Here is a 111,419-nt window from a genome sequence, read left to right as displayed (position 1 = left end):
AGGGTCTGATCGACACGCCGAAGCGCGTCACTAAGGCGTTCCGCGAAATGTTCAACGGCTACGACATGTGTCCGGCCGAGGAACTCGGCCGCACCTTCGAGGAAGTCGCCGGCTACGATGACCTCGTGATCGTCAAGGACATCACGTTCCACTCGCATTGCGAGCACCACATGGTGCCGATCATCGGCAAGGCGCATGTCGGCTATCTGCCGGACGGCAAGGTCGTCGGCCTGTCCAAGATCGCCCGCGTCGTCGACATCTTCGCCCATCGTCTGCAGACCCAGGAAGCGATGACGGCGCAGATTGCCGGGGTCATCCAGGACGTGCTCAATCCGCGTGGCGTCGCCGTCATGCTCGAGGCCGAGCATATGTGCATGGCCATGCGCGGTATCCGCAAACAGGGCTCCACCACACTGACCTCGACCTTCACCGGCGTCTTCAAGGATACACCCGAAGAGCAGGTCCGCTTCGTCACCATGGTGCGCGGCGGCGGAACTGATCAGACCCGCCCCACCTTAGTTAAATAAGGACCGGCGAATGTCGGCATTGGAGTTCCCGAAAGCTCCCTCAGACAAGAAGGCGCTTGAGGAAGGCACGGTCCTTTCGCCGCGCTTCGATGCCGGCGGCCTCGTCACCGCCGTCGTCACCGATGCCGAAGACGGCATGCTGCTGATGGTCGCGCACATGAATGCCGAGGCGCTGGCGCTGACGCTCGAGACCGGCATCGCGCACTACTGGTCGCGTTCGCGCAACGCGCTGTGGAAGAAGGGCGAAACCTCGGGCAATGTCCAGGAGGTTGTCGAGATGCTCACGGATTGTGACCAGGACGCGATATGGTTGCGCGTCAAAGTGCTGGGTCACCAAGCAACTTGTCACACCGGCCGACGTTCATGCTTTTATCGGACGGTGGGGCTGAGCGATGGCAAAGGGACACTTGCCAGCGACGGCAGCAAGCCACTGTTCGATGCGGAAAAAACGTATCGAAAGCGCAATACACCATCAATATGAACCATTCGCAGCACTTCAGCCACGTATATTCATGATTTCGATACGGCCCGCCTATAGGATGGCCGTGGGACAAGGGAGATTGTGATGCTCGACTGGGCGTCATTGCGCAACAGACCTGACGTTCGGGAGGCCAATGGCCTCTCCTCGGCCGCGGGCGCATCCGAAACCAAATCTCCGGGCAAAACAGGGATTTCGCTGGCATTGGGCGGCGGCTGTGCGCGCGGCTGGGCGCATATCGGCGTGCTGCGCGCGCTTGACGAAGCCGGCATCGAAGTGTCGATGATCGCCGGCACCTCGATCGGCGCGCTGGTCGGCGGCTGCTATGTTGCCGGCAAGCTTGACGAGCTGGAAGAATTCGCGCGCAGCCTGACCAGGCGGCGCATTTTTGGCCTTCTCGACCTCAATCTACGCGGCAGCGGCCTGTTCGGTGGCATGAAGCTCGATGCGCGGCTGCGCGAGCACATAGCCGGCATCCGCTTCGAGGACCTGCCAAAACCATTCGTCTGCGTCGCTTCGGAAATCCGCACCGGCCATGAGATCTGGCTGTCGAGCGGCTCGTTGAGCACCGCAATGCGCGCCTCCTACGCGCTGCCCGGCGTGTTCGAGCCGGTCGCCTGCAATGGGCGTGTGCTGGTTGACGGCGCACTGGTCAATCCGGTGCCGGTCTCGGTCTGCCGTGCCTACGAGCAGCCGCTCGTGGTTGCGGTGAACCTTCACTACGATCTGTTCGGCCGCGCCGCGGTGATCAAGCACAATGCCGGCGAGCTGGTCATCGAGAAAGACGCGCCGAGGGCCGGCCACGCCGATCCCGAACGCCAGTCGCGCGAGACGCGGCTCGGCATTACCGGCGTCATGGTCGAGGCCTTCAACATCATCCAGGACCGCATTTCGCGCGCCAGGCTGGCCGGCGACCCGCCGGACATATCGCTGCAGCCGAAGCTCAGCCATATCGGCCTGACCGAATTCCACCGCGCCGACGAAGCGATCCGTATCGGCTACCAGGCAACGATGGCGCAGATCGGCGACCTGACCCGGCTGCAGACCGTCCTCGCTTAGGCAGGGCGGCAGCGAGCTCTCAGGCAAGCGCCGCGTCGACGATACGAAATTGCACCGTGCGGTTGCCGTTCCAGTGGTTGCCCGACAGCGAGCCGGCGACATGCACCGGCTTACCCCTGTTCTTGAACAGGAATTCGCCAAGAGCCGTGTCGACGGCGCGAAAGGCGATCGCCTGGATGCGGCCGCCACTTTCCGACTGCAGGTCGGCGCGGATATGGTTGCTGCCGACCGCCCGCGCATCGACAAGCCGGTGGCGCGGCAGCGCGAACACCGGCGCGACATGCCCGGCGCCGAACGGCCCTGCCCTCTCTAGTGCATCGAGCAGCCCAAGCGTGGCGCCCTCGGCGGCTAGCGCACCGTCGATCGCCAGGCTCTCCTCGCCTTGCAGCCGGAATACATCCACCGCCGCGCGTTCTTCGAAGAAAGCCCTGAGTTCGCCGAGCTTCGCCCGCTCGACAGTGATGCCGGCCGCCATTCCGTGGCCGCCGCCCTTGACGATCAGCCCGGCATCGGCGGCCTCGCGCACCAGCCGGCCGAGGTCGAATCCCGACACTGAACGGCCTGACCCCGTGCCGACACCATTGGCGTTGAAGGCGATGGCAAAGGCCGGCCGTCTTGCATGGTCCTTGAGCCGCGAGGCAAGCAGGCCGACAATGCCAGGATGCCAGTTGCTGCTGGCTGTGACCACGACGGCCGGACCATTGCCGCCGGCAAGCTCGGCATCGGCCTCTGAGCGCGCCGCGGCCAGCATCTCCTGCTCCATCGACTGCCGCTCCTGGTTGAGCCGATCCAGCGTCTCGGCGATGGTGCGGGCTTCGACCGGGTCGTCGGTTGCAAGCAGGCGGCTGCCAAGTGCTGCGTCGCCGATGCGCCCGCCGGCGTTGATGCGCGGACCGATCAGAAAGGCCAGATGGAAAGTGTTGATCGGCTCGCCGATACGCGAGACCCGCGCCAGTGCCGCCAGCCCTTCGTTCCTCTGCTGCCGCGCAACCTGCAGCCCCTTGACAACGAAGGCGCGGTTGATGCCGGTGAGCGGCACCACGTCGCAGACGGTGCCAAGCGCCACCAGATCGAGCAGGCCAAGCAGGTCCGGCGGTGCGGCATCCGGCAGGCGGCCGCGCAGGATCTTCGCGGTCTGCACCAGGCAAAGGAAGACGACACCGGCGGCACAAAGATGGCCTTGTCCGGAAAGGTCGTCCTCGCGATTGGGGTTGACGACCGCAGCCGCCGCCGGCAACGGCCCGCCGACCTGATGGTGATCGAGCACCGCGACGTCGGCGCCGGCGGCCTTCGCCGCGTCGATGGAAGCAGCACTATTGGTGCCGCAATCGACGGTGACGATCAGCGTCGCGCCGCGCGAAACGAGTTCGCGCATCGCTTCCGGATTGGGGCCGTAACCCTCGAAGATGCGGTCCGGTATGTAGATCTCCGACGGCACCGAGAAATGTGCGAGAAAGCGCTTGAGCAGCGCCGATGAGGCGGCGCCGTCGACATCGTAGTCGCCAAAGATCGCCACCTTTTCCCTGGCCATCACCGCCTGGGCGATGCGAGAGGCGGCCTTGTCCATGTCGGTCAGCGATGCCGGGTCGGGCAGCAGGTTGCGGATGGTCGGATCCAGAAACTGCTCGGTCTGCTCGGCGGTGACGCCACGCCCGGCCAGCACGCGTGCCACGATATCGGGCACGCCATACCCTTGCGCGATGGCGAGCGCGGCCATGTCCTGACGCTCGGTCAGCCGGTGTTCCCAGGAAACGCCGGCGGCCGATTGCCTGACATCGAGGAAAAAGCGTCTTTCCCCCGTCACGTGACGCGCCGTCTGCAATTTGTCATTGCGCACAGTATGCAACGGCTAACTGAGTCGAAATCAAAACTTTTCCAGATCCTGGTGCCTGGCCTTGATTTCGCGCACGGTCCGCGATGACGATCGCAGGACGATCGTGTGCGTGGTGATGAAATTGCGGCCGAACTTGACGCCGGCCAGCATATTGCCGTCGGTGACGCCGGTCGCGGCAAACAGCACGTCGCCGCGTGCCATGTCTTGCGTGTGGTAGATCCGGTTAGGGTCGGAGATGCCCATCTTGGCGGCGCGCGCCAGCTTTTCCGGCGTATCGAGGATCAACTTGCCCTGCATCTGGCCACCGGTGCAGCGCAAGGCGGCAGCTGCGAGCACGCCTTCCGGCGCGCCGCCGGTGCCGAGATAGATGTCGATGCCGGTCTCGTCCGGGTCGGTGGTATGGATGACCCCGGCGACATCACCGTCGCCGATCAGCCGGATCGCGGCGCCTGTCGCCCGCACGGCTTCGATCAAGGCGCCATGGCGCGGCCGGTCGAGGATGCAGGCGGTGATCTCTGCCACCGGCACGCCCTTGGCCCTGGCCAGGCTGGCGATGTTTTCGGCCGGCGAGGCATCGATGTCGATGATGCCGTCGGCATAGCCTGGGCCGATCGCGATCTTGTCCATATAGACGTCGGGCGCGAACAGAAGGCTGCCTTTTTCGGCAATGGCGATAACAGCCAATGCATTGGGCAGGTTCTTGGCGCAGATCGTCGTGCCTTCGAGCGGATCGAGCGCGATGTCGACAGCCGGGCCTTTGCCGGTACCGACCTCCTCGCCGATATAGAGCATCGGCGCCTCGTCGCGCTCGCCTTCGCCGATCACCACCGTGCCGTTGATGGCGAGACGGTTAAGCTCCTGCCGCATGGCGTCGACCGCGACCTGGTCGGCCGCCTTCTCGTCGCCGCGCCCGCGCAATCTGGCGGCCGCGACCGCGGCGCGTTCGGTGACGCGCACCAATTCCATGGTCAGTATCCGGTCGAGGCCGGCGACAATGTTCTGGGCCACATTCATCGATGGACAATCCTCGTTGGCACTTTGTTTTTATTATGCATGTCGTTGTCCCAAAACCGCTGCACACTTTTGGGCGACATGCATTAGCCTCCCGCCAGAGACGCGCTTCTTGTGTCAAAGCCCCGTGACAACAGCAAGACCTGCGCTGGACCTTTTTGAAAGCACAGCAATATCAATCGATTAAACGCAGAATGTGAGACTGCTATCCGGCCCGCTCGATGCGGATGACTTGCGGCTTGTCGGTCAGAAGGCTGTCCCTGGTGATGCCGTCAACCGCCTTGCGCACCGCCGCCTCGGTCGTCTCGTGGGTCACCAGGATGACGGTCTTCTGTGCCTCGGTTTCCGGCCCGGCGGCATGCTGGACGATCGATTCCAGCGAAATGTCGTTGTCGGCCATGCGCTTGGCTATTGCCGCGAAGACGCCGAGGCGGTCGTGTACGGTCAGCCGGATGAAATAACCGCCAGCATGGCTGCGCATCTGCGCTTTCTTGTAAGGCTTCAATTCCTTCGCCGGCCGGCCGAAGACCGGACCATGCTGGAAGCCAGGCCGGCTCTTGGCGATGTCGGCAATGTCGCCGATCACCGCCGACGCGGTGGCGTTGCCGCCGGCGCCAGGGCCGGAAAGCAGCAATTCGCCGAGGATGTCGGTTTCGATCGCCACCGCATTGGTGACGCCGTGCACCTGCGCGATGACCGAGGCCGTCGGCACCATGGTCGGGTGCACGCGCTGCTCGATGCCGCTTTCGGTGCGTTGGGCGACGCCAAGCAGCTTGATCCGGTAGCCGAGATCGCCGGCCGCGCGGATGTCGGCCTGGCTGATGTTGGAGATGCCTTCCATGTAGATATCGTTGGCGGCGATCCTCGTGCCGAAGGCAAGGCTGGTCAGGATCGACAGCTTGTGCGCGGTGTCGTGACCCTCGATGTCGAAGGTCGGGTCGGCTTCGGCATAGCCCAGCCGCTGCGCATCCTTCAGGCAGGCATCGAAAGACAGGCCCTCGGCTTCCATGCGCGTCAGAATGTAGTTGCAGGTACCGTTGAGGATGCCGAAAACGCGGGTCACCGAATTGCCGGCCATCGCCTCGCGCATTGTCTTGATAACCGGAATGCCGCCGGCCACCGCCGCCTCGTAATTGAGCAGCACGCCTTTCCTCTCGGCGATCTCGGCCAATGCCACCCCGTGTTTGGCAAGCAACGCCTTGTTTGCGGTGACGACATGGCGGCCGGCCTCGAGCGCCGCTTTGACGGACGAGTGTGATGGGCCTTCGTCGCCGCCGATCAGCTCGACGAACACGTCGATCTCGGCGGTCTGCGCCATCTTGACGGCGTCGTCGAACCACTGTGCTGTGCCAAGATCAACGCCGCGGTCGCGTTTGGGATCGCGGGCCGAAACCGCCGACACGACGATGTCGCGCCCGCACTGCCGCGTCAGTTCGGCCGCCTTGTCGCGTAGCACGCGGGCCACCGACGCACCGACGGTGCCGAGCCCGGCAATTCCAACACGCAACGCTTCAGCCATGTCCGGCGACGCCCCATTCAGTCGGTTGATGTGTAGAAAATCAGCGATGCGCGGCGAGCGGCACGACGTTATTCGGCTGCTTGGCGCTGGATGCGAGGAAGCGCTTGATATTGCGCGCCGCTTGCCGGATCCGGTGCTCGTTTTCGACCAGCGCGATGCGCACGTGATCGTCGCCATGCTCGCCGAAGCCGACGCCCGGCGCCACGGCGACGTCGGCGTGCTCGATCAAGAGCTTGGAGAATTCAAGCGAGCCCAGGTGCTTGAACGGCTCCGGGATCGCCGCCCACGCGAACATCGAAGCCGCCGGTGCGGGAATGGTCCAGCCGGCGCGGCTGAAAGCGTCGACCATGACATCGCGGCGTTTGCGGTAGACGTCGCGCACTTCGGCGATGTCGGCGCCGTCGCCGTTGAGTGCATGCGCCGCCGCCACCTGGATTGGCGTGAAGGCGCCGTAGTCGAGATAGGACTTCACTCGCGTCAGCGCCGAGATCAGCCGTTCATTGCCGACCGCAAAACCCATGCGCCAGCCCGGCATCGAAAAGGTCTTCGACATCGAGGTGAACTCGACGGCGACGTCTATGGCGCCCGGCACCTGCAGCACCGAAGGCGGCGGATTGCCGTCGAAATAGATCTCCGAATAGGCAAGATCCGACAGGATGATGATGTCGTTCTTCCTGGCGAAGGCCACCACCTCCTTGTAGAAATCGAGCGAAGCGACCAGTGCCGTCGGGTTGGATGGATAATTGAGGATCAGTGCCAGCGGCTTCGGGATCGAATGGCGGATGCCGCGCTCCAACGCCGGGATGAAGCCGTCGTCCGGCTCGACCTGCAGCGAGCGGATGACGCCGCCGGACATAATGAAGCCGAAGGCGTGGATCGGATAGGTCGGGTTGGGGCACAGGATCACATCGCCGGGGGCGGTGATCGCCTGCGCCATATTGGCAAAGCCCTCCTTCGAGCCGAGCGTCGCCACCACCTGGCTGTCCGGGTCGAGCTTCACACCGAAGCGGCGGGCATAGTAGTTGGCCTGGGCACGACGCAGGCCCGGAATGCCGCGCGACGACGAATAGCGGTGCGTGCGCGGATCGCGTACCACCTCGCAGAGTTTGTCGACGATGGCCTTGGGCGTCGGCAGGTCCGGATTGCCCATGCCAAGGTCGATGATGTCGGCGCCGCGCGAACGGGCGCTGGCCTTCAGCCGGTTGACCTGTTCGAAGACATAGGGCGGAAGCCGGCGGACCTTGTGAAATTCTTCCATGGCAGTTCCAGACAGTGAGGTTGCGGTCGCGCGTATAAGCTTATTTGCAACTAGGGTCGAGAGCGGGGTCGCATTTGCCTTCGATCTGCTTCAGCGCCTCGGCGCCGTGTTTTTTTGCCAGCTGGTCCAGCGCTGCCTGGTCCGCAACCTTGACGCCGCCGCCCTTGGCGGCCTGGCTCTGCTCCTCGGCCTTCAGTTGGGCGAGCTTGGCGTTCTTTTCCTCGTCGGTGAATTGCTCGGCCGCCACCTGCGGCCGGATGTTCAGGTTCGGATAGGAACCGGTGTCCTTCGCGCCGACAAGGCCGGTGGCGGGCGCCGCACCTTCTATGTTGCTGCTCGTGCAACCGGCCATCGCCAACATGACGAGCGCCATGCGGCAAAAACGACCAGTGCCGGAAAAAACGTTCTTGCCAATATTAATCGTCATATTGTTTTCCTGGCGGCCGGGTTAGAGCACATTGGACCCTGTTCGATATCCCATGATAATATGTCAACAAAACGCTTCGGGAGGAACCCTGCGAACCATGTCCAAAACACCCGATTCGGGCAAAGCGGAAGATGACCAACCTTCGACCGTCGAGCAATATCTGGTGAAGGACCCGGAGCGCTTCGCTCTGAACATGGCCCGCATGATCGAGCAGGCCGGCAAAGCCGCCTCGGCATGGGCCGAGCCGCGGGAAAAGGGCGAGGTGCGCGATCACATCGCCGAGCCGGTCGTCGACATGGTGAAGACGTTCTCCAAGCTCACCGAGTACTGGCTCTCCGACCCGCAGCGCGCGCTGGAGGCGCAAACGCGGCTGTTTTCCGGCTACATGACCGTCTGGGCCAACGCCGTCCAGCGCATCGGCGCCGGCGCCGAGGACGCCGAGGACGCGGTCAAGCCCGAGCGCGGTGACAAGCGTTTCCAGGACCCGGAATGGGGCCGCAACGCCTTCTTCGATTTCCTCAAACAGGCGTATCTGGTCACCTCGCGCTGGGCGGCCGAACTGGTCGAGCACGCCGACGGCCTGGACGAGCACACCCGCCACAAGGCCGGCTTTTATGTCAAGCAGGTGTCCAATGCCATCTCGCCGTCGAATTTCATCCTGACCAATCCGGAATTGTTTCGCGAGACTGTCGCCTCCAACGGCGAAAACCTGGTGCGCGGCATGAAGATGCTGGCCGAGGACATTGCCGCCGGCAAGGGCGACCTGAAGCTGCGGCAGGCCGATTATTCGCCTTTCGAGATCGGCAAGAATCTCGCCACCACGCCCGGCAAGGTGGTCGGCCGCAGCGACGTCGCCGAAATCCTGCAATACGAGCCGGCGACCGAGACCGTGCTCAAGCGGCCGCTGCTGATCTGCCCGCCATGGATCAACAAATACTACATCCTCGACCTCAACCCGCAAAAATCCTTCATTCGTTGGGCGGTCGAGCAAGGCCACACCGTCTTCGTCATCTCCTGGATCAACCCGGATGAGCGGCACGGCGCCAAGAGCTGGGAGGCCTATATCAGGGAGGGCCTGCAATACGGCCTCGACACGATCGAGAAGGCCACCGGCGAAAGGCATGTCAACGCCATCGGCTATTGCGTCGGCGGCACGCTGTTGGCGGCAGCGCTGGCCTTGATGGCGCAGGAAGGCGACCACCGCATCAAATCCGCCACCTTCTTCACCACCCAGGTCGATTTCACCTATGCCGGCGATCTAAAAGTGTTCGTCGACGAGGAGCAGGTCGCGGCCGTCGAAAAGGCGATGAACGAAAAAGGCTATCTCGACGGCACCAAGATGGCGACTGCATTCAACATGCTGCGCTCGGGCGACCTGATCTGGCCCTATGTCGTCAACAACTACATGCGCGGCAAGGATCCCCTGCCCTTCGACCTGCTCTACTGGAATGCCGATTCGACCCGCATGGGCGCTGCCAACCATTCCTTCTATTTGCGCAATTGCTATCTCGAGAACAGGCTTTCGCAAGGCATGATGGAACTGGCGGGCCGCACGGTTTCGCTGAAGGACGTTACCATGCCGGTCTACAACCTCGCCTCTAAGGAGGACCATATCGCGCCGGCGCTGTCGGTATTCCTCGGCTCGAAATATTTCGGCGGCGAGGTCGATTACGTCATGGCCGGCTCCGGCCACATCGCCGGGGTCGTCAATCCGCCGGCGGCGCAGAAATATCACTACTCGACCGGCGGCAAGCCGGCCGGCGACTTCGACCAGTGGCTCGCCGGGGCCACCGACCATCCCGGTTCCTGGTGGCCGCACTGGCAACGCTGGATCGAAGCCAGGGACAATACCCGCGTACCGGCCCGCAAACCGGGCGAGCATATGCAAGTTCTAGGCGAAGCCCCCGGCACCTATGTCAAGGTGCGCGTGTAACCATCTGTAATGTGTGGTGAGTTGACGCGCCGCCAAAAGCGGGCGAAATGGTGCCGTCAACCCTGAGCAGCCTTGATTCATCCTCTAGCCGCCAAATTACTTTGAGGCTTGCAGATTTGACACAGGTCTCGTTTCCGGTTCGGGGAACAAGGGTCATTTCGACGAGACGTTTCGACGCCGCGCCAATGACGAACCGGTCGGATATCGAGGGGGAATTTTGTTTTGAGATCAGCAGGATCGCGCCTCGCGAAGGGAGAAAGCCGCGCCATTGTGGCGGCGCTTTTCTCGGTGCTCCTGGCGTCCTGCACCTCGGCCGGCGACCCGACCATGTCGGTCGGCATGCCAGGCTATAATACCTCGGCTACCGAAATCAGCACGGCCGCCGGTGCGCCCCAGGCCAGCACGGCCGCATCATCGTCGCAGATGACGACCGCACAAATGACGATGAATGCCGACGGTGACGCCAACCTTCCCGAGCAGGTGGCCTATGTGCCAGTGGCCAAGCCAGGGGCCAAGCCCGATGCCGGCTTCCCGATCGCCGTTCCCACGGCAGCCGAGACGATCGCGGGACACACGCCGCAGCCGCTGCAACCAAACGCCCAGACGGCCGATCAGGCCGTGGCACAGAACAGTGCTGATGCATCGAAGCCCGACGCCAAGGCCGCAGCGCCGGCGATGAACAACCCGGTCTATGTGACCGCCGGCGAGATGCCGCAGCCACAGGCCTACGCACCGAAGAAAAATTTCCTGGCCTCGCTGTTCAGCGCCACCCCCGCTTCGGCAGCATCGCCGGCCAACAGCAGATCGGGCGGGCAGCCAACGGTCGTGCAGGCCAAGGCGACGCCTGCGGCAAAACCCACCGTTACCCTGGCCTCGGCCAATCCGGCTGAAAAGCCGGTGCAGCTGGTGTCGACGGGCGATACCAGCCACTTCACGGCCGATGCGCTGCCCGGCGTGCGACAGACGGCGCTGTTCGAGATCAAGCGCAAATCCGGCCTCGACGATGAGAGTGACGTCGATCTCAACGAAGACGAAGGTTCGGGTGGCGCCTACCAGGTCGCCTCCGCCGCCGGCCTCGCCCGGCTGGCGCCCAACGGCCTCCTGAAACAGAACGAAAGCGTCGATGTCGCCTGCTTGAAGCCGTCGCTGGTTCGCGTGCTGAAGACGATCGAAGGCCACTACGGCCGCAAGATGACGGTCACCTCCGGCTACCGCGATCCGGCCCGCAACCGCCGCGCCAACGGCGCCAAGAATTCGCTGCACATGTACTGCGCCGCCGCCGACATCCAGGTCCCCGGCGTCTCGAAGTGGGAACTGGCGAGCTACATCCGCACCATGCCGGGCCGCGGCGGCGTCGGCACCTACTGCCACACCGAATCCGTTCACGTCGATGTCGGACCGGAGCGCGACTGGAACTGGCGTTGCCGCAGGCGCGGCTAGGGCGAGGATCTTCCGTCACCGCGAAGGCCCTTCGGCGGCGTTGCATCATGCCGCAAAAACCAGCTTGGCTGTCGGAAAGACGCGGTTTGGAGCCAAAGGAAAAAAGTTGTCGCAGCCGGCGGCAGACGGGTTGCCGGTTTGTCGCGACGCAACTATAAGCGCTCACATCTGAGCGCGCCCATCGTCTAGCGGTCAGGACACCGCCCTTTCACGGCGGTAACAGGGGTTCGATTCCCCTTGGGCGTACCAGCAATTTCAACTTGGCATATGTCTATCGCCAGCGTGATGCTGGCAAGCTTTGCTGGACCCTACCCACTCTGATGGGGATGTCAGCAAAGGCGGCGAAGACAGACTGGGGATTGTGTCGACGGCTTCCTACGCCCGCAGTACCCTCGCCTCGCCGCCGCGCTTGCGCGGAACCATCATGTCCCTGGCAAGCAGGCCGCTCACCCGGCAAAAGGCCATGAAGGCCCGCCATGCGTCTTCGGTCTCGACGATGTCCACCGTGGCGCCAAAACAGGCATTGAACGCGGCCTGGTAGGTTGGTCCCTTCCGGCGAACCGGCCACGTTTGCAAGAAATCGAGCGCCTGCTCGACCGGCTGGCCGGGCACAGGCGCGATCCGCACCGGCACCTCGAATTGCAGTCTGTCCATTCGATCTCTCCCGAACTGACACCCCCGCAGCAACGCCGTTCGTCGCAAAAAATTGCCGTGGCGGCTTAATGCTTGGGCCGCTTCTCGCCTAGAAATGTGTCGTCACTACGGTGGTCAATGAACCCGGCGAAGCATGGGCCGCTGCAGGCAAGGAGAATGCTCCCAGGCATGAATATCGCCGGTCTTCGGCCGTCGCCGGCAGTTCGTCCTTGAACCTTGCGCTTTCCAGTGCCAAATCTGGGGGGATTTCTCTCGCGGGGCTCATCCAGGCCTCGCATCCCTGCAAGACGGACAAAAATGGTCACCTATCTCGACGCCGCCACGGCACCGCTCAGAAACACCGGCCAGATCCGTCTTTACGACGAGGAAGGTTTTGTCGGCATGCGCAAGGCTTGCGATCTCACCGCGCGCTGCCTCGACGAACTGGTACCGATTGTGGCGCCCGGCGTCACCACCGAAGCGATTGATCGCTTCGTCTTCGAGTTCGGGATGGACCATGGCGCGCTTCCGGCGACGCTCAACTACCGTGGCTACACGAAATCATCCTGCACCTCGATCAACCACGTCGTCTGTCACGGTATACCCGACAGCAAGCCGTTGAAGGATGGCGACATCGTCAATATCGACGTCACCTATATCCTCGACGGCTGGCATGGCGACTCCTCGCGCATGTATCCGGTGGGCACGATCAAGCGTGCCGCGGAGCGGCTGCTCGAAGTCACGTATGAGTGCCTGATGCGCGGCATCGCGGCAATCAAGCCGGGCGCCCGAACCGGCGCCATCGGCGCCGCCATCCAGACCTATGCCGAAGCCGAGCGTTGCTCGGTGGTGCGCGATTTCTGCGGCCACGGGGTTGGCCGGCTGTTTCACGACGCGCCGAATATCCTGCATTACGGCAGCGCCAGCGAAGGCGTCGAGATGCGGCCGGGCATGATCTTCACCGTCGAGCCGATGATCAATCTCGGCCGGCCGCATGTGAAAGTGCTGTCGGACGGCTGGACCGCGGTGACGCGCGACCGTTCGCTGTCGGCGCAGTACGAGCACACGATCGGCGTCACCGAGACCGGCTGCGAGATCTTCACGCTGTCGCCAAAAAACCTCGACCGCCCCGGCCTGCGGGCCTAGTGTCTGGCAGATCGGGCGTTACCTTGCCCGGCAAATGCTGGGTGGGGCAGCCATGAACGGTGACGACGACGAGCGGGCCTTCTTTCCCGAAAGGCCAGTGCGATCGCCCGCGAAGGCGGTGGCCGCCGACAAGCCGCATTATCTCGGCCATCGCGACCGCCTGCGCGAGCGCTTCGCCGCCGGTACCAACACCCTCCCCGACTACGAACTGCTCGAGCTTTTATTGTTTCGGCTGATCCCGCGCGCCGACACCAAGCCTGTCGCCAAGGCATTGCTGGCACGCTTCGGTACATTGGCCGAGGTCCTCGGTGCGCCCGTCGAGCGCCTGCAGGAGGTGAAGGGCATCGGCCCGGCGGTGGCGCTCGACCTCAAGGTGGTTGCGGCAACGGCGCAGCGCATGGCGCGCGGCGAGATCGCCGGCCGCGAGCTGTTGTCGACCTGGACGCAGGTTCTCGAATACTGCCGGTCGGTGATGGCCTTCGAGGAGCGCGAGCAGTTCCGCATCCTGTTCCTCGACAAGAAAAACGCGCTGATCGCCGACGAAGTCCAGCAGGTCGGCACCGTCGACCACACACCGGTCTATCCGCGCGAGGTGGTCAGGCGCGCCTTGGAGCTCTCCGCCACGGCGATCATTCTGGCGCATAACCATCCGTCGGGAGACCCGACGCCGTCGCGCGCCGACATCGAGATGACCAAGCTGATCATCGAGACGGCCAAACCGCTTGGCATTGCCGTTCACGACCACATCATCATCGGCAGGAAAGGCCACTCCAGCATGAAGGGCCTGCTGCTGATCTGAGGTTTGGCGTTGTTTTCAGCTTTGTCCGCTGTGCGCCTCTGTACCGCAACGTCAAGGCGGTCGGCTCGATAAATTCTGGCGCCGAGGCTCAGCTGGCCGTGCGCAGGCGTCGCGATCGGACAAAGGTCTTAAGTCCCTCGGAATCGAATGCGTGGCCGAAGGCATAACCCTGCAATATGTCGCAGCCCAGGCCCTTGAGTAGCCGTGCATGCTGCATCGTCTCGACGCCTTCCGCCACGACCTCGATACCCAGCGACTTGCCGATTTCAATGATCGACGAGACAACCTGCCTTCTCTGCGGAGATTTGACGATTGGGGTGACCAGCTGCCGATCTATCTTCAGCCGGCGCGGCTGCAACTTCAGCAAACTGACCATCGAAGCGTAGCCGGTACCAAAATCGTCTATTTCGACGTCAATCCCGAGCTCTTTTATCTGCTCGATATTCCAGGTGACAAGGTCGTCGTTCTCGTCCAGGAAAATCGACTCAACAAGCTCGAACGAAACTGTTCCTTTCTTGATATTTTGTTCTCGCAGGCTCTTGATGAGCTCCTCGTCTTGAAGGCGCCTGGCCGAGACATTGACCGACACCCGCGGAATGTGAAGTTTTGCAGCGGACCACTCTTCGAAATCCGCAAGCGATTGCTTCAATATGGCTTGGTCGATGATCGAGACGACGTTCAGTTCTTCTGCAATCCTCAGGAAGATGTCGGGCGCCAAAATACCCTTTATTGGATGTTTCCACCTCGCCAGCGCCTCAACCCCAACGATTTCGAGCGTCTTTGCGTCAAATTGGGGCTGGTAGAAGGGGATGAACTCGTTGCGCTCGAGGCCGCCGAGAATTTCGTCGGCAATCCGCTTAGTATCGACGATTTCGCTTTGCATCGCGTCGGTGAAGAATTCGTATCGATTGCGGCCCCGCCCCTTTGCTCGGTAAAGCGCGATATCGGCGTTCACCAGCAGGTGTTTGGCTTCGACATCTTTTGCGTTATCGACAGCGATTCCCACGCTGACACCAAAACGGCATCGATGACCCTGATAGTAGACGGGTTCGCGCATCTGGCTGATGATGCGGTCGGCGAGCAGCGCCAGTTGCTTGGTATCGTCGCGCACCACGCACAGAACGATGAATTCGTCTCCCCCGATACGGGCGACGAATCCCTCGTCGCCGACCTTCGACCTGAGCACGGTTGACGCGTGAACCAACATCGCGTCACCGGCGGCGTGGCCCAGCGTATCGTTGATGTGCTTGAACCGATCCAGATCTATGTGAAGCAGTGCCGCGTGCCCGCCTGAGCGCCTGGCGTTTGCCGCGTAATGTTCCAGTACCTGGTCGAGGTAACGCCGGTTGGGCAAGCCGGTCAGCGAATCATGAAGCGCGATGTGCTCTATGCGCGCTTTGGCCGACTCGAGTTCTGCATTTTTCGACTCGGACAGCTGTTTTGCACGAACCAGATCCTTGTTCAGCAGGACGTCGGCAGTCACGTCCCATTCCGCGCCGATCATTTTTGGGGTGTCGTTTGCGACCCGGTAGAGGATCGCCTTCGACCGGACATGACGGATCTCGCCATCCTGACGCACAATCCGGTACTCCGACAAATATGGTCGTCCGCTGGCCACTGCCCTGTCGAAGTCCGCGTTGGCGCCAGCCAAATCATCTGGGTGGATTGCTCCCGCCCAGTCTGGGTAGCCCCGGTGCTCGCCGGTTGGTTTGCCATATATTTCGTTGACGCGATCATCCCACGTAAGCTCGTTGGTCGCGAGATCGTGTTCCCAAACCCCAATAGCCGAAGCTTCCAGAGCGAGTTCCAAGCGTCGTGACAATCGACGCAATTCCGCATAATTGCGCTGTCTTTCGCCAATCAGGCGGCCTGTGACCAGGAAAGGGAACACAACCAAGGCTCCGGCCGTCGCCATGATCGCGCGCAACAACCATGCGTTGCTTGGCGTCGAAGGCCAGCCGTTTTTGGGAATGGCCGCGAGCTGCCACGAGCCGGAAGGAAGCAAAACGTCAGCCGTCACCGGATCGCTTTTGCTGATCTCCTCATTGCCGTAGAATTGACCACCTTGGTGACCGAGGGCGTCCCTGCCGATCAGCGCTACGTCGATCCCGAGATCGTCGTCAAGCAAGCCGCTCGCTCTGTAAAGGCGCTGCACGTCGACAACGGCGGAAATGATACCCCAGAACCTTTCCGTATTGCCAGCGCTCGGCACGAAGACCGGAAAGCGGCCGATGAAGCCTTGTCCTCCCTGTTTCAGGTCGACGGGACCGGCAAGCACCAGCTTGCGTTCGTCTCGCGCCCTTAGCGCAGCCGCACGCTGCCGCTCGTTCTTGCGGTAGTCCAGACCCATCGCCTGCTCGTTACCCTCCATCGGATACATAAGGGAAACGACCAGATCGGGCGCGCCGGCAATATCGTTCAATTGCGAGTCGGCGCCAAACAGATTGCTCGCGAGCGAGGCGAAGCGTTGCTGTCCCATATAGGGCTCGGTCACGACCGCGGCGACCAGTCCACGCACGAGCTGGAGGTTTCCATTGATATTGCCTTCGAGCTTGGCGCGGATGAGATTGACCTTGGTCAGCACGTCCGCACGGACGGCCTGGTCCGAGACGATTTTGTTCTGGTGCTCCGCGAACGCTGCGCTGACAAGGATGACGACAAACGCGATCGCCGCCGGAATATTTGCCGACGAAAAGACGGCCTCCTTGATGCCGTTGAACCTAGCGCGGAAAAAAGCCAATAGGCGATTCCTCAAGTGCCATTTTCAGGTTCTCGGGGTCGACCCGATGAGGAACATTAGCTTTCAATGTTTAATTTGACCTTCATACTCCTGAGAAATTTCATTTTCCGACGGCTGACGCCGGCTGCGATACCGACAGCGATGCTGAAGGCGGGCTGCACGATGCGGACCAACATGAAACGCCAGCTAGATCAGTTTTGTTCGGAAGATCGAGGCGCACGAGCGCCATTGCACATTTCGACGCTCCGACCCGAGTACGTCAGAGCATTGACCTTGGACTAGTGGCCCTCGATCGGCTTGGGAGACACAAGGTATGGTATCTTGCCGACGCTGCGCTTCGTCGCGCCAATGGAATAAGCCATCGGTATCTTGGGAGAGTTCTCCGGCAATCCGTACATATCCTTGCCGGCCCGCACGGCAAATGAAAAGTGCTGCCACGAAACCGTGTCATGCTCATTGAGAAAATCGAGCGTCAGACCAGCTGAAATCAGCGCATTCACCACGTCACTGATCGGGTGAATCCACTCATAATAGCGAGGATGCTTCAAGATGCGATCATCGCCGGTGTAGGTCAGTTCCTCGTTCCAGGCGAGCGGCCGAGCTATCGGCGTTCGCCAGTCGTGCTTCAATTCCAGGGCCGCGGCCTTTCGATCGCACTGAAACATCAATGGATGGCCCTCGGCCATGTAGAGGCGGCCGCCGGGTCGCAGAAGATCGGCAACCACCCGCGCCCAACGGAACACGTCGTCCAGCCAGTTTACCGAACCCCAAGTAACGTAAGCGATATCAAAGGTCCGGCCGAGCGCTTCCACCGCCTCGAACAGTGGCGCTTCCACGAAGCGCACGTCGGTGCCTGCCTTCGCAGCAAAATCCCGCGCCGCCACGATCGCCGTCGGTGAAAAGTCGAGCCCGGTCACGCTGCCTGCGCCGAGATTCTTCAGGCTGATCGTGTCAAGACCGATGTGACACTGCAGGTGGACGATATCCTTGCCGGCGATATCGCCGAGCTCGCGCGTTTCCAGCTCATAGAGATTGGATCCGCCGGCCAGCACATTCTCGATGTGGTAGCTGCCCGTTGTGTCGGTCGAGTGCAGTTCGGCCCGATCATCCCAATTAAGGCGGTTCGCGCCCAGAAACCGTTCCAAATTCCCCCCACCCCTGACTGACGCATGGTAAACAAGTCGTTAAAACACCTTTGCAGCGAAAGCAGCGCGCGTCAATCCGGACCGGGCGGCAGTGCGCCGCCGCTCGCGAAAGCATTAGCCCCGGGAAGGCTTGCTGCTGATCAAAGGCTTCTGGCGCGATCGCCGCGCCCGGCGACAAGACCCCGCAGGCGCTCCCGGACTCCGCCGTCGTGGTCTGTATGTGGATTAGTCGGTTCCTCAGCCCGGCACAGCCACCATCGCGATATTTCTGGAGAGCTCGTTTGTGGGGGCAACTGCGTCTGCCGTGCCGCTCGTGAGTGCTCGGTAGAGTGCCACATAATCGCTGCACATGCGCTCGACCGTGAACCGCTTCTCGAACGTCTGCCGCACTCGTGCGCGATCGAGGCTGTCTATGCGCCGGAGCGCGCCCACGGCTTCCTCCACCGTATCCACGATCCATCCGGACACACCGTCATCGATGATCTCCGGGACGGCGCCACGCCGGAACGCAACCACCGGCGTACCGCAGGCCATTGCTTCGATCGTTACGAGCCCGAAGGGTTCCGGCCAGTCGATCGGAAACAAAAGCGCTATCGCATTGCCCAGAAAATCCGCCTTTTGCCGCTCATCGATCTCGCCAATGAACTACGTTCGAATGCCGCAGCACTTGCGGCTCGACCCTTTCCTTCCAGAACGACTGGTCCACCTTGTCGATCTTGGCGGCGATCTTCAGGGGAAACCCGGCCCGCGCTGCTATTTCTATGGCCGCTTCCGGCCCCTTTTCCGGCGAGATGCGACCGAGAAACGCAAGATAGCCAGAGGTGTTCGGGTGGAATGGTAGAAGATCGCGGGGCAGGCCGTGATGCACGGTTCCAACCCAATTGACGGGCGGCATGGGCCGGCGCTGGTCGAAGGAGATCGAGACCAGGGGAACGTCGTCGAACATCGCATAAAGCTGCGCCAGATCGGGCAGGTCGAGCCTGCCGTGAAGCGTGGTAACCGTTCGTCTGGCAAAATCCCGAATTATGGGGAAGTGCAGGACATCGACGTGGAAATGTAAAACGTCGAATTCATCGGCTCGCCGGCGCACCCGTTCAAGCATCATAACATGGTGCGGACCACCGTCCTGGACCCTGGGGTTCAGGCGCAGCGCGACGTCGCAACACCGCACCAGCTCGGCTGAGGTACGAGAATCGGCGCTGGCGAACAGCGTCACCTCGTGGCCCTGTCGGACAAGTTCTTCGGTCAGATACGAAACAATTCGCTCGGTTCCACCGTAGGTTCGGGGCGGCACGGATTCGGTTAGCGGTGCGATCTGGGCTATTTTCATTTAGAAAATCTTTTCGGCGGCGATCGCCGTCTTTCAAACAAGCTTCGGCGGCAACCAAGACAAGCGAGAGCTTCCCGTTGCGAAGTATTCTATGCAGAGCGTATTTATAGTTGTGCCGTCCGTGCTCCTCCCGTGCAATCAGGTTTCCCTTATTCAACTCCTCTGCATCCAAGAACTGAGATCCATGAGAAATGTTTCACCGGCTCGATAAAAAGACAGAATGAGCTACGCGCCGCCGCCCCGCCGCCCCCTGACAGGCAGGTTTGGATTTGTTCGATCACCACCAATTGATCCAGGCGTGCCGGTGCCGAATGGAACATAAAGCCCGGAATTCAGTTAGATAGCTGGATTTGGCTGGAGTACCGCCAGATGCGGAATTCCAGCCGGGCAGGGCACTACCGTGACACGGAGTGAGCGGCTTCGGGCGCATCTCGCCGAACTCAGGCACCACCTTGCCGAACTCAGGAGCCATAAACGCTCCTTATGGAGGATGCCATGAACCAGTGGACAAACGCCAGGCTCTGTGACGTAGCCAACCTGATCCTTGGGGCAATTCTGTTCTTCTCTCCCTGGATCTTCGCATTTGCGGCAGGCCCGCAGACGCAGAACGCCCTCGGCAGCGGAATCTTGATCGTCGTGCTTTCGGTTGCCGCCCTCGCAGCATTTGCCGTGTGGGAAGAGTGGGTGAACCTGGTCGTCGGACTGTGGGTTCTCGCATCGCCTTGGGTGCTTGGATTCCAGGCGACCACGGCGATGACCGTGCATGTCGTGATCGGCATTCTGGTCGCCGTGCTGGCGGCGATCGAGCTCTGGATGATGTATCAGAACCCGCCGACCCAGTCCGCCGCCTAACAGGCGCAGCCAGCCAGCGCCCTTTTTTGGGCCTGACGGATCTATCGGTCGTCTGCCGGTCTCTCGGCAACAGCCGCCGGAGGCCGGGCAGGCGGCGTTTGTTTGGACGAGAATAGGAAGGATGGCGCATTATGGTCGGTGACAATCCGCGTTCGACGGCCAGGATTGCGGGACATCCTATTCATCCGATGCTCGTGCCATTTCCGATCGCCTGCTTCGTCGGCATCCTGCTGACGGATCTAGCCTATTGGCGAACAGCGGAGATGATGTGGGCTGACTTCTCCGCTTGGCTGGTTACCGTCGGCGTGATCATGGGCTGCCTAGCAGCGATCGCGGGGCTGATCGATTTCCTGGCCAATCCGCTGATAAGGGCACAGCCCCCCGCCTGGCCGCACGTGCTCGGCAATCTTCTGGCGCTGGCGTTATCCATCATCAACATGCTCGTGCACACCCGCGATGCATGGACCTCCATCGTGCCTACCGGCTTGATCCTCTCGGCGGTTGTCGTGCTCATCCTCATCTTCACTGGTTGGCTGGGCTGGTCCATGGTGTACCGGCATCACGTCGGAGTGGCGGATTGATGCGCATAGCAAGCTCCATCGGTCAGACCAGGCGCATCGCGGTGTCCGTCCTCATTTGCACTGCGGCGATCACTCTTGCAGCGTGCAGCGGCAACGACCCGGATCCCAGCAGTCAGATAGGGCCGAATCCAAACCTGCCGGAGCCGATCCAATATTTCTTCCCGCCCATGCATCTCGCTTCCGTGGTCGGATGGAAGAACGACGAAAAGCCGACCGTCGCGCAGGGGCTGCAGATCCAGGCTTATGCCCACGGCTTGCAGCATCCGCGGTCGCTTTACGTGCTGCCCAATGGCGACGTCCTGGTGGTCGAGTCCAAGGCGCCGGGTGGCGACCCGATCAAACGGCCCAAGGATTTGGTGATGGGCTGGATCGAATCCTGGGTCACCTCGGGCGGCGACAGCGGCCCAAGCAACCGCATTACGCTGCTGCGCGACACCGATGGCGATGGCAAGCCGGAGCTGACCAGCGTATTCCTCGACCACCTGAGCTCCCCCTTTGGCGTGGCGCTGGTGGGAAGCGATCTCTACGTCGCCAATACCGACTCCATCGTCCGCTATCCCTACAACACCGGTGACACAAAGATCACCGTGCCCGGAACGCCGCTAACCGCCCTGCCCGGCGGCCCGATCGACCACCATTGGACGAAGAGTCTGGTGGCAAGCCCCGACGGCTCGCTGCTCTATGTCGGCATCGGCTCGAACAGCAACGTCGCCGAAAACGGCATCGAGGCAGAGAAGAACCGCGCCGCCATCTGGCAGGTAGACAGGGCCACCGGCCGGTCGCGCATTTTCGCCAGCGGTTTGCGCAATCCAAACGGCCTGAGCTGGGAGCCGCAGACCGGGGCGCTCTGGGCAGTGATCAATGAGCGCGACGAGCTCGGCCCCAATCTCGTGCCGGATTATCTGACCTCGGTAAAGGATGGCGGCTTCTACGGATGGCCATACAGCTATTACGGCCAGCATCTCGATCCCCGCGTCATGCCCCAACGTCCGGACCTGGTCGCAAAAGCGATCGTTCCGGATTATGCACTGAGTTCCCACGTCGCCCCTCTGGGACTGGCCTTCTATACGGCAACCAGCCTTCCCGAGGCATATCGCGGCGGCGCCTTCGTTGGCGAGCATGGCAGCTGGAACCGCACGCGCTTCAATGGCTACAAGGTAGTGTTCGTACCATTCAGCGGCGGCCGTCCGAGCGGCGTCGCTACCGACGTGGTGACTGACTTCCTGGACAAGGACAACAAGGCGCGCGGCCGGCCTGTCGGCCTAGCTGTAGACAAAACCGGGGCCCTGCTCATCGCCGACGACGTCGGCAACACAGTTTGGCGGGTGACATCTGCCGGCCAATAAAGTGGCTCCACTCCCTTCGTCGAGCGTCGAGCAGGTGAACGGACACTGGTCGAAGCAATCGTGCTGACGTTCTTCGTCATGCTGCTGTTCCTGCAGAACCTGCGCGCGACGATCCCCGACGATCGCCGTTCCGGTGACTCTGCCGAGCACATTCGGCGTGCCCGCCCTTGCCGGTTACTCGACGCTGACGATGTTTGCCACGCGCTGCCGCCGAACCGAAGGACCGCCAGCGCCGAAATGGTATTTTTGCCCTTCCCACAGCCGGCTCTAGAATTTTCATCGCAAATCAAGTTATGATGCACTTGGTATTTCCCGGGACGGCTTGCGCCGCTTGGAATACCGGGAGGAACCGGGACATGGCCGTTGCGCTTGTACTCGTTCTGATAGTCGTGGGCTCGGTGTTGTTCCACTTCCTGAGCCCATGGTGGTGGACGCCGATTGCCTCGAACTGGGACTATATCGACAACACCATCATCATAACTTTCTGGATCACCGGTGTCGTCTTCGCCGCCGTGGTTCTTTTCATGGCCTATTGCGTCTTCCGCTTCCGTCATCGGGAAGGCAATCAGGCGGCATATGAACCTGAGAACAGGCGGCTCGAATCCTGGCTGACGGTCGTCACCGCGGTTGGCGTCACCGCTTTGCTCGTTCCAGGCCTGTTCGTCTGGAGCCGGTTCGTTAACGTTCCAAGCGACGCAACCGAGGTCGAAGTCGTCGGCCAGCAGTGGCAATGGAGTTTCCGCCTCCCCGGCAAGGACGGCAAGCTCGGCACATCCGACACTCGCGACGTCAACGCTGAAAATCCACTCGGCGTCATCGCCACCGATGCCAACGGCCAGGACGATGTCGTAGTGGAAGCGGCCGACCTGCACCTCCCGGTAGGCAAACCGGTCAAGATGCTGCTCCGCTCGGTCGATGTGCTGCACGATTTCTACGTGCCGGAATTCCGCGCCAAGATGGACATGATCCCGGGCTCGGTCACCTATTTCTGGTTCACTCCGACCAAGACGGGGACCTTCCAGGTCCTGTGTGCCGAACTCTGCGGCCAGGGACATCCGATGATGCATGGCGTGGTCATGGTCGATACTCAGGAAGACTATCTGGCGTGGCTTGGCCAGCAGCAGACTTTTGCGCAGCTGTCCGCCCCCCAGCAGATGGGCTCGGCAGAGTAGGAAACCGGAACGACGGCGCGCCGTCGGGATTGAAATTAGTGTGGCAAGCCCGAACTGTCGGGCTGGCCGAAAAGGGCACGGAGGTGTTCCTATGGTCGATATCACACCTGCAGATGCGGTACCGCCGGCCGAAGTCGCGGAAATGGAACTCTACCATCCGCACAGCTGGTGGACGAAATACGTTTTCTCGCAGGACGCCAAGGTCATCGCCATCCAGTATTCGGCGACGGCGACAGCGATCGGCATGGTCGCGCTGGTGCTATCCTGGCTGATGCGGCTGCAACTCGGCTTCCCCGGCACATTCGACTTCATCACCCCGGAAGCCTACTACCAGTTCATCACCATGCACGGCATGATCATGGTGATCTACCTGCTCACGGCACTCTTCCTGGGCGGCTTCGGCAACTATCTGATCCCGTTGATGGTTGGTGCTCGCGACATGGTCTTTCCCTATGTCAACATGCTGAGCTACTGGATCTATCTGCTCGCCGTGCTGGTCCTGGTGTCGAGCTTCTTTGCGCCCGGCGGACCGACGGGTGCCGGCTGGACGCTCTATCCGCCGCAGGCGATCATGACCGGTACGCCAGGCGGCCAGGACTGGGGCATCATCCTGATGCTTGTCTCGCTGATCCTGTTCATCGTCGGCTTTACCATGGGCGGCTTGAACTATGTCGTGACGGTGCTGCAGGGGCGCACGCGCGGCATGACGCTGATGCGCCTTCCGCTTACTGTCTGGGGTATTTTCACCGCCACCATCATGGCGCTGCTCGCCTTCCCGGCGCTGTTCGTCGCCTGCGTGATGATGCTGCTCGACCGGGCGCTCGGCACCAGCTTCTTCATGCCGGCGATCGTCGAGATGGGCGAACAGTTGCAGCACGGCGGCGGCAGCCCGATCCTGTTCCAGCATCTGTTCTGGTTCTTCGGCCATCCGGAGGTCTACATCGTGGCGCTTCCGGCCTTCGGCATCGTATCCGACCTGATCAGCACCCACGCGCGCAAGAACATCTTCGGCTACCGCATGATGGTCTGGGCCATCGTCGGCATCGGCGCGCTGAGCTTCGTGGTCTGGGCGCACCACATGTATGTCAGTGGCATGCATCCCTATTTCGGCTTTTTCTTCGCCACAACGACATTGATCATCGCCGTCCCAACAGCCATCAAGGTCTACAATTGGGTGCTGACGCTGTGGCGCGGCGACATCCACCTCACCATACCGATGCTTTTTGCCTTGGCCTTCATCGTCACCTTCGTCAATGGCGGGTTGACTGGGCTATTTCTTGGCAATGTCGTCGTCGACGTTCCGCTATCGGACACGATGTTCGTCGTCGCCCATTTCCATATGGTCATGGGGGTTGCCCCGATCATCGTAATCTTCGGCGCGATCTATCACTGGTATCCGAAGGTCACCGGCCGGATGCTGAACGAGACACTGGGCCGGTTCCATTTCTGGGTCACCTTCCTCGGCGCCTATCTGATCTTCTTTCCCATGCACTATCTCGGCTTGATGGGCGTGCCGCGGCGGTACAACGAATTGACCGACATGACGATCATGACGGAATCGGCCCATCACCTGAACTCGTTTATCAGCATCATGGCTTTTATAGTCGGTTTTGCTCAGATTGTGTTTCTGTTCAATCTCATCTGGAGCATCCGCCATGGCCGTGAGGCTGGCGGCAATCCGTGGCGGGCAACGACGCTCGAGTGGCAGACGCCCGAAACACCGCCCGCCCACGGCAATTTCGGCAAGGATCTGCCGATCGTCTATCGCTGGGCCTATGACTACAGCGTACCGGGAGCCAAGGAGGACTTCATACCGCAAAACGTTCCGGGCTCCTTCGCGCCCTCCAGGGAGCCGGCATGAGCGTAATCCTGGTCTTCCTGCTCGTGATCGCCGGTATTGCCGGGTGGTGGCTTTCCCATCAGCGGCTAATGACGAAACCGTGGCTCGAGCAAGGTATGATCGGGGATTTTGTCGCTCTGGACCGATCGGCGCTGCCGACCGCAAAGATCGGTCTCGGCGTCTTCCTTGCCGTCGTCGGCTGCCTGTTCGCGCTGTTCACCAGTGCTTACTTCATGCGCATGGCGCTGTCGGATTGGCGGCCGCTGCCCATCCCGCCCCTGCTCTGGCTTAACACCGGCGTACTGGTCTTGAGCAGCATTGCGATACAGTGCGCTTCGCTCGCGGCGCGCAAGGGTCAAGTGGACATGGTCAGGCTTGGCCTCGCCACCGCTGGACTCACGGCGCTCGTCTTCCTGATTGGACAGCTTGTGGCATGGCGGGAACTGAGTGCGGACGGCTATTTTCTGGCATCCAATCCGGCCAACAGCTTCTTCTACCTGCTAACGGGAATGCATGGCCTGCATATACTGGGAGGACTGGTCGGGCTGGGCAGAACGAGCGTCGGCGCCTGGAACGGAGCGCAGCCGCAGCGGCTTCGCCTCAGTGTCGAGCTGTGCGCCATGTACTGGCATTTCCTGCTTTTCGTCTGGCTCGCCATCTTTGCGCTTCTGGCCGGCTGGGCTTCGACTTTAATCGACATTTGCCGAGGGTTGCTGACCTAGGAGGAACGGGCGGATGGCAGAGACGACACTGGCCCACATCGGCCGAACAGAGCCGCGGCCCGCAGGCTGGCAAGGCATCGCCGCCGACTGGTCCTCGGATCAGCGGGCGTTCAAAAACGTGTCCTGGGGCAAGGCCATGATGTGGATCTTCCTGCTCAGCGACACGTTCATCTTCGGCTGCTTCCTGCTCTCCTACATGACCGCGCGTATCTCAACACGCGTGCCGTGGCCCAATCCGAGCGAGGTCTTCGCCCTGCGCATCGGCGGCTCCGACATTCCACTGATCCTTATCGCCATCATGACCTTCGTGCTGATCTCGAGCAGCGGAACGATGGCCATGGCGGTCAATTTCGGCTACCGCCGCGACCGCCGCAAGACGGCAGTGCTGATGCTCTTGACCGCAGCACTCGGCGCGACCTTCGTCGGCATGCAGGCCTTCGAATGGACCAAGCTGATCACCGAGGGCGTGCGGCCTTGGGGCAATCCTTGGGGCGCTGCCCAGTTCGGCGCATCCTTTTTCATGATTACCGGCTTTCACGGCACGCACGTGACGATCGGGGTGATCTTCCTGATCATCGTGGCGCGAAAGGTCTGGCGCGGAGACTACGACGTCGGACGGCCCGGCTTCTTCACCAGCCGGAGGGGCCGCTACGAGAACGTCGAAATCATGGGGCTTTACTGGCATTTCGTCGACCTGGTCTGGGTGTTCATTTTCGCATTTTTCTATCTTTGGTGAGAGGCAGGACATGGCTGAAGCAACCGCAAACGGCCTGGGACAGCATGCGCTGGACAGCGCCCGTACCCATGATGCGACGACGACCGGGTTTACCCCGGCGGAGGTTCATCAAGAGCACCCGATCAAGCTCTATCTGGTGGTCTGGGCCTGGTTGTTCATCCTCAGCACCTGCTCCTATCTGGTCGACTATTTCGGTCTCCACGGCTATCTCAGATGGTCGCTGATCCTGATCTTCATGATCCTCAAGGCAGGGCTGATCGTCGCCATCTTCATGCACATGGCCTGGGAACGGCTGGCGCTGACATATGCAATCATCCTGCCGCCGGTGCTGGTGCTGGTGTTCGTGACGATGATGGTCTTCGAAGCGGACTACACGCTTCTCACCCGAATGGCGTTTTTCGGGGCCGGGCCCTGACATGCAATCCGGATCCAGGCGGTCCGGTCCTGGAGCCTTCGCCTTGAAACAATCCACGGCTGGTCCATTTCTGTTGGTATCGGAAACGACAGGCAATGCCGGCGTTTCCACATGCGTCGCGAACACCAGCAAGGGGCGCCCAAGATGACCATCGCAAACAGACTGAAGGACTTCATCGACAGAAAAGGAATTTCCTACGACACCGTCGAGCATCACCGCACGGCGACAAGCAGACAATCCGCCATTGCGGCACATGTGCCTGGCAGCATAATGGCCAAATCGGTGGTCGTTCACCACGACCGTGGCTACGCGCTCGCCGTGGTTCCAAGCACGCACAGGATAGAACTCGCGACATTGCAGGATGTCATGGACAAGCCTCTTGGACTTGCCTCCGAAGACGAGGTGGTCTCGTTGTTCGGCGATTGCGATGTCGGCGCTGTGCCGCCGATCGGCGCTGCCTATGATGTGCCAGTGGTCCTCGATGAAAGCCTCGGCGACGCTCCCGAAGTCTATTTCGAGGGCGGTGACCATAGGACGCTGGTGCATGTGAGCGGCAAGGATTTCCGCGACCTGACAAAGGACGCGCGCCAGGCCCGTTTCAGCCACCCGGCCTATTGAAAGCTCTGCCCCACCCTGCCCGCACCGGCACTTTCACCGGTGCGCGCAGGGCAGGTTTTTTTCAGCTCACGGTCTGGTGGCCGGCGGCGATTCCACAACTTTCCGATAGACATGCCAGGTCGCATGACCAAGGATCGGCAGCACGACTGCCAACCCGGCGAACACTGGCAGCGAGCCGACGATCAGGGCGACGGCGACGATAAGGCCCCACACGGCCATCACGATCGGGTTGGCCAGGACAACGCGCACCGAGGTGTGGATGGCTTCGTAGGCGCCGACATCGCGGTCGAGCAACAACGGGAATGCGACGACCGTGGTGCACAACACAACCGCGGCGAACACGAAGCCGATGGCGTGACCCAGGATGATGAGCGTCCAGCCGCGTCCCGTGGCGAATATTTCACTGATGAAGCTGGACAGCGATTGCGGCGGCGCCGGGCCGAACAGGGTCTGGTAGAATATCTGGGCCGTCAAAAGCCAGGCGATAAAGATCGCAAGCAGCATGACGCCGACCGCTGCAATAGCCGGCAGTGCCGGAGAACTCCTGACTTCAAAGGCGTGCCTCCACGAGGCGTCGAGCCCGGCTTCCCGTCGCCGGCTGATCTCATAGAGGCCGATCGCCGCGAACGGACCAATCAGTGCAAAGCCGGATACAAGCGGAAACAGCAATGGCAGCGTGTTGTTACCTGATGTCCAGACAGCAAGCACGACTCCCGCAATCGGATAGATCAGGCAGAGAAAAACGATGTGCGACGGTTTGACCATGAAATCATCGACGCCACGCCTGAGCGCATCAAAAAGATCGGAGACACCGATTTTTCGAATTCTGGTGTGTTCCAGCGTCTCGCTGGCGCCTGCTATCACGTGAAAGCTTGCCATGACCATTCCTCCAGACCAGGTCCGGTAAGGTCGCGTTTTACGGTGCTGCCGTTCTGCATGATTGGCCCACGCAAACCGCGACCTGCACCATGATCAATATACTCTCATGCGGGGGACTTGTCGCGCTTTGTAGGAAGGCCCGGGAGTAGGAGCTCCCGGGTAGCCTGACTAGCTACGGACGCCGTTCTTCGATATGCTCTTCTAGTCGAAGGTGAAGGTCATGGACGGAAGGACAGTTCTCATACTCGGCCTTGGCGTCATTATTCTGCTGTTGCTGGGATTTTGTGCTCTGCCAACGTGATGTTTTGAGCCGGGGTCAATAGTCGGCTGAAGCGATCACTCGCATTACAATGGTGTCGGCAAGCAACGCCGCAAATATTGCGAAAAGATAGACAATCGAATACGCAAACAGTGCCTTTGCCGGCTTCATCTCCTTGTCGGCGACGAGAACCTTCCAGGCCTGCCGAATGAAACCTGCACCCAACGCGGCTGAAACAGTGCCGTAATATCCGCTCGCGAAGCCGAAGCCCCAAGGAAGCACGCCGATTGGCGCCAAGAGCAGCGAATAGGCGAAGATTTGTTTTCTGGTCGAGTGCTGGCCGGCCACATTCGGCATCATCGGGACCCCCGCCGCGGCATAGTCACCGACCTTGAAAAGGGCCAGCGCCCAGAAATGAGGCGGCGTCCAGAGGAAAATGATCAGAAACAGGATGAGACTTTCAATGCCGATTGCGCCGGTTGCAGCAGCCCACCCGATCACCGGAGGAAGGGCGCCTGCCGCGCCGCCTATGACGATATTCTGTGGCGTCGAGCGCTTCAGCCACATCGTGTAGATAACAACATAGAAAAAGATGGTGAACGCCAACAACGATGCGGCGAGCCACCCCACCAGCACGCCGAGCGTCATGACCGACAGTGCGGAAAGCACCAGACCGAAGCTGAGAGCTTCGCCAGGCGTGACGCGACCGGACGGAATTGGTCGCTTGGACGTGCGAGACATCAAGGCGTCTATGTCTGCGTCGTACCACATATTGAGCGCGCCGGCGGCTCCCGCTCCAACCGCGATTGCGCCGATGGCAATTACGGCGATAACTGGATTCATCACGCCGGGCGCCATCATCAGGCCGACGAAGGCAGTAAACACGGCAAGCGCCATGACGCGTGGCTTCAAAAGCGCAAAGAAATCACCCGCCGTCGCCTCCGAGAGGCGGATGCCGGTATCCTTGAGACGGCTTTCTTCAGTCGACATTCAGACGACCACCGATGGGAATGGCAGCCTAGCCGGCCAATGTCTTTTTTGCAACGAGCCGCCCTCCCACCGACACTGCCGGCAGATTGCGGCCGAGGCTATGCCTCGACCTGTTTGCTATGCCAAGATCCGGCGGAAGAGCCGGGCTATTTGGAGAATTGCTTCAGATAAGCAATGACGTTGGCGATGTCCTCGTCTTTCTTGAGGCCGACAAACGCCATCTTGGTTCCTTTGACCATCGCCTTGGGATCGCGAAGGTAGGTCGTCAGCGTGGCTTCGTCCCATTTAACGCCGGATTTTCCGGCCTCGGTCATAGCCTTGGAATAGCTGAACCCTGGATGCGTGCCGGCCGTTCGGCCGATGACGCCGTTCAAGGACGGACCGATCTTGTTCTGATCCTTGTCCGCGATATGGCAGACCTTGCATTTGGCGAAGACCTTCTCACCCGCCGCGGCATCCTGTGCCCGCGAGGGGCCGGCAATGACGGTGGCGACGGACATGATGATGAAAAACACAATGGCACGCATGGCATTTCCTCCCTGATCGCCAATTTGCCCTGGCTGACCTGCACAGGCCGACATTTAGTCCGCTGGCATGCGCTCTTGAATGGCAGAACGGATATCCAATGCCTGGGGTTGCGGCACCTACATACCACAGAACCCGGCCGGCAGGTAGAGTTCGGCCATGCAAAGGTTTAATGCGGACAATCTGCTCAAGGCAATTTGGTGTTGCAGCTGGCGGCGATCCGGCCGATCGCCTCTTCAACTCCGGTGAGGTCAAACTCGGCTTTGCCGCGCCCCGACAGCAGCCCGAACCGCCAGGACAGCAGCAGCCGGTCCGCGGAAATCAGTCGCCTGATGCCGTCGGCACCGTCGCGGACCAGCATTCTGCTGCGCGGGCCGACCGACCAGCTTTCGTTGAGCTTGCCGGATTGGCCGACAGTCACCGACATGGCGATGGTTCGGCTGGCGGAAACGGTGTCGCTCAGTTGCAGCCATTCGCTCCAACGCGGTTCGCCGGCTGTCCGGCAGGCGATCGTCAAAACCGGGCTGTAGCTCAATGCGCCGCCACCGGTGATGAGCTTGTTGGTCGCGTAAAGCGAGGCGGTGACAAGGCCATCGCTGCTCTTGTCGAACCGCCAGTTGTCGAGAACCGTATCAGCCTGGGCAATGCCGCAGACCGACGCAAGCAGGAACGCCGCCGCCACGCTTCCGATACCGAAGAACTGTCTCAACGATGCCTCCAACAACCGCTGCGGTCAGCAACCCAGCGCAGATAATCATCAAAGCTTCATATCGCTACCTCGACCGCCAGATGCGTGAAATCCGTTGCGTCTGCGCCACAACGAAAAAGGCCGCCTCGAGAAGGCGGCCTTTCGGAATTCAGCAGGGACGTTATTCAGCGTCCTTGGCGGCCTTCTTCTTCGGCGCGGCCTTTTTCTTCGGCTCTTCAGCGTCGTCGTCGGCCTTCTTGGTGTCCGCTTTTTTCGCAGCCGCCTTCTTCGCCGGCTTGGCCTTGGTTGTCTCCGTATCCTCGTCGTCGGCCAGCAGCTCTTCCTTGCTGACCTTGACATCGGTGACCGAAATCTGGCCGAGCAGATGGTCAACCACCTTCTCTTCGAACATCGGCGCGCGCAACGTGTTCAGCGCTTCGGGATTATTGCGATAGAATTCGAAGGCTTCCTGCTGCTGGTTGGCCGGATAGCGACGCACCTGCTCGAACAGGCCGCGCTGCAATTCCTCGTCCGTCACGGTGACGCCGGCCTTCTCGCCGATTTCGGCGAGAACCAGGCCGAGACGCACGCGGCGCTCGGCAAGCCGCATGTATTCGGCACGCGCTTCTTCTTCCGTCGTCTCTTCGTCGGCAAAGGTGCGCCCAGCAGCTTCGAGGTCGCGGTTGACCTGGTTCCAGATGTTGTTGAACTCGGCCTCGACGAGCTTGGACGGCGCCTCGAACGAGTAAGCAGCGTCGAGCTGGTCGAGCAACTGCCGCTTGACTTTCTGGCGCGTTATCGAGCCGAACTGGTTCTCGATCTGACCGCGCACCACCTCGCGCAGGCGCTCCAGCGATTCAAGGCCGAGATTTTTGGCCATCTCGTCGTTGATCTCAAGCGCACCGGGCTTCGACACTTCCTTGATCGTCACGTCAAAAGTGGCTTCCTTGCCGGCCAGATGCGCCGCCTGGTAGTTTTCCGGGAAGGTAACCGTGACCTGCTTCTCGTCGCCGGCCTTGCTGCCGACCAGCTGGTCCTCGAAGCCGGGGATGAATTCCTTCGAGCCGAGCACCAGCGGCTGATCGGTGCCGGCGCCGCCGCCGAAGGCTTCGCCGTCGATCTTGCCGACATAATCGATGGTCACGCGATCGCCCTCGGCGGCCTTGCCGGTCTTCGGCTCGTAAGTGCGGGCGGATTCAGCGACACGCTTGACCTGCTCGTCGATCTCTTCATCCGGCACGTCGAACACCTGGCGCGTCACCTTGATGTCGGAGAAATCCTTGATCTCGATCGGCGGAATGACCTCATAGTTCAGGCGGAACTCGAAATCGGCACCGCCTGCCAGGATCTTCTCGGCTTCCTTCTCGTCCTCGGTCATGATCACTTCAGGCTGCATGGCGGCCTTTTCGCCGCGCCCGGTGATGATCGAACGGGTCGAATCATTGAGAATCTCGTTGACCACTTCGGCCATGAATGATTTGCCGTAGACCTTGCGCAGATGCTGCACCGGCACCTTGCCGGGGCGGAAGCCGTTGATGCGGACCTTGTTCCTGGCGTCGGAGAGCCGCGCCATCAGCTTGGCTTCCATGTCACCGGCCGGCACGGTGATCTTGATCTCGCGCTTGAGACCGGAGTTGAGCGTTTCGGTGACCTGCATCATAAAACCTTTGTTTCCACCAATGAGGCCGTCAAACGGCCCCTGCCGTTTACAGCCTGCCGGTATGATCTTGCCGGGAATGGCTTTTGGTGCGGGACTTGGCGATCTGTCCGCTCAACGCGGCACAAATCCTCCAGAAATACGCTCCAAAATGTGAATAAGTCTTTGTTTTTCCTACTTCTTATCACATTCTGCAGAAGCGGATCGTCGCGTCCCGTCACATTCGACACGCCTTTTGTCACAGGCGCGGCCGATTTTCAACCATCTTTGCATTCCGGCCAAGGATGCCGATGTGGGCTCTGACATTGACAGAATGATGGCTACATGGGATTGGCCGGGCAATGCGGATGTGGCGGAATTGGTAGACGCCCTGGATTTAGGTTCCAGTGCCGAAAGGCGTGGGGGTTCGAGTCCCTTCATCCGCACCATCCTTCGCTCTTCGAGCTTCGGGTGGCAGGCCACTCGAAGCTCCTCCAAAGCCTTGGCGAAGGAGGATCATTGCCAAGGCCGTAGCGCGATCTAGTAAAGCGGCTCCTCGAACAGTGTCTTGTCGCCGTCCACCAGCGCCTTGATCTGCGCGGTGCCGTTGGCCGCAATCGCCACCCGGATGCCGAACGGCCGCACCCGCATGTCGTTCTGGATCGCCATCCCCTCGCCTTCCGGCAGATAGAAGCGCTCGATGCCGTAATCCGGCGCGATCGTCGTTGCTCCCTGGCTGATATTCCAGCCCTCGGAGACGTGTCCGACGATATCGGCTTCATCGGATGCTGCCGGCGCCGGCGCTTGCCCGAACCAAGCCGCGGTCGGCCCCCAATAGCCGTCGGCGCCCTGCTTCAGCCTGACCACGATCGACGTTTCCTCGCTGGAAAGCTTGCCGGCCGGAATGTTGCCGATCAGCTTCACCGGTATGCGCGAAATATCGTAGCCGAGCAGAATGTAGTCACCGCGCAAGAGATCGCGCGGATCGATCGGCTCGACCCTGAGCAGGACCTGCTTGCCATCGCGCAGGATCGCCGCGCGTCCGGCGATGATCCAGCTCAGAAAGCCGATCTGGACGAGCGCCAGGACCAGCGCCGAGATGATCAGTCTTTTGCCGGTCATCATGCCGCCGCTCCTGTCATGTTCGAGGCGTTCATGCGCTTTTCTATGCGGATGATAATGAAAGCAAGAACGGCGAGAAGCACCGCCGCCGCAAGGAAGAAGCCTGCCGTGTCGAGCATTGATTGCAGCATCACCACATAGATGATGGCGAGTTCGAAGGCGAAGCCCGCATAGGCAACCCAGCGCAGTCCCCGGCTCTCGCGGCCGCCCAGCACGATCGCCGCGACGATGCCGGCCAGCGCAACAGCCGAGGCAATGGCGAAGCCGCTATTGTAGCTGCTTTCATCCGCCAGTTCGAATTGGATCATCGCCAGGCCGGTGAGAAAGCCGATCAGCGCGTGCAAGGGCAACCTGCCGCCGAGTTGCAAAACCCTCTCGACCGGCCCGGCAGCAAAGATCGCAGCGGTAAAAAGCAGCACCGATGCGGCAACGAGCGGGATGGCGACTTGCAGCGTGTCGTATTCCATGGCCAACAGCACGAGGTAGAAAAGGACCGACAGGATGATCAGGTGGCGCGCCGCCTGGCTGCGCGTCCAGAACGAAACGGCGAACAGAATTAGCGCCATGACCACGAAGAGATGCGGAAATTCCGTGCGCCGGAAGTAGTCGAACCCTCTCAGGAACAGCCAGGCATCGGCGATGCCGACGGCAGCGACGGTCAGCGGGTTTGAGCGCAGCGCCACCGCCGCCAGCGCCGTGCCGGCGCCCCAGGTGATCAAGGCCGAGGCCTCGTCGCCCGACAAATGATACATCTGGCCGATCAGCGCGATCGAACCGCCGAATGCCGCCGCCGCGACGATCCACAGTGCTTCGCCGATCGCCGCATGGTCGCGCATCTTCAGCACCGCGCCGCCGACATAGCCGGCAAGGATAACGGCAAAAAGTGCCGCGACCCGCACCAGCCGCGGGATGACTTCCCAGTTGGCGGCGATAAAGATCAGGATAGCCGCGCCGAACAGCAGCGCCGCCATCATCGCCAGGATCGAGCCGAAACTCAGCGATTTGCGTTCGTTTGCCTCGACGTCGCGCGTCAGCGCATCGGCTGTCGGCGCGTCGATCAGGCCAGCCTGCTGCCATCGCGCGATATCCGACCTGACCCGTGACGAATAGCTCGCCATGCCCCTCCCCCTTTGCTTGGTCCTTTTAGCTCGTCCGGCCAAGCGTTTGACCTAACGGCATTTTCCGATCTGGGCGGAAAACCGGACGCGCGTTAATGCTGCATTGCACAATTTGCATTGCTGCCATGCACCAATAGCGCTTTTAAATCGATATAACCTCACCTATTTTCACGGTGCACACAAAGACGGAATGATCCGAAAGAAAGACGAAACGAGACTACCATGAACCTGATCCGCAACTATCGCAACTGGCGCCGCTATAGGGACACCGTGTCCGAGCTGAACCGCCTGAGCACCCGTGAACTGACCGACCTCGGCATCAGCCGCAGCGACATTCACTACGTCGCCCGCAAGGCGGTCTAATCCTTCGGGCCGCAAATGGTCCGAACCAGTTTTGAAAAGAGAACGACAATGAACCTGATCCGCAACTATCGTAACTGGCGCGTCTACCGCGAGACGGTTACCGAGCTGGGTCGCCTGTCGAATCGCCAGCTCAACGATCTCGGCATCGTCCGCGACGAGATCAAGATGGTCGCTCGCAGGGCGATCTAACAACAAGAATTTCGCCAGGGTCGACCTCCTCCCCGACCCTGACGGATACGGTCAGCCTTCACCTCCTCCCGAGGGTTGACCACAAAAACGGCGCCCGCCGGACCTCCTCCCCCGGCGGGCGCTGTTTCCAGGTTGTTTCTAAAAGGGTTTCGCGCCCTTCAAATGGCGAAAAGAATTTCGTTAAAGCCGACCTCCTCCCCGGCAATGACGAATACGGTCGATCTTCACCTCCTCCCGAGGATCGACCAACAAAACGACACCCGCCGGATCTCCTCCCTCGGCGGGTGTTGTTGTTTTGGGCGGTCTTTCCTAGGCAGCCCACTTGCGGTGCGATCCCTGGCAATTGCAATCCTCGCGCCAAGCGACTATTTCGGCGCTCATGGACAAGAACCCCATTCACGTTATCGGCGGCGGACTTGCCGGCTCGGAAGCCGCCTGGCAGGCGGCCGAAGCCGGCGTTCCCGTTGTCCTTCATGAAATGCGTCCCGTCCGCGGCACCGATGCGCACAAGACCGACGGGCTGGCCGAGCTCGTCTGTTCCAATTCCTTCCGCTCCGACGATGCGCAAACCAATGCCGTCGGCCTGCTGCACGCCGAAATGCGGCTGGCCGGTTCGCTGATCATGAGCGCCGGCGACGCGCATCAGGTGCCGGCCGGCGGTGCGCTGGCCGTCGACCGCGACGGATTTTCCGAAGCGGTGACCAGAAAGCTCGAAGCCCACCCGCTCATCACCATCCAGCGTGAGGAATTGCCCGGCCTGCCGCCGGCGGACTGGGACCAGGCGATCGTTGCCACCGGCCCGCTGACGGCGCCGTCGCTCGCCCAGTCGATTGCGGACGCAACCGGCGCCGACGCGCTCGCCTTTTTCGATGCCATCGCCCCGATCGTCCATTTCGACACGATCGACATGGATATCTGCTGGTTCCAGTCGCGCTACGACAAGGTCGGTCCCGGCGGCACCGGCAAGGACTACATCAACTGCCCGATGGACAAGGAGCAGTACCTTGCCTTCATCCAGGCGCTGGTCAACGGCCAGAAAACCGAATTCAAGCAGTGGGAAGGCACGCCCTATTTCGACGGCTGCCTGCCGATCGAGGTGATGGCCGAGCGCGGCGTCGAGACATTGCGCTACGGGCCGATGAAGCCGATGGGGCTGACCAATGCACACAATCCGTCTGTAAAGGCCTATGCCGTCGTCCAGCTTCGCCAGGACAACGCACTGGGCACGCTTTACAACATGGTCGGCTTCCAGACCAAGCTGAAGCACGCCGAGCAGGTGCGCGTATTCCGCACCATTCCCGGGCTGGAAAACGCCGAGTTCGCGCGCCTAGGCGGCCTGCACCGCAACACCTATATCAATTCGCCGACGCTGCTCGATGCGTCGCTGCAGTTGAAATCGCGGCCCGGCTTGCGTTTTGCCGGCCAGATCACCGGCTGCGAGGGCTATGTCGAGAGCGCCGCCATCGGCCTGCTTGCCGGACGTTTCGCGGCCGCCGAAAGGCTTGGCCATGCGCCGTCGCTGCCGCCCTTGACCACCGCTTTCGGCGCGCTGCTCAACCACATCACTGGTGGCCATATTGTCTCCGACGACGAGCCGGGAAAGCGCTCCTTCCAGCCGATGAACGTCAATTTCGGTCTGTTCCCGCCCGTGGACGCGCCAAAGATCGAGGGCAAGCGGCTGCGCGGCAAGGACAAGACGGTCGCCAAGCGGCATGCGGTGACATCGCGCGCGCTCGCCGACTGCCGCGAATGGCTGGGGCTGCCTTTTCGGGCGGAAGCGGCGGAGTCCCTGCTTGCGGATTGCGGGGCGCAGAAGTAGGATAACATCCTACTTTGTATCGCGAGGCCAAATTCCATGGAATCCGCTGAGAAACTGTCAATCACCGTAACGCCCGCCATGGCGCGTATGATCCGCGAAAAGGTTGAAGACGGCTCCTTCGGTTCGGCCAGCGAAGTCATCCGCGCAGCGCTTCGCGCCTTCCAGCGCGAGGAGGAAGAACATGCCGAGCGCATGGCCTCGATCAGGGCGCGTGTAAAGGCGTCGATCGAGGATACGAGGCCTGGCTATACCGGAGAAGAGGTGCGCGATCATCTCCGAGGACTGTTTGCTCGGTATTCAGGCCGCGCTGATGATTCAGCGGCTTGAGGTCGACTACCGTGAAACCGCCAGAAACGATTTGGCTGACATTTTCAAGCACATCATCGAGGCCGGCGGAAATCCGGACATAGCGCTGAAATTCGTGCTTCGAATCGAAGATCGCTGCCGAAGCATCGGCAATGCACCGCGTGGCGGCCGGCCGCGCGATGACATTGCACCAGGGTTGCGAACGGTGCCGTTCGAGCACTCGGCTATTATCGCCTATGTTGTCAGCGACGATCTTGTTCGCATCGTCAACATCTTCTACGGCGGTCGCGATTATGAGACGCTGATGCGCGATGGCGGATCGAGTAATCCATCGTGATGAAAAACTACTCGGCCGGGGCGCTGCTCGCCGCCTGCAGTCCAGGCTTGGCGGCCTCCCCGGACTTCCTCATTGGTCATCAGCCTTCATGCGGCCGGCCAGCCTCGCGTCGCTCGCCGGAACAAAAGCCAATGCCGGCGCAGGACGGAGAGCCGAGCCATATCCTTGAGAGGCGAGCGGCGGGCAGTCTCCATCTTGTCGAGATAGGCGCCCGTCAGCGCCAGCGGCAGAAACGCCGGACGCAGTGAAACCGGCAGGGTGGACGCCCCCTGCTCGAAGGCGGAAAGATGTTCCCGTGCCAGCGCGATCATCGCGGCGACAGCACGTTGCGCTCCAGACCCACCATCGCCCGCAACGAACTCTTCCGGCGACGATCCCGCCGCGGCCAAAATGTCGGCCGGCACAAAGCACTGTCCCCGCTTACGATGCAGCGGCAGCAGAAGCAGCAGACCGGTCATCGCCTGCGCACAACCTGCCCTGCCGGCAAGTTCGGCAAAGCGCGGTGCTTCGACCGGATCGAGCACCACCGCCGCAAGCTGGATGAGCGCGGCGGCAGTCTCGCCGCAATAGCCTTCGAGATCGGTACGCGACGGCATCGGGTCGTCATAGAGATCGAAGATGCGCGCTTCGAGCATATTGTCGAAAGCCGCCTTGGGCAGACGGTGAGTGGAAATCGTCGCCTTCAGCGCGTCCGCCACGGGATGGCCAATCTCTGCCTCATCCTCTTCGGCGGCGATGACATCGCGCCACCATTGCAGCCGGACCTCGCCCGGCAGCGCTTCGCGGATGCGATCGCGAATGCCGGCAATTTCGGCGTTGAAGGCATAGAGCGAAAACAGCGCGTCCCGCTTGTCTTCGGGCGCGTAGAGCGCGGTCAGGTAGCGGTCATGATCGGCGGCGCGCACCGTCTCCATGACGACTTTGGTGTTTTCGGGCACGTCAGTCGACGGCGATGAGTGCTGCGGCCACGGCGCGGTCTTCAGCCAGCAGCACATTATAGGTCCGCACCGCCGCCCCGGTCGACATCGGATCGGCGGAAATGCCGGCGTCCTTCAGCGCGGCACGCAGCGCGGTCGGCAACGGCCTCAGATCCTTGCCGCTGCCGACCAGCAGGATCTCGACCTTGGCGGCCTCGTTGAACAGCTTGGTGAAATCCGCTGCCGTCAGCGCCAACGGATCGGCCGGCTCCCAGCCATAGATGCCAGAAGGCAGGCACAGCAGCGAGCCGCGATGCGACATGTCGGCAAAGCGGAAACCGCCATTGCCGTAAGCCTCGATCGGTGCGCGGCCGGGGAAATGCGCCTCGCGGATGACGATGCCCTTGGCCACTTTTGAGGCAAGCCGTCAGGTGGCTATGGCTTTGCCGCCGCCCACCGGCTTTTCCTCATCGGACGCTGTGGCCTGCGGCCGCAGCTTGAACAGGATAAGCAGTGGCGCGGCGATAAAGATCGACGAATAGGTGCCGAACACGACGCCGAACAGCATGGCCATGGTGAACGAGCGGATCACCTCGCCGCCGAACAGCACCAGCGCCAGCAGCGCCAGGATCGTCGTCACCGAGGTCAGCGTCGTCCTCGACAGCGTCTCGTTGATGGCGTTGTTCAGCAATTGCGGCAGCGGCATTCGCTTGTATTTTCGCAGATCCTCGCGAACACGGTCATAGACGACGATCGTATCGTTGAGCGAATAACCGATGATAGTGAGGATCGCCGCCAGCGACGACTGGTTGAATTCGAGGCCGGTGATGACGAAGAAGCCGATCGTCATGACCACGTCGTGAACGGTCGCAACGATGGCGCCGACCGCGAACTGCCATTCGAAGCGGAACCAGACATAGATCAGGATGCCGAGCAGCGCGACCAGCATGGCAATGGTGCCTTGCTTGGCAAGCTCGCCCGAGACCGTCGGCCCGACCACTTCGACGCGGCGGAAATCATACTGGTCCTGCAGCTCGCCGCGCACTTTGTCGATGACGGTCTGTTCGGCGTTCTCGCCGCCCTCCTGCGTGCCGACGCGGATCAGCACGTCGTTCGGTTCGCCGAACTGCTGAACCTGCACCTCGCCGATGTTGAGTTCCGTCAGCCTGCCGCGGATGTCGGCGAGATCAGCATTGCCGGTCTTGGCCTGCACCTCGATCAGTGAGCCGCCCTTGAAATCGATGCCGTAATTGATGTCGATGGTCATGAAGCCGATGACCGACAGCACCGAAAGCACGCTGGACAGTGTGAACGTCCAGCGGCGGATGCCCATGAACGGAATTTTCGTTCCCGGCGGAATGAAGGTCACCGGCGCGCGCGGCAACTCCTTCGGACGGGCCCGGCGAAGCCAGATCGACACCAGCAGGCGGGTGAAGGTGAAGGCGGTGAAGACCGTGGTCAGGATGCCGATGGCATAGGTGACGGCAAAGCCCTTCACCGGCCCGGTTCCGAGCCAGAACAGCACCACGGTTGCGATCAGCGAGGTCACGTTGGAATCGACGATGGTCGCCAGCGCCTTGCTGAAACCGGTATCGATCGCCTGAATGACCGAGCGGCCGGCACGTCGCTCCTCGCGGATGCGTTCATAGATGAGGACGTTCGAATCGACCGCCATGCCGATGGTCAGCACGATACCGGCGATACCAGGTAGGGTCAGCGTCGCTCCAAGCAGCGACAGCAGCCCGACGATCATCGCAACATGCACCGCCAGCGCGATATTGGCGAGGAAGCCGAGGAAACCGTAGGCGACGAACATGAACGCCACCACCAGGATTGACCCGATGATACCCGCGACCTTGCCGGCATGGATGGAATCCTGGCCGAGACCAGGCCCCACGGTGCGCTCCTCGATCACAGTCAGCGTCGCCGGCAAAGCGCCGGCACGCAGCAGCACGGCGAGGTCGTTGGCGCTCTCGGCAGTAAAATTGCCCGAGATTTGGCCGCTGCCGCCAAGGATCGGTTCGCGGATCTGCGGCGCCGAAATCACCTGATTGTCGAGGATGATGGCGAACAGCTTGCCGACATTCTGCGATGTCGCCTGGCCGAACCGCGTCGCTCCCCTGGAATTGAAGGTGAACGAAACCACCGGCTCGTTGGTCTGGGAGTTATAGGTCGCACTCGCTTTGTCGAGGTCTTCACCCGAGACGATGACGCGGTTCTCGATCAGATAGGGAACGGGCGGATCGTCCTGCGAATAGAGCACCGAGGACCCCGCCGGCGGGCGGCCCTTGAGCGCATCCTGCACCGGCATCGACTGGTCGACCATCTGGAAGGTCAGCTTGGCGGTCTGGCCGAGGATCTCCTTCAGCCGCTGCGGATCCTGCAGGCCCGGCACCTGGACCAGAACGCGATCGTCGCCCTGCCTTTGCACGATCGGCTCGGTGGTGCCGAGCTCGTTGACGCGGCGACCGACGACCTCGATCGACTGCGTCAGCGCCGCCGAGGTGCGGTATTTGATGCCGGCATCGGTGACGGTGAACTTCAGCAGGCCGGGCTGGGATTCATCCAGCGTCATCTCCCGGATGGAGCCGCCGCTGAACAGGCCAGCTTGCACCGGATCGGTTAATGTCTTCAACGCATTCTTGGCGGCATCGACCTGATTGGCATCGGTGATGCGGACCTGAACGCTGCGGCCCGATCCGGAAAGGCCGGTATAGCCGACCTTGGCATTGCGCAGCAGCGTTCGAATTTCGTCGCGCGTCGTCTCCAGCTGGTCCTTGATCAGATCGTTCGGATCCATCCTGAGCAGGATGTGCGAGCCGCCCTGCAGGTCGAGGCCGAGCGTCATCTGCCGCTTCGGCACCCAGTCGGGCAGCTTGGCCAGCGTGCTGGCGGAAAAAAGGTTGGGCGCAGCGAGGACCACTGTGGCGGCCACGGCCAGCCAGATCAGGATCATCTTGAAGCGCGAAAAATAGAGCATATGGCGTCGTCCGTCAGGGCGTACTGGCGGATCGTTCCGCCGACAATTCGGTTATTTCTTGGCGTTCTGGTTCGCCACCGGCTCGCCCTTAACCTGCACATCGTCAATTGTCGAGCGCGGTGCAGTCAATTTGGCGCCGCCGCCGGGATCGGTTCCGACGTAATTGGCTGATCTCCTGCCCTATTCTAATTCTGCCCGCCGCCAGGCGCTATAGTGCGTTCTTCAACTATTTTCAGTCTTGCCGGCAACGGACCAGAACGCAAAAGCAGGGCAAGTTCTTTGGCGCTCTCATTGGTGAAGTTGCCTGATATCTGGCCGGAGCCGCCAAGGATCGGCTCGCGGATAACTGGCGCCGAAAGCACCTGACTGTCGAGGATCATTGCAAACTGCTTGCCGACATTCTGTGAGGTCGCTTGAGCAAAACGCGTTGTACCCTTGGAATCGAAATTGAACGATACAACCGGCTCATTCATGGCCGAATTGTAGGTCGCCCGGGCATCGACGATGTTGTCACCGGAAACAATCACACGATCTTCGACCAGATAGGGAATCGGCGGATCGTCCTGCGAATAGAGCACCGAAGAGCCTCGCGGCGCCCGGTTGTTGAGCGCATCCTGCACAGGCCACGACGTATCGACCATTTGAAATGTCAACTTGCCAGTCCGTCCGAGAATGTCCTTGAACCGGACTGGGGTCCGCAAGCCGGGCACCCGAACCAGTATTTGGTCATCGCCTTGCTGCTGCACGATCGGTTCGAAAGCGCCACTCTCGCTAACCCGGAGTTTGACGACTTCCATCGACGGCACCAGCGCCATCAATGTCCGAAGCCTGACGCCAGCATCCGTTATTGTGAGGCTGAGCAATCCGGGTTCCGGCTCATCAAGCGCGATCTCCTCGACTGGGTTCGTCCCGGCAACCGGATCGGTGAATATTTTCAGGGCTGTTTTGGCGGCATCGATCTGAGCCGGATCCGAAATGCGGACCTTGACCTCGCGACCCCATCCAGCAAGGCCCGTATAGCCGATCCTGGCATCGCGCAGCAGCGAGCGAACGTCATTGCGCACCGTCTCCAGCCGGTTCTTGATCAGATCCTCCTTATCCACCTCAAGCAGAATCTGCCAACCACCTTGCCGGTCGAAACTCGCCTGCCGCTTCGGCAGCCAGGCAAGAAGGTCGACGAGCGTACCGTCCGGCTTCATAGCGCGCGCGCCAAGCATCACGCCCAAGACCACCATGCCGGCAACAGCCAGCCAGATAAGAATCTTGGTAAGGCGCGAAAACCACATATGGCGTTGCCCGTTGCGGATCGTGCCGCCCGAAGACCCGGTTATCTCCTGAGCTTTATTTCTTGGCGTTCTGGTTCGCCACCGGCTCGCCCTTGACGCGCACGTCGGCGATCGTCGAGCGCAGCGCCGTCACCTTGGTGCCGCCGCCAAGGTCGACCTCGAGCTCGTTATCGTCGATCACCTTGGTCACCTTGCCGACCAAGCCGCCGCCGGTGACAACGGTATCGCCGCGACGAACCGCCGCCAGCATCTCGCCGCGCTTCTTTAGCTGCGTGCGCTGCGGCCGGATGATCAGAAAATACATGATCACGAAAATCAGAGCAAACGGCACGATCTGGATAAACATTGCGGACGAGTCCCCGCCGATGCCTTGGGCGTATGCCGGTGTCACGAACATCGAGGTACTCCTGAATTTTAAAAACAGCCGCCAAACCGTTCTGGGAATTTGACGGCCCCGCCAAATTTGGCCGGAATATAGTCGGTAACGTTGCCAATGCAACTGCGCGGCCGGGCAAATCGGCTGCTTTTCCGGCCTGGTGAGCCGTGTTAGAGGGTGATCCCCAAAAGCGACGCTCGGTTTCCGCAAAAGATCATGCCCGAACAAATGCTTGGGACGAGTTTCGAAACCGCTGAAATCAGGTAGGTTGGCCTGCCGCACCATCCTGAAAGCGAAACAAAAAAGACAAGAGATGACCGACAGTACCATCGATATCCTGAGCCAGAAGCTCGACCGCCTGATCGAGGCGGTCGCCCGCCTCGCCCCGCCGCCGGTGCCGCAAACCGACCTCGGCGAGGCCGATTGCTTCGTCTGGCAGGCCGATCCCGGCTATCTGGAGCCGGTGCGCAAGGTCAACCGCGTCGACATCGGCCTGATCCGCGGCGTCGACCGCGTCCGCGACATATTGGTCGACAACACCGAGCGCTTCGCCTCAGGCTATGCTGCCAACAACGTGCTGTTGTGGGGCGCGCGCGGCATGGGCAAATCGTCGCTGGTCAAGGCGGTGCACGCCGCGGTCAACGCTTCGGCCAAGCTCGACCTGCCGCTCAAGCTTATCGAGATCCATCGCGAAGACATCGACACGCTGCCGAAGCTGATGGGACTGCTGAAGGCGGCACCCTTCCGCTTCATCCTGTTTTGCGACGACCTGTCATTCGACCACGACGACACGTCCTATAAATCGCTGAAGGCAGCTCTTGAAGGCGGCGTCGAGGGCCGCCCGGCCAACGTCATCTTCTACGCCACCTCGAACCGGCGGCATCTGTTGCCGCGCGACATGATCGACAATGAGCGCTCGACGGCGATCAATCCGTCCGAAGCGGTCGAGGAAAAGGTTTCGCTGTCGGACCGTTTCGGCCTGTGGCTTGGCTTCCACAAATGTTCGCAGGACGAATATCTCGACATGATCGACGGCTATGTCCGCCATCACGATCTCGCCATCGATCCCGAGACGCTGCGCGCCGAGGCGCTGGAATGGGCGACGACGCGCGGCAGCCGTTCGGGCCGCGTCGCCTGGCAGTTCACCCAGGATCTGGCAGGCCGGCTCGGCAAATCGCTGAAGGATTAGCCGCTCAAGGACTAACAGCAGAGGAAGCCCGCACCTTGCGGAGCGGACTTCCTCGGCGGGCTGAAGGTCAAGTGGCCCGCAAATCGCTTCCGTCTTCTATTCGAGATAGGTCGAAGGATCGACCGGCGCCGAGTTCTTGCGCACTTCGAAATGCAGTTTCGGCGAGTCGGTGGTGCCGCTCATGCCGGACAGGGCGATTTCCTGGCCGCGCTTGACCTTCTGGCCGCGCTGCACCTCGATCGAGCTGGCGTGGCCGTAGACGGTGACCAGACCGTTTTCGTGCCGCACCAGCACCGTGTTGCCGAATTCCTTGAGGCCGTCACCGGCATAGATGACGACGCCGTTCTCAGCTGCCTTGACCGGCGTCCCCTCGGGCACGGCAATGTCGACGCCGTCCTTGCCGCCGCCGAAGCTTGAGATCACGCGGCCGCGCACCGGCCAGCGCATCTTGCCGATGCCGGTTGCGTCCGGCGCCACCGCATCGTCGTCCTCGGCCTGCTGGATGACTTTCGCGTCCTTCTTTGGCGGCGTGTAGGAGGCGAGCGTCTGCGTCGGCGTGGCCTTGGCAGGCGGCTGGGTGGTGGCCGTCGTCACCGGATCGACCTTTGCCGGCTTCGCACTGGCGACGACAGCGGTTCCGCCTGCCGGCACTTTCAGGGTCTGGCCGATCTTGAGCAGTCCATCCTGCATGCCGTTCGCCTGCTTCAACGCGACGATGCCGACGCCGGTCTTTCTGGCGATGGCCGACAGCGTATCGCCTTGCTGAACCGTGTAGGTGCCGCCGGCACCGGCTGGCTTGGCCGTCGCCGAAGCCACTTTGGGCGCGGTCTTTCCATCCTTCGGCTGGCTTGCGGCAGCCGAGGCGTCCACCTGCGCGGCAGACTTGCCTTCCCTGAGCTTCGGCTGCTGCGGCAGCACGGCCACCTTCTCCGGCGCGTCGGCCGGCTGGTCGTGCCTGGTGCCGTTCGCGGGCTTGGCGTCGGCGACTTTCGGCGTGGCGCCGTTGCTCGAATACGCATAGGCCGGGATGACGAGCTTCTGGCCGGTCTTCAGCCCCTTGGTCGCGCTCAGCCCGTTGACTTTCATGATGGCATCGGCCGGCACGCCGTAGCGCCGCGACAGGCCGGAAATGGTCTCGCCGTCCTTGACGACGATCTCGGCTGCATGCGGTGCGCCGGCGGCCGTCGCCATGCGCGGCGCGTCGGGCTCGGCGTTCTTGAACGGCCTTGCCGCCGGAGCGACGGTGCCGGTTGCCGTCCTGTCGACACGAGGAGCGGCAGGCGCCATCGCCGGCGCGGCAGCGGTACGCACCGGGCGGGCGGCGGGTGCCAGGGCGGGAGCCGGCGGTGGCAACTGCTGCGCCGTAACCGGTTCGAGGCTTGAGCGGCTGACCGACTGGGTGTGGCTGCCGTCGATCGGCGCGGCCGCAACATCGCCCGGATAAGGCTGGGCAGCATCCTGCTTGTCGATGATGGCGCGCTGGTTGTTGGTCGAGGCGGTGAACACGTCATCGACGCTGTTGAACCGCGCCACCTGGGAACTACACCCCGTCGCAGCGCCTGCGATCATGAGGACGGCGCAGCCACGCGCCAGATTGCGTCCGTTTGCCTTCAAAACACTGAATTGCATCGCACTAACCCGCACAGACCCGGTACAACTGAGTGTGATTAAAGCGCGTTAATGTTACCGGTCGGTTAAACCTGTAGAATCAGACGCAAATTTTCTTAAAATATTCGAGGATCGAGCGCCGGGTGTGTCGAGATTCAGGTCAGGCCGAGCCGAAAATGGTGGGTTCCGAGAACCGGAGCGGTGCGTACTTTTTCGGTACGTGAGCACCGGCCTACGCCGGCCATAGCCTTAACTGCCGCGACCTCTTATGAATGCTTCGGCCGGCGAAGCGGAAGCGGAGGAAGCCGCCATTTGCAGGCCGGCCTCACCTGAATATCGACACAGTCTAGATCACCGCGGCGACACCGTGCAGGATCGGCTGCAGGCGCACCAGGCCGATATCCTCGCGTTCGAAGCGGCTGCCGACCTTGGTCAGCTTGGCCAGCACCTGCTCGCCTTCGTCGGGTCCGATCGGCGCGATGACGATGCCGCCGCTCGACAATTGGTCGAGGAGAAAGCGCGGCAGGCTGTCGAAGGCCGCCCAGGCGACGATGCGGTCGAACGGCGCTTCGTTGGCCAGCCCGTTGGAACCGTCCGCCTGGCGCACGATCACATTGCCGATGGCGAGTGCCTCGAGGCGCTGCCGGGCCTGTTCGGCCAGCGTCTTGTAACGGTCGATGGTGACGATCCGCGCGGCAAGCCGCGACATCACCGCCGCCGTGTAGCCGGACCCGGTGCCGATCTCGAGCACCCGGTTGCCCGGCTCGATGGCAAATGCCGCGATCACCGCCGCCTGCAGGTCGGCGCCTTCGATGGCCTCGCCGCATTCGATCGGCAGCATACGGTCCGACCAGGCCATCGGGTGGAAATGCGGAGACAGAAAGCCGCGCCGCGGCGTCGCCTCGAAGGCGGCGATCAGCGCCTTCGGCACCGTCCCCCTGCCGCGCAGACGAAGCAGGAAGGCAGCGAAACCTTCGCGCTCGTCGACCGTTGCAGCGTGGTTCAAGTTCATGCGAGCGCCTTGGCCAGTTGATCGCGGATTTCATGCGCGGTGAGATCGAGCTGCAGCGGCGTCACCGACACCAGCCGATTGCGCAAGGCATGGAGGTCGGTGCCTTGCTTGCCCTCGACTGGCTCGCGGCCGAAGCGCAGCCAGTAGTAAGGCAGGCCGCGCCCGTCGCGCCGCTCGTCGACCCACAGGCTGTGGACCAGCTTGCCCTGCGAAGTGACTACAGTGCCGGCGATCTCTTCCGGCGCACAGTTCGGAAAATTGACGTTGAGCAGCACGCCGTCCGGCAACGGCATGGCGACGAGCTTTTCGAGCAGGGCCGGCGCCAGCGCTTCGGTGGTCTCGTAGGGAACGACGCGGTCCTCGCCGACATAGGAATAGGCCTGGCTGATGGCGATCGATCGCACGCCGAGCAGCGCGCCTTCCATGGCGCCGGCGACCGTGCCCGAATAGGTGACGTCGTCGGCGATGTTGGCGCCGGAATTGACGCCGGACAGGATCAGGTCAGGCGCTTCGGGCAGGATCTTCTTCACGCCCATGATGACACAGTCGGTCGGCGTTCCGCGCACCGCAAAGTGCTTTTCGCCGATTTTCCTGAGCCGCAGCGGCTCCGAGATCGACAGCGAATGCGCATAGCCGGACTGATCCTGTTCCGGTGCCACCACCCAGACGTCGTCCGACAGCGTGCGCGCGATGCGTTCGAGTGATGCAAGGCCCTCGGCATGGATGCCGTCGTCGTTGGTCAGGAGGATGCGCATGAGACCGCCTTTGCAGAATTGGATTGACGGCAGCGCTCTACGATACCCCCCTCTGTCCTGCCCTCTTTGCCACCACTTGACATCTCCCCCTCAAGGGGGGAGATCGGCAATACCGTAGCCGCCGCCTTCCTTGCTACGCCAACAGTTGGCGAAAGCTGTGATGACGGCGCAATCTCCCCCCTTGAGGGGGAGATGTCCGGCAGGACAGAGGGGGGCGCGAAGGAACGCGGGGCCGACAATCTTGTCACTTCGATGATTCGATCTTTGCGAGACCGCCCATGTAAGCCCGAAGCGCTTCAGGAATGGTTACGCTGCCGTCCTCGTTTTGGTAATTTTCGATGACGGCAATGAGAGCGCGGCCGACGGCGGTGCCCGAACCGTTCAGCGTGTGGACGAAGCGGTTGCCCTTGCCGTCCTTGTCCTTGTAGCGGGCGTCCATGCGCCGCGCCTGGAAATCGCCGCATACCGAGCACGACGATATCTCGCGATAGGCATTCTGGCCGGGCAGCCAGACCTCGATGTCGTAGGTCTTGCGCGCGCCAAAGCCCATGTCGCCGGTGCACAGCGTCATGGTGCGGAACGGCAGGCCGAGCCGCTTCAGCACCTCCTCGGCGCATTCGGTCATGCGCTCATGCTCGGCAACCGAAGTCTCCTGGTCGGTGATCGACACCAGCTCGACCTTGTAGAACTGGTGCTGGCGCAGCATGCCGCGCGTGTCGCGCCCGGCCGAGCCCGCCTCGGAGCGGAAGCACGGCGTCAGCGCGGTATAGCGCAGCGGCAGCTTTTCATGCGCCGTGATCTCTTCGCGTACCAGATTGGTGAGCGGCACTTCGGCGGTTGGGATGAGGCCAAGCCTGCCGTCCCCGTGCCGAACGAAGAATAAATCCTCCTCGAATTTCGGCAGTTGCCCGGTCCCGAAAAGCACCTCGTCGCGCACCATCAACGGCGGCTGGATCTCTACATAGCCGTGCTCGGTGGTGTGCAGATCCAGCATGAACTGGCCGAGCGCGCGTTCCATCCGCGCCAGGCCGCTTTTGAGCACGGTGAAGCGCGAGCCGGAAAGCCGTGCTGCCCGCTCGAAATCCATCATGCCGAGCGCTTCGCCGATCTCGAAATGCTCCTTCACCCAGTTCGGCCGCGTCGGCACCTCGCCGACGACGCGCTTGACGACGTTGTCGTGCTCGTCCTTGCCGACCGGCACGTCGTCGAACGGCACGTTTGGCAGCACCGCCAATGCATCGGTCAGCGCCTTGTCGAGCTCGCGCTCGCGCGCCTCGCCATTCTGGATGAAGGCCTTGATCTCGCCGACCTCGGCCTTCAGCCTTTCGGCAAGAGCTGCATCGCCCGAGCGCATGGCATTGCCGATCTCCTTCGATGCGGCGTTGCGGCGTTCCTGCCTGGTCTGCAGCTCGGTCAGATGCTCGCGCCGCGCCTCATCCGCGGCGATCAGGTCGTCGACCGTGGACTGCGCATCCTCGGCCGACCACGAGCGCTTCTGGAGCGCTTCGACAAGGGCCTCCGGGTTGTCGCGAATCCATTTGATGTCAAGCATGGTCTGTTCGTCCTCAGAGGGCATGTCGCCCAAAAGTGCGCAGCGGTTTTGGGACAATGACATGCCCAAAACAAAGACCAGAGGGCGTAAACCGCATCGATACAAGACGTCAAGGCAGAGTTCCTTCGCGCCGACCTCAGGTAGGCAGCACGCGCAACGTTCGATCGAAAGGACCCTGGAAACAAAAAACCCGCCTCGGGAGGCGGGTTTTTGGAGCCAATTGGCACCATACTTAAATTAGTAGCATAGCTGCCGGCACAAAGCAAGAACAAAGTTGCTATGGCCGGCAAAAAAATGCTGCCCGCTTCAACCGAACCTACGTCGAAGACGCGTCCGCCGGCTTTTCGGCCACCTCTTCGGTGGCGTCCTGCTTTTCGCGGGCCACACGGTCGCGCTCCTTGCTGCGTTCGATCAGCCGGGCCGACCAGATCGAGACCTCGTAGAGCAGGATCGTCGGAATTGCGAGGCCGATCTGGCTCATCGGGTCGGGCGGCGTCAGCACCGCCGCCACCACAAAGGCGATGACGATCGCCCATTTGCGCTTCTCGGCCAGGGCCGTGGACGACAGCATGCCGACCCGCGTCATCAGGCTTGTCACCACCGGCAGCTGGAACACCAGGCCGAAGGAGAAGATCAGCGTCATGATCAGGCTGAGATATTCGGACACTTTCGGCAGCAGCGAAATCTGCACCTGGTCGTTGGTGCCGGTCTGCTGCATGGCGAGGAAGAACCACATCACCATCGGCGTGAAGAAGAAATAGACCAGCGATGCGCCCATCAGGAACAGGATCGGCGAGGCGATCAGGAACGGCAGGAAGGCGTTGCGCTCGTTTTTGTAGAGGCCGGGCGCGATGAATTTGTAGATCTGCGTGGCGATCAGCGGAAAGGCGATGACCATGCCGCCGAACATGGCGAGCTTGACCTGGGTAAAGAAGAACTCCTGTGGCGCCGTATAGATCAGCTCGACCTTGTGCGGGTCGAGCCCGGCCCATTGGGTCGCCCATCTGAACGGAATGACCAGAAGGTTGAACAGCCGCTTGGCGAAAAAGAAGCAGACCAGGAAGGCAACAAAAAAACCGCCAATCGACCAGATCAGCCGCCGGCGCAACTCGATCAGGTGCTCCATCAGCGGAGCCGACGATTTTTCTATCTCGTCCTTTTCCTTGTCCGAAACGCTCACTTGGCGGCTCCCGCCGTTTTCCTGGCGGCCGGCTTCTTCGTTGCTGACGCCGGCTTCTTCGCTGCTGACAACTGCGCTTTTTGCTCAGCTTTTGCGGCAGCCTTTGGCGCAGCAGTCTTTGCCGGCTTGGCCGGGACGGCGGCCGCGGCTTTCGCGGGCGCTGGCTTCTTCTTTGCCGCAGGTGCTTTTTTCGGCACGGCCGCTGCAGCCGTTTGCGCCTGCACTGCCGGCGCTACGACGGACTCGTCCGTCATCGCCGGAAGGATCGGCGTGGCCGGCGTCGGCTCCGGCGGGCTGACGCCCGGCATCGTCGTTGCGCCGTTCTTAAGCGGCTCGGCCGCCTGCTCCGTCGAAGCGGCGGCATCGACGGCCGGCTTGGGTTTCATCACTGCGTCGACGCCGGAACGGACGTCGGCGGCGGCCTGCTCGAATGGATTGAGCTGCTTCCTGATCTCGGCCGCCGGATTGAGGCTTCTCAGCGAATCGACCGACTTCTTGACGTCGTCGAGCTCGGCTTCCTTCAACGCATCGTTGAACTGCCGCTGGAAATCGGACGCCATGGCGCGCAGCTTCGCCGTCGTGCGGCCGAAGGTGCGCAGCATGTTGGGCAAATCCTTGGGCCCGACGACCACGATCATGACGATCGCGATCACCAGCATCTCGGTCCAGCCGACTTCGAACATGGCTATACGTTCCGACTCAAGTTTTGGCCGACTAAAGTTTTGGGCTCAGCTTTTGCTGGCCTTTTCCTTCGGTACCGAAACGGTTTCGTCGGAACGGTGTTCGACGGTGCGCTTGTCGTCGGCAGCGTCGTCGTCCGCCATGCCCTTCTTGAAGCTCTTGATACCCTTGGCCATGTCGCCCATCAGCTCGGGGATCTTGCCGCGGCCGAAGACCAGCAGCACGATCACCAGAACGATCATCCAGTGCCAAATCGAAAATGAACCCATAGCAAATCTCTCTCGAACGGTTTCCCAGACGCTGATCTATGCGCTTTCGGGTTCGGATTCAAACAGAACTGCGACAGAGTTCATGAATGAGTCGCCGAAGTCACGCACTTTCGGCACGGCGGCCCGCTACCAATCGGCGCAGTTCCATCCTGCCTGTGGCTTTAAGATGGCGCTCGGCTCAATCTTCCGTGACGCGCGGCGTCAAAAGGCCGAGTTCTTCGAGGTCGATGTCGGTCAGCGGATCCTCGTCGTCGGTGAGCGCATCGGGGTCGGCCGGCGGCAGCGGCACCGAGAAATTCGACGGCATGCGGCCGGACAGCAGCCCCGCACCCTTCAATTCCTCCATGCCGGGGAGATCGCGTATCTCCTCCAGTGCGAAATGGTCGAGGAAAATGTCGGTCGTGCCGTAGGTGACGGGACGGCCGGGCGTGCGACGCCGGCCGCGCATCCTCACCCATTCGGTCTCCATCAGCGTGTCGAGCGTCCCCTTCGACGTCTCGACGCCGCGGATGTCCTCGATCTCGGCGCGCGTTACCGGCTGGTGGTAGGCGATGATCGCCAGCACTTCGAGGGCAGCGCGGGACAGTTTGCGCTGCTGCACCGTGTCACGGCTCATCAGGAAGGCGAGGTCGCCGGCGGTGCGAAACGCCCAGGCATCGCCGACGCGCACCAGATTGACGCCGCGCCGCGCATAGATCTGCTGCAGTTCGGCCATTGCCGCGGCAATGTTGATGCCGTCGGGCAGTCGCGAAGTGAGCTGTTTTTCGCTGACCGGCTCGGCGCTGGCGAATACGATCGCCTCGGCCATCCGTACGGCCTCCGCCATATGCAGCCGCTCGCCAGGATTCCGCGACAAATTCTGCCCCTGATTTTGTGCCGGGTTTTCGGCAACTGCGCCTTGCTCGGCATCGTCGTCGATCTTGAACGGAATGACCGAAGCGTTGGCGCGTTCGCTCATGGTGTTACCTCGACTATCTTGATGGCCTGGGCGCGGCCGCGCAGATAAAGCGGCGCGAACACCTGGTCCTGCCGCATTTCCATCTTGCCTTCGCGGACCAGTTCCAGCGTCGCCGCAAACGAGCTGGCAACCGCGGTGCGCCGCTCTTCCGGGCCGGCCAGATATTCGACCAGGAAACTGTCCAGCGCCGTCCAGTCGCGCAGCGACCCGATCAGCCTGGTCAGCACGTCGCGCGCATCCTTGAGCGACCACACGCCGCGCCTGGCGATCGTCACATTGGTTATTGCCTGCTTCTGGCGCTGCTGGGCATAGGCGGTCAACAGGTCGTAGAGCGAGGCCGAATAGGCATTGCGCTTCTCGACGATGACCATTTCCGGCATGCCGCGTGCAAACACGTCGCGTCCGAGCCGGTTGCGGTTGACCAGCCGTGCCGCCGCGTCGCGCATCGCCTCCAGCCGCTTCAGCCGGAACTGCAGCACCGCCGCCAGTTCCTCGCCGCTTTCGCCTTCGTCGCCGGGCTGCTTGGGGATCAGGAGCTTCGACTTGAGGAAGGCCAGCCATGCCGCCATCACCAGGTAGTCGGCGGCAAGCTCCAGCCTCAGCGCCCTCACCTTCTCGACGAAGGCCAGATACTGTTCGGCCAGCGCCAGGATCGAGATGCGCGACAGGTCGACCTTCTGATTGCGGGCAAGATGCAGCAGAAGATCGAGAGGACCTTCGAAGCCGGCCACATCGACGACCAACGCCGGATCGCCGGTCAGCCGGGAATCGTCGTTCTCGGCCCACAAGCGGTCCATCGGTGCGGCCTTGCCGGCCTTCAGGTCCAATGTTTCCGCCACTTCGCTTCCTTTGATGCTAGGCCGCCGCGTCGAAATAACTGGCAAATTCGGCCCGAATCTCGGTCTCGTCCGCCACGTCACGGTTCCTGATATAGGTCAGCGCCCGCTCCGCGCGCTCAAACGACTTGCCTTCAAGCCCGGTCGTGCGCGATGCAATGCCGGCCATCTCCTCGAACACGCCGTTGCAGTGAAGGACCAGATCGCAGCCCGCCGCAAGGATAGCGGCCGCCTTTGACGGGAAATCCCCAGAAAGTGCCTTCATCGAGGTGTCGTCGCTCATCAACAGCCCGTCGAAGCCGATTTCGTCGCGGATGATCTTTTCGATGACCTTGCCGGATATGGTGGCCGGGTTCTTCCGGTCGATCGCGCTATAGACGACATGCGCCGTCATCGCCATCGGCAAATGGTTGAGCTCCCTGAACGGGGCAAAATCATGCCGCTGCAACTCGCCGATCGAGGCGTCGACGGTCGGCAGTTCGAAATGCGTATCGGCGAAGGCCCTTCCATGACCGGGAATATGCTTCATCACCGGCAGCACGCCGCCCGCCATCAGGCCTTCCGCCGCGGCGCGACCCAATTCGATGACGGCGCGCGGCTCCTTGCCATAGGCGCGCGCGCCGATGACGTCGCTGGCGCCCTCGATGGGCACGTCGAGCACCGGCAGGCAATCCGCCGTGATGCCGTAGCGCAGCAGGTCGAAGGCATGCAGCCGCGCCATCAGCCATGCGGCACGGGTGCCGGCGTCATGGTCGTCGCGCCACAAGGCGCCGAGTGCACCGGCAGCCGGATAGTTCGGCGCCAGCGGCGGCCGTAGGCGCTGCACCCGGCCGCCCTCCTGGTCGATGAACACCGGCGCATCCGCACGCCCGACGCAGTCGCGCATCGCGGCGACCAGATCGCGGATCTGCTCGGTCTCGCCGATATTGCGCGCAAACAGGATGAAGCCCCACGGGCATTCGTTGCGATAGAAACGGATCTCGTCGCGGGTCAGTGATTTCCCGGCGCAGCCGAGGATCATGGATTTTGATTCGGTCATGCGGAACAGTTTAGAGCTTCGCGCCGACAAAGGGAATCGCCCGCAATTGCCTTCAGAGGTTTCCGTTCACGCAAAAAAGCCGGCGCGGACGCCGGCTTTTCGAGAGGTTTTGGTGCCTAGTGGGACACGAAGCAATTGCCGCCGGCAGCCTTGTAGCTGGTGCACAGTTTGATCGCCTCGTTGCGAGACTGCGCCGGAACGCGGACGCGGTAGAAGGTGCCCTTGCCGGCAATCTCGGCCTTGACGATGTTGGCGGTGCGGCCGGAAAGCACGCTGCCGTAGCGGCGCTGCAGATCCTGATAAGTCGCCTGGGCGCTTTCGACTGTCGGCTGCGAAGCGATCTGTATCGACCACGAACCAGCGCCGGCCGCGGCCGGATCGATGGAAGCGACCTGATCGGGCTTGACCTCGCCGACCACGTCGACCGGCTGGTCGGACGGGCGCTGCGGCGCCACCGGAACCGTGGCCGGGGTGCTGGCGGACTGCTTGCTGGCTGACGCCTGGGCCTTGGCTTCAGCCTTTGTGTCGGGCTTGGGCGCCGGCTGCAGCTTGGAGGTTTCGGCCTGATCGCCGCTCGCCTGATCGCCACTCGGCTGGTCGCCAATCTTCGGATCACTTGTCATTTGGTCGATCAGGGGCACGGTGCCGGTCTGCGCGGCGGCGTCGGCCTGGGCCGACGGAGCCACGTGCTGCGGCGCCGGATCGGCCGGCTCGGCAGCAGCCATCTGCGGGGCGGCAGGCGCCGGATCCTCGCGCGCCACCAGCGAACCGTCAGGTTTCACGACCATGGTCCGCACCTTGCGCGGCGCAACGGCGACGATCTCGGGGGTTGCACCCTTCTCGGCCTCCTGCAGAACCTGCGCGATGCGATCCTCGGACTTGGGCGCCGGTGCGGCGGCGGTTTCGGTAGCGCCAGCCACATTGGCGCCAAGCGCGCTGGAGTCAGACGCGTTAGTGCCAGGCGCATTGGTGCCAGACCCGTCGGTGTCGGACGCCACGGTGCCGGGCGCGTCGATATCGTCCGCGGCATCGGGGTCATTGGGCGAAAGATCGACGACGCGGCTCTCCGGTTCGTCGGCCTTCAGGTCCACAGGCTCTTCGGTGTTGGTGACCAGCTTCTGCTGAACCGGCTCGGCGGGCTTGGCGCCCTTGACCACAGCGTCATAAACCTTGTTGTCCTGGTTCGGCACGACGGTGCCGCCTGGATTTTCCGGCTTGATCTTGATCGGCCTGTTGTCGGCCTTGACGATAACCGGCGCATCGCTGCCGCTCTTGCCGCCGAGGGTCAACGCAAAGGCGCCAAGGCCTCCGGCGATCGCCACGGCGCCGACCACCGCTCCTATCAGCAGCCCGCGCCTGCGCGGCTGCCTTTCGGCCCCGCGTTCGGCAAGGCCCGGAACCGACATCTCCTCGTCCAGTTCGGGATCGTAGTCGAGCTCATCGAAGGTGAAATCGTCGGCTTGCGAAACCGGTTGGCCGCCAGGCAATGGGCCCAGATCGAAACCGTCCGCTGCATCCGCATAGGAAGCGGCTGCCGCGCTGACAGGGGCTTCCACAGGCTTGGCGCCATAGGCGCGCGTCTCGCTACGATCTTGCTTATAGCCAGACGCGAAGCCGGCATCGTATTCATCGTCATAGCCAGCACTGCGCACCGGGGCAGGCGCTATATCCGTGGCATTCATTTCGGTGAGAAGGCTGGCAAAATCGGCATCGAGATCGTCGTAGGCGGGCGCCACCGGCTCGTCATCGTCGAAGTTGAGCTCCGGAATGTCGAGATCGTCCGCCAGCGCCACGACGCGCTCGGGCACGTCGACCGTCTCGACATCGGGCATCTCGTCATAAGCGGAAGGCTGTTGATGCGAGCTTGGTGCAGCTTCCGTGTAGGCGGGCCGATCTTCATAGGATGGCCTCTCTTCGACCTGTGCGGCCCGATAGGACGGCGTTGCAGCCGGCTGCGGCGCTGGTGCCGGACGCGCCGAAGCCACCGGCTGGCTTGCAAAGGCAGGCTGAGGCTGTGCGACCGGCGTCACGCGGCTCCACGAGCGGGCCGGCTCGGGCGGCGTGGCGCGTGTCGTCAGCCAGTTCAGCGCATCGAGCGGGTCTTCTTCGGCAGCAGCTGCCGCACTCTTGTCGGCCGAGTCATGATCCAGGCCGATATTCCTGGCGAAGTCGGCATCGAGCGCATCGCTGTCGAGATCATCCGCGGGTCCGGCAGCGGCTTCAACACCGAAATCCTCGCCTTCAAGCTCATCGAGGAGGACACTGCCAAGTTCGGCGTCATCGGCGGCACTGGACTGCGGCGGCTCAGCGGGCTCGTGCTCGTCGAGTTCCCAATCCAGCTCGTCGACAGCATGCACCGGTTCGTTGGCGACGTCTTTGACCGCCGCCATTGGCTGTTCAGCGGCCACTGCTGGCTTCTGAATTACCGGCGCGATAGGCTGCTGAACAGCCATCACGGGCTTCTGGGCAGGCTGCTGGGCAGACTGCTGGCTTGTCTGAGGTTCGTTGACCGCTTGTGCCGGCCGTGTGCTCATCGCACCGAGCAGCGCGTTCAGTTCGTCTTCCAGGCTGCGTTCCTCAGCCACTGGGGCCGTCGGGACGACAGCGGCCGGCGCCACTGGTTCGGCCGCAACTTGCGCCACGGGCTCTTCGGCTTCCTCGGCAGGCGCATCGTCGAAGCTCAGATCGAAATCGTCGTCGAACGCCGCTTCAGCGGCCGTGCCGGAAAGCCGGGCGGCATCTGGCTCTTTGATAAACTCTGGTTCTTCGATTTCGGCAGGCTCGTTCGGGCGAACGTCGAAGTCCATGTCGACATCGGCCATGGCATCATCGAAATGGCCGGCAAGATCCTCATCGGCCGAAACCGCCTCAACCGGCGATGCCGGGGCGGCGACGTTTTCCGCCGGCTCATGCTCGTCGAACATCAGCTCGTCTTCGAGCGAGCTTGCAACAGCATCGTCGAACTCGTCATCGAACGCAGGCGCGGCCGCTTGCGCGGCGGTTTCAACGGCGACGGTCTGCTCCATCGGCTCATGCTCTTCGAGCATCAGCTCGTCTTCGAGCGAACTTGCCACGGCGTTGTCGAACTCATCGTCGAAGGCGGGCTCGTCGACCGGCTCGATCGCCTCGGCTGCGGCCCTGGGTTCATCCTCGCCGGTCACCGCGATCTTGGCCGTCACATCGTCGTCGTGCCGAAAATCCTGGTCGATAGAGGCGGCAAGTTCGTCGTCACTCGAAAGGTCGTCCTCGAACGGCGACACGTCTTCGAGCGAGCCGGCGACGGCGTTATCGAACTCGTCGTCGAACTCCGGCTCGACAGCGGGAGCGAACGCCCTTTCGGGGGCGGAGGCAATTTCGTCGGCGGCAACAGGAGTAGCCGCAACAGGAGCAGCATCATCCGCCGCACTGTCGTCGAACGCGAAATCCTGTTCGAACGAGGCAGCAAGCGCGTCCTCCATTTCGTCGGCGGCGGCCGGTTCGGGTGTCGGCTCGCGAAGCTTGGCAGGGGAAGCATTGTCATTGGCGTCGGCGCCGAATTCGCCCATCAACTCCTTCTCGAGATCGATCTCGAAATCGCCCTCGTCCACCGACGGTTCGGCGGCAGCGGTTTTCGGCTGGGCCGGCGTTTGCGGTTTGACCGGCTGGCGTGGGTCGAACCCCATGATCCTGGTCAGTTCCGCGAACGGATCATCGTTGGCGATGTCGTTGTGGTCGGCTGCTCTCAGATGGGTTCTGTCTGCCATTATTGTTCCCGAACTCGCACTCATTCGGACGCCATGGACGTCGCGTAGGGTTGGCCCTTACCAGCGCAATGTGGGCAAAAGGTGACAGGTTTTTTACTCAAACCTAACGCATTTCGGTGGGCGCATTGGCTCCGATCAGCGTCAGGCCGGACGTCAAAATGTCCGAAACAGCCTGCACCAGCCCTAGTCTGGCATGCGTCAATTGTCGGTCGTTAACCTTAACAAAACGTAAGTCGGGATTATCGGTGCCCCGGTTCCAGTGTCCGTGGAAGCTGGAAGCGAGTTCGTAGAGGTAAAATGCCAGCCGGTGGGGCTCGAGCGCGAGGGCCGCGGCTTCGATCAGCCGAGGATATTCGGCGAGCTTCCTGATCAGGCCGATCTCCCCCTCATCGGTCAGCAAAGCCACTTCGGCGGCCAGCTGGTTGCGGTCGAACATGGCCTCGCCCAATTGCTCGCTCGCCTGCCGGAATACCGAATGGCAGCGCGCCGAGGCATACTGCACGTAGAACACCGGATTGTCCTTCGACTGCTCGGTCACCTTGGCGAAGTCGAAGTCGAGCGGCGCGTCGTTCTTGCGGTAGAGCATCATGAAACGGATCGGGTCGCGGCCGACCTCCTCGACCACTTCGCGCAAGGTCACGAACTCGCCCGACCGCTTCGACATACGTACCGGCTCGCCGGCGCGAAACAGCCTCACCAACTGGCAAAGCAGCACGGTAAGCTTGACCTCGTCGCCGGCAATCGCCCGGGCAAGCGCTTCCAGCCGTTTCACATAGCCGCCATGATCGGCGCCAAGCACATAGATCAGGTCGACGAAGCCGCGATCGACCTTGTCCTTGAGGTAAGCGACATCGGCGGCGAAATAGGTGAAGGTGCCGTCCGACTTGACCAGCGCCCGGTCCATGTCGTCGCCGACCGCGGTCGAGCGGAACAGCGTCTGCTCGCGGTCCTCCCAGTCGTCCGGCTTCTCGCCCTTGGGCGGCGGCAGCTTGCCCTTGTAGATGTGGCCCTTCAGCGTCAGGTCGCTGATCGCCGAGCGTATCTTGCGGGCGTTGTTCGCATGCAGCGTCCGCTCGGAAAAGAAGACGTCGTGATGCACGTTGAGCAGCGCCAGATCCTCGCGGATCATCGCCATCATCGCATCGATCGTCCTGTCCTTGACGATGGCAAGCGCCTCTTCGTCCGGCATCTGCAGCAGGGAGCGGCCGAATTCGCTGGCCAGCGCCTGACCAACGGGGATCAGATAGTCGCCTGGATAAAGCCCGGCCGGAATGTCGCCGATCTCATCGCCGAGCGCTTCGCGGTAGCGCAGCATGACTGAGCGTCCGAGCACGTCGATCTGCGAACCGGCATCGTTGATGACGTATTCCTTGGTCACGTCATAACCGGCGAAGGCCATCAGATTGGCCAGCGCGTCGCCGACTACAGCACCCCGGCAATGGCCGACATGCATCGGGCCGGTCGGGTTGGCCGAGACATATTCGACATTGGTTTTCTTGCCGCCGCCGATAGTCGAGCGGCCATAGTTGCGGCCTTCGCCGAGCATCGCCGTCAGATGCGCCTGCCAGAAGCCGTCCTTGAGCCTGAGATTGACGAAGCCCGGGCCTGCGATCTCGGCGGCCGCGATATCCTCGTCGGCGCGCAGCGCCTCGGCCAGCCTTTCGGCCAGCGCACGCGGGTTCTGGCCGGTCGGCTTGGCCAACACCATGGCTGCGTTGGTCGCGAGATCGCCATGGCTGGCATCGCGCGGCGGCTCGACGGCGATGCGCGACAGGTCCGGCGACACGCCATCCTTGTCTTTCAAATCAAGCGCTTCGACGGCCTTTATGATTCGCGCGTTGAAATCGGCGAAGATGTTCATTGCTGTGGCTCTGACGGTTTTGCAGGGATCCGGCTCGTTGGCCGGCAAAATCGCGCCCGCCCTAGCTCAAATCCGGCGTATGGTCAAACAAACGCCTGTGTTCCTTGAGTGCATAAGTGTCCGTCATGCCGGCCAGGAAATCGGCAACACTGCGCGCCTTGACGCGGTCCTCTGCCCGGTCGAGCCCTTCGCGCCAGCCATCCGGCATAGCGCGCGGATCGGCGAAATAGACGTCGAACAGGTCCCTGACGATCTGGTCGGCATCGGCGCGCACCCGCATGACCTCCGCATGCCGGTAGAGGTGCTTGTAGAGAAAGGCCTTCAGCTCCTTTTCCAATACGGCCGTCTCGGCGGAGAAGCTCACCATCGGCTCGCCGGCCGCCCTTACCGCTTCGGCGCTGCCGGGCTTGATGCGCGCCAGATTGGCTGTCGTCGAGACGATCACGTCCTCGACCATGATAGTGATCTGCCGGCGCATCAGCTCGTGGCCGGTGCGTACGTCATCGAGCGCCGGATAGCGCTGACGCACGCCCTTGAGGATCGACCCCGGCAGCGAGACGCCCTCCAGCATATCCAGCGTCAACAGCCGTGCCCTCAAGCCGTCATCGATGTCGTGGGTGTTGTAGGCGATGTCGTCGGCAATCGCCGCACACTGCGCCTCGATACCAGCGAAGCGGTCGAGCTCGAGGTCGTGCAGTTCGGAATAGTCGCGGATAGCCTGCGGCACCGGCCCCTTCAGCCCTTTGCCCTTGGCATCGGTCAGCGGGCCATTGTGCTTGACCAGCCCCTCCAGCGTTTCCCAGGTGAGGTTCAGCCCATCGAACTCGGCATAGCGCCGCTCCAGCCGCGTCACCACACGCAGCGACTGCGCATTGTGGTCGAAGCCGCCCCAGGCGGCCATCTTCTCGTTCAGCGCGTCCTCGCCGGTATGACCGAAGGGCGTGTGGCCGAAGTCGTGCACCAGGGCCACCGCCTCGGCCAGGTCCTCGTCGCCGCGCAGCGCCCGCGCCAGAGCGCGTGCGATTTGCGCGACCTCGATCGAATGCGTCAGCCTCGTGCGGTAATGGTCGCCTTCGTGTGCGACGAACACTTGCGTCTTGTGCTTCAGCCGGCGGAACGCCGTCGAATGGATGATGCGGTCGCGGTCGCGCTGGAACGGCGTGCGCGTCGGGCTTTCCACCTCGTCGAACAGCCGCCCGCGCGACTTCGCCGGGTCGCTGGCATAGGCCGCGCGCGGCCGATAGCCGAATCCGATGTCGCCCAACTCGTTGGTCATAGCGTATGCCGCAGTTGACTTGCCCCGTCGCGCTTCATACCTATCATACGAAACCGAATGCAAGGTGACGCCCATGGGCGCTGATGCCAAGACCGCCATGAAAGTCGAGATGACCGACGCCGCCGCCAGGCGGATCGCCACGATTGTAGCGAGCGAAGCCGGTAAGACGGCGCTGCGCGTTTCGGTCGAGGGCGGCGGCTGTTCCGGCTTCTCCTACAAGTTCGACCTGGTCGACAGGCGCAATGACGACGACGTCGCCATCGAAAAGGACGGCGCCACCGTGCTGATCGACGACCTGTCGCTGGTCTATATGGGCGGCTCGGTGATCGATTTCGTCGACGATCTGATGGGCCAGTCGTTCCAGATCAGAAACCCCAATGCGGTCGCCTCCTGCGGCTGCGGCACCAGCTTCTCGATCTAGAAATGCCCGACATCGGCGCGGTCCGTCAGGTCGCGCTTTCCGCCGGGCGCGACCTCGATGCGACGCTGGCGTTCTGGCGCGAGGTGCTCGGCATGAACCTGCATGCGCGTTTCGATCCGCCGGGCATCGCCTTTATCATGGCCGGTGACGTGCGCCTGCTTTTCACCGACGGCCTGCCTGCCGGCACCGTCTATCTCGACATCTCGGGCCTCGAAGAGTTCCACGCTTCGGCCAAGGCCGCCGGTGTTCCCTTCACCGCGCCGCCGGCGCTCGTCCATCGCGACACCGAAGGCCTGTTCGGCCAGGCGGGGGAAAGCGAATGGATGGCCTTCCTAAAGGACCCGGCAGGCAATACGATCGGCCTTGTCGAACGTCATCCACCGGATCGCTAGTCTCCGGATCACCAGCCTATCGAGGCCGCCATGAAAATCGTCACCTGGAACATCAACGGAGTTCGCGCCCGCATCGGCAATTTGACCCATTGGCTGACGGAAAGCGCGCCCGACATCGCCTGCCTGCAGGAGATCAAGACGGTCGACGAGCAGTTTCCCCGCGCCGAGATCGAGGCGCTCGGCTACAATGTCGAGACTTACGGCCAAAAAGGCTTCAACGGCGTCGCCATCCTGTCGAAGCTGCGTTTCGACGAGGTCAATCGCGGCTTGCCGGGCGACGATGCCGACGAGCAGGCGCGTTTCATCGAGGGCGTGTTCTCGACCGACAAGGGCGCCTTGCGCGTTGCCTCGATCTATCTGCCGAACGGCAACCCGATCGACGACGAGAAGAAGTTCTCCTACAAGCTTTCCTGGATGGCGCGACTTGAGCGCTGGGCCGAGGAGCGGCTTGCACTGGAAGAGCCGCTGGTTCTGGCCGGCGACTACAATGTCATTCCCGAGCCGATCGACGCGAAATATCCGGAAAACTGGCTAAGCGACGCGCTGTTCCAGCCCGCGACGCGGCAGGCGTTCCGGCGGCTGAAGAATCTCGGCTTCACCGAAGCCGTGCGTGCCGTCACCGACGCCCCGGACGTCTTTACGTTCTGGGACTATCAGGCCGGCGCCTGGCAGAAGAACAACGGCATTCGCATCGACCATTTGCTTCTGTCGCCCGAAGCCGCCAACTGGTTTTCCTCGGCTTCGATCGAAAAGCAGGTGCGCGCCTGGGAAAAGCCCTCCGACCACGTGCCGGTGGCGATCGATCTGGCGCTGCAGCCGGCCTGACCGGAGCTGCTGTCCGGCGGCACATTGATAAGTTGACCTCTTATCGCCACAAATCGCGTGCTTGATGAGAAATCATCATGGTGGCTGGGGTTCCCATGACTACTCGATTTGCACTTTGCCCGATCGGCTGCGCGCTTGCGATGGCGGTGGCGACGCCGGCCTTTGCCGATGCAGAGTGCCTGGCTAACGGCAAATCATTCGAGATCGGCCGGGTGGCTTGCCTGACGCCTGCCGGCCAAAGCTACCTCGCCCGTTGCGAGATGGTGCTCAACAACACGTCCTGGACAAAGCAGCGGGATGGCTGCCCGGAGAACACGCTGGCCCCACATCTGCAGGGCACGCCGATCTCAACACCGGCGCCCAGCGGCATGCCGGCGGAACCGACCGAGAATTGATTTCAAAACGGAATTTCTGCCGGCCTACTGGTCGCCGCCACCCTTGGTGAGGATGTCGTCGGCCAGCGAGATCGCGGTGCGGCGGTCGGCTTCGCCGGCGGCTGCAAACGCTTCTTCCTGCATGCCGCGGATCCATGGCTGGTCGGCGGGTGAGGCCCGTTCGAGCGCCGCGGTCATCATCGCCAGCCCCCGCACGATCTTGCCGCTTTGGAAAAGCAGGTTGCCGAGCGTCGCCTGCGCGCCCGCATGGCCCTTTTCGGCCGCCAGCTGGAACCAGCGTCCGGCCTGCTTGACGCTGGCCTTGACGCCGCCCTCACCCTTGAGGAACATCTGGCCCATCTCGAACTGGGCGTTCGGATTGCGGTAGTTGGCGGCGGCACGCATGTAATATTCCTGGGCCGCCACTTCGTTCTCCTCGACGGGGCTGCCGGGAATGCCCTTCCTCAGATAGTCGCCAAGCGCCACCAGCGCGTCCGAAACATAGCTTTCCTCGGGCGAACCGGGCTCGACATCCTGGTCGACGATCTCGCTGAAGAACTTGAATGCCGCGTAGTCGTCTCGCGCCACGCCATCGCCTTCGGCATACATGCGCGCAAGCTTCCAGGTGGCGCCGATCTGGCCGTTCTCGGCGGCATATTTATAGGCTTCCGCGGCCTGCTCCTTATGGCCGTTCTTGTAGGCGGAAAAGCCGAACTGGAACACCGCCCAAGGGCTCGACTGCGGCTTCACGCCGGTCTTGTCGTCGAACACCTTATCGTCGAAGGCCATGGCCTGGCCGACGGCGCCCAAGGTCGCGCCAAACGTGGCGAGCGCAACCAGTGCCGAAAGGACAGACGACCTCAACAACTCAGATGTCCGCATAGCAGTGTGTTTCTTTGGCACCGCCGGGATGGGTGACCGCGCCGTCGCGGGCAGATCCGACCGTCTGTGCGTATTTCCAGATCGCGCCCGACTGATAGTCGGTCGTGCGCGCCTTCCATGCTTTTGCCCTCGCCGCCAGTTCGGCTTTGGACAATGCAACCTCGATCGTGCCGTTCACCGCATCGATCGAGATCAAGTCGCCATCCCTAAGCAGCCCGATCGGGCCGCCGACAGCCGCTTCCGGCCCGACATGGCCGATGCAGAAACCGCGCGTTGCGCCCGAAAAACGCCCGTCGGTGATGAGCGCCACCTTGCCGCCCATGCCCTGGCCGTAGAGAGCCGCCGTCGTCGACAGCATTTCGCGCATGCCCGGGCCGCCGCGCGGACCCTCGTAACGGATGACGAGAACCTCGCCTTCGCTATAGTTACGGTGCGTAACCGCTTCGAAACATTCCTCTTCCGAATCGAAGCAGCGTGCCGGACCCGAGAATTTCAGTTCCGCCATACCAGCGACCTTCACGATCGCGCCTTCGGGGGCAAGGTTACCCTTCAAGCCCACGACCCCGCCGGTCTGGGTAATCGGCCTATTGGCGGGACGGACCACATCCTGGCTGTCATTCCAGGAAACATGTTCCATATTTTCGGCCAAAGTGCGGCCGGTCACCGTCAGGCAATCGCCGTGAAGATAGCCATGGTCGAGCAGCGTCTTCATCAACAGCGGAATGCCGCCGGCCTCGAACATGTCCTTGGCGACGTATTTGCCGCCCGGCTTGAGGTCGGCGATGTAGGGTGTCTTCTCGAATATCCTGGCCACGTCGAAAAGGTCGAACTTTATCCCGGCCTCGTGCGCGATCGCCGGCAGATGCAGCGCCGCGTTGGTCGAGCCGCCGGTGGCCGAGACCACGGTCGCGGCATTTTCCAACGCTTTCATAGTAACGATGTCGCGCGGGCGGATGTTCCTTGCGATCAGCTCCATGATCTTTTCGCCGGAAGCGAAATTGAAGCGGTCGCGCATCTCGTAGGGTGCCGGCGCGCCGCAGGAATAGGGCAGCGCCAGGCCGATCGCCTCAGCGACGGTGGCCATGGTATTGGCGGTGAACTGGGCGCCGCAGGAGCCGGCCGACGGACAGGCGGCTTGCTCGATCTCGAGCAGCTCGGCGTCGCCGATCGTGCCGACCGAATGCTGGCCGACCGCCTCGAACACGTCCTGCACGGTGATCTGCCGGCCACGGTAGCTGCCGGGCAGTATCGAGCCGCCATAGATGAAGATCGACGGTACGTTGAGGCGCACCATGGCCATCATCATGCCGGGCAGCGACTTGTCGCAACCGGCCAATCCAACCAGCGCATCGTAGCAATGGCCGCGCATGGTGAGCTCGACCGAGTCCGCGATGACCTCGCGCGACACCAGCGACGACTTCATGCCCTGATGACCCATGGCGATGCCGTCGGTGACGGTGATGGTGCAGAATTCGCGTGGCGTGCCGCTGGCGGCCGCCACGCCCTTCTTGACCACTTGCGCCTGGCGCATCAGCGAGATGTTGCAGGGCGCGGCCTCGTTCCAGCAGCTGGCGACACCGACCAGAGGCTGCGCGATCTCGGCCGCCGACAGCCCCATCGCATAAAGGTAGGAGCGATGCGGCGCCCGCTCGGGACCAACGGTCACGTGGCGGCTCGGCAGCTTGGCCTTGGAGATCGCTCTGGCGTCCATACTCGTCCTTGCCGCGGGCGGTGCGGCCTGCCTCTTCGCCTAGCCTTTTGGCGCATGTCCCGAGACAAGTTCGAGGTGCGCCGGGTTTATGGCGGGAAATGGGCAATGTTCCCGGGCGGCCGGGTGGCGCGAGGGTTGTTCAGAAACTGTTGCCAAAACGTCACAATTACAGAAGCGAACATCATGGGGACAATTGTTGCGCCGGCCGAATGCCGGACGCCACGCATCCAACCAACGGCCGGGCAGTGCCCGGCCGTTTTGTCGTTTAAAATTTAATAGTTAGAACTTGATCTTGACGGAAGCCGAACCGGCGAGAAGCAGGTCGTTGCCGTAGGTATAGGTAACGGCATTCGCCACGTCGCCGACACCGCTGAAAGTCGATGACCCGCTCGTCAGCACACCGATCGAGCCGCCGAGCCTGACCTCGACCTGGTCGTTCGGCGAATAGGAGACGCCGCTGGCAACGGCCCAGGTATCCGACTGATAGCCGGAGGTCGTCGAGGTGCCGCGATCCCAGGTCAGCGAAACCACGCCCGACAATTGATCGGTGAACTTGTGCCCGATACCGCCCGTGACCGTCCAGCCGTCGCGATAAAGCAGGTCGAATGAAACGGGCGAGGGCAAACCGGTTACCGGACTGCGCACGCCATTGATGGCAATGACGCCAAGCTTGCTCCACTCCTGCCAGCGGATGGAACCAAAGGCCAGCCAGCCAGGAGCTATACCGCTCTGCAGCTTGAATTCCAGAGCCTGAGGTATTTCAGCCGACGCCGAGACTGGGTACACGCCGGTAGAGCCAGGAACCAGATCCGCCGGAAAGGCGCCCCTGAAGCCGGTAGTGTCGACGGTTCCCGATAGCCCGTCATATTTGTAGCTCGAAGAGTACATCAGGCTGGCGCGCAGGGCGATCTCGGGGATCTCATAGGCTGCGCCCGCACGCCAACCCCATGCCTCGTCCGATAGCTTGAATACGCCGAGGCCGGTATTGCCGAAGGCCAGCAGTGTCTGGCGGGACAGAAACGCGTCGACCTGCTGGTAGGAGACACCGCCGATGAATCGTATGGCGCCCTTGCCGACGTTCACCTTGTAGGAGCAGGTGAAACCGAAATCGTCTGTGTCGACGGCGTATTTGACCGCTGTCGGCGAATAGGCGTTGTTCATGCCGAAATTTGCGTCCGCACCATACGGTCTCGTATAGGTGGCAAGACAGTCTACGGGCTCAAAGATGTTGGCCTTGATGCCGACATGCGGCACCGCATAGTCGCCACCAACATCCACCGCCGACGTCGACAATCCCGAGCCATCCAGACGCTGCACATTCTTGAGTTTGCGCTGTGGCGAAACATAGGTGACGCCTGCGTCGAACGAATATGGCGCCGCGTCGAACAGCTGGTCGATATTGACGCCGCCCCGGTCAAAGCCCCCGGCTTGCACCGTCCCAGCCAAAGCCAGCGAAAAAGCCCCCGCGCCCAGCAGCACTTTCAGACGCGAATAACACATGAATCTCCTCCCCGAAACATCCTTGCATCAAGCTAGAACCAATTCAGGTTAACGGCGCAACAACGAATTCGCCGTGCGTACATGTACACCTTGGCTGAACGCATTTCCGACAAGGTGTCGGCCTTCTTACCGAGGCGGGAAAATGGCCGCCACAATACAGATCGACGAGAAAACTCGGGAAAAACCCCTAAATCACTACAAAACAGGGCATTTTGCGTGCCCAGTCAGCCATTGTTACATTACGGCAACAATGGGGCAAAAACATTCAGTTTGCCTCAAGATTTACGCTGCGGAATGCCCGTTTTCGTGGCAGGCGGCCTGTCTGGAAGGCAGATTCGTGACCGGCGAATCTATTGCGGCCAGCAGGCCCAATTTGTTTGATCAGCCGGCCCAATCTGTTCGATCAACCGGCATCGCGCACCCGCGCCAATGCCACCGAAAGCTTCTCTTGCGCCTCGCGATATTCGGCGAGTTTTTCACGCTCGGCCTCCACCACCTCTTCCGGCGCGTTGGCGACGAATTTCTCGTTGGACAGCTTCTTGTAGAGCCGCGCTATTTCCTCGGTCACCTTCGCAAGCTCCTTGTGCAGGCGCGCTGCCTCGGCGGCAAGGTCAATCAGGCTGCCGAGCGGCAGACAGATCGTCGCCTCGTTGACCACGATCTGGGCGGATCCCCTCGGTGGCGCCTCGGCGAGCGAGATGTCGCCGACCCGCGCCAGACGCTTGATGGCCGAGCCCTGACGCTCGAGCCTTTCGTGTGTCGCGTCGTTGGCGCCGATCACCACGAGCGGTGCGATAGCCGCCGGCGGCACGTTCATCTCCGAACGCACCGAGCGGATGCCGGAGACAAGGTCGACCAGCCAGTTGATGTCGGCGGCGGCCGCCTCGTCCTCGAAGTCGGGCGACGGCCATGCCGCATGACAAAGCAGCGATTGCCGTTGCCTGCCCTCGCCGGCGGTTTCGGCCCACAGTTCCTCGGTCATGAACGGCATCATCGGATGCAGCAGCTTGTAGATCTCGTCGAGTACGAAGGCGACGCATGCCCTGCTCTCGGCCTTGGCGGCCTCGTCGGTGCCCATGAACACCGGCTTCAGCAGTTCCAGGTACCAGTCGCAGAACTGGTTCCAGACGAAGCGGTAGGCGGCACCCGCCGCCTCGTTGAAGCGGTATGAGGTGATACCGTCGGTTATGTCGCGCGCGGCTCGCGTCAGCTCCGTCAAGATCCAGCGGTTGACCGCCAGCTTGGCGTCCTGCAGCCAGAAATCGTCGTCGCGCGCCACTTCGTTCATCTCGGCGAAGCGCGTCGCGTTCCACAGCTTGGTGCCGAAATTGCGATAACCGGCAATGCGGGCCGGATCGAGCTTAACGTCGCGCCCTTGCGCTGCCATCACCGTCAAGGTGAAGCGCAGCGCATCGGCGCCGTATTCGTCGATGAGCTCGAGCGGATCGATGACGTTGCCTTTCGACTTCGACATCTTCTGCCCGTTCTTGTCGCGAACCAGCGCATGGACATAGACGGTATGAAACGGCTCCTGGTCCATGAAATGCAGGCCCATCATCATCATGCGGGCGACCCAGAAGAAGATGATGTCGAAACCGGTCACCAGCACGTCGGTCGGGTAATAGGTCTTCAGCGCCGGCGTCTGGTCCGGCCAGCCAAGCGTCGAGAACGGCCACAGCGCCGACGAGAACCATGTATCGAGCACGTCCTCGTCGCGGGTCAGGATCTCGCCAGGCTGGAAATTCTCGAGCTTGTCCTCGACCCAGGCCTTCCATGGCCCTTCCAGCGCCAAATAGTATTCGACGGCGGCACCGAGCGCCTCTTCCTCGGTCTTTTCGACAAAGACATGCCCGTCCGGCCCGTACCAGGCAGGGATCTGGTGGCCCCACCAGAGCTGGCGCGAAATGCACCAGGGCTGGATGTTTTCCATCCAGTCGAAATAGGTCTTTTCCCAGTTTTTGGGCACGAAATTGGTGCGGCCCTCGCGCACCGAGGCGATCGCCGGCTTGGCCAGTTCCGCCGCATTGACATACCATTGGTCGGTCAGAAACGGCTCGATCGGCACGCCGCCGCGGTCGCCGTGCGGCACCGTGTGGCGATGCGGCTCGACCTTTTCGAGAAAGCCGCCCGCCTGCATCAACTCGACGATCTTCTTACGCGCATCGAAACGGTCCAGGCCGTCGAGGCTGTCCCAGACGGCCTGGCGCTCCGGCGTCACGTCCAGTCCGGCGAGAAAGTCCTCATTGTCCTTGAGGCTCACCGCCGCATTGACGGTGAGGATGTTGACCGCCGGCAGCCGGTGGCGCTTGCCGACCTCGAAATCATTGAAGTCATGCGCCGGCGTGATCTTGACCGCACCGCTACCTTTTTCGGGATCGGAATACTCGTCCGCCACCACCGGGATCCTGCGGCCGACGATCGGCAGGATGAGGTTCTTGCCGACGAGATGCCGGAAACGCTCGTCGTCGGGGTGGACGGCGACAGCCGTATCGCCCAGCATCGTCTCCGGTCGGGTCGTCGCAACGGTAATGAAGGTCTTCGGATTTTCCGGATCGAAGGTCATGCCTTCGACCGGATAGCGGAAGTGCCAGAGGTTGCCGTTGACTTCCTGCTGCTCGACCTCGAGATCCGAGATGGCGGTCAACAGCTTCGGGTCCCAGTTCACAAGGCGCTTGTCCTTGTAGATCAGCCCTTCCTTGTAGAGCGTCACGAACACTTCGAGCACGGCCTTGGATAAGCCCTCGTCCATGGTGAAGCGCTCCCGGCTCCAGTCGGCCGAGGCCCCGAGCCGCTTCAGCTGGTTGAGGATGGCGCCGCCGGACTCGGCCTTCCACTCCCACACCTTGTCGATGAACTCATCTCGCGTCAGGTCGCGGCGGTGGATCTGCTTTTCCATAAGCTGGCGCTCTACCACCATCTGCGTGGCGATGCCGGCATGGTCCATGCCTGGTTGCCAAAGAACGTTCTTGCCGCGCATGCGCTCGAAGCGCACCAGAATGTCCTGCAGCGTGTTGTTGAGCGCATGACCCATATGCAGCGAGCCGGTGACATTCGGCGGCGGGATGACGATGGTGAAGGCTTCAGCCCCCTCCTCGGCCCCGGCGCCGGCCCGAAAGGCGTCGGCCTCTTCCCAGATCCTGGCAATCTTCGGCTCGACGGCTTTGGCGTCGTAGGTCTTTTCGAGCATGGGAAAACGGTCCGCGCTGTCCGGAATTTGTGGTCCGGTGTAAATCGGAAGGTTGTTGCCAAGTCAACCGCAAGGGCATGGCCGATAGATAGCGCCGGGATGGTTCGGCGCAACTCGCGGAACTGAATGTTGCACGGCAATCGCTTCAGGTTTGCGCTGCCCCTCATTGCCCTGCCGGGCATTTCTCCCCGTATAGTGACGGGGAGAAAGACGCCTGTACTGAAGCTCTCGCCAATCACGAACGTTGCGGAAAAGGCGCCTAAATTGCGGTCAACCCCTTCTCCCCGTCACTATACGGGGAGAAGGTGCCGGCAGGCGGATGAGGGGCAGCGCCGACTTCGACAATTCGCCGGTCGAGCGCCGCCTATTGGCGGCTCTCCGAATTGCTACTGCGCGCCGCGCGCGACGCGCTCGATTTCCTCGCGCACCAGCCGCTCGACCAGCGTCGGCAGGTTGTTGTCCAGCCAGTCCTGCAGCATGGGCCGCAGCATCTCCTCGGCCATCTCGTCGAAGGTCTTCTTGCTACGGCTGGCAAACGCATCGGAAAGCTCGCCGAAGGCGGCGGCAACCTGCCGGCCCGTATGCTCCGAAAGGATCGCCGGACGCACGGGCGGCGCCTCGCTGGCCGCCGGACGCGCCAATCCGATTTTCGAAGATTCCGGGCCGATTTTCGAAGATTCCGGGCCGATTTTCGAAGGCTCCGGGCCGCTTTCCAAAGGCTCCGGCCCAATTTCCGAAGGCTCCGGCACAGATCCAGCAGTCGCCTCGTTCTCAATAACCTCGGCTTTCGGCTCGGCGTCCGGCGTCCGGAGTGGCTCGGCGCGCTCCGGCTTGGCCATCGCGTCGCCGACCGCGGCGATCTCGCGCCGCCAATCGGCGATGATGGTGTCGGTCGTCTCGGCAGCCTTGGCTGTCGCAGGCCGATCCGGCTTTGCGGGCGGTTCGGGAGCGGCGTTCACCTCAGCCAGCGTCACCGCTGCCTTTACCGGGCCGGGGCGCACCGGCGTTTCCAGGCGCTCAATGACCGGCGCGGCCGTTGGCTGCACCTCGGCGCGCGTGGCCGGCTTGGCGATCTCCAGTCCGCCGCGCAGTTCGGAGCGGAACGCATCCGCCTCCGCTGCTGCCGGCGCCGGTTGCAGATCCTGGCGCAGCTCGTCCGCGTCGCCCGGCTGCTTGCGGCCGGTATCGCTGTCCTCGATGATCCTTCTGATGGAAGCCAGTATTTCTTCCATGGAAGGTTCGCGCTGTACGCTGCTTGCCGTCGCCATCGTCACATCCGCCGCCCTTGTGACTCGTTCTCAGATTTCCTGTCCGGCAATGCCGGATTCGAATCATGGCAACAGCGTAACCGACGGAACGGCTTGCGAGAATCCCCAATCTGGCGACATCTCGGATTTCAACAGATTAGGGTCGGGAGTTGAAAGCCCGCGCGTCGTTCGAGCGCGGGCTGAAAACACGGCTTGGCGATCAGCGGCCGTCCGGCGTGCGCAGGCCGATCCACTTGTCCTTGACGGCGTTGTAATGCTCTTCGGGCCTGTACTTCGTCACGTTGAGCGCAAGGCGGTCTGCCGACAAATGGCCAACCGCCGAGAGGATGGCATAGCTCGCCACCACCACGTCGCGTTCGGCGCTGACAAGATTGATCTTGGCAGTGATGAGGGTCGCCTGCGCGTTGAGCACGTCGAGCGTGGTGCGCTGGCCGACATTGCGCTCTTCGATGACGCCGTTCAGGGCAAGCTGCGCGGCGGCGACCACCTGCCGGTTGGCCGTGACGCTTTGCTGCGCGGCGGTGTATTGCGACCATGCCGAGGTCACCGCCTGGCGCACGGTGTCGCGGCTGACATCGACCTCGATACGGGCCTGGCTAAGTGATTCCTTTGATTGGCGAACCAATGCCGAGGTCCGGCCGCCGGAATAGATCGGTATCGTCAATGTCGCGCCGATGTTCGCCGAATTGGTTACGCCATCCTGTGTCGAGGAGAGCGAGCCGGGCGCGGTGCCGCGAAAGGCGCTCGAAACACCCGCCGACGCCGATAGTTGCGGCAGCAACGCGCCCTCTGCCGACTTCACCGAAAACCCCGCCGCGTCGACCAGATGCGCGGTGGCGAGGATGGCCGGATGCTCGGCCGATGCGATCGCGATCGCCGCATCGAGGCTCGACGGCAACAGCTTCGACACCGGCGAAGCCGGCCTGAGCCTGCCCGGCTCGTCGCCGACGATCTGGCGATAGGTCGCAGCGCTTGCCAGAGCCGTCGCGCGGGCGGCGCTCAACTGCGCCACCGCGGAGGCACGCTGGGCGTCGGCTTGCGCGACGTCGGTGCGCGTACCTTCGCCGACCTCGAAGCGCGAACGCGCCGCACGCGCCTGCTCGGTCAGGAATTGCAGATTCTGTTCGGTCAGCACGGCGACCTGGCGGTCGCGGATAACGTCCATATAGGCGCTTGCCGCGTTGAAAAGAGTGTTTTCTTCGGCGTTGCGCAGGCTTTCGAACGAAGCGCGGACCCGCGATTCGGCGGCCGCCACATTGTTCCTGGTCTGAAAACCGTCAAACAGCGTCTGGTCGATCTCGACGCCGAAGTTGCCGGTGGTCAACGAGATGTTTCGGTGCAACCGGTTGCTGTGGCTGGCGGTATAATCGATGCTCGCGGAACCGGTGATGGTCGGGCGCCAGCCCGACTTGGCGATGGCGACGCCCTCGTCGGTGACACGAACGCCGGCGCGTGAAGAATTGAGCGAGGAATTGTTTTGGTAGGCCTTTGAAAGGGCCCCGATGATCGTTTCGGCCGAGGCGGCCATTGGAGACAGCGCTGTCGCCGAAACGAGGACAGCGGTAAAAAGCAACTTGCGTACAGACGGCACGTTATATTCCCTCATTCGTTTTGCACGGGAACTGCGCCACGCTGGCTTCTCCTTCTGATCAGCCGGCGCCGCGTTTTTTATCGTTCCCCCGCTGAAAGCCCCCAGAAACGCCCGGTTATGCAGATCAGCAACGATTGTTCAAACGCAAGCGATCATGACAGCGCCTTCGCTGCAAGGCAAAATCACTCAGAATTCGAAGGCGGGAATGCGTTCGAATCCCGGTAGTGGCTTAATTGCCGCATTAAATGCGCGTCTTCCCGTTACAACCCCTCCAGTCTTAAAAAAAAGCCGGGCTACGCCCGAATTGCCCTGCCCCTCCACGGCGACGAGTCGGCCGCCTTCGGCAAGCTGGTCGAACAGCGCCGCCGGCACCTCCCCGACGCTGCCGCCGATCAGGATGACGTCGTAAGGCGCCTTATCTGCGTGGCCTTGCGGCAGCGGCCCGTGGACCACGGTGACATTGCCGCAACCAAGTGCCGCAAGCGTCGAAGTGGCGGTCTCGGCCAGCGCCGGATCGCTTTCCAGCGCCACCACGGACCTTGCCAGCCGCGACAGGATCGCCGCCGCATAGCCGGTGCCGCAGCCGACATCTAGTGCCGAATCGCTTGGGCCGATATCGGCCAGCTGCATCAGCTTGGCCAATGGCGACGGTTCCATCAGATAGCGCGGACCATCTGCCGTATCGGCAATGCGGATGTCCTCGTCGATATAGGCAAGATCGCGCTGGCCGGCGCCGACAAAGGCCTCGCGCGGCACGACAAGCATCGCCTCGAGCAGCGGTGCGCTGGTCACGTCGGTGGTGCGGATCTGGCCGTCGACCATCTTCACCCGGCGTTCGGCAAAATCAGCGCTCATGTTCCAACCATCCGCTTGCCGCGCAAAGGCCGCGGCTGTTTCGACCGGAACTGAAGCCCCCTGGCGCTGACGCGCGGGAGCTCGGGCATTGGAGGCCTCGCCCGGAATCGAACCGGGGTGCAAGGATTTGCAGTCCTCTGCGTAACCACTCCGCCACGAGGCCTCATTGCTCCCGGCGTTCCACCCGGCTCCAATAGGTTGCGGCGAAAATGCCGTCAAGCGGCCACCATGCATTCCCAACGGTTCCTCGACATTCCATGCCCTGCCTTATCAACGCAATGCCCATGTTAGCAATAACATATTAGCTTATCGTTAAGCATGATTCTGGGCGACGGGAACCCGAAACCGGCGGCCACGTTGGGCAAGGAAGAGGCTCCGCCATGCGTCGAGCAGCTACGAAGGACGGCACGTCGCGCGGATTGTCGCAGTCTGCAGAGCTTGTGCGCTATGCCATCGACCGCCTCAGCATAGAAGGCGCAAACAGCCTGCCGCCGCGCGACCGGGCGCGGCTGGCATCGGCTACCGCCGTTCTCAAGGAGCTTTGCGAACGCCTGGAAAGCTGTTTCGACCAGCCTCGGTGAGGCCTGGACGGACCACGCCGCTCTCCGACATTTTGCCGGATACCGGCCTGTCAGCAGGGCAGTCTCAATCCGGCCGGCGCCGTCGCTCCCACCAGACGACGAAGCGGCGCCGGTGACGGCGCACCAATGCGAATTCGTAGGAGAGCACCAGCAATCCGATCGGCACCATCCAGAAACCCAGGATCGGCAGGAAGCCGAGAATGCCGCCGATGATCAGCACAACGCCGATCGCAATCCTGAGGCCGCGCGAGCGCGGCATGGTGAACTGGCGGCCGAAGACCGAGATTTTCCGGGCCGGTGGCTGTTCGTCGCTCATTGCCGTCATGTGAAATGTCGATCCGTTTGCATCAGTAGCACCATCAGCCGGAGAAAGCCGCAACGGCCTTTTCTGTTCCGTGACAGGCGAGAGACAGCTCATATGAGGGCGCTCGCCGGCCATTGCCAGCAAGCCCTGCGCCAAAAAGCACCGAAAAAATGCGAAATGCTTCTTTGCAAAGCCGAAACGGGTTTGCTATAGGCTGCCCCACTCACGCAAGAGCCTCTGTTCCCCGGTAGCTCAGTGGTAGAGCAACCGGCTGTTAACCGGTTGGTCGCTGGTTCGAATCCGGCCCGGGGAGCCACCGCCTCTTCTACGCCATAGCGCGATATTGCGCGCCAGCGTGCAATTTCTCCCTACGCGCCGATCTCGTAGTCCTGCTTCCAGAGTGTCAGAGCATGGAGGACCGATGAAATCAGGCGTAGAATAGCAGGCTCGCCCGCCCACGCCTATTCGGCGGCTACCGCGCGGAAATACTGATGACCGGCGGCTTCGCGCCCGAGTGCGCCGTTCAGTTCGCCGCGGCGGCGTCCGAACGTTGCCGCCCGTTATTACTTGCCGTCGCTGCCTCAACGACAGCAGCTTACAGACGGGCGCGAGGTGTTCGTGGACGGCGGATTGCATAGCTTTGAGCCTGCGCGCGCGAGGCGTCGCTGGGACAAAGCGGAGAGGCCTCGCGCCAGATCTGCACAGGCAAGATCTCAACGCCTACTCGGTTGAACATGATCCGCGTGGACGTCGCGCCTGCGGCGTTGCCTAGAGAATTTACCCCCGTGCCTCCTGCCGGTGGGGAGGCTTCGCACCGTTCGTGTCCTAGCTGTCGAGACCCCAAAGTTCCGGGTTCCGTTTGAAATACTCAATTAGCATTTCGATGAGCACCCGGACTTTCCGCGTAGGATGCTGACCCGGCGGGCGTACGACATACGCGGCCCCCGGGGGTACCGGATAGCGTGTCATGATCGGGACCAGCGCGCCCGAGGCCACATATTCATGTGTGATGCAATCGGGGAGCCAGGCGATGCCGAGACCTGCCGCCGCCGCGCCGGCAAGCGCCGTGGCGCTATCGGCCTTGAACCTGCCCTGCGGCTGGACCGTAACAATCTTGCTGCCATTTATGAACTGCCAGGCTTCCGTTCCCTGCATGAGGGCCTGATGGGTGACGAGTTCGTCCAGAGTCTCGGGTGACCCGTGCACCTCGACATAACCCGGGCTTGCGACAAGCTTTCCATGGATCGGCCCGACGCGCTTCGCGATCAGGTTGGAGTCTTGAAGGTAGGCGCCCCGGATCGCGCAATCGAAACCTTCTGCGATGAGATCGACGAAGCGATCGCTGTAGGAAGTATGGATGTGAAGCTTCGGGTGCAGACGCGCCATTTCCGCGAGCACGGGGGCGAAGTGGGTCGCGCCGAAAGTAAGCGGCATGGCAACCCTCAGGCGGCCGCGCAGCTCACCGGTGGGGAGGATCGTTTCCCGAGCCGTATCGATCTCTGCGCTGGCCCGGGCCGCATGGTCTCTGAACGCGATTCCCGCTTCGGTGAGCGCGGCGCCGCGGGTCGTTCGTGCAAGAAGCTGGACGCCAAGTTCCGCTTCAACCCGAAAGAGCCGCCGACTGACGATTGACTTGGAGACGCCGAGCCGGCGCGCGGCGGCCGATACGCCCCCTGCATCGGCCACTGCGACGAATGTCTGTAGATCTTCGATGTCCAATTCAGCGTTCCTCATTTCGCGACACAGCTTGCCTGATTATGGCACTACTGCATCACCAAAAGGAACGGCAAATTGCGTCCAGGCAACGTCGCCCGCTGGCGCATGTCTCCCGTGAACCCATTGCCGTCCATAGCGGCAGAGAAAGATTGCCGTCCATGGCGGCAGAGAAAGGAAGTCTTGATGACCCCTCGCAACGGCCTTGATTCGCTTCTTCGTCCTGAAGACTCGGTACTCGTTCTGATCGACCACCAGCCTTACCAACTCGCGAACCTGAACAGCCACGATCCGCAAGCTGTGGTCAACAACGCGACCGCGCTGGCGAAGCTAGCAAAAGCCTTCAATGTTCCGACCATTCTCACCAGCGTGATCGCGGGTCGTGGCGGCATCCTCTTCAAGCAGATCACTGACGTCTTCCCGGGGCAGGAAGTGATCGACCGGACTTGGGTGAACACCTGGCAGGACGAGAAGGTGGTGGACGTGGTCAAGGCGACCGGCCGCAAACAACTGATTATCGCAGGCCTTTGGACCGAAGTCTGCGTCGCGATGCCTGTCATCCAAGCCCTCGGCGAAGGCTGGGACGTGTCCGTGATCACCGATGCGTCGGGCGGCGTTTCGACCGAGTCCCACCAGATCGCCATCCAGCGGATGATCGCGGCTGGCGCAAACATGATGACCGTGATGGCGCTCGCTGGCGAGTGGCAGCGCGACTGGGCGCGCACCGAGCATGTCGAAGAGCTGACCGAGATTCTCATCCAGCACTTCGGCGGCAGCGGCATCGCCTTCCTGTGGGAGCAACAACTCCTCAAGACGCCTGTGCCGAGCGAAGGCTGATTCGGGCCGGGATGGCGAGCATTTCGGTGAGGGTCGGAATCGATCCGTTTGCCGGCCCTCGCCATCTCACCTCACAGGGAAGCCTTGTGATGCCGAACCCACCTTCACGAGCAGTCGCTCGTCGCACATCCTGGATAGATAGCATCGGGGATGCCGATGGCCGTGAGTTCAGCCGTGCGCACCTCGCCCCGCCCTCGCGGTAGAGCGATGGCCCGCTCCCTGAGCGTCGGTGTCGGCCCGCCGGCGAGGCGTAGGGCTTCTGCGCCGTCCGGTCACGTTTGCGCATTTTTGGCGACTCTGGTGCATTCTGGTGTAGGGGTATGGCAAATTCGTATTTCTCAGCTTCATCGACTCCGGCGAGCCAACGTCTTTTCTACGCTGAGGCGCGATGCAGCGCGCCGCCGTCCGACTTTTCTCCGCGTAACGATCTGGGTCAAGTTTCCACCAGCCTGGCGGACAGGAATTCGATGAAGCGCTGGGTCTTGGCTGGAATGAGGCGAGTTTCGGTGACGGCGTGAATGCTGACCGACGATCCCTGCCATTCGGGCAGGACACGCCGGAGCCTGCCCGAGGCCAAATCTTCGGCGACGATCTTCTCGGCAAGCAGGGCGATGCCCTGGTGGTTGACCGCCAGGGCGCGGATCATCCCGACGCTGTTGACTGTGAAGCGGCCTCCAACCTCGACTTCGACCTTGTTCATCCCCTGATGCAGGGCCCAGATCTTCGGCATGCAGATGCATTCATGCTCCGCCAGATCCGCCGGTGTCGCCGGCTCGTCGGACGCTTCGATGTAGCCAGGAGATGCATAGAGGTGGCGCGCGTGGCGCCCGATCAGGCGAGCGATCAGGCTGGAGTCTTCCAGCTCGCCGATGCGGATCGCTACATCGAACGGCTCGGCCACCAAATCGACGCGGCGCGGGGTCAGGTCGAACTCGAAGGTGATGCCGGGATAGTGCCGCACGAAATCGACGATGATCGGCGTCAGGTAAAGCGTGGCGAAGTCGACCGGGAGCGAGACCCGCAGGACACCGCTCGGCTGCTCCAGCATGGCGCCGAGCTGCTCGTGTGCGAGCCGTGCCTCGTCGACGATGCGCTTGCTTCGTTCGTAATAGAGCTGGCCGGCCTCGGTGAGCTCGATCTTGCGCGTCGTTCGATGCAGAAGCCTCAGGCCGATCGCCTTCTCCAGCGCGCTGATACGTCGCGACAGAGTCGAGTTGGGCATGCCCAGAGCCTCAGCCGCCTTCCGGAAGCTCCTCGCTCTCGCCACCTCCACGAACAGCGCCATGTCGTTCAAGTGGCTCACGCTATTGCTCCATATTTGGAATATTGATTTCACTTTTGCCGGATTTATCCCGACATTGGAATAGTGGACAAGGGCTCCAGCAAAAGAATGGAGATCCCAATGAGTCCCTTATTCACCTCTGTCCGCGTCGGTCGCTACACTCTGCCGAACCGCCTCGTCATGGCCCCGATGACCCGTAGCCGCGCCGGCTTCGACGGTACGCCGGGCGAGCTGGCCACCGAATATTATTCCCAGCGCGCCGGCGTCGGCCTGATCGTCACCGAAGGCACCCAGCCCTCGGATGACGGCCAGGGCTATCTCACCACACCGGGCATCTACACGCCTGCCCATGTCGCCGGCTGGCGGAAGATCACTTCCGCCGTGCACGACAAGGGCGGCCGCATCTTCATCCAGCTGATGCACGCCGGGCGCATGTCGCATCCCGACAATACGCTGCATCACCGCCAAGCCGTCGCGCCTTCCGCAATCGCGCCGGCGGCGGGTATGTTCACGATGACCGGGATGCAGGATATTCCTGCGCCACGCGCGCTTACGACCGAAGAGGTGCGCCAGACGGTCGCCGATTTCCGCCATGCGGCCCGCTCGGCGATCGAGGCGGGCGCCGACGGCATCGAGATTCACGGCGCGAACGCCTACCTGGTCCAGCAGTTCTTCGCGCCCAGCGCCAACACGCGCACGGACGAATATGGCGGGTCGATCGAGAACCGAGCGCGCTTCGCCATCGAAGTCGCCACGGCGATCGCCGAGGAGATCGGCGCGGACCGCACCGCGATCCGCCTGTCACCCGGGACGACGATATGGGGGATCGACGAAGGCGCCGAAGGGCCGGACCTCTACCGCTATCTGGTCGCCGAACTCGACAAGCTCGGGCTCGCTTACGTGCACATCATGCACCAGGGCGACGAGGCGCTGCTGGCCGATATCCGCAAGCTCTGGCACCAATCGCTGACCCTCAATCGGCCAAGTCGTCCGCGTGACCAGATCGGCGCCGACGTAGCTTCGGGGCTGGCCGATCAGGAGTCCTACGGCCAGATGGTCCTGGCCAATCCGGACTTTGTGGAACGGTTGAAGACCAATGCGGCGCTGAATGCGGCAGTCCAAGCCACTTTCTATGGTGGCACCGCCCTGGGCTACACCGACTATCCCGCTTTGAGCGCGTAAAGCGCAAGCAAGTAAATCCCCAAGCGCCGGCAGTCTAATAACATTTCTCACCCGAGGTGGACTGCATAATTCGAAGTTCTTCTTGAGAGACTTCAAACTATATCGTCCAACAGGAAGGAGAAGCCTGATGAACCAACACAATGACTTCCAAAGCGCCCCCGGCCGGGCTGAACCGCTTGGCTCCGGCCGGGCCCTACGTCTTCAAGCATATGGCGGCACTGAGAGCTTGAAAGTCGATTGGCTATCCGCCCCCGAGCCTGGTCCCGACCAAGTGCTCGTCCAGGTCAAGGCTGCCGGAGTAAACGGAATCGACTGGAAAATCCGTGAAGGCTACGTCCGCGACAAGTTCAAGTTATCTTTGCCCGCGACGCTTGGCATCGAAATGGCGGGGGTCGTGCTGCGGACCGGCTCCAACGTCGAAGGCGTGAGGGTCGGAGACCGGGTCATGGCCGCGCTGGGTGGCCTGGGCGCTTATGCTGACCACTTGCTGATAAATGCCGAAAAACTCGTCAAGACGCCTGCGGTCCTGTCAGACATTGACGCGGCGGCAGTACCGGTGGCGGCGATGACGGCATGGCAAGTCCTTCAGGTCGCCGATTTCAACCTTCGGGGGCGGCGGGTGTTGATCCACGGCGCGGCTGGTGGGGTGGGCAGCTTCGCTGTCCAGTTCGCCAAGACGGCTGGAGCGACCGTCTATGCTACAGCCTCAACCAAGAGCGTGGCCCATGTCCAAGCCTTGGGCGCTGACGAAGTGATCGATTACCAGAAACAGAACTTCGAGCTTCTTGCGAGCGACATTGACCTTATCGTCGATCTTGTCGGGGGCCAGGTCTTGGACAAATCTTGGTCGGTCCTATCGCCTGGCGGCGTCCTGGCCAGCATCGCTGCAACTGATGTGGTTTCGCGCGCCCCGGCAGGCCGTCGTGGCATCTGGTTGTCAGTCAAACCTGACACCGCGCGCCTAGCCACAATCGCTCAAGAGATCGCTGACGGCTCGCTGCGGTCCACGATTGCAGAAGTGGTCGGCTTCGACGATCTGGCATCCGCGATCGAGCGCAATCGCACCGGCCACGCTCCCGGAAAGATAGTCTTAGACCTCACCAGGTGACTTCAGCTCATGGTAATCGTCCCTAAAGGGGACCGTCTGCATTCGGCTCATGTTGGGACGGCCGTGAACCACAGTTATGCAGGGCCTTTCCGCTCCGCCGCAAATCTCAAATGCGCGTTTTTTAGCCTTCCCTGACCGGCAGCGCCTTTTCACCGGAATCGACCGCCCTATTTCGCCTCGACAGGTGGGTGGCTGCTTGCTGGACGAGTCCCTGCGACGAGTACGGCATGTGCTTCGAGGTAACCCCCAATGGACTTCCACGATCGGCACCTATTGCGGTTGCGGGTGAACGGAGAGGATCACAGCCTTTCCGATCTCGATCCCCGCGTCACGCTGCTCGACCTGCTGCGCGAGCGGCTTCATCTGACCGGAACGAAAAAGGGATGCAATTTCGGCGAGTGCGGCGCCTGCACCGTGCATCTCGACGAACGGCGTGTGAATGCCTGCATGATACTTGCCGTGTCCTGCGAGGGACGCGAGGTCACGACGATCGAAGGCTTGGCAAACGGCGATGCGCTTCATCCCGTGCAGCAGGCGTTCATCGATCATGATGGGTTCCAGTGCGGATTCTGCACGCCCGGACAGGTGATGTCGGCGGCGGCACTGATCGAGGAGGGACATACCGGCTCCGATGCCGAGATCCGCGAATGGATGAGCGGTAATCTGTGCCGCTGCTCGGCCTATCCGCAAATCGTCGAGGCGGTGCGCTCAGCGGCCGGGAGGGCGAGCCAATGACCCCATTCGTCTATGCGCGCGCCGACAGCCTGGGCGACACGATCGCAGCCGGTGCCGCGCCCGACAGCGCCTTTCTCGCCGGCGGCACCGAATTGCTCAACTGGCTGCGCCTTGGAATTGCCGGGCCGGCGCGGATCATCGATATCTCCCGCCTCGACGGGCTGGATCAGATCGAGGCACTGCCCGGCGGCGGCTTGACGATCGGCGCGCTGACGCATCTCAACGATGTCGCGCAGCATGCGCTGGTGATGCGCGATTATCCGGTGTTGAGCCAGGCGATCCTCAACGCCGCATCGCCGCAGCTGAGAAACCTAGCAACGATAGGCGGCAATCTTCTGCAGAAGACGCGCTGTGCCTATTTCCGTGCCGAAGAGCAGTTGCCATGCAACAAGCGTCAGCTCGGCTCCGGCTGCTCGGCATTGCATGGCATCAACGACAATCACGCGATATTCGGCTGGACCGAGGATTGCGTCGCCACCCAGCCATCCGACCCGGCGGTGGCGCTGGCAGCACTTGATGCGGTCATCGTCACCGCGCACCGCAGCGGCGGCCGGCGCATTCCGGCAGCGGAATTCCACCTGCTTCCCGACACGCGGCCCGAGGCAGACAATGTGTTGCAGCAAGGCGAACTGATCACGGCAATCGAGCTGCCGGCGCCGGCGCCGCGATCGGCTTACCTCAAGGTGCGCGAGCGCGAATCCTACGAGTACGCCATCGTCTCTGCCGCCGCTGTGCTGGAGATGGACGGCCAAACCATCCGTCGGGCGGCCCTGGCGCTGGGGTCCGTCGCGCTGCGGCCGTGGCGGCTGAGCGCCGCCGACCAGCAGCTCGCCGGTGCCGAAATCGGCGATCGCGAGGCGTTGAGCACCGCTATCGAGCAATCCTTCGCCGAAGCGCGTCCCTTGTCGCAGAACGCCTACAAGATCGAACTGGCCAAGACCGCCGCTTTGCGGGCGATCGAAAGAGCAGCGAGGATGCCGTCATGATGATCAGCCAGCCTGTTGCCCGCCCTGACGGCGGCGTCAAGGTCACCGGCCGCGCCCGCTATGCGGCCGACTATTTCGCCCCCGACCTGCTCTATGCGGTACTCGTGACCGCGCCCGTTCCGGCCGGCCGCGTGACGTCGATCATGGTCGACGACGCGCTCGCCGAGAACGGCGTCGTGCGTGTGCTCACGCATGAGGACATGCCCAAATTCGGCCGGTTCGTATCGCCAAGGGCCGAGCCCGATACGCAGATGCAGCAAGCCGAAGGCCCGCCCGCGGCGCAGAGCTTCATGCCCATGCAGGGCGACGAAATACGTCACGAGGGCCAGCCGCTTGCCATTGTGCTGGGCGAGACGCTGGAGGCGGCGGAGGCCGGCGCTCGCCGCGTCGCGTTGCGCTACGCGTTCGCCGAGCCGGAGTTGCCGGCACCCCCCGAGTGGACCGCCATCGACAAGGCTGCTGTCGTGCCGAGGGAGAGCGGCTTCCTGTTCCTGGAGCCGACGTTTACGAAGGGCGAGGTCGACCGCGGGCTTGCTGATGCCGCCGCCACGGTCGAAGCCGTCTATTTGCAGCCGTCGCGCCATCACAACGCCATGGAGCCCTCGGCGACGCTCGCCGAATGGAATGACGGAGAGCTGACGCTGCACGACGCCACGCAGCACGTCTACGGTGTCCGCCAGGTGGTTGCCGCCCGCATGAATGTCCCGGCCGAGAAGGTCCGCGTGATTTCCCGCCATACCGGCGGCGGCTTCGGCGGCAAGGGCTGGATCTGGCCGCATCAGGTGCTGGCCGCCGCCGCCGCGCGCATCATGGAGCGCCCGGTCAGGCTGGCGCTAAGCCGAGCCAATGCCTATTCGTGCCTCGGTTATCAGCCGCGCATGGCACAGAAGATCGTGCTGGCGGCGGACAGGTCGGGCAAGCTGACCGCCGTGCAACAGGACGTGGTCAACCTGACCACCGTGACCGACGATTTCGTCGAGTTCGCCACCGAAGCCTCGAAGGGTCTCTACGCCACGCCGGCCATGCGTCTCAGCCAGCGCGTGGAGCGCGCAAACGTCGCCATGCCGACGCCGCTGCGCGCGCCGGTCGAGGGTCCGGGCACCTGGGCGCTCGAAAGCGCGATGGACGAGCTCGCCCACCGCCTCGGCATCGATCCGCTCGATCTGCGTCTGGTCAACCATGCGGACACGGATCCGGCCACCGGCCAGCCCTGGTCGTCGAAGAAGCTGCGCGAGGCTTATGAGGAAGGCGCCCGCCTGTTCGGCTGGCGCGAGCGCCCGCGCAAGCCGCAACGCGACGGCGATTGGCTGATCGGCTACGGCATGGCGACCTGCAGCATGGGCTGTTTCCGCAACCCGACGCCTGCAGCCGAGGTCAGGTTGCACCGAGATGGCACGGTGCTCATCCGCACCGGCACCCAGGACATAGGGACCGGAACACTCACCATCTTTCCGCAGATCGCGGCCGACGTGCTGGGCCTGCCGATGGAGAAGATCGAGTTGGAAATGGGCGATACGCAGCTGCCGGAGGCGGGACCGACCTATGGCTCGTCATCGACTATGGGGGTGGGCGCGGCGGTGCTTGCCGCTGCCGAAGATGCGCGTTCGCAGCTTGCCCGTCTTGCCAATCTGCTGCCGGACGAGGTGGAGATGCAGGACGGCAAGATTCGCCGCAGAGGCGCTGCCGGCGGTCAGACGATCGCCGACGTGATGAGTCATACCGACATCGGCGAGATCATCGGCTCCGGCTCGTTCGATCCGGCGCAGCATGGCAAAGGCCTCGCCATGCGCACTTTCGGCGCGATTTTCATGGAGGTCGGCGTCGATCCGGGGCTCGGCCTGCTCAGGCTTCGTCGCGCCGTGGGCAGCTACAGCGCCGGCCGCATCGTCAATCCCCGCACCGCACGCAGCCAGATGACGGGCGGCATTATCTGGGGCTGGGGCATGGCGGCAATGGAGCAGAGCAGGCACGAACCGGTGCTTGGCCGGTTCCTGTCGAAGAACCTTTCCGGGGTCGCCATTCCGGTCAACGCCGACATTCCCGGCGACATCATAATCCACTTCGTCGATGAGGTGGACGAGCATGCCAGCCCGATCGGCGGCAAAGGCATCGGCGAACTCGGCGCCACCGGCGTTGCCGCTGCTGTTGCCAACGCCGTCTTCGACGCCACAGGCAAGCGGATCCGGGAGTTGCCGATCACGCCGGAAAAACTGCTGTAGAAGGATCGGCCCGCGGAAGCGTCTGCTCGACGAGGTTGACGTAATAGCGCATCACCGTCGGCACGATCTCGTCGTTGAAAACGTAGCGGTCGCCGTGCAGGCCTTCGCCCGGGCCGACCTCGCCGGCACCGATCCACGCATAACAGCCGCCGGCGTCGCGGATCATGAAAGCGAAATCCTCGCAGCCGAGACTGGGGCTGAACTCGGTCAAGACATTCTCCCGGCCGACGACGGAGGCGGCGGCCTCGACGGCGCGGGCCGTCGCATCCGCCGTATTGATCAGCGGCGGATAGCCCTTCCTGTAGTCGAGCTTGGCCTTGAGCGAATGCGCGGCGGCAATACCTTGTGCGATCTCGCCGATCAGCCTCTCGCAATGGTCGGAAAGGCCGTGCTCGAAGAAGCGGCAGGTGCCTTGCAGCCAGACCTTGCCCGGCACGATGTTGCCGACATTGCCGCCATGGATCTGCGTGATGCTGACGACAAGCGCGCTCTGCGGGTCGACCGAGCGGCTGACGATGCGCTGGACGGCTTGCACGAAGGCGCTGGCGGCCAGGATCGGGTCGTCGCCGAGCTGCGGCATGGCGGCATGAGCGCCAAGACCCTCGAAGGTCAGTTCGAAATTATCGACGGCCGCCATTTGCGGCCCGACGCGGGCGGCGATCGTCCCCAGCCTGATGCCCGGCCAGTTGTGGACCGCATAGACCGCTTCGACCGGAAAGCGCTTGAACAGGCCGTCCTCGATCATGCGCATGCTGCCGCCCTCGTTCTCCTCGGCCGGCTGAAAGATGAAAGTGACGGTGCCGTCGAAGGTGCGCGATTGACTGAGCAGTTTGGCGGCGCCGAGCAGCATGACGGTGTGGCCGTCATGGCCGCAGGCGTGCATTACTCCTTCTTTCCTGGAGGCATAGGCCAAGCCGGTTTTCTCCAGCACCGGAAGCGCGTCGAGCTCGGCGCGAAGGCCGATGGCGCGTGCGCCGCCACCGCTGCGCAGGACACCGACGACGCCGGTGCCGCCGATCCCTTCATGCACCTCGTCGACGCCGAAGGAGCGCAGCTTCTCTGCAACGAAACGCGCCGTTTCGTATTCATTGAATGCGAGCTCCGGATTGGCATGGATATGGCGCCGCCAGCCTACGACCTCTGGTGTCAGCGCGGCGATGGGGTCATTATGCAACATGATGCCTCCTTTCCGCCGACAAAAAGCGGCTTGGTTTGCCAGCCATAGAAGGCCCGGCGAGAGGCGTCTTGAACCGGATTGACCATGGCAAGGACAAACGAAGCGGCAGAGACCGGGAAATACTGGCGCCATCCGTGCTTCCCCGACCTTGGCCTGTTCGAGGCGCGCTTCACCCGGCACCGCTACGACCTGCACACGCATCCGACCTATGTGATCGCCCTGATCACCTCTGGCTGCGAGCGCATTCGCATCGGCCGCAAAAGCGTTCTCGCTCCGGCAGGCACCATTGCCGTCGTCAATCCCGAGGAGTGGCATGACGGCGAACGCGGGGCGGATGAAGGCTGGGCCTACCGGACGTTTTATCCTTCGGTGCCGCTGATGACCGCGCTTGCCCGCGAACTCGGCCGCGACGGCGCTCCGGTGTTTTCGCGCGCGACGATCGAAGACAGCAGTCTCGCCGCAGCATTGACGGCAGCACACCAGGGCTCGACATCCCCGGACACAATGACGGCCGAGACGTCCCTGCTCGTGGCGCTGCGACGGCTGATCGTTCGGCATGGCGACTCGAGCGGACAGGCCGAAGAGATCGAAAGCTCCGGATCGCAGCGAAGATTTTCCCTCTACCGCGATCTTGTCGAAAGCGAGCTTGGCTCGCAGCTCGACCTCAAGCGGCTTGCCGGCGCGGCTGGCGTGACCCGGTTCCAGGTCATCCGCGACTTCAACAAGGTAATTAGCCTGACGCCGGCGGCCTATATCCGCGACCGGCGATTGCGCCGGGCGAGCGCGCTGATCGAACAGGGATTTGGCCTCGCCGACGCCGCTATCGCGGCGGATTTCGCCGACCAGAGCCATCTTTCCCGTACCTTCCGGACTATGCATGGCATGACCCCAGGCATGTTCAGAAGAGCGGGATAAGGCGCTCTTGAACAGACAAGCTTGCGCGCCAATGCTTGCTGCGCAATGCTGACGCAGCTCGGGGGGAATCATGCGAAAAATCTTGGGATCGACGCTGCTGCTCGCGGCGGTTCTGCTTGCAAATAACGCCCAGGCGCTGGATGCCAGCGGGACGCCGGTTGTCGTGACCCCGCTTGCCTCCCGCACCGAAACTGCATCCGGCCAGCCGATCACGCTGCCGCAGAAGAACGTCAAGGTCCTGGTCTCGGCCTATCAGATCGCGCCGGGCGCCACCTTGCCGGTCCACAAGCATCCGTTTCCGCGCTATGCCTATGTTGAGGCTGGCACGCTTCAGGTCACCAATGTCGAGACCGGCAAGAGCAACACCTATCAAACAGGTGATTTCATCATCGAGATGATCGGGCAGTGGCATCAGGCGACCAATATCGGCGCCGATCCGGTCAAGCTGCTGGTCATTGACCAGGTCGAAGAGGGCACCAAGAACACGGTGTTGCGCCAGTAACTGCGGTCGTCGGGCACTCCAGCAAGGAACACCGGATTCACTCCGCAGCTTTCACCCGGTCGGCGGCGGCGGCCAGCACCGCGCGATCCCCCTCTTCGTATAAGCGGCGGATGGAGATTGCCTTGACGCGCCAGCCTTCAGGCGTCCGCACCATCCGATGGAGATAGCTGCCGCCAACCGTCCAGAACCGGGAACCGATCCAATGGGTTGCGCGGACATGGCTGCGTGCAACCGCACCGTTGTCCGCGCCTTCGACAATGATGTTGGTGATGAGGTGCTGGGTGGCGTCGAAGCCCGGCAGCAGCCCTTGCCATTGGGCGATCAGCGCGTCGCGGCCGCTGGTCGTGACCTCGCCGCCGAAGAGGCTGGTATAGTCGGTCGTGACACGGGCCGCGAAATAGGATCTGACCCGGTTCCATTCACGCAGGTCGGCATAGAGGCCGATCCCGGCCACTGCCTCGGTGATTGCGATCCTGTCTTTGACCGTCAGCGCATCTCCCGGCGCGCTCGAGGCGGGCGCCGAGACGGCGGAAATCATCGCAGCGGAAATCGCCGAGACCAGGACATGCCGGCGCGTGACGAGGCTCATTGTCCCGCCTCCCCCGCACTGCCGAGCGTCGCGCGGAAGTGCGCGGCGGCGGCATCGCTCGCCGCCTTCACCGGCGCGGCACGATCGTAGAAATCGAATTGGGTGACATTGTCGAGCCACAGCTCCCGCTTGGAACTGGTCAGCCGCGTGTAGAATTTGTGCGCCCCCTTCGGAATGGCAGCCGCCTCGCTGTGCACCATCAAAAAAGGCTGGTGCAGGCGCGGAGCAGCCTGGATGGCGTCGAACGTCAGCCAGCCGCGCCAGAACGCCGGATCGGCCTCGTTGCGCCACGCCGGGATCATGCCGCGATCGGGTTCGGTGTAGTAAGGCACCTTGAACATGATCGCGCGCTCGTCGGTCAGGCTCGCGGCCGGCAAGAACGCTTGCTTGCCGGTGCGGCGATACTCAGCCTCGGCCGCATCGCCCACGGCCTCAAGCCTGAAGACGCCATTCCGGCCGCCATAGGCCTGCTCGACCACTTCGGCATCCTGCAACCAGGGCGCAACGAGGGCGACCGATTTGATCGCGGCGTTTTCGGCGGCGGCGGTGACCATGTAGCCGGAGCTGGCGCAAATGCCGAGCCCGCCGATGCGGTCCTGATCGGCTTCGGGCCGGCTCGCGAGATAGGCAACCGCCGCTTCGATGTCGGCGATCTTGGCGTAAGGATCCTCGTACTGGCGTCGCACGCCGCCGCTTTCGCCCCAGCCGCGAAAATCGAAGGTCAAGGCGACGAAGCCGCGATCGGCCATCTCGCGGGCGTAGCGGGCCGGCATCTGTTCCTTCACCGTCATCCAGGCGCCGGTCACGACCAGCGCCGGCCGAGGTTTCGCCGCGTCCAGATCCTCCGGGAGATAGAGCTCGCCGATGATCTGCTCACCGTACGAGGCAAAAGCGACGCGCTCGACGCGCGGTGCGGCGAAGGCATTGGAGGCGGCGAGCGCGGCGGTGGTTGCTACGGCAAGTGTCAGGGTTTTAAGCATCGCAAGTCTCCTTTGGCTTGGAATGAGAAGCGCGGCGCGTTGCGAGAAAGACCGCCGTCTCAGCGCTCGCCAGCCAGTCGGCTGGGCAGTGGCTTCAGCGGGTAATGCGCCCAGTAGAAAGCGTCCGACTGGTACATGTCGGTCAAAAAATTCTGTGCCTCGGCGATCTTGCCGTCCGTGATGCGGAACATCAGCGCGTAGAACTGGTCGATCTCGGGACCTCGCCGACATTCCAGCCGCGATGGACGTCGACCACGAGGTCGCCTTGCGCCTGGAAGAAGATCGGCTCGGCCTTGAACTTGCCATCGGCCAGGCCGCGGAAGAAGGCGACCACCTCGTCCGGCCCGCGCTTGTCGCCGGCGAGCGGATGATGACCGGGAATGCGCCACACGATGTCGGGCGCGAGGAAGGGCCGCACGGCCTCGGGATTGCCGGTCGCGTAAGCTGCGTAGTAGTCTTTGATGAGCTGGATATTGCGGTCTTCCAGTGGCCCGCTGTGCGCCGGGGCGGCAGACACCGCCAGAAGAGTGCCGGCGGCGAGTAAAGCAAGCCTGGTCATCGGTCCTGTCTCCTTGCCCGTTCGAGCCGTTCCCAACACCGAGGCCCGTTCGTCGGACCCAACATGACGCCTTTCGTTCGCCGGAAAAACCAGTAGAGTTCGATAGGGCTATTTGGAAAATCCTTACAATGCGCCTCGACCAATTCAGCGGCATCGTCGCCTTCGTCAAGGTTGCGGAGGCCAAAAGCTTCACCCGCGCCGGCGCCGAGCTCGGCGTCGCTCCGGCCTCGTTGAGCGAGGCGGTCAAGGGGCTCGAGGAGCGCCTGGGGGTGCGGCTGCTCAACCGGACGACCCGCAGCGTTGGCTTGACCGAAGCTGGCGCCCAATACCTCGACCATGTGCGTCCGGCAGCCGAAGATATCTGGGCGGCTGGTGCGGCTCTGCGCGACAGCCGCGATCGTCCCGCCGGCACGCTGCGGCTCAGCCTGCCGTGGATCGCCGCTCCGCTGCTGATCGAGCCGCTGATGCGGCCGTTCATGGATGCTTATCCCGAAGTGCGGCTTAGTCTGATTTTCGACGACAGCTTCGTCGATATCGCCGCCGATGGCTTCGACGCCGGCCTGCGCATCGGCGAACTTCTCGAGAAAGACATGATCGGCGCGCGTCTGGGCGGGCCACTGCAGATGGTCGCGGTGGGTAGCCCCGATTATCTGGCGCGCAACGGCACACCGAAGCGGCCGGCCGACCTCGCCGCCCATCGCTGCATCGCATTCGCCCTGACCCGCACGCGCGCGATTTCGCCCTGGGAGTTCATTGTGGAGGGACGCGAAGTCGCATTCACGCCGGACGCATGCCTGGTCGTGAACACGCTTCCGCTGTGCATTACCGCCGCCGCGCAAGGGCTTGGCCTCGCCTTCGCGGTCGAGGGCCTCGCCGCGCCGCTTCTCGCCTCAGGCGCGCTGGTCAAGGTGCTGGAGCCTTTCTGTCCCCCTTACGAGCCGCTCCACCTCTATTATCCCAGCCGCCGCCTCGTGCCACCGAAGCTGCGGGCCTTCATCGACTTCGTCCGCGCGAATTCGCACAAGCTGCGGATCTGATGTGGCTTTTCGAGAATCCGGCCCCGTTCAGCCCCAGGCGCCGACCATCTGCCTGGTGGTTGCGTTGAGCCGGTTGAATGCGTTGATCAGGGCAATCTGGACGACCAGGGCGGCAAGCGCCTTTTCGTCATAGTGCCGGGCGGCCTCGTCCCAGACTGCATCCGGCACCGGATCCGGCCGGTCGGCCAACCGGGTTGCCGCCTCGGTCAGTGCCAGCGCGGCGCGTTCGGCGTCGGTGAAGTAGGGTGTCTCCCGCCATGCGGACACGGCAAAGATGCGTTCGTCCTTTTCGCCGGCCTTCTTCAATTCGCGCGCATGCATATCGACGCAGAGGCTGCATCCGTTGATCTGGCTGGCGCGCAAATGGACGAGCTTGCGCGTCACATAGGACAGGTCAGCCGTTTCCGTAGACTTGTCCAGCGCGAGCAGCGCCTGCAAGGCGCCGGGAATGAGCACCACCGGGTTTTTCAATCGTGCTTGCATAGTGGTCTCCTTCGGGCGTGTTTTTTCAAGCCCGGACGACGAACATCCGGGGTCTCGATATGTCTTGGTTCTGTCAGTTCGCCGGCCGCCGCGTTGCGGCAAGGCGAGCGCCGGGATCTTCAGCTTTGCGAGGCAGTCACCCGCTCAAGCCGCTCGAGAATGCGCGGCCAACCGCTTCCCATGCCGATGTAGCCGCGCTCGTCCTCGGACCGGAACCCGGAATGCTCCATGCGCACCCGCGTCGCTGTACCTTCGGGCGTCAACGACCATGTCACCACGGTCTTCAGACCGCTGTCGGATTCGGTGCCGTCGCCCCAGCTGTAGGCTAGCAGGCGTGGCGGCTCGATCTTCAGCACCTCGCAGTTCGTCACGCCGGACCAGCCAGGCACCGGCGTCGCGCGAAAGGTAAAGCGATGGCCTTGCTCAGGCGCAAAGTCGTTCTCCATCAGCCATTCGGCAACTAGATGCGGCACGGTCAGTGCGCGCCATATCTTTTCAGCCGCATGCGGGATCAGACGCTCGACGACAATGGATTTGGTTTCGATTGTGGTTGCTTCAGTCATGACTTCGGACCCGTTGTTTGCGGTTTGGCTGGGCTATCAACAACGCGCTCTCCATGAGAACCAATAACCCACCAGCTATGAGTTACGTATAACGCTTAAGTTATGAATGTGTCAAGCGGCGGAATGGCAGGCGCGCCCGCAAGCACATTGAGCCAACACTTCCGGCTTTCATCGCACCATGCCCGATGCTACCGCTGGCCAGCTGAAATCATCGACGGATCGCCCATGACCGAGACCGAACGCCCTCGCCTCCCGTTGATCGAGATCTGCGTCGAAGGCATAGACGGCCTGCTGGCCGCGCAAGCCGCAGGCGCCGACCGTGTCGAGCTCTGTGCCAGCCTGATCGAGGGCGGCATCACGCCGAGCTTCGGCACGGTGCGCGCCGCGCTCGAGCTGGCGACGATCCCGTTCCACGTCATCGTGCGGCCGCGCGGCGGCGATTTTCTGTATGGCGAAGCCGAATATCGTTCGATGCTCGCCGATGTCGGCGCGCTTGCCGAGCTCGGCGTCGCCGGTGTCGTCGTCGGTTGCCTCGCTGCCGACGGCACTATCGACGAACAGCGCATGAGCGAATTGGTTAAGGCGGCGGGACGCTTGAACGTCACCTGCCACCGCGCCTTCGACATGACCCGCGACCCGACCGAGGCGCTGGAAGCGCTGATCCGCTGCAAGGTCGGCCGCGTGCTGACCAGCGGCCAGCGCGACACGGCACTGGAAGGCGCGGACCTGCTCGCCGAGCTTGTCAGGCAGGCCGGCGACCGCATCATCATCCTCGGCTGCGGCGGGCTTGATCCCGAGAACATCAGCAAGGTGCGGAGGAAAACCGGGTTGAGCGAAATGCACTTCGCCGCGCTCAAGGACGTGCCGAGTGCCATGCGCTACCGCAACCCGAAAGTCGGCATGGGCGGCACCGACCTCGACCGCGAATACCGCAACACCGTGACCGACGAGGCGCTGGTGGCGGCGACCATCGCCGCTGCCCGGACATGATCCTGGAAGATCGAAGAAAAAACATGATCGAAATGCGTTTGCCGATCGAACGGGTTTCGCCGCAGGATGAGCCCGCCATCCTCGCGCTCAACAACGAGCACGCTGCGGAATTATCATGGCTCGAACCTGAGCGCCTGTCCTTCCTGCTCGGCGAAGCGTTTTACACGCGCCGCATCGGTGCACTCGAAGCCTTCATCATGACCTTCGACCAGGACGCGAGCTACGACAGCCCCAACTTCCTGTGGTTTCGCGAGCGCTATCCGCGGTTCGTCTACGTCGACCGCGTCGTGGTCGGCGCCAAAGCGCGCGGCCGCGGCCATGCCCGCCGGCTGTATGAGGATCTGTTCGAGCAGGCGTCACGCGCGGGCCAGGCGATCGTCACCTGCGAAGTCAATGCCGAGCCACCCAATCCGGCTTCGGACGCCTTCCATGCCGCACTCGGCTTTGCGGAAGTGGGCGACGCGGTAATCCACGGCGGCAGGAAAGCCGTGCGGTATTATGCAAGACGGATCGCCGGCTGAACGGCGGGCGCCGTTCGCCCTACCAATTGCGGTTCAGCCAGGAGCGGGCCGGCTTTTCGATGATGTAGTAGCCGCACAGCGCGCAAGCGAACGCCGCCGCAAGCATCAACCACGGCGAACTGCCTTTTATGTCGACGATTTGATAAAAGGGCTGCTGCCAAAGATAGAGCGAATACGACCACAGCCCCAGCATCGTCATCGGCAGGGACGATAGAAACCCGGTCAGATACCGGCTGCTGAAGTCGAGCAAATTGACGGCGAGTGCCAACAGCGGCACCGCGACCAGATAGTGGATCGGGGTTGGCACGGCAGCCATGAAAAGGAGCACAGCCACTACTGAGGCCGCCGGGGCGACATGCGGCCCCTTGAGCAGCGCCGGCAGCCTGTCGTCGGCCTTGAGCAGGCATATCACCGCCGACAGCAGGATCGAGGCGATGTGCACGTCGGTGCGCCAATAGGTGCCCTCGTAGCCTATTGCGAGCACCCAGTAGGAGATGGCGCCGTTTGCCATGGCCAGCACCGACAATGCACCGAGCAACATGATGACCCGGGACCGCCCCGAGACGACGACGCTGATCAGCGCCAGGATGATATAGGCGTGCTCTTCGACGCAGAGCGACCAGATATGGTCGAGCGCGCCGGCGCGGGTGACGAGAATTCCGGCATAGTTGTAGGTGAACGTCAGCGCCGTCAGCGCCGCCTTCCATTTGAAGGCGATGAATGTGCCGGACAAGGCAACCATCGCGGCGACGACGAAGATGAGTAGTGCCGGGTAGATGCGGGAGAACCGGCGCTTGAAGAATTTCTTCAGCGGATAGTATTCGACAAACAGGATCTCGGCCATCAGCCGGCCGCTGAGCACGAAGAAGAATTCGACGCCCAGGACGCCGAGATTGATGCCGGGAACGGGGAAGAAATGGCCGATCAGCACCAGCGCGATCGACAGGCCGCGCCAGCCGTCGAGATAGGCAAGCCTGGTTCTTGCCGAGCTGTCGGCCACAGGCCTGGATACGACAAGACGCGTCGCGGAAATGTCCGTCATGCCGGTCCCTTCATTGAACCTGCGAAAGGCGGGCTGGAGGCCGCATTCCTCCAGCTATATTGCAGCGCACCAGAACTTTGTGCAAGTGCGAGATAACGACACGCCCGAAGCACAGGACGGACCGAAAGGGGCTGTCACGTCCGTTCCCCGAAACCAACGGTCGACAGTCTCAGGCGTTGGCGGCAGGCGCTTCGCGCCGTGGCCGGCTTATTCCCAAATGGTACATTGCCATCTGGCCGGCAGAGCAAAATGTACCGGCGATTTCCGCGGCACCGTGCGGCAGGCCTAGCCTTTGCGCGATGCAATGCCTTGCCCGACCGGCCAAATCGGTCGAATGTGCCGGCGACATATCCACTGAAACAGAGACAGTGCATGACCGGCTTCGTCCTTCCCTTGCCCGCAACCCCGTCGGTGGCCGTGGCCGGCTCGCCGGAGCGTTTTGCGGTGCGCCGGATCTTCTGCGTTGGCCGCAACTACGCAGCCCATGCCCGCGAGCTCGGCAATGACGAGCGCGACCCTCCCTTCTTCTTCACCAAACCAGGCGACGCAGTGGTCGACTCGGTGGTCGGTTCGGGCACCACGATCCCCTACCCGCCACTGACCCAAAACCTGCATCACGAAATCGAGCTGGTCGTCGCGATCGGCAGAGCCGGCTTTCGCATCCCGCGCGAGCGCGCGCTGGACCATGTCTGGGGCTACGGCGTCGGCGTCGACCTGACTCGCCGCGACCTTCAGGACGAGGCGAAAAAGGCGGCAAGGCCGTGGGACTGGTCGAAAGCCTTCGACCGTTCAGCGCCCTGCGGCCCGCTGGTCCCGGCGCAAAAATCCGGTCATCCCGAAAAGGGCTGCATCTGGCTCGCGGTCGACGGCGAGATCAGGCAGGACGGCGACCTTGCCGAACTGATCTGGCCGGTTCCCGACATCGTCTCGATTTGCAGCGAGGCGCTAGAGCTTAAGCCCGGCGACCTGATCTTCACCGGAACACCGGCTGGCGTCGGCGCCGTCGGGCCGGGCGAAAAGATCACCGGTGGCGTCGACGGCATCGGCGAAATCGAACTGACCATCGGCCAACCGATCCGATGAGCGACATCGTCCTCCATAACTACTACCGCTCCTCGACCTCTTACCGGGTGCGGATCGCGCTGGAGATGAAGGGCCTGTCCTACGACTACGTGCCGCATCATTTGCGCCACGGCGAGCATCTCGAACCCGCCTACCTCGCGGTCAATCCGCAAGGGCTGGTGCCGGCACTGGTCCTGGACGACGGCACGCTGCTGACGCAATCGCTGGCGATCATCGAATATTTCGACGAGACCACGCCTGAGCCGCCGCTGCTGCCCAAGGATGCGCCTGGCCGCGCCCGCGTCAGGATGCTGGCGCAGATGATCGCCTGCGACATCCATCCGGTGAACAATCTGCGCGTGCTGACCTCGCTGCGCACACTGTTCGGCGCCGGCGACCAGGATGTCGTCAACTGGTTCCGGCACTGGGTCAACGAAGGCTTCCAGCCGCTTGAAAAGATTCTGGCTTCCTCGCCCGAGACCAAGACATTCTGCCATGGCGACACGCCGGGGCTGGCCGACATCTGCCTGGTCGCACAGGTCACCAGCAATGCCCGCTTCGGCGTCGACATGACGCCCTACCCGACGATCTCGCGCATCAATGCCGCCTGCATGGCGCTGCCGGCGTTCCAGAAGGCCGCGCCTGAGAACCAGATCGATGCCGAATAGACCGCAAATTGCATGAAGTGATGAGGAACTGCCGATGAAAGCCGTCGTCTTCGAAAAGTTCGGCGAAACGCCAACGATCCAGACCGTTCCCGATCCGGAGCCGGCACCGGAAGGCGTCGTCATCAAGGTGGAGGCGACCGGCCTCTGCCGCAGCGACTGGCATGGCTGGATGGGCCACGACGACGGCATCCGCCTGCCGCATGTGCCGGGCCACGAACTGGCCGGCGTCGTGGTCTCCGCAGGCAACCAGGTGACCCGCTGGAAGGGCGGCGAGCGCGTCACCGTGCCGTTTGCCGTCGGCTGCGGCCGCTGCTTCGAATGCACCTCGGGCAATCACCAGGTGTGCGAGCACCAATTCCAGCCCGGCTTCACTGCCTGGGGTTCGTTCGCCGAATATGTCGCCATCGACCATGCCGACACCAATCTCGTGCGCTTGCCCGATGAGATGGAATTCGCCACCGCCGCCAGCCTCGGCTGCAGGTTCGTCACCTCGTTCCGCGCCATCGTCGACCAGGGCCGGGTGACGCCCGGCGAATGGGTGGCGGTGCACGGCTGCGGCGGCGTCGGCCTGTCGGCGATCATGATCGCCAGCGCCATGGGCGCCAATGTCGTCGCCATCGACCTCACCGACGAGAAGCTGGACTTTGCCAAAAAGATCGGCGCGGTGGCGACGATCAACGCGGCAAAGACGCCGAACGTGGTCAAGGCGGTCAAGCAGATCACCAATGGCGGCGCGCACATGTCGATGGACGCGCTCGGCCACCCCAGTACCTCGTTCAACTCGATCGCAAACCTGCGCCGCCGCGGCCGCCACGTGCAGGTCGGCCTGATGCTCGGCGACCATGCCAGGCCGCAGATACCGATGGACAAGGTGATCGCATTCGAGCTCGAAATCCGCGGCAGCCACGGCATGCAGGCCTTCCGCTACCAGGCGATGATGGAGATGATCCGCACCGGCAAGCTGAAACCCGAACTGCTGGTCGGCAAGAAGATCAGCCTCGAAGAGGCGCCGGCCGCATTGATGGCGATGGGCGGCTTCGAAGGCATAGGCATCGGCGTGGTGACCAGATTCTAGATCACGCCCTGAGTCTGGATCAGCGAAACGACGCGCAGACCTCCCGCACGCAGGCTCGCAGCCAGCGTTGTGCCGGATCGGCATCGAGTCGCGGATGCCACAGCATCGAAATGGTGACCTCCTCGATATCGACCGGCAACGGGAAGCTGTACATGCCCGTGCGCGCGCCCAGCGTGTGCCGTTCGGGGACGCTGGCGATCAGATCGGAGGCGCGCGCCATGGCGAGCGTGGCCGAGAAGCTGGAAACCATGCACACGATCGTCCGCTGGAGACCGAGCAGTTTCAAGGCCTCGTCGATCGGGCCCTTTTCGCGGCCACGCCGCGAAACGCTGATGTGGCGGCCGGCCGCATAGCGTTCCGGCGTCATTGGGCCCTCGCCCAGCCTGTGACCCGTTCGCACCGCACCGATGAAGCGGTCGCGAAACAGCGCCTGAATGCGCATTTCGGGGCTCGTTTCACTGGCAACCCCGATTTCGAGATCAACCGCCGCGTCACGCAACGACATGTCGTTCTTGTCGGATTTCGGCGCAAAACGCAGCCGCACGCCAGGTGCATCCGCTTCGACACGGGTCAGAAGACGCGGTGCGAACTCCTCGACGAAACTTTCGTTGGCGCGCAGCGTGAAGACCTTGTCGAGAGCAGAGAGGTCGAGGAGCTTGGCCGGGCGCAGCAGCGCTTCCGCATCCTGAACGACTCGGCCTACCTGTTGCTGCAATTCGAGCGCGCGCGGCGTCGCAACCAGGCCACGGCCGGCCCGGACCAACAATGGGTCGCCTGTCGCCTGGCGCAACCGCGCCAACGTCCGGCTCATCGCCGAGGGACTGAGGCGCAGCCGCCCGGCCGCGCGCGCCACACTGCCCTCGGTCAGCAGCACATCGAGGGCGACAAGCAGATTGAGATCTGGCGACGACATGGAAGGACCGTAGCACAGCTCGGCCGCGATGTGGCGTTTCATGCACGAATAAGATGCAAATACTGCGCCTTCCGCCACATCATGCGAGGGAATAGCGTCCGACAGCTCCGATTGGGGGCTGCCGGCAAAGGAGTTCACCTTGGCATCGACCGCTGAAAAGACCTGGGACGAAGTTGCCCCGGTGAGCGCACGCTCGACCCGATGGGCATTGGCAAGCCTGTCGCTTTCAACGCTGCTGTCGTCGCTCGCCACCAGCATCGCCAGCGTCGGGCTGCCATCGCTGATGCAGGCGTTCGACGCATCGTTCCAGCTCGTGCAATGGGTCGTCCTGGCCTATCTGCTCGCCATCACCACCTTGATCGTAAGCGCCGGGCGGCTCGCCGATATATTCGGCCGCCGCCCGCTATTGCTCGGCGGAATTGCCCTGTTCACCTTCGCATCGGTGCTTTGCGGGCTCGCGCCGACGCTCTGGCTGCTGATCGCCGCACGGGCGGCACAGGGGCTCGGCGCGGCCATTATGATGGCTCTGACGCTGGCCTTTGTCGCCGACGCGGTTCCCCGGGATAAAACCGGCAGCGTCATGGGCCTGCTCGGCGCCATGTCGGCGATCGGCACCACGCTTGGCCCCTCGCTTGGCGGACTGTTGATTGCCGGCCTCGGCTGGCGCGCGATCTTCCTCATCAATCTGCCGTTGGGGGTGCTGGCCTTTGCGCTTGCCTGGCGCTTCCTGTCGGCCGGAAAAAAGACGCCAGGTCGGCGCGGTTTCGACGGGATCGGCACGGCTTTGCTCGCGCTGACGCTAGCCGCCTATGCGCTCGCCATGACCCTTGGGCGTGGCAGTTTTGGTTCTCTCAATGTCGGCTTGCTGATTGCCGCAACCGTGGCTGGCCTGCTGTTTGTCATTGCGCAGACAAGGGTCCAGAACCCTTTGATCCAACCTGCGAGGTTCCGCGACCAGGCGTTGAACGCAAGCCTCGCCATGAACCTGATCGTCGCCACGGTGATGATGGCGACGCTGGTGGTCGCACCATTCTATCTGTCGCGCGCGCTCGGGCTGGACGCAGCCATGGTCGGGCTGGTTCTGTCGACCGGCCCTCTGGTTACCGCATTGGCGGCGCTGCCGGCCGGACGCCTGGTCGATCGTTTCGGGGCGAACCGGATCATGATCGTCGGCCTGTTCGATCTCGCTATTGGCACCTTTGCTCTGTCGCGGGCGGAATTCGGTATTGCCGGCTATGTCGTGCCGATCATCATCGTCTGCACCGGCTACAGCCTGTTTCAGACCTCCAACAATTCGGCCGTGATGACGGGCGTCGCATCCGACCAGCGCGGCGTCGTCTCCGGCCTGCTCAATCTGTCGCGCAATCTCGGCCTGATCACCGGTGCGTCCGTGATGGGCGCAGTGTTTGCCTTCGCATCGGCTGGGGAAGGCACTGGCTTGGCAGTGTTGGCACCTGCGGCAGCGGCACGAGGGATGCAGGTCACCTTCCAGGTGGCGACGGGCCTGGTGCTGATGGCGCTGATCCTTGCGGTATTTTCAGCCCGCGCCACTGCCGGGCGAACTGATATCGTTGCCAAGCATCCTTGAGGATTCCACCCGGTTCGCATGCAACTCCGGCAGCCGGCGCACCTATCTCGCATATCTCTTGGCACCGACGACGCAAAGCACGACGGCGGCGGTGACGGCGATCATGGCGGGACTGACCTGCTCATGCAGCAGCGCTGCCGCCAGCCCCAGGCCGAAGAAGGGCTGCAGCAGTTGCAACTGCCCGACCGCGGCGATGCCGCCTTGCGCCAGGCCGCGATACCAGAACACGAAACCGATCAGCATGCTGAACAGCGAGACATAGGCCAGACCAATCCATGCGCCCCTGCCGGCACTTTCGAGCGACGGCGGCATGGTGATGAACGTCAGCGCCAGCATGAGGGGCAGCGACAGCACCAGCGCCCACGAAATCACCTGCCAACCGCCGAGTTTGCGCGACAGCGCCGCTCCTTCGGCATAGCCCAATCCGCACACGATGATGGCGGCCAGCATCAAGATGTCGCCGAGCGGCGAGACCGACAGGCCTTGCGTGACTGCGAAACCGGCGACAAGGGCGCTGCCGAGGCACGAGAACAGCCAGAACGCCGGCTTCGGGCGATCGCCGCCTCGAACCACACCGAAGATCGCGGTCGCCAACGGCAACAGGCCGACGAAAATGATGGAGTGAGCCGACGTGATGTGCTTGAGCGCCAGCGCCGTCAGCAGGGGAAAACCGACCACGACGCCAAGCGCCACGATCGCCAGCGGGAACAGATCTCGCCGCTCCGGGCGCTTCTGACGAAAAACGAGCAGCAGCGCCAGGCCGAGGATGCCCGCCGAAGCCGCACGGGCGACCGTTACGAACACCGGATCGAAATCCATCACCGCCACGCGCGTCGCCGGAAGCGAACCGCTGAAGATCAGCACGCCTATGAACCCGTTGACCCAGCCACTCGCCGCCCAACTACTCGCCGCCCAACTACTCGCCGCCTTGTCCATCGATGCCCCGCTGATTTCGCCCTCTATCGGGCCGGGCGTCTGGCTCCGCCAGAGACAATCAGGTACAGTTTGACAAAACCGTCATGGTAGGGCGAGCAGTACGGATGGATGAGCAGACGACAACTGATGAAGGCAGCCGGACGCTTGTCGAAAGCGTCATGGTGACGATCAGGCACAGGATCGCCGCGCGCAGCCTGACGCCGGGAACGCGGCTGCCTTCGATCCGGGCGTTTGCGAAGGCCATGCAGGTTTCCAAATCCACCGTGGTCGAAGCCTATGAGCGTCTTGCGGCGGAAGGCATGATCCGCTCGCGGCCGGGCTCGGGTTTCTATGCCGCCGGACCGTTGGCTCCGTTGTCGCTGGCCGAGATCGGCCCCAGGCTTGACCGTGCCGTCGACCCGCTCTGGGTCTCGCGCCAATCGCTGGAAGCCGGCGACGGCGTCCTGAAACCGGGTTGCGGCTGGCTGCCGGCAACATGGATGCCCGAGGCTGGATTGCGCCGGGCACTGCGGACGACGGCCCGCGCCGACGACGCCGCGCTGACCGACTACGGCACGCCGCTCGGCTTGCCGGCGCTACGCCATCTGCTGGCGCGGCGCATGGCCGAGCACGGCATCGAAGCCTCCCCGGACCAGATCATGCTGACGGAATCGGGCACTCAGGCGATCGACCTGCTGTGCCGGTTCCTGCTCGAACCGGGTGACACGGTGTTGGTCGACGATCCCTGCTATTTCAACTTCCATGCCCTGTTGCGCGCCCATCGGGCCAAGGTGATCAGCGTCCCCTACACGCGCTCGGGGCCGGACATCGAACTGTTCGCGCAGGCGCTGAACGAGCACCGGCCGCGCCTCTACATCACCAATTCGGCGCTCCATAATCCGACCGGCGCGATATTGTCCCCGGTCGTTGCCCATCGGGTGCTGAAGCTCGCCGACCAGTCGGGGCTGACGATCATCGAGGACGATATCTTCGCCGATTTCGAACACACGTCCGCGCCCAGGCTGGCGGCCTTCGACGGCCTCAGTAGGGTCATCCATATCGGAAGCTTTTCCAAGACGCTGTCGGCATCGGTGCGCTGCGGCTTCATCGCCGCTCCTCGCGACTGGATGGAAGGATTGACCGATCTCAAGATCGCCACGTCCTTTGGCAGCGGGCGACTTGCATCCGAACTGGTGCTGACGCTGCTGAAGGACGGCCTCTATCGCAAGCACGTCGATCTGCTGCGCGCGCGGCTCTCGCGCGCCATGGAAGAAACCGGCACCCGGCTCAGGGCAATCAGCATCGTGCCGTGGATAGATCAGCCGGCCGGCATGTTTTTATGGTGCAGGCTGCCGGAGGGAATAGATGCCGCGGACGTCGCCCGTCACGCTTTGTCGGCCAACGTCGTGCTTGCGCCCGGCAATGCGTTCAGCCTGTCCCGGTCGGCCAGCCGTTTCATGCGCTTCAACGTCGCGCAGTCCGGAGATGACCGGATTTTCAGGGCGCTTGAACAGGCGATGTCGCGTTGATTCGCGCTGCCGGAACCCTGCTGGCCTGAGGCTGTGCTCTCAGGCCCCTGCCCGCTTGCGGCGTGCATAAAGCATGACGAGCGTCTCGGCGGTCAGCGCCGGCCTCTGCTCGCCTTCGATCTCGACCGTATTGGCGGCCTTCATTAGATATTGCCCCGGACCTTTGTCTTCCATCGACAACAGCGTGGTGCGCAGCCTGATACGCGAGCCGACCCTGACCGGCGCCACGAAGCGCACTTTGTCGAAACCGTAGTTGAACGCGGCCTGCGTGTTTTCGGGTACGATCCCCATCTCGAGCGCCAGCGCGCCGATGATCGACAGGGTCAGATAGCCATGCGCGATCGTGGTGCGGAACGGGCTTTGCCGCTTCGCCCGCTCGGGATCGACATGGATCCATTGATGATCGCCCGTGCATTCGGCAAACTGGTCGATGCGGTGCTGATCGACCAGCGTCCAGTCCGAAACGCCCAACTCCTGCCCGGCCATCGCCCTGAGTTGCTCGAAGGTCGGCGGCGTCCTCGGCCGTATCTGCGTCATTCCTGCTTTCCCGATCGCTTGCCTGTTCCGGACCACGACGGGCCGCCCCTGTCAATTCGCCAATGCGATTCCAGCGCATAATCTTCGGCCCGCGAACCGCCAGTCTTCGCCGCCGGCAAGTGTGCTGCCGGGGAACAGCTACCTCTTGTCGTGGCCGGCGCGGATCTCCTCCATCGCCTCCTTGATGCGGCTGCGCAGGATTTCGATCGATTCGGTGCCGGACGCCCTCGCCAGTTCGGCCATCTCGCCGGCATTCTTCAGCGCGGTCTCGAAGGATTTCCTGGCGAACGCCGCCTGCTTCTGCATCATTTCCTGCGGATTGCCGGGCGCTCTGTAGCTTTGTGCCATGTCGGTGATTTCGCGCAGCGTGTCCTGCAGCATCTCGCGTTGCCTTGACAACAGCGCCGAGGCTCCAGCGGCGCTCGCCCGTGCCGACTTCTCCAGCGCTTCCAGGTTCTTGGCGTGGTGGGCGAGGATCGCCTCGACGTCGACATTCGGCAGCTTCAGGTCGCGGCCGAACTTGCCGAACATGTCGATGAAGGACTCGGACTCCGGTCGTTTTGCCATGCTGGTTCTCTCCCCTTGTTGCCGTGAACGCCGCCACTGCACGGAAGATAGTGCAGCGAAGCTCAGCGGTCCATTCGGACGAGTCAGCCGACAAGAAACAGCCGTTCGGCAGTGTAGAGCACGAGCCCGGCAAGGCCACCGATGATCATGCCGTTGAAGCGGATATATTGCAGGTCCTTGCCGATGTTCATTTCGATAAGCCTTGTCAGTTGCGCGAGGTCCCAGCGCTTGACCTGGTCGGCGATGAACTTCGACACGCCGCTCTTCTGGCTTTCGACGAAGGACGCCAGCGCCACGATGAACCCCTGGTTCATGTCGGCCCTGATCTGCGCGTCGTCGGCAAGATGGCGGCCGACCTCGACGAACATGGTGGCGAGATGGTCGCGGATCATCGAATTCGGCGCCTTGGCGTCCTGTTCGATGAACAGCCGCAGGCTGTCCCACATATCGCCGGCCAGCGCGCTGAGCTCTGGCCGGGCAAGGAAATCGCGCTTCAGCTTTTCAGCGCGCCTGGCATATTGTTTGGATGTCCTCAACCGCTCGACGAAGGTTTCGACGAAAAGGTCGAATTCGGCTCGCATCGGATGGTGCGGATCGGCCCGCACCTCATCGAGCAGCGAGCCGGCCGACGCAATGATCTTCTTCAACAGATAGGCGTCGGCGCGAAACAGGTTGAACAGCGACGGCAGTTCCTCGCGGATCTTCTCGCGCATCGTCGCCAGCGCCTGCTCGTCGCTCAGGAAGCGGCCGACCACCTTGGTGAACTCGTCGAATAATTTCTGGTGGCGGCGATCGTCAGTCAGCGCCGACAGCAGCTCGGCGGCGAGCGGCGCCAGCGGCACCTTTTCGATCTGCTCCAGCATACGGCTGGTGACGAAGCCGCGCAGTCCGGATTGCTCGACCGCCGCCAGCGTCTGCGGCACCAGCCGGCCGACGAAGCGCGACAAATCGGCGGCGCGGTTCGGGTCGGCCAGCCAGTCCGCGACCAGCGCGGAAAAGTCGACCTCGGCGAGCTTTTCGCGCACCGGTTCCGGCGCCAGGAAATTCACCTCGATGAAGCGGCCGAGATTGTCGGCGATGCGATTCTGGTTTTCCGGGATGATGGCCGTATGCGGGATCGGCAGGCCAAGCGGCCGCCGAAACAGCGCCACCACCGCATACCAGTCCGCCAGGCCGCCGATCGTCGCCGCCTCGGCGAAAGCGGCGACGAAGCCCAACCACGCATGCCGGCTCTCGAGCGATTTCGCCACCGCAAAGACCAGCACGCAAAACGCAAGCGCTGCGGCGGCAACGAACTTGGTGCGCCTGAGCGCCGAAAGCTTGGCGTCGGCATCGGCGTCGAACCGGACGGACGCGACGGATGCAAATGCCGGGGCTGGTCGTGACATGATGGGCCGCTCCTGATCGTGTATGCGAACTTATCTAGTGTCGCCTGCCCCAGAAAGCGCGCCGCCGGTTCCGGTGCGCGCAATCGTGCACGCAAACTTGACGCCGGAATTCATCTATTATGCAGCGCCAGTCTGGAATTGTTCCAAACTATAGGCCATATTGACGCCAACCACTGTTATGTGAGGACACAATGCGGCTTACCCGTCAGACCAACTACGCCATGCGCATTCTGATGTATTGCGCCGCCAACACCGAGCGGTTGAGCCGCATCCCCGAGATCGCCGCCGCCTATTCGGTATCGGAACTTTTCCTGTTCAAGATCCTGCAGCCGCTGGTCGAAAACGGCCTGATCGAAACGGTGCGCGGCAGGAATGGCGGCGTCAGGCTCGGCCGCGCGGCCGAATCAATCAGCCTGTTCGATGTCGTGCGGGTAACGGAGGAAAGCTTTGCCATGGCCGAGTGCTTCGAGAACGACGCCGCCGAATGTCCGCTGGTCGATAGCTGCGCGCTGAATTCGGCATTGCGCGAAGCGCTCAACGCCTTCTTCGCCGTGCTGTCGCGCTACACGATCGCCGATCTGGTGGCGGCGCGCCCGAATGTGCGGCACCTGCTCGGCATCGACATGCTGGTGCAAAGGGCGCCGGCCGCCTGATTTCTGGTCGCATCTCAGTTGGTGAGGTCTGTTGAGATTCAGGTCAGGCCGAGCCGAAAATGGTGGGTTCCGAGAACCGGAACGGAGCGTACGTTTGGGTACGTGAGTACCGGAAGCGCAGGAAACCGCCATTTGCGGGCCGGCATCACCTGGATATCAACAGACCGACTGCGGCAATACGAACGGCATGTTTGCGGCCGGCAACACACCGACCTTCAGCCGGCAATCGAAGACCTTTTCGATCAGCTCGTCGCTGAGCACCTGTTGCGGCGAACCTGTAGCGGCGAGCCTGCCGCGATGCATGACGAAAATCCGGTCGGCATACATCGCCGTCAAATTGAGGTCGTGCAGGATGGCGACCACGCCGCCGCCGCGTCTGGCGAAATCGCACGCGATGTCCATGATGATCAGCTGGTGTTTGATGTCGAGGCTGGACACCGGCTCATCGAGGAACAAATAGCGCGGCTTGCCGTCGAGCACCGGCTCCCACACCTGGCACAGAACGCGGGCAAGCTGCACGCGCTGCTGCTCGCCGCCGGACAGCTCCTGGTAGAAGCGGCCGGCAAAACCGTCGAGGTCGACGCGAGCCAGCGCCAGTTCGGGCAGGCGCTGGTCCTCGCCGGACAGCGCGCCGGAGCGCCCGCCGACCAGGCCCAGCCTGACGATCTCGCGCACGGTGAACGGAAACGACAGCGTCGTCGCCTGCGGCAGCACCGCGCGCACCGTCGCCGCCTCGACCGGCTTCATCGCCGATAGATTGCGGCCGTTGACGGTGACCTCTCCCGAATAGCCAAGATCGCCGGACAGTGCTCGGAGGAAGGTCGTCTTGCCCGAACCGTTGGGGCCGACGATGGCCGCGATTTCGCCGGGCCGCGCCTCGAAATCGACATTGGCGACAATGCCCTTGCCGCCGATCGCCACCGAGACATCCCGCGCTTCGATCATAGGCAAACTTTCACAGGTCGATGACGCCGCGCTTGCGCAGCAGGATCCACAGGAAGAACGGTGCGCCGGCGACCGCGGTGACGATGCCGATCGGCAATTCGGCTGGGGCGACGATGGTGCGGGCGACGGCGTCGGCCAACAGCAGCAGCGCCGCACCAAGCAGCGCCGATGCCGGCAGCAAATAACGGTTATCGGGGCCGATCAGCAGACGCAGCAGATGCGGCACGACGATGCCGACGAAACCGATGCCGCCGCTGACGGCGACCGATGCGCCGACCGCTGCCGAGACGCCGACAATCGCGGTGTATTTCAGCCGCTGCACCGGAATGCCGAGATGGCCGGCCGTGGCCTCGCCGAGCGCCAGCGCGTTGAGGCCGCGCGCCAGGAACGGCATTGCCGCCAGCGCCAGCACGATGACCGGCCCGACCGAGCCGATCTTCTGCCAGGTTGCGCCGCCCAGCGAGCCGAGCTGCCAAAAGGTCAGGTCGCGCAATTGCCGGTCGTCGGCCATGAAGATCAGGATGCCGGTCAGCGCCATGGCAAGCGCCGCCAGCGCGATGCCGGCGAGCAGCATGGTGGCGACCGAGGTCCGGCCTTGCCGTGTCGCGACCTTATAGAGCAGCAATGTCGTCGCCAGCCCGCCGCAGAACGCAGCCAGCGGCAAAGCCATCGTGCCGAGCGCCGAAGTCAGCGGCGCCAGCATGGTCGAGCCAAGCACGATGACGGCGACCGCACCGAGGCTCGATCCGGCCGAAACGCCGATCAGGCCGGGGTCGGCCAGCGGATTGCGGAACAGCCCCTGCATGACGGCACCGGAGACGGCAAGCGATGCGCCGATCAGCACGCCCATAATGATGCGCGGCAGACGGATGTCATGGATGATCAGGTGGTCGCGGGCGCTCAACGCCGCGTCGCCGGGCAACGCGCCGAACAGCCAGTCATGCATGACGCCGATGGCCGAGGCATCGGATGCGCCGGAGGTCAGCGACAACAGCACGGCGATAGCCAGCCCGACGCAGAGCAGCACGACGACGGGGCGGGCGCGCCGCGAACGGTCACCCTCGGCTGCCGTCGCCATGATGCCCGCCGCACCGGCGATCGAATGATCGGCCATCGCGCTCAATCCGTGACCTGGCCGCCATAGAGCGAGACGGCGAGGTCGTGGATGGCGTCGGCCGTGCGCGGGCCGAAGCCGAGCAGATAGCCGCCGTCCATGCGGATCAGCTTGCGGGCGGCACCCGCCGGCGTCGAAGCCACGGCAGGGTTCGAAAACAATTCGTCATCCGCGGTGGCCGGTCCGGCATTGTTCATCATCAGGATCACGTCGGGCCTGGCGGTGATGACTGCCTCGTCCGACAATTGCTTGTAGCCGGCAATGCCGTCGACGGCGTTGATGCCGCCCGAAAGCTTGATGATGCCGTCGGCGGCGGTGTCGCTGCCGGCGGCAAGCAGCTTGCCGCCCTGCATCGACAGCACGAACAGGATGCGCTTGCGATCCTTGATCGAGGCGGTCTGCTTTTCGGCTGCCTTCAGCCTGGCATCGATCTGGACCGCCAGCGCATCGGCCTTGGCCTCGGTGCCGAGCGCCTTGCCGACGATGTGGATCTTTTCGAGAATGCCTTGATTATCATAGCGCTCGGTCACCTCGATGAACGGGATGCTTGATTTCTTCAAGACGTCGACGGCTTCCTTCGGTCCGCTGCCGTGCAGGGCCAATATGCCCGACGGATTGACCGACAGCACACCCTCCGGCGACAGCTGGCGCATGTAGCCGACATCAGGCAGTTCCGCCGCCGCTTGCGGATAGCGGCTGGTCGAATCGCGCGCGACAAGACGATCCTGTTCACCGAGCGCGTAGACGATCTCGGTGATCGAGCCGCCAATAGCCACGATCCTCGAGCGATCGGCGAAAGTCGCGATGCCCTCGGCGGCTTGAGCCGTCATCAGCGCGGCGAAGGCCAGGAAAACAGCGGCCACAGGACCAAGCGCCGACCTGGAGACCGATGCCAGCCTGGAGAAAAGAACCATCGTCGTTTTCCTCAAGCTGCGGTCGGGCTTGGGATACGCGGCAGGTTTTCGGCCAGAAAGCGCCAGTCTTCGCGCTCGCTTTCGCCTTCATGCCGCTTACCGAAGAACTGGATGATCATCTTGCCGTCGGCGCCATAGACTTCGAGCGACGTGACATAGCCGTCCTTGGTCGGCTTGCGCACGGCCCAGACCTCATCGATGTGGTCGGTCCGCAGGTGCAGATGGAAGGTCTCGTCGAGCACGTTGAGCCATGGTCCCATCGGCTTGATCGAGGCGACGGGGCCGGAATGGATCTGGATGCAGCCGCGATTGCCGACAAAGCACATGATCGGCATGGCGCCAGCAGCGGCGTGGTTGAGCATGGCGTTCACCGCATCCTTGTCGACCAGCCAGGCGTAGTCCTGGCCGACCATGCGCACCGCCTGTCGGCGGCTGATCTTCAGTGTCTTCAGCATGCCGAAGAACTGATGCACGTCGGTCAGCTGGCTCCAGCGGTCGCGCAGATCGTCGATGCTCGCCGGGTTGTCCGCAGTCTCGGTCTCGTCGGCCGTGCCCGCTGAAATCGCCACCGTCGGCTCCTGGTTCGGCGATTCCAGCCCGGCCACCAGTTTCTGATAGGCGTAAAGGTTGGAGGCTGGCCTGAGATGCACCTTGTGTACCGCCTCGCCTGCGGTATCGAAGAACTGCAGGCTGCGGCGGATGTCGGCGCCATCGCGCTTTTCCACGGCAAAGCCGTGCGCCCAGACTTTTGGGAAAATGCGCAGGTCGATATTCTCACCGAGCACCATGGCATTGTGATTGCCGGTGACGACCTTGTCGTAGACGCCGATCTTCTCGTGCACCGCGCTTTCGTTGCGGGTCAGCGCCATCACCTCACCGACAGCTTCGAGGCCAGTCAAAAGGTCGTTGACACGCGGCTCGACGCGCACGACGCCGTCGCCGCAATGCGCGGCGACCAGTTCGGCCTCCGAAATACCGAGCTGGGCGGCGAGGTCGCGCTCGCGCATTTTCGGATTGTCTGCCCGTGCCCGCCGGATCTCGTGTGGGGCGGGTTTTACGCGCTGGTCCATTTCTACCACCTACTTGTTGAGGATGAGCTTGCCCTGCCGGGTGATCTTCAGCCGGTACAGCGCACCATGATGCTCGATGCCGATCTCGTGCTCGCCCTGGAACAGCGTGTTGCTGGACAGCGTTCTCACGGCCGATTGGATCCGGTCGAAACGGACGGAATTTTCGTCGGAACGGCGGACGCGATAGCGAAAGTCGCTGGGATTGTGCGTGTTCATTGGTTCGATCCCTTTTCCTGTGCCGGGCATCTGGCTCGGCGCCTGCGTGAAATGCCGATTCCATTCTTGACTCGAATAATCATGTTATCTAGCAGTGCAATACCGGAGTAAATGAGTCAACATTTAAGACGCCGGACGCGATGAAAAATGCCAGCGAGCCCCAAGCCAGCCAGCATCGAACATGGATTCTTGGAGTTGCAGCATGGGGTTGGCGAATTGGGGACGGCTGGCGGGCAGCGGCCTGACACATTGTTCTATGACAAGCAAAATGGCCGCGTTGCTGGCCGGCGCGGCGGCGATCCCGCTGCTCGCAACACCGGCCGGCGCCCAGCAGGCCGCCCAACCGGCAGCCGACCAGCAGCAGACTGACCCGTCTCAACAGCCCGAAAAGGTAAAGCCGGCCCCGGCGGGTACCACACTGCTCGACAAGATCCTGATCCTCAGCCGTACCGGCGAGACGGCGATCGAGTCGCTTGCTTCAGCCAGCCATGTCGACGAGGAACAGCTCGAGCGCCGCATGGCGACGACGCCCAACGAAATGCTGTTCGGTGTGCCGGGTGTCGCCGTCCAGGCCGACGCAAGGCGTGTCAGTTCCAGCATCAACATCCGCGGCCTGCAGGATTTCGGCCGCGTCTCCGTCATCGTCGACGGTGCCCGCCAGAATTTCCAGCGCTCGGATCACGGTACGCAATCGACCTTCTACATCGATCCCGAATTGATCAAATCCGTCGATGTGATCCGCGGCCCGGTCGCCAACACCTATGGCTCCGGGGCGATCGGCGGCGTCGTATTTTTCGACACCAAGGATGCGCAGGATTTCCTCAAGCCGGACGAGACCTGGGCGGTATCCGCAACTGGGCGCTACGAAACCAACGGCAAAGGCTGGACCACCAGCGCCACCGGCGCCTATCGGATCAACGAGAACTGGGACGTGCTCGGCAATATCGTCTACCGCGACTATGACGACTACAAGCATGGCGGCGGCGACACTGTAGCGGGCACCGGCTTCGACGTCTTGAGCGGCCTCCTCAAGACGACCATCCGCCCCAGCGAAAACAGCGAGCTGAAGCTGGGCTGGATCGGCTCGAACGACGGATGGACCGAGACCAGCGGCAGCGCGCCGGTGAACGACGCCGACCTGAAGGCGAATACCTTCACGGCCCGCTACAACATCACCGACGAAGACAAGAGCTGGCTCGACCTCCACATCAACGCGTCCTACAACAAGACCAAGCTCGATCTGACGACCCTTGTGGCGCAAAACCGGTTTGATCCGGTCACCGGTCTGCCCGTGGTTTTGCCGGCGGGTTCGAAATCGACGTTCGACATCGGCACCTCCGGCATCGACATTTGGAACACGTCGAGATTCGAGACCGTTGGAATCGCGCATGAGCTGACCTATGGCGGCGACTGGGTTGGCGACGATGTCGAGACAGGCGGCACGGCGGGCGGCGACAGCTTCTATACGCCCTCGGGCAACAGGAACGTCTCCGGCGCTTACGTTCAGGACAAGCTCACCTGGGACTGGCTCGAGGTCATCGCCGGGCTGCGTTACGACAGCTATAAGCTCGACAGTGATGTCGGCGAAACCTCTGGCGACCGGCTGTCGCCACGCATCACAGTGGGCATTTCGCCCTTCGAAAC

At 62.7% G+C, this 111,419-nt stretch carries 106 protein-coding genes, 4 tRNA genes and 2 pseudogenes (2 of these 112 running past the window's edge); 49 read left to right on the top strand and 63 right to left on the bottom strand.

From position 1 onward, the window contains the following. From folE to NKI47_RS04905, 3 genes are all read left to right on the top strand, one after another. A protein-coding gene (folE, locus tag NKI47_RS04915) for a GTP cyclohydrolase I FolE (RefSeq protein WP_023678880.1) crosses the window boundary here: on the top strand, positions 1-527 show its 3' portion. The gene continues 136 nt to the left of window position 1, outside the view; only the last 527 of its 663 coding nucleotides appear in the window; the start codon falls outside the window, past its left edge; the stop codon is at positions 525-527. A gap of 10 nt (positions 528-537) precedes the next feature. Next, the gene (gene hisI / locus NKI47_RS04910) at positions 538-1,008 is read left to right on the top strand and encodes a phosphoribosyl-AMP cyclohydrolase (protein ID WP_352568834.1); all 471 of its coding nucleotides are present in this window, start codon (positions 538-540) and stop codon (positions 1,006-1,008) included. Positions 1,009-1,092: 84 nt separating this feature from the next. Continuing rightward, on the top strand, positions 1,093-2,064 hold the full coding sequence (locus NKI47_RS04905; RefSeq protein WP_023678882.1) for a patatin family protein: 972 nt from the start codon (positions 1,093-1,095) through the stop codon (positions 2,062-2,064). A 19-nt stretch (positions 2,065-2,083) separates the two neighbouring features. Here the strand turns inward: NKI47_RS04905 and recJ are convergent, their stop codons facing one another. From recJ to NKI47_RS04880, 5 genes are all read right to left on the bottom strand, one after another. After that, a complete protein-coding gene (gene recJ, locus NKI47_RS04900; RefSeq protein ID WP_352587940.1) occupies positions 2,084-3,868 on the bottom strand; it encodes a single-stranded-DNA-specific exonuclease RecJ in 1,785 nt (594 codons plus the stop codon). Positions 3,869-3,928: 60 nt separating this feature from the next. Continuing rightward, entirely contained in the window at positions 3,929-4,912 is a 984-nt protein-coding gene (gene glpX / locus NKI47_RS04895) for a class II fructose-bisphosphatase (protein ID WP_352587937.1), read from the bottom strand. A 202-nt stretch (positions 4,913-5,114) separates the two neighbouring features. Continuing rightward, positions 5,115-6,428, bottom strand: a complete 1,314-nt coding sequence (locus NKI47_RS04890) for a homoserine dehydrogenase (RefSeq protein WP_352587934.1) — start codon at positions 6,426-6,428, stop codon at positions 5,115-5,117. Between the two features lie 40 nt (positions 6,429-6,468). Further along, positions 6,469-7,686, bottom strand: coding sequence for an LL-diaminopimelate aminotransferase (locus NKI47_RS04885; RefSeq protein ID WP_352587931.1), 1,218 nt, complete (start codon positions 7,684-7,686; stop codon positions 6,469-6,471). Positions 7,687-7,726: 40 nt separating this feature from the next. Continuing rightward, positions 7,727-8,113 (bottom strand): hypothetical protein, encoded by a 387-nt coding sequence (locus NKI47_RS04880; protein ID WP_352587928.1) that lies wholly within the window; start codon positions 8,111-8,113, stop codon positions 7,727-7,729. 97 nt (positions 8,114-8,210) lie between these two features. On the opposite strand from NKI47_RS04880, the gene phaC reads away from it, so the two are divergent. From phaC to NKI47_RS04865, 3 genes are all read left to right on the top strand, one after another. After that, a complete protein-coding gene (phaC, locus tag NKI47_RS04875) occupies positions 8,211-10,046 on the top strand; it encodes a class I poly(R)-hydroxyalkanoic acid synthase (protein ID WP_352587925.1) in 1,836 nt (611 codons plus the stop codon). Positions 10,047-10,373: 327 nt separating this feature from the next. After that, positions 10,374-11,486: a YcbK family protein gene (locus NKI47_RS04870; RefSeq protein WP_352568992.1), complete on the top strand. Its 1,113-nt coding sequence runs from the start codon at positions 10,374-10,376 to the stop codon at positions 11,484-11,486. Between the two features lie 174 nt (positions 11,487-11,660). Further along, a tRNA-Glu gene (locus NKI47_RS04865) sits at positions 11,661-11,735 on the top strand. 126 nt (positions 11,736-11,861) lie between these two features. On the opposite strand, the gene NKI47_RS04860 is transcribed toward NKI47_RS04865, so the two are convergent. Beyond that, positions 11,862-12,140 carry a DUF982 domain-containing protein gene (locus NKI47_RS04860; protein WP_352587922.1) on the bottom strand — a complete coding sequence of 93 codons (279 nt, stop codon included), beginning with the start codon at positions 12,138-12,140 and terminating at the stop codon, positions 11,862-11,864. A gap of 297 nt (positions 12,141-12,437) precedes the next feature. On the opposite strand from NKI47_RS04860, the gene map reads away from it, so the two are divergent. Further along, positions 12,438-13,265 carry a type I methionyl aminopeptidase gene (gene map / locus NKI47_RS04855; protein WP_352454462.1) on the top strand — a complete coding sequence of 276 codons (828 nt, stop codon included), beginning with the start codon at positions 12,438-12,440 and terminating at the stop codon, positions 13,263-13,265. 52 nt (positions 13,266-13,317) lie between these two features. Continuing rightward, a complete protein-coding gene (gene radC, locus NKI47_RS04850; protein ID WP_023678891.1) occupies positions 13,318-14,064 on the top strand; it encodes a RadC family protein in 747 nt (248 codons plus the stop codon). 88 nt (positions 14,065-14,152) lie between these two features. Here the strand turns inward: radC and NKI47_RS04845 are convergent, their stop codons facing one another. The 3 genes and pseudogenes from NKI47_RS04845 to NKI47_RS04835 all read right to left on the bottom strand — a co-directional run bounded on the left by NKI47_RS04845 (position 14,153) and on the right by NKI47_RS04835 (position 19,279). Then, the gene (locus tag NKI47_RS04845; protein ID WP_352588017.1) at positions 14,153-16,732 is read right to left on the bottom strand and encodes a bifunctional diguanylate cyclase/phosphodiesterase; all 2,580 of its coding nucleotides are present in this window, start codon (positions 16,730-16,732) and stop codon (positions 14,153-14,155) included. A 350-nt stretch (positions 16,733-17,082) separates the two neighbouring features. After that, on the bottom strand, positions 17,083-17,949 hold the full coding sequence (locus tag NKI47_RS04840) for a class I SAM-dependent methyltransferase (RefSeq protein ID WP_352587918.1): 867 nt from the start codon (positions 17,947-17,949) through the stop codon (positions 17,083-17,085). A gap of 237 nt (positions 17,950-18,186) precedes the next feature. Then, positions 18,187-19,279, bottom strand: a pseudogene (locus tag NKI47_RS04835) (glycosyltransferase family 4 protein). Positions 19,280-19,774: 495 nt separating this feature from the next. Here NKI47_RS04835 and NKI47_RS04830 point away from each other — a divergent pair. The 10 genes and pseudogenes from NKI47_RS04830 to NKI47_RS04785 all read left to right on the top strand — a co-directional run bounded on the left by NKI47_RS04830 (position 19,775) and on the right by NKI47_RS04785 (position 27,561). Continuing rightward, complete coding sequence (locus NKI47_RS04830; protein ID WP_023678896.1) at positions 19,775-20,131, top strand: SPW repeat protein; 357 nt, start codon at positions 19,775-19,777, stop codon at positions 20,129-20,131. Positions 20,132-20,262: 131 nt separating this feature from the next. Beyond that, positions 20,263-20,712, top strand: a complete 450-nt coding sequence (locus tag NKI47_RS04825; protein ID WP_352587915.1) for a DUF2231 domain-containing protein — start codon at positions 20,263-20,265, stop codon at positions 20,710-20,712. Then, positions 20,712-22,058 carry a PQQ-dependent sugar dehydrogenase gene (locus NKI47_RS04820; RefSeq protein ID WP_352587912.1) on the top strand — a complete coding sequence of 449 codons (1,347 nt, stop codon included), beginning with the start codon at positions 20,712-20,714 and terminating at the stop codon, positions 22,056-22,058. The genes NKI47_RS04825 and NKI47_RS04820 overlap by 1 nt, the downstream gene beginning before the upstream one ends. A 6-nt stretch (positions 22,059-22,064) precedes the next feature. Continuing rightward, a pseudogene (locus NKI47_RS04815) lies at positions 22,065-22,257 on the top strand (efflux RND transporter permease subunit); the annotation flags it as partial. Between the two features lie 157 nt (positions 22,258-22,414). Next, on the top strand, positions 22,415-23,230 hold the full coding sequence (gene coxB / locus NKI47_RS04810) for a cytochrome c oxidase subunit II (protein WP_023678900.1): 816 nt from the start codon (positions 22,415-22,417) through the stop codon (positions 23,228-23,230). A 91-nt stretch (positions 23,231-23,321) separates the two neighbouring features. Beyond that, positions 23,322-25,091: a cytochrome c oxidase subunit I gene (gene ctaD / locus NKI47_RS04805; protein WP_023678901.1), complete on the top strand. Its 1,770-nt coding sequence runs from the start codon at positions 23,322-23,324 to the stop codon at positions 25,089-25,091. Further along, the gene (locus tag NKI47_RS04800) at positions 25,088-25,792 is read left to right on the top strand and encodes a cytochrome c oxidase subunit 3 (RefSeq protein WP_023678902.1); all 705 of its coding nucleotides are present in this window, start codon (positions 25,088-25,090) and stop codon (positions 25,790-25,792) included. The genes ctaD and NKI47_RS04800 overlap by 4 nt, the downstream gene beginning before the upstream one ends. Before the next feature lie 13 nt (positions 25,793-25,805). Next, on the top strand, positions 25,806-26,528 hold the full coding sequence (locus NKI47_RS04795) for a heme-copper oxidase subunit III family protein (RefSeq protein ID WP_023678903.1): 723 nt from the start codon (positions 25,806-25,808) through the stop codon (positions 26,526-26,528). 10 nt (positions 26,529-26,538) lie between these two features. Continuing rightward, positions 26,539-26,943 carry a cytochrome C oxidase subunit IV family protein gene (locus NKI47_RS04790; protein WP_023678904.1) on the top strand — a complete coding sequence of 135 codons (405 nt, stop codon included), beginning with the start codon at positions 26,539-26,541 and terminating at the stop codon, positions 26,941-26,943. Between the two features lie 144 nt (positions 26,944-27,087). After that, complete coding sequence (locus tag NKI47_RS04785) at positions 27,088-27,561, top strand: aminoacyl-tRNA deacylase (RefSeq protein WP_023678905.1); 474 nt, start codon at positions 27,088-27,090, stop codon at positions 27,559-27,561. 66 nt (positions 27,562-27,627) lie between these two features. Here NKI47_RS04785 and NKI47_RS04780 read toward each other — a convergent pair whose 3' ends face one another. The 5 genes from NKI47_RS04780 to tig form a co-directional block, all read right to left on the bottom strand. Beyond that, positions 27,628-28,440, bottom strand: coding sequence for a DUF2189 domain-containing protein (locus NKI47_RS04780; RefSeq protein WP_023678906.1), 813 nt, complete (start codon positions 28,438-28,440; stop codon positions 27,628-27,630). A 316-nt stretch (positions 28,441-28,756) separates the two neighbouring features. Further along, the gene (locus tag NKI47_RS04775; RefSeq protein WP_352587909.1) at positions 28,757-29,689 is read right to left on the bottom strand and encodes a heme o synthase; all 933 of its coding nucleotides are present in this window, start codon (positions 29,687-29,689) and stop codon (positions 28,757-28,759) included. Between the two features lie 146 nt (positions 29,690-29,835). After that, complete coding sequence (locus NKI47_RS04770; protein ID WP_502894605.1) at positions 29,836-30,189, bottom strand: c-type cytochrome; 354 nt, start codon at positions 30,187-30,189, stop codon at positions 29,836-29,838. A gap of 212 nt (positions 30,190-30,401) precedes the next feature. Further along, the gene (locus NKI47_RS04765; RefSeq protein WP_023678909.1) at positions 30,402-30,923 is read right to left on the bottom strand and encodes a hypothetical protein; all 522 of its coding nucleotides are present in this window, start codon (positions 30,921-30,923) and stop codon (positions 30,402-30,404) included. Positions 30,924-31,083: 160 nt separating this feature from the next. Next, positions 31,084-32,559, bottom strand: a complete 1,476-nt coding sequence (gene tig, locus NKI47_RS04760; protein ID WP_023678910.1) for a trigger factor — start codon at positions 32,557-32,559, stop codon at positions 31,084-31,086. A gap of 343 nt (positions 32,560-32,902) precedes the next feature. Here tig and NKI47_RS04755 point away from each other — a divergent pair. Further along, positions 32,903-32,987: transfer RNA gene (locus NKI47_RS04755), tRNA-Leu, on the top strand. Between the two features lie 91 nt (positions 32,988-33,078). On the opposite strand, the gene NKI47_RS04750 is transcribed toward NKI47_RS04755, so the two are convergent. Both NKI47_RS04750 and NKI47_RS04745 read right to left on the bottom strand, forming a co-directional pair. Then, positions 33,079-33,663, bottom strand: coding sequence for a GDYXXLXY domain-containing protein (locus tag NKI47_RS04750; protein ID WP_352587907.1), 585 nt, complete (start codon positions 33,661-33,663; stop codon positions 33,079-33,081). Continuing rightward, the gene (locus tag NKI47_RS04745) at positions 33,660-34,778 is read right to left on the bottom strand and encodes a DUF2157 domain-containing protein (protein ID WP_352568847.1); all 1,119 of its coding nucleotides are present in this window, start codon (positions 34,776-34,778) and stop codon (positions 33,660-33,662) included. Before NKI47_RS04745 ends, NKI47_RS04750 begins: the two co-directional genes overlap by 4 nt. Positions 34,779-35,000: 222 nt before the next feature. On the opposite strand from NKI47_RS04745, the gene NKI47_RS04740 reads away from it, so the two are divergent. The 5 genes from NKI47_RS04740 (at position 35,001) to NKI47_RS04720 (ending at position 37,792) form a co-directional block, all read left to right on the top strand. After that, the gene (locus tag NKI47_RS04740; RefSeq protein ID WP_023678913.1) at positions 35,001-35,141 is read left to right on the top strand and encodes a DUF1127 domain-containing protein; all 141 of its coding nucleotides are present in this window, start codon (positions 35,001-35,003) and stop codon (positions 35,139-35,141) included. Positions 35,142-35,189: 48 nt separating this feature from the next. Then, on the top strand, positions 35,190-35,330 hold the full coding sequence (locus NKI47_RS04735) for a DUF1127 domain-containing protein (protein ID WP_023678914.1): 141 nt from the start codon (positions 35,190-35,192) through the stop codon (positions 35,328-35,330). Between the two features lie 379 nt (positions 35,331-35,709). Further along, positions 35,710-37,149, top strand: coding sequence for a methylenetetrahydrofolate--tRNA-(uracil(54)-C(5))-methyltransferase (FADH(2)-oxidizing) TrmFO (gene trmFO / locus NKI47_RS04730; RefSeq protein WP_352587903.1), 1,440 nt, complete (start codon positions 35,710-35,712; stop codon positions 37,147-37,149). A gap of 36 nt (positions 37,150-37,185) precedes the next feature. Continuing rightward, a complete protein-coding gene (locus NKI47_RS04725; protein ID WP_352454489.1) occupies positions 37,186-37,476 on the top strand; it encodes a type II toxin-antitoxin system ParD family antitoxin in 291 nt (96 codons plus the stop codon). Continuing rightward, the gene (locus NKI47_RS04720; protein WP_198023610.1) at positions 37,460-37,792 is read left to right on the top strand and encodes a type II toxin-antitoxin system RelE/ParE family toxin; all 333 of its coding nucleotides are present in this window, start codon (positions 37,460-37,462) and stop codon (positions 37,790-37,792) included. Before NKI47_RS04725 ends, NKI47_RS04720 begins: the two co-directional genes overlap by 17 nt. A gap of 86 nt (positions 37,793-37,878) precedes the next feature. On the opposite strand, the gene NKI47_RS04715 is transcribed toward NKI47_RS04720, so the two are convergent. The 5 genes from NKI47_RS04715 to yajC all read right to left on the bottom strand — a co-directional run bounded on the left by NKI47_RS04715 (position 37,879) and on the right by yajC (position 43,372). Continuing rightward, entirely contained in the window at positions 37,879-38,706 is an 828-nt protein-coding gene (locus NKI47_RS04715) for a phytoene/squalene synthase family protein (protein ID WP_502898019.1), read from the bottom strand. Positions 38,707-38,731: 25 nt separating this feature from the next. Continuing rightward, complete coding sequence (locus NKI47_RS04710) at positions 38,732-39,121, bottom strand: Mth938-like domain-containing protein (RefSeq protein ID WP_352587897.1); 390 nt, start codon at positions 39,119-39,121, stop codon at positions 38,732-38,734. Positions 39,122-39,136: 15 nt separating this feature from the next. Continuing rightward, the gene (gene secDF, locus NKI47_RS04705) at positions 39,137-41,689 is read right to left on the bottom strand and encodes a protein translocase subunit SecDF (protein ID WP_352568850.1); all 2,553 of its coding nucleotides are present in this window, start codon (positions 41,687-41,689) and stop codon (positions 39,137-39,139) included. A gap of 185 nt (positions 41,690-41,874) precedes the next feature. Further along, positions 41,875-42,975, bottom strand: a complete 1,101-nt coding sequence (locus tag NKI47_RS04695; protein ID WP_352587894.1) for a SecDF P1 head subdomain-containing protein — start codon at positions 42,973-42,975, stop codon at positions 41,875-41,877. A 55-nt stretch (positions 42,976-43,030) separates the two neighbouring features. Next, entirely contained in the window at positions 43,031-43,372 is a 342-nt protein-coding gene (yajC, locus tag NKI47_RS04690; protein WP_352588014.1) for a preprotein translocase subunit YajC, read from the bottom strand. Positions 43,373-43,664: 292 nt separating this feature from the next. On the opposite strand from yajC, the gene NKI47_RS04685 reads away from it, so the two are divergent. Next, positions 43,665-44,540, top strand: coding sequence for an ATP-binding protein (locus tag NKI47_RS04685; RefSeq protein WP_352587892.1), 876 nt, complete (start codon positions 43,665-43,667; stop codon positions 44,538-44,540). Positions 44,541-44,636: 96 nt separating this feature from the next. On the opposite strand, the gene NKI47_RS04680 is transcribed toward NKI47_RS04685, so the two are convergent. The 13 genes from NKI47_RS04680 to NKI47_RS04620 all read right to left on the bottom strand — a co-directional run bounded on the left by NKI47_RS04680 (position 44,637) and on the right by NKI47_RS04620 (position 61,310). Continuing rightward, on the bottom strand, positions 44,637-46,169 hold the full coding sequence (locus NKI47_RS04680) for a peptidoglycan DD-metalloendopeptidase family protein (RefSeq protein ID WP_352587890.1): 1,533 nt from the start codon (positions 46,167-46,169) through the stop codon (positions 44,637-44,639). Between the two features lie 325 nt (positions 46,170-46,494). Continuing rightward, on the bottom strand, positions 46,495-47,160 hold the full coding sequence (locus NKI47_RS04675) for a protein-L-isoaspartate(D-aspartate) O-methyltransferase (RefSeq protein ID WP_352568853.1): 666 nt from the start codon (positions 47,158-47,160) through the stop codon (positions 46,495-46,497). Further along, positions 47,157-47,915 carry a 5'/3'-nucleotidase SurE gene (gene surE / locus NKI47_RS04670; protein WP_352467008.1) on the bottom strand — a complete coding sequence of 253 codons (759 nt, stop codon included), beginning with the start codon at positions 47,913-47,915 and terminating at the stop codon, positions 47,157-47,159. The genes NKI47_RS04675 and surE overlap by 4 nt, the downstream gene beginning before the upstream one ends. A gap of 244 nt (positions 47,916-48,159) precedes the next feature. Beyond that, a complete protein-coding gene (gene serS, locus NKI47_RS04665) occupies positions 48,160-49,467 on the bottom strand; it encodes a serine--tRNA ligase (protein ID WP_352587885.1) in 1,308 nt (435 codons plus the stop codon). Positions 49,468-49,783: 316 nt separating this feature from the next. Continuing rightward, entirely contained in the window at positions 49,784-50,647 is an 864-nt protein-coding gene (gene tatC, locus NKI47_RS04660; RefSeq protein WP_023678927.1) for a twin-arginine translocase subunit TatC, read from the bottom strand. Next, positions 50,644-51,330 carry a Sec-independent protein translocase protein TatB gene (tatB, locus tag NKI47_RS04655; RefSeq protein ID WP_352587882.1) on the bottom strand — a complete coding sequence of 229 codons (687 nt, stop codon included), beginning with the start codon at positions 51,328-51,330 and terminating at the stop codon, positions 50,644-50,646. Before tatB ends, tatC begins: the two co-directional genes overlap by 4 nt. A gap of 45 nt (positions 51,331-51,375) precedes the next feature. Next, the gene (locus tag NKI47_RS04650; protein WP_352587879.1) at positions 51,376-51,597 is read right to left on the bottom strand and encodes a twin-arginine translocase TatA/TatE family subunit; all 222 of its coding nucleotides are present in this window, start codon (positions 51,595-51,597) and stop codon (positions 51,376-51,378) included. A gap of 178 nt (positions 51,598-51,775) precedes the next feature. Beyond that, positions 51,776-52,555, bottom strand: coding sequence for an SMC-Scp complex subunit ScpB (gene scpB / locus NKI47_RS04645; RefSeq protein ID WP_352568856.1), 780 nt, complete (start codon positions 52,553-52,555; stop codon positions 51,776-51,778). Beyond that, positions 52,552-53,352, bottom strand: a complete 801-nt coding sequence (locus NKI47_RS04640; RefSeq protein ID WP_023678931.1) for a segregation and condensation protein A — start codon at positions 53,350-53,352, stop codon at positions 52,552-52,554. The genes scpB and NKI47_RS04640 overlap by 4 nt, the downstream gene beginning before the upstream one ends. A 58-nt stretch (positions 53,353-53,410) precedes the next feature. After that, positions 53,411-54,430, bottom strand: a complete 1,020-nt coding sequence (gene nagZ / locus NKI47_RS04635) for a beta-N-acetylhexosaminidase (protein ID WP_352587876.1) — start codon at positions 54,428-54,430, stop codon at positions 53,411-53,413. A 116-nt stretch (positions 54,431-54,546) separates the two neighbouring features. After that, positions 54,547-58,173 carry an SPOR domain-containing protein gene (locus NKI47_RS04630; RefSeq protein WP_352587873.1) on the bottom strand — a complete coding sequence of 1,209 codons (3,627 nt, stop codon included), beginning with the start codon at positions 58,171-58,173 and terminating at the stop codon, positions 54,547-54,549. 103 nt (positions 58,174-58,276) lie between these two features. Then, positions 58,277-60,034, bottom strand: coding sequence for an arginine--tRNA ligase (argS, locus tag NKI47_RS04625; RefSeq protein WP_352587871.1), 1,758 nt, complete (start codon positions 60,032-60,034; stop codon positions 58,277-58,279). Positions 60,035-60,095: 61 nt separating this feature from the next. After that, positions 60,096-61,310 carry a deoxyguanosinetriphosphate triphosphohydrolase gene (locus NKI47_RS04620; RefSeq protein ID WP_352587868.1) on the bottom strand — a complete coding sequence of 405 codons (1,215 nt, stop codon included), beginning with the start codon at positions 61,308-61,310 and terminating at the stop codon, positions 60,096-60,098. A 73-nt stretch (positions 61,311-61,383) separates the two neighbouring features. Between NKI47_RS04620 and erpA the strand changes: the two genes are divergently transcribed. From erpA to NKI47_RS04600, 4 genes are all read left to right on the top strand, one after another. Continuing rightward, entirely contained in the window at positions 61,384-61,731 is a 348-nt protein-coding gene (gene erpA / locus NKI47_RS04615) for an iron-sulfur cluster insertion protein ErpA (RefSeq protein WP_352587865.1), read from the top strand. A 2-nt stretch (positions 61,732-61,733) separates the two neighbouring features. Beyond that, on the top strand, positions 61,734-62,123 hold the full coding sequence (locus tag NKI47_RS04610; protein ID WP_352587862.1) for a VOC family protein: 390 nt from the start codon (positions 61,734-61,736) through the stop codon (positions 62,121-62,123). Positions 62,124-62,153: 30 nt separating this feature from the next. Further along, a complete protein-coding gene (gene xth, locus NKI47_RS04605) occupies positions 62,154-62,948 on the top strand; it encodes an exodeoxyribonuclease III (protein WP_352454506.1) in 795 nt (264 codons plus the stop codon). A gap of 77 nt (positions 62,949-63,025) precedes the next feature. Beyond that, positions 63,026-63,343 carry a hypothetical protein gene (locus tag NKI47_RS04600; protein ID WP_352587859.1) on the top strand — a complete coding sequence of 106 codons (318 nt, stop codon included), beginning with the start codon at positions 63,026-63,028 and terminating at the stop codon, positions 63,341-63,343. Positions 63,344-63,367: 24 nt separating this feature from the next. On the opposite strand, the gene NKI47_RS04595 is transcribed toward NKI47_RS04600, so the two are convergent. The 8 genes from NKI47_RS04595 to NKI47_RS04560 all read right to left on the bottom strand — a co-directional run bounded on the left by NKI47_RS04595 (position 63,368) and on the right by NKI47_RS04560 (position 74,479). Beyond that, entirely contained in the window at positions 63,368-64,204 is an 837-nt protein-coding gene (locus NKI47_RS04595) for a tetratricopeptide repeat protein (protein ID WP_023678939.1), read from the bottom strand. Continuing rightward, positions 64,191-65,915: a dihydroxy-acid dehydratase gene (ilvD, locus tag NKI47_RS04590; protein WP_352587856.1), complete on the bottom strand. Its 1,725-nt coding sequence runs from the start codon at positions 65,913-65,915 to the stop codon at positions 64,191-64,193. Before ilvD ends, NKI47_RS04595 begins: the two co-directional genes overlap by 14 nt. 279 nt (positions 65,916-66,194) lie before the next feature. Next, positions 66,195-67,415 carry an OmpP1/FadL family transporter gene (locus NKI47_RS04585; RefSeq protein ID WP_352587853.1) on the bottom strand — a complete coding sequence of 407 codons (1,221 nt, stop codon included), beginning with the start codon at positions 67,413-67,415 and terminating at the stop codon, positions 66,195-66,197. A 403-nt stretch (positions 67,416-67,818) separates the two neighbouring features. Next, complete coding sequence (locus tag NKI47_RS04580) at positions 67,819-70,602, bottom strand: valine--tRNA ligase (RefSeq protein WP_352587850.1); 2,784 nt, start codon at positions 70,600-70,602, stop codon at positions 67,819-67,821. Between the two features lie 386 nt (positions 70,603-70,988). Next, complete coding sequence (locus tag NKI47_RS04575; protein WP_352587847.1) at positions 70,989-71,870, bottom strand: DUF2497 domain-containing protein; 882 nt, start codon at positions 71,868-71,870, stop codon at positions 70,989-70,991. Positions 71,871-72,069: 199 nt separating this feature from the next. Next, entirely contained in the window at positions 72,070-73,461 is a 1,392-nt protein-coding gene (locus NKI47_RS04570) for a TolC family outer membrane protein (RefSeq protein ID WP_352587844.1), read from the bottom strand. 186 nt (positions 73,462-73,647) lie between these two features. Beyond that, positions 73,648-74,316, bottom strand: coding sequence for a protein-L-isoaspartate O-methyltransferase family protein (locus NKI47_RS04565; RefSeq protein WP_352568867.1), 669 nt, complete (start codon positions 74,314-74,316; stop codon positions 73,648-73,650). An 89-nt stretch (positions 74,317-74,405) separates the two neighbouring features. Then, positions 74,406-74,479 (bottom strand) — tRNA-Cys (locus NKI47_RS04560). 217 nt (positions 74,480-74,696) lie between these two features. Between NKI47_RS04560 and NKI47_RS04555 the strand changes: the two genes are divergently transcribed. Continuing rightward, positions 74,697-74,897: a hypothetical protein gene (locus tag NKI47_RS04555; protein ID WP_156937330.1), complete on the top strand. Its 201-nt coding sequence runs from the start codon at positions 74,697-74,699 to the stop codon at positions 74,895-74,897. Positions 74,898-74,961: 64 nt separating this feature from the next. On the opposite strand, the gene NKI47_RS04550 is transcribed toward NKI47_RS04555, so the two are convergent. Continuing rightward, the gene (locus NKI47_RS04550; RefSeq protein WP_023676401.1) at positions 74,962-75,222 is read right to left on the bottom strand and encodes a hypothetical protein; all 261 of its coding nucleotides are present in this window, start codon (positions 75,220-75,222) and stop codon (positions 74,962-74,964) included. A 220-nt stretch (positions 75,223-75,442) separates the two neighbouring features. Between NKI47_RS04550 and NKI47_RS04545 the strand changes: the two genes are divergently transcribed. Beyond that, positions 75,443-75,517, top strand: a tRNA-Asn gene (locus NKI47_RS04545). Positions 75,518-76,026: 509 nt separating this feature from the next. Here NKI47_RS04545 and NKI47_RS04540 read toward each other — a convergent pair. After that, the gene (locus tag NKI47_RS04540; RefSeq protein ID WP_352587841.1) at positions 76,027-76,920 is read right to left on the bottom strand and encodes a LysR family transcriptional regulator; all 894 of its coding nucleotides are present in this window, start codon (positions 76,918-76,920) and stop codon (positions 76,027-76,029) included. A 180-nt stretch (positions 76,921-77,100) separates the two neighbouring features. On the opposite strand from NKI47_RS04540, the gene NKI47_RS04535 reads away from it, so the two are divergent. After that, positions 77,101-77,751, top strand: coding sequence for a hydrolase (locus NKI47_RS04535; RefSeq protein ID WP_352451920.1), 651 nt, complete (start codon positions 77,101-77,103; stop codon positions 77,749-77,751). Between the two features lie 433 nt (positions 77,752-78,184). Here NKI47_RS04535 and NKI47_RS04530 read toward each other — a convergent pair whose 3' ends face one another. Continuing rightward, positions 78,185-79,054 (bottom strand): LysR family transcriptional regulator, encoded by an 870-nt coding sequence (locus NKI47_RS04530; protein WP_352587837.1) that lies wholly within the window; start codon positions 79,052-79,054, stop codon positions 78,185-78,187. A gap of 87 nt (positions 79,055-79,141) precedes the next feature. Between NKI47_RS04530 and NKI47_RS04525 the strand changes: the two genes are divergently transcribed. From NKI47_RS04525 to NKI47_RS04505, 5 genes are all read left to right on the top strand, one after another. Beyond that, on the top strand, positions 79,142-80,215 hold the full coding sequence (locus tag NKI47_RS04525) for an alkene reductase (protein ID WP_352587834.1): 1,074 nt from the start codon (positions 79,142-79,144) through the stop codon (positions 80,213-80,215). Positions 80,216-80,342: 127 nt separating this feature from the next. Further along, entirely contained in the window at positions 80,343-81,323 is a 981-nt protein-coding gene (locus NKI47_RS04520; protein WP_352587831.1) for an NADP-dependent oxidoreductase, read from the top strand. Positions 81,324-81,572: 249 nt separating this feature from the next. Further along, the gene (locus tag NKI47_RS04515; RefSeq protein WP_352587828.1) at positions 81,573-82,058 is read left to right on the top strand and encodes a (2Fe-2S)-binding protein; all 486 of its coding nucleotides are present in this window, start codon (positions 81,573-81,575) and stop codon (positions 82,056-82,058) included. After that, positions 82,055-83,044, top strand: coding sequence for an FAD binding domain-containing protein (locus NKI47_RS04510; protein WP_352451925.1), 990 nt, complete (start codon positions 82,055-82,057; stop codon positions 83,042-83,044). Before NKI47_RS04515 ends, NKI47_RS04510 begins: the two co-directional genes overlap by 4 nt. Continuing rightward, positions 83,041-85,263, top strand: a complete 2,223-nt coding sequence (locus tag NKI47_RS04505; RefSeq protein WP_352587825.1) for a xanthine dehydrogenase family protein molybdopterin-binding subunit — start codon at positions 83,041-83,043, stop codon at positions 85,261-85,263. Before NKI47_RS04510 ends, NKI47_RS04505 begins: the two co-directional genes overlap by 4 nt. On the opposite strand, the gene NKI47_RS04500 is transcribed toward NKI47_RS04505, so the two are convergent. Next, on the bottom strand, positions 85,241-86,440 hold the full coding sequence (locus NKI47_RS04500) for an amidohydrolase (RefSeq protein ID WP_352587822.1): 1,200 nt from the start codon (positions 86,438-86,440) through the stop codon (positions 85,241-85,243). The two genes, NKI47_RS04505 and NKI47_RS04500, sit on opposite strands and share 23 nt — an antisense overlap. 84 nt (positions 86,441-86,524) lie before the next feature. On the opposite strand from NKI47_RS04500, the gene NKI47_RS04495 reads away from it, so the two are divergent. Both NKI47_RS04495 and NKI47_RS04490 read left to right on the top strand, forming a co-directional pair. After that, positions 86,525-87,355, top strand: a complete 831-nt coding sequence (locus tag NKI47_RS04495) for an AraC family transcriptional regulator (RefSeq protein ID WP_352568877.1) — start codon at positions 86,525-86,527, stop codon at positions 87,353-87,355. 70 nt (positions 87,356-87,425) lie between these two features. Beyond that, positions 87,426-87,857, top strand: coding sequence for a cupin domain-containing protein (locus NKI47_RS04490; protein WP_352587818.1), 432 nt, complete (start codon positions 87,426-87,428; stop codon positions 87,855-87,857). A 37-nt stretch (positions 87,858-87,894) separates the two neighbouring features. Here NKI47_RS04490 and NKI47_RS04485 read toward each other — a convergent pair whose 3' ends face one another. The 4 genes from NKI47_RS04485 to NKI47_RS04470 are packed head-to-tail and all read right to left on the bottom strand — an operon-like array spanning position 87,895 to position 89,985. Then, the gene (locus tag NKI47_RS04485; RefSeq protein WP_352568879.1) at positions 87,895-88,446 is read right to left on the bottom strand and encodes a nuclear transport factor 2 family protein; all 552 of its coding nucleotides are present in this window, start codon (positions 88,444-88,446) and stop codon (positions 87,895-87,897) included. After that, positions 88,443-89,426: an alpha/beta hydrolase gene (locus tag NKI47_RS04480; RefSeq protein WP_352587815.1), complete on the bottom strand. Its 984-nt coding sequence runs from the start codon at positions 89,424-89,426 to the stop codon at positions 88,443-88,445. The genes NKI47_RS04485 and NKI47_RS04480 overlap by 4 nt, the downstream gene beginning before the upstream one ends. Positions 89,427-89,485: 59 nt before the next feature. Further along, the gene (locus NKI47_RS04475) at positions 89,486-89,617 is read right to left on the bottom strand and encodes a hypothetical protein (protein ID WP_352587812.1); all 132 of its coding nucleotides are present in this window, start codon (positions 89,615-89,617) and stop codon (positions 89,486-89,488) included. Further along, the gene (locus NKI47_RS04470; RefSeq protein ID WP_352587809.1) at positions 89,617-89,985 is read right to left on the bottom strand and encodes a nuclear transport factor 2 family protein; all 369 of its coding nucleotides are present in this window, start codon (positions 89,983-89,985) and stop codon (positions 89,617-89,619) included. Before NKI47_RS04470 ends, NKI47_RS04475 begins: the two co-directional genes overlap by 1 nt. Positions 89,986-90,113: 128 nt before the next feature. Between NKI47_RS04470 and NKI47_RS04465 the strand changes: the two genes are divergently transcribed. Further along, on the top strand, positions 90,114-91,022 hold the full coding sequence (locus NKI47_RS04465) for a LysR family transcriptional regulator (RefSeq protein WP_352587806.1): 909 nt from the start codon (positions 90,114-90,116) through the stop codon (positions 91,020-91,022). Between the two features lie 27 nt (positions 91,023-91,049). On the opposite strand, the gene NKI47_RS04460 is transcribed toward NKI47_RS04465, so the two are convergent. Further along, complete coding sequence (locus NKI47_RS04460; protein WP_023676416.1) at positions 91,050-91,505, bottom strand: carboxymuconolactone decarboxylase family protein; 456 nt, start codon at positions 91,503-91,505, stop codon at positions 91,050-91,052. 119 nt (positions 91,506-91,624) lie between these two features. After that, positions 91,625-92,068 carry an SRPBCC family protein gene (locus NKI47_RS04455; protein ID WP_023676417.1) on the bottom strand — a complete coding sequence of 148 codons (444 nt, stop codon included), beginning with the start codon at positions 92,066-92,068 and terminating at the stop codon, positions 91,625-91,627. 225 nt (positions 92,069-92,293) lie between these two features. On the opposite strand from NKI47_RS04455, the gene NKI47_RS04450 reads away from it, so the two are divergent. Both NKI47_RS04450 and NKI47_RS04445 read left to right on the top strand, forming a co-directional pair. Then, complete coding sequence (locus tag NKI47_RS04450; RefSeq protein WP_023676418.1) at positions 92,294-93,058, top strand: copper homeostasis protein CutC; 765 nt, start codon at positions 92,294-92,296, stop codon at positions 93,056-93,058. Positions 93,059-93,090: 32 nt separating this feature from the next. After that, a complete protein-coding gene (locus NKI47_RS04445; RefSeq protein WP_023676419.1) occupies positions 93,091-93,579 on the top strand; it encodes a GNAT family N-acetyltransferase in 489 nt (162 codons plus the stop codon). 19 nt (positions 93,580-93,598) lie between these two features. Here NKI47_RS04445 and NKI47_RS04440 read toward each other — a convergent pair whose 3' ends face one another. After that, complete coding sequence (locus NKI47_RS04440) at positions 93,599-94,621, bottom strand: acyltransferase family protein (protein ID WP_023676420.1); 1,023 nt, start codon at positions 94,619-94,621, stop codon at positions 93,599-93,601. A gap of 372 nt (positions 94,622-94,993) precedes the next feature. Here NKI47_RS04440 and NKI47_RS04435 point away from each other — a divergent pair, with 372 nt between their 5' ends. Genes NKI47_RS04435 through NKI47_RS04425 form a run of 3 tightly spaced genes read left to right on the top strand, consistent with a single transcriptional unit; the run spans position 94,994 to position 97,426 of the window. Continuing rightward, entirely contained in the window at positions 94,994-95,704 is a 711-nt protein-coding gene (locus NKI47_RS04435; RefSeq protein WP_023676421.1) for a fumarylacetoacetate hydrolase family protein, read from the top strand. Next, positions 95,701-96,351, top strand: coding sequence for a maleylacetoacetate isomerase (gene maiA / locus NKI47_RS04430; protein ID WP_023676422.1), 651 nt, complete (start codon positions 95,701-95,703; stop codon positions 96,349-96,351). The genes NKI47_RS04435 and maiA overlap by 4 nt, the downstream gene beginning before the upstream one ends. 34 nt (positions 96,352-96,385) lie before the next feature. After that, positions 96,386-97,426, top strand: coding sequence for a zinc-dependent alcohol dehydrogenase family protein (locus NKI47_RS04425; RefSeq protein WP_023676423.1), 1,041 nt, complete (start codon positions 96,386-96,388; stop codon positions 97,424-97,426). A gap of 19 nt (positions 97,427-97,445) precedes the next feature. On the opposite strand, the gene NKI47_RS04420 is transcribed toward NKI47_RS04425, so the two are convergent. Further along, positions 97,446-98,339 carry a LysR family transcriptional regulator gene (locus NKI47_RS04420; RefSeq protein ID WP_023676424.1) on the bottom strand — a complete coding sequence of 298 codons (894 nt, stop codon included), beginning with the start codon at positions 98,337-98,339 and terminating at the stop codon, positions 97,446-97,448. Positions 98,340-98,478: 139 nt separating this feature from the next. Between NKI47_RS04420 and NKI47_RS04415 the strand changes: the two genes are divergently transcribed. After that, complete coding sequence (locus NKI47_RS04415) at positions 98,479-99,927, top strand: MFS transporter (RefSeq protein ID WP_023676425.1); 1,449 nt, start codon at positions 98,479-98,481, stop codon at positions 99,925-99,927. A 42-nt stretch (positions 99,928-99,969) separates the two neighbouring features. Here the strand turns inward: NKI47_RS04415 and NKI47_RS04410 are convergent, their stop codons facing one another. Next, positions 99,970-100,863 (bottom strand): DMT family transporter, encoded by an 894-nt coding sequence (locus tag NKI47_RS04410; protein WP_352587803.1) that lies wholly within the window; start codon positions 100,861-100,863, stop codon positions 99,970-99,972. 104 nt (positions 100,864-100,967) lie between these two features. Between NKI47_RS04410 and NKI47_RS04405 the strand changes: the two genes are divergently transcribed. Further along, positions 100,968-102,371 (top strand): aminotransferase-like domain-containing protein, encoded by a 1,404-nt coding sequence (locus NKI47_RS04405; RefSeq protein WP_352517638.1) that lies wholly within the window; start codon positions 100,968-100,970, stop codon positions 102,369-102,371. A gap of 39 nt (positions 102,372-102,410) precedes the next feature. On the opposite strand, the gene NKI47_RS04400 is transcribed toward NKI47_RS04405, so the two are convergent. The 3 genes from NKI47_RS04400 to NKI47_RS04390 all read right to left on the bottom strand — a co-directional run bounded on the left by NKI47_RS04400 (position 102,411) and on the right by NKI47_RS04390 (position 104,863). Further along, positions 102,411-102,908 carry a MaoC family dehydratase gene (locus NKI47_RS04400; protein ID WP_023676428.1) on the bottom strand — a complete coding sequence of 166 codons (498 nt, stop codon included), beginning with the start codon at positions 102,906-102,908 and terminating at the stop codon, positions 102,411-102,413. A 138-nt stretch (positions 102,909-103,046) separates the two neighbouring features. After that, the gene (locus NKI47_RS04395; protein ID WP_023676429.1) at positions 103,047-103,475 is read right to left on the bottom strand and encodes a phasin family protein; all 429 of its coding nucleotides are present in this window, start codon (positions 103,473-103,475) and stop codon (positions 103,047-103,049) included. Between the two features lie 83 nt (positions 103,476-103,558). Then, complete coding sequence (locus NKI47_RS04390; protein WP_352454554.1) at positions 103,559-104,863, bottom strand: DUF445 domain-containing protein; 1,305 nt, start codon at positions 104,861-104,863, stop codon at positions 103,559-103,561. Between the two features lie 191 nt (positions 104,864-105,054). Here NKI47_RS04390 and rirA point away from each other — a divergent pair, with 191 nt between their 5' ends. Continuing rightward, positions 105,055-105,516, top strand: a complete 462-nt coding sequence (gene rirA / locus NKI47_RS04385) for an iron-responsive transcriptional regulator RirA (RefSeq protein WP_023676431.1) — start codon at positions 105,055-105,057, stop codon at positions 105,514-105,516. Positions 105,517-105,672: 156 nt separating this feature from the next. Here the strand turns inward: rirA and NKI47_RS04380 are convergent, their stop codons facing one another. Genes NKI47_RS04380 through hemP form a run of 5 tightly spaced genes read right to left on the bottom strand, consistent with a single transcriptional unit; the run spans position 105,673 to position 109,775 of the window. Then, the gene (locus tag NKI47_RS04380; RefSeq protein ID WP_352587799.1) at positions 105,673-106,461 is read right to left on the bottom strand and encodes a heme ABC transporter ATP-binding protein; all 789 of its coding nucleotides are present in this window, start codon (positions 106,459-106,461) and stop codon (positions 105,673-105,675) included. Positions 106,462-106,471: 10 nt separating this feature from the next. Further along, entirely contained in the window at positions 106,472-107,575 is a 1,104-nt protein-coding gene (locus NKI47_RS04375; protein ID WP_352587796.1) for a FecCD family ABC transporter permease, read from the bottom strand. 5 nt (positions 107,576-107,580) lie between these two features. After that, positions 107,581-108,489, bottom strand: a complete 909-nt coding sequence (locus NKI47_RS04370) for a heme/hemin ABC transporter substrate-binding protein (RefSeq protein ID WP_352587793.1) — start codon at positions 108,487-108,489, stop codon at positions 107,581-107,583. A gap of 11 nt (positions 108,490-108,500) precedes the next feature. Beyond that, positions 108,501-109,559 (bottom strand): hemin-degrading factor, encoded by a 1,059-nt coding sequence (locus NKI47_RS04365; protein WP_352587790.1) that lies wholly within the window; start codon positions 109,557-109,559, stop codon positions 108,501-108,503. Between the two features lie 9 nt (positions 109,560-109,568). Continuing rightward, on the bottom strand, positions 109,569-109,775 hold the full coding sequence (hemP, locus tag NKI47_RS04360) for a hemin uptake protein HemP (RefSeq protein ID WP_352587787.1): 207 nt from the start codon (positions 109,773-109,775) through the stop codon (positions 109,569-109,571). A 202-nt stretch (positions 109,776-109,977) separates the two neighbouring features. Between hemP and NKI47_RS04355 the strand changes: the two genes are divergently transcribed. Continuing rightward, positions 109,978-111,419 carry the 5' portion of a TonB-dependent hemoglobin/transferrin/lactoferrin family receptor gene (locus NKI47_RS04355; RefSeq protein WP_502894570.1) on the top strand. 772 nt of this gene lie beyond the right edge of the window, so 1,442 of the gene's 2,214 nt are visible here — the first part of the coding sequence; its start codon is at positions 109,978-109,980; the stop codon falls past the right edge of the window.

It is taken from the genome of Mesorhizobium sp. M0633, from assembly GCF_040320645.1.
Classification (GTDB): domain Bacteria; phylum Pseudomonadota; class Alphaproteobacteria; order Rhizobiales; family Rhizobiaceae; genus Mesorhizobium.
Note: the sequence above shows the minus strand (reverse complement) of the source record. Positions and strands in the feature narration are given on the sequence as shown.

What these genes read in the sequence shown, in the direction of transcription:
- hisI (WP_352568834.1), top strand. Translation starts at nt 538, where the DNA reads ATGTCGGCATTGGAGTTCCCGAAAGCTCCCTCAGACAAGAAGGCGCTT.
- surE (WP_352467008.1), bottom strand. Translation starts at nt 47,915, where the DNA reads ATGCGCATCCTCCTGACCAACGACGACGGCATCCATGCCGAGGGCCTT.
- NKI47_RS04515 (WP_352587828.1), top strand. Translation starts at nt 81,573, where the DNA reads ATGGACTTCCACGATCGGCACCTATTGCGGTTGCGGGTGAACGGAGAG.
- NKI47_RS04880 (WP_352587928.1), bottom strand. Translation starts at nt 8,113, where the DNA reads ATGACGATTAATATTGGCAAGAACGTTTTTTCCGGCACTGGTCGTTTT.
- NKI47_RS04870 (WP_352568992.1), top strand. Translation starts at nt 10,374, where the DNA reads ATGTCGGTCGGCATGCCAGGCTATAATACCTCGGCTACCGAAATCAGC.
- trmFO (WP_352587903.1), top strand. Translation starts at nt 35,710, where the DNA reads ATGGACAAGAACCCCATTCACGTTATCGGCGGCGGACTTGCCGGCTCG.
- NKI47_RS04390 (WP_352454554.1), bottom strand. Translation starts at nt 104,863, where the DNA reads ATGTCACGACCAGCCCCGGCATTTGCATCCGTCGCGTCCGTCCGGTTC.
- ctaD (WP_023678901.1), top strand. Translation starts at nt 23,322, where the DNA reads ATGGTCGATATCACACCTGCAGATGCGGTACCGCCGGCCGAAGTCGCG.
- NKI47_RS04395 (WP_023676429.1), bottom strand. Translation starts at nt 103,475, where the DNA reads ATGGCAAAACGACCGGAGTCCGAGTCCTTCATCGACATGTTCGGCAAG.
- scpB (WP_352568856.1), bottom strand. Translation starts at nt 52,555, where the DNA reads ATGAGCGAACGCGCCAACGCTTCGGTCATTCCGTTCAAGATCGACGAC.
- NKI47_RS04630 (WP_352587873.1), bottom strand. Translation starts at nt 58,173, where the DNA reads ATGGCAGACAGAACCCATCTGAGAGCAGCCGACCACAACGACATCGCC.
- NKI47_RS04750 (WP_352587907.1), bottom strand. Translation starts at nt 33,663, where the DNA reads ATGATGACCGGCAAAAGACTGATCATCTCGGCGCTGGTCCTGGCGCTC.
- NKI47_RS04535 (WP_352451920.1), top strand. Translation starts at nt 77,101, where the DNA reads ATGACCCCTCGCAACGGCCTTGATTCGCTTCTTCGTCCTGAAGACTCG.
- tig (WP_023678910.1), bottom strand. Translation starts at nt 32,559, where the DNA reads ATGCAGGTCACCGAAACGCTCAACTCCGGTCTCAAGCGCGAGATCAAG.
- NKI47_RS04830 (WP_023678896.1), top strand. Translation starts at nt 19,775, where the DNA reads ATGAACCAGTGGACAAACGCCAGGCTCTGTGACGTAGCCAACCTGATC.
- NKI47_RS04775 (WP_352587909.1), bottom strand. Translation starts at nt 29,689, where the DNA reads ATGTCGACTGAAGAAAGCCGTCTCAAGGATACCGGCATCCGCCTCTCG.
- NKI47_RS04495 (WP_352568877.1), top strand. Translation starts at nt 86,525, where the DNA reads ATGGCAAGGACAAACGAAGCGGCAGAGACCGGGAAATACTGGCGCCAT.
- NKI47_RS04825 (WP_352587915.1), top strand. Translation starts at nt 20,263, where the DNA reads ATGGTCGGTGACAATCCGCGTTCGACGGCCAGGATTGCGGGACATCCT.
- NKI47_RS04450 (WP_023676418.1), top strand. Translation starts at nt 92,294, where the DNA reads ATGACCGAGACCGAACGCCCTCGCCTCCCGTTGATCGAGATCTGCGTC.
- NKI47_RS04455 (WP_023676417.1), bottom strand. Translation starts at nt 92,068, where the DNA reads ATGACTGAAGCAACCACAATCGAAACCAAATCCATTGTCGTCGAGCGT.
- tatB (WP_352587882.1), bottom strand. Translation starts at nt 51,330, where the DNA reads ATGTTCGAAGTCGGCTGGACCGAGATGCTGGTGATCGCGATCGTCATG.
- NKI47_RS04405 (WP_352517638.1), top strand. Translation starts at nt 100,968, where the DNA reads ATGGATGAGCAGACGACAACTGATGAAGGCAGCCGGACGCTTGTCGAA.
- radC (WP_023678891.1), top strand. Translation starts at nt 13,318, where the DNA reads ATGAACGGTGACGACGACGAGCGGGCCTTCTTTCCCGAAAGGCCAGTG.
- serS (WP_352587885.1), bottom strand. Translation starts at nt 49,467, where the DNA reads ATGCTTGACATCAAATGGATTCGCGACAACCCGGAGGCCCTTGTCGAA.
- NKI47_RS04800 (WP_023678902.1), top strand. Translation starts at nt 25,088, where the DNA reads ATGAGCGTAATCCTGGTCTTCCTGCTCGTGATCGCCGGTATTGCCGGG.
- yajC (WP_352588014.1), bottom strand. Translation starts at nt 43,372, where the DNA reads ATGTTCGTGACACCGGCATACGCCCAAGGCATCGGCGGGGACTCGTCC.
- phaC (WP_352587925.1), top strand. Translation starts at nt 8,211, where the DNA reads ATGTCCAAAACACCCGATTCGGGCAAAGCGGAAGATGACCAACCTTCG.
- NKI47_RS04820 (WP_352587912.1), top strand. Translation starts at nt 20,712, where the DNA reads ATGCGCATAGCAAGCTCCATCGGTCAGACCAGGCGCATCGCGGTGTCC.
- maiA (WP_023676422.1), top strand. Translation starts at nt 95,701, where the DNA reads ATGAGCGACATCGTCCTCCATAACTACTACCGCTCCTCGACCTCTTAC.
- NKI47_RS04650 (WP_352587879.1), bottom strand. Translation starts at nt 51,597, where the DNA reads ATGGGTTCATTTTCGATTTGGCACTGGATGATCGTTCTGGTGATCGTG.
- NKI47_RS04720 (WP_198023610.1), top strand. Translation starts at nt 37,460, where the DNA reads ATGATTCAGCGGCTTGAGGTCGACTACCGTGAAACCGCCAGAAACGAT.
- NKI47_RS04475 (WP_352587812.1), bottom strand. Translation starts at nt 89,617, where the DNA reads ATGTTCCGCATCACGGACGGCAAGATCGCCGAGGCACAGAATTTTTTG.
- NKI47_RS04460 (WP_023676416.1), bottom strand. Translation starts at nt 91,505, where the DNA reads ATGCAAGCACGATTGAAAAACCCGGTGGTGCTCATTCCCGGCGCCTTG.
- NKI47_RS04470 (WP_352587809.1), bottom strand. Translation starts at nt 89,985, where the DNA reads ATGACCAGGCTTGCTTTACTCGCCGCCGGCACTCTTCTGGCGGTGTCT.
- NKI47_RS04445 (WP_023676419.1), top strand. Translation starts at nt 93,091, where the DNA reads ATGCGTTTGCCGATCGAACGGGTTTCGCCGCAGGATGAGCCCGCCATC.
- NKI47_RS04695 (WP_352587894.1), bottom strand. Translation starts at nt 42,975, where the DNA reads ATGTGGTTTTCGCGCCTTACCAAGATTCTTATCTGGCTGGCTGTTGCC.
- NKI47_RS04785 (WP_023678905.1), top strand. Translation starts at nt 27,088, where the DNA reads ATGACCATCGCAAACAGACTGAAGGACTTCATCGACAGAAAAGGAATT.
- hemP (WP_352587787.1), bottom strand. Translation starts at nt 109,775, where the DNA reads ATGAACACGCACAATCCCAGCGACTTTCGCTATCGCGTCCGCCGTTCC.
- NKI47_RS04500 (WP_352587822.1), bottom strand. Translation starts at nt 86,440, where the DNA reads ATGTTGCATAATGACCCCATCGCCGCGCTGACACCAGAGGTCGTAGGC.
- erpA (WP_352587865.1), top strand. Translation starts at nt 61,384, where the DNA reads ATGGGCGCTGATGCCAAGACCGCCATGAAAGTCGAGATGACCGACGCC.
- NKI47_RS04465 (WP_352587806.1), top strand. Translation starts at nt 90,114, where the DNA reads ATGCGCCTCGACCAATTCAGCGGCATCGTCGCCTTCGTCAAGGTTGCG.
- NKI47_RS04890 (WP_352587934.1), bottom strand. Translation starts at nt 6,428, where the DNA reads ATGGCTGAAGCGTTGCGTGTTGGAATTGCCGGGCTCGGCACCGTCGGT.
- NKI47_RS04715 (WP_502898019.1), bottom strand. Translation starts at nt 38,706, where the DNA reads ATGGAGACGGTGCGCGCCGCCGATCATGACCGCTACCTGACCGCGCTC.
- coxB (WP_023678900.1), top strand. Translation starts at nt 22,415, where the DNA reads ATGGCCGTTGCGCTTGTACTCGTTCTGATAGTCGTGGGCTCGGTGTTG.
- NKI47_RS04735 (WP_023678914.1), top strand. Translation starts at nt 35,190, where the DNA reads ATGAACCTGATCCGCAACTATCGTAACTGGCGCGTCTACCGCGAGACG.
- NKI47_RS04745 (WP_352568847.1), bottom strand. Translation starts at nt 34,778, where the DNA reads ATGGCGAGCTATTCGTCACGGGTCAGGTCGGATATCGCGCGATGGCAG.
- NKI47_RS04420 (WP_023676424.1), bottom strand. Translation starts at nt 98,339, where the DNA reads ATGTCGTCGCCAGATCTCAATCTGCTTGTCGCCCTCGATGTGCTGCTG.
- NKI47_RS04575 (WP_352587847.1), bottom strand. Translation starts at nt 71,870, where the DNA reads ATGGCGACGGCAAGCAGCGTACAGCGCGAACCTTCCATGGAAGAAATA.
- NKI47_RS04490 (WP_352587818.1), top strand. Translation starts at nt 87,426, where the DNA reads ATGCGAAAAATCTTGGGATCGACGCTGCTGCTCGCGGCGGTTCTGCTT.
- NKI47_RS04585 (WP_352587853.1), bottom strand. Translation starts at nt 67,415, where the DNA reads ATGTGTTATTCGCGTCTGAAAGTGCTGCTGGGCGCGGGGGCTTTTTCG.
- secDF (WP_352568850.1), bottom strand. Translation starts at nt 41,689, where the DNA reads ATGCTCTATTTTTCGCGCTTCAAGATGATCCTGATCTGGCTGGCCGTG.
- NKI47_RS04740 (WP_023678913.1), top strand. Translation starts at nt 35,001, where the DNA reads ATGAACCTGATCCGCAACTATCGCAACTGGCGCCGCTATAGGGACACC.
- NKI47_RS04595 (WP_023678939.1), bottom strand. Translation starts at nt 64,204, where the DNA reads ATGCGGACATCTGAGTTGTTGAGGTCGTCTGTCCTTTCGGCACTGGTT.
- NKI47_RS04440 (WP_023676420.1), bottom strand. Translation starts at nt 94,621, where the DNA reads ATGACGGACATTTCCGCGACGCGTCTTGTCGTATCCAGGCCTGTGGCC.
- NKI47_RS04565 (WP_352568867.1), bottom strand. Translation starts at nt 74,316, where the DNA reads ATGAGCGCTGATTTTGCCGAACGCCGGGTGAAGATGGTCGACGGCCAG.
- NKI47_RS04425 (WP_023676423.1), top strand. Translation starts at nt 96,386, where the DNA reads ATGAAAGCCGTCGTCTTCGAAAAGTTCGGCGAAACGCCAACGATCCAG.
- NKI47_RS04580 (WP_352587850.1), bottom strand. Translation starts at nt 70,602, where the DNA reads ATGCTCGAAAAGACCTACGACGCCAAAGCCGTCGAGCCGAAGATTGCC.
- NKI47_RS04410 (WP_352587803.1), bottom strand. Translation starts at nt 100,863, where the DNA reads ATGGACAAGGCGGCGAGTAGTTGGGCGGCGAGTAGTTGGGCGGCGAGT.
- NKI47_RS04375 (WP_352587796.1), bottom strand. Translation starts at nt 107,575, where the DNA reads ATGGCCGATCATTCGATCGCCGGTGCGGCGGGCATCATGGCGACGGCA.
- NKI47_RS04485 (WP_352568879.1), bottom strand. Translation starts at nt 88,446, where the DNA reads ATGAGCCTCGTCACGCGCCGGCATGTCCTGGTCTCGGCGATTTCCGCT.
- NKI47_RS04770 (WP_502894605.1), bottom strand. Translation starts at nt 30,189, where the DNA reads ATGTCCGTCGCCACCGTCATTGCCGGCCCCTCGCGGGCACAGGATGCC.
- NKI47_RS04520 (WP_352587831.1), top strand. Translation starts at nt 80,343, where the DNA reads ATGAACCAACACAATGACTTCCAAAGCGCCCCCGGCCGGGCTGAACCG.
- NKI47_RS04860 (WP_352587922.1), bottom strand. Translation starts at nt 12,140, where the DNA reads ATGGACAGACTGCAATTCGAGGTGCCGGTGCGGATCGCGCCTGTGCCC.
- NKI47_RS04435 (WP_023676421.1), top strand. Translation starts at nt 94,994, where the DNA reads ATGACCGGCTTCGTCCTTCCCTTGCCCGCAACCCCGTCGGTGGCCGTG.
- NKI47_RS04725 (WP_352454489.1), top strand. Translation starts at nt 37,186, where the DNA reads ATGGAATCCGCTGAGAAACTGTCAATCACCGTAACGCCCGCCATGGCG.
- NKI47_RS04510 (WP_352451925.1), top strand. Translation starts at nt 82,055, where the DNA reads ATGACCCCATTCGTCTATGCGCGCGCCGACAGCCTGGGCGACACGATC.
- NKI47_RS04370 (WP_352587793.1), bottom strand. Translation starts at nt 108,489, where the DNA reads ATGGTTCTTTTCTCCAGGCTGGCATCGGTCTCCAGGTCGGCGCTTGGT.
- xth (WP_352454506.1), top strand. Translation starts at nt 62,154, where the DNA reads ATGAAAATCGTCACCTGGAACATCAACGGAGTTCGCGCCCGCATCGGC.
- NKI47_RS04555 (WP_156937330.1), top strand. Translation starts at nt 74,697, where the DNA reads ATGCGTCGAGCAGCTACGAAGGACGGCACGTCGCGCGGATTGTCGCAG.
- nagZ (WP_352587876.1), bottom strand. Translation starts at nt 54,430, where the DNA reads ATGACCGAATCAAAATCCATGATCCTCGGCTGCGCCGGGAAATCACTG.
- NKI47_RS04905 (WP_023678882.1), top strand. Translation starts at nt 1,093, where the DNA reads ATGCTCGACTGGGCGTCATTGCGCAACAGACCTGACGTTCGGGAGGCC.
- NKI47_RS04610 (WP_352587862.1), top strand. Translation starts at nt 61,734, where the DNA reads ATGCCCGACATCGGCGCGGTCCGTCAGGTCGCGCTTTCCGCCGGGCGC.
- NKI47_RS04400 (WP_023676428.1), bottom strand. Translation starts at nt 102,908, where the DNA reads ATGACGCAGATACGGCCGAGGACGCCGCCGACCTTCGAGCAACTCAGG.
- NKI47_RS04780 (WP_023678906.1), bottom strand. Translation starts at nt 28,440, where the DNA reads ATGGCAAGCTTTCACGTGATAGCAGGCGCCAGCGAGACGCTGGAACAC.
- NKI47_RS04505 (WP_352587825.1), top strand. Translation starts at nt 83,041, where the DNA reads ATGATGATCAGCCAGCCTGTTGCCCGCCCTGACGGCGGCGTCAAGGTC.
- rirA (WP_023676431.1), top strand. Translation starts at nt 105,055, where the DNA reads ATGCGGCTTACCCGTCAGACCAACTACGCCATGCGCATTCTGATGTAT.
- NKI47_RS04795 (WP_023678903.1), top strand. Translation starts at nt 25,806, where the DNA reads ATGGCAGAGACGACACTGGCCCACATCGGCCGAACAGAGCCGCGGCCC.
- ilvD (WP_352587856.1), bottom strand. Translation starts at nt 65,915, where the DNA reads ATGGACGCCAGAGCGATCTCCAAGGCCAAGCTGCCGAGCCGCCACGTG.
- NKI47_RS04365 (WP_352587790.1), bottom strand. Translation starts at nt 109,559, where the DNA reads ATGGACCAGCGCGTAAAACCCGCCCCACACGAGATCCGGCGGGCACGG.
- NKI47_RS04885 (WP_352587931.1), bottom strand. Translation starts at nt 7,686, where the DNA reads ATGGAAGAATTTCACAAGGTCCGCCGGCTTCCGCCCTATGTCTTCGAA.
- NKI47_RS04620 (WP_352587868.1), bottom strand. Translation starts at nt 61,310, where the DNA reads ATGACCAACGAGTTGGGCGACATCGGATTCGGCTATCGGCCGCGCGCG.
- NKI47_RS04680 (WP_352587890.1), bottom strand. Translation starts at nt 46,169, where the DNA reads ATGCAATTCAGTGTTTTGAAGGCAAACGGACGCAATCTGGCGCGTGGC.
- NKI47_RS04600 (WP_352587859.1), top strand. Translation starts at nt 63,026, where the DNA reads ATGGTGGCTGGGGTTCCCATGACTACTCGATTTGCACTTTGCCCGATC.
- NKI47_RS04675 (WP_352568853.1), bottom strand. Translation starts at nt 47,160, where the DNA reads ATGAACTTGAACCACGCTGCAACGGTCGACGAGCGCGAAGGTTTCGCT.
- NKI47_RS04640 (WP_023678931.1), bottom strand. Translation starts at nt 53,352, where the DNA reads ATGGACCGCTTGTGGGCCGAGAACGACGATTCCCGGCTGACCGGCGAT.
- NKI47_RS04550 (WP_023676401.1), bottom strand. Translation starts at nt 75,222, where the DNA reads ATGACGGCAATGAGCGACGAACAGCCACCGGCCCGGAAAATCTCGGTC.
- NKI47_RS04790 (WP_023678904.1), top strand. Translation starts at nt 26,539, where the DNA reads ATGGCTGAAGCAACCGCAAACGGCCTGGGACAGCATGCGCTGGACAGC.
- map (WP_352454462.1), top strand. Translation starts at nt 12,438, where the DNA reads ATGGTCACCTATCTCGACGCCGCCACGGCACCGCTCAGAAACACCGGC.
- NKI47_RS04380 (WP_352587799.1), bottom strand. Translation starts at nt 106,461, where the DNA reads ATGATCGAAGCGCGGGATGTCTCGGTGGCGATCGGCGGCAAGGGCATT.
- argS (WP_352587871.1), bottom strand. Translation starts at nt 60,034, where the DNA reads ATGAACATCTTCGCCGATTTCAACGCGCGAATCATAAAGGCCGTCGAA.
- glpX (WP_352587937.1), bottom strand. Translation starts at nt 4,912, where the DNA reads ATGAATGTGGCCCAGAACATTGTCGCCGGCCTCGACCGGATACTGACC.
- NKI47_RS04525 (WP_352587834.1), top strand. Translation starts at nt 79,142, where the DNA reads ATGGAGATCCCAATGAGTCCCTTATTCACCTCTGTCCGCGTCGGTCGC.
- NKI47_RS04480 (WP_352587815.1), bottom strand. Translation starts at nt 89,426, where the DNA reads ATGCTTAAAACCCTGACACTTGCCGTAGCAACCACCGCCGCGCTCGCC.
- NKI47_RS04685 (WP_352587892.1), top strand. Translation starts at nt 43,665, where the DNA reads ATGACCGACAGTACCATCGATATCCTGAGCCAGAAGCTCGACCGCCTG.